Raw genomic sequence first — 115,343 nt, forward strand, 5'->3', positions numbered from 1 at the left:
AAGAATATCAGGAAAATTATGCGGTTCGTGATAAACAGGATTTGCTTTCAATGTGTGTACTGCATTATGCCACCACTACATTAAAGGCAGAGAAAAAAGTTATGAATGAAGATACAGACGTGGCGGAAAAAGTTTATCAATTGGATCAATTGCTGAAAGATTTTTTCGCAAAGTAATATAGTTCTTTGTATATTTATGAGCGTTAAAGATTTAACCGCAGTTAAATTTTTAAGTTTCACTATTTAAAACTTAACACTTCAATATCAGAAGAGTTAAAAGGTTAGGTCATCGGTTAACCGGTTGGACCGGCGCCAGAACTCGAAGCCTGTAAGATGAAGTTTATAATACATGAAGCTTAAATTTTTAGTTGCGGTTTTTTATTATCAGATTTTATGGAAATAATACTATACATTTTTTTAGGATTGGCGGTCGGAGTAGTGATCGGGCGTTTTATGCTCCGGTCTTTACTTAAAAACCAGGAGATAGCTGCTCAGAATAAGGTTAAAAAGATTTTAAAAGATGCAGAGAATAATGCGGAAATATTAAAAAAGAACAAGCTTCTTGAAGCAAAGGAAAAGTTTCTGCAAATGAAGGCCGAACATGAGCAGGAAGTAAATTCACGCAATAATACCGTTCAGCAGAAAGAAAATACGATTAAGCAGAAGGAGCAATCGTTAAATCAGCGCCTGGAGAATGTAAACAGGAAAGAAGCTGATTTGGACAACACCAGGAAGAATCTGGAAAAACAGATAGAAGTTGCCCAGAAAAAACAGGAAGAAGTAGAGCAACTGAAAAATCAGCACATCAGGCAACTGGAAACTATTGCCGGCCTTTCTGCCGAAGAAGCAAGAAATCAACTGATTGATACACTTAGGGAAGAGGCCCGTACCCAGGCAATGATCCAGATTAAGGATGTTGTTGATGAGGCGAAGCTTACAGCTGCTAAAGAAGCCAAAAAAGTAGTTATTCAAACTATTCAGCGTACAGCAACCGAAGCGGCAATTGAAAATACAGTTTCTATCTTCAATATTGAAAATGACGAAATAAAAGGCCGTGTAATTGGCCGTGAAGGCCGGAACATTCGGGCGCTTGAAGCTGCAACCGGGGTAGAAATCATTGTGGATGATACTCCTGAAGCAATTATACTTTCAGGCTTTGACCCGGTTCGCCGCGAAATTGCCAGGTTGGCCCTTCACCGCCTTGTTACCGATGGCCGTATCCATCCTGCACGTATTGAAGAAGTAGTTGCTAAAACAAAAAAGCAAATTGAAGAAGAGATCGTGGAAATAGGCGAACGTACTGTGATCGATCTTGGTATTCATGGCCTGCATCCGGAACTGATACGTATGGTAGGAAGAATGCGCTATCGTTCTTCTTACGGACAAAATTTATTGCAGCACTCACGAGAAGTGGCTAATTTTTGCGCAACCATGGCTGCGGAGTTAGGATTGAATGTTAAACTTGCTAAAAGAGCAGGACTTTTACATGATATAGGAAAAGTGCCTGACGATAATCCCGAATTACCTCACGCAATTTTAGGGATGCAGCTGGCTGAAAAATATAAAGAACACCCGGAAGTGTGTAATGCAATAGGAGCGCACCACGACGAAATCGAAATGACTTCCATGATATCTCCGATTATCCAGGCTTGCGACGCTATTTCAGGTGCCCGTCCCGGAGCACGACGTGAGGTGGTGGAAAGTTATATCAAACGATTGAAAGAGCTCGAAGAACTTGCACTTTCTTATCCCGGCGTAGAAAAAACATTTGCTATTCAGGCAGGCCGCGAATTACGTGTAGTAGTTGAAAGCGAACGGGTAAATGATGCGCAGGCGGAGATTCTGGCTACCGATATTTCAAACCGTATTCAAACTGAAATGACCTATCCGGGCCAGATAAAAGTTACCGTAATCCGTGAAACGAGGTCGGTCTCTTACGCTAAATAGGAAAGTTAAACAAATTTGCAGGATTGGTTCAACTTGAACCAGTAGAAGCTCTTGTGAGTAGAAATGATATTCTGGAATAGCGACGGAATATCTTCTTCCTTTGGATGCCGATTATAAAACATAATTATATTTTTTATATTTATAATTAAAAGCAATATGGAAGCAACCCTTAAATATAAAGTAGCTGAAATCTTAACGAAGTATAATTTTTCGAAAGATGATGCTTCTTTTATTTCAGATGTTCTCAGTGAAATTGACGATAAGCAAAATCATAAGTTCGAGGTAAGTAAAGATTTGTTCCTTACTCAAAAAGATAAAGTGGAGTTAATAGAAAAAATTAAAGATGTAGAAATCAGCTTATCGGATAAAATCGCTAACCTGCATAAATCCATTTTTATTGTTGGAGTTATTCAGTTTTTAGCCATTGTCGGTTCTGTACTGGCTATCTTCAATTTTATGCTTAAATAATTGCATGAAAAAAACTCCGGCTTTACGCCCAATTGATAAGCTTTTTACTCAGTATTCTTTATCCCATCAAAACCCCGTTAATAAATTAATTCATTGGTTTTGTGTTCCGCTGATCATGTTTAGCTTGTTGGGCCTGGTTTGGTCCGCTCCCTTTCCTTACTTGTCTTTTCTCGGAAAATACAACGGATTTGTAAACTGGGCTACCTTCCTCATAGCATTTGCAGGATATTATTATTACAGGCTATCGCCGGTTTTATGCTATGCCTATATCCTGTTAATTTTCGCGTTTTCGGCAGGGATAGTTGGCCTTGAAAAACTTCGCGACAATCATGGCTGGCCACAAGTTTGGGTAGTTTGTTTGGGTATATTTATTCTTTCGTGGATAGGACAGTTCATAGGGCATAAAATAGAAGGAAAAAAGCCATCGTTTTTAGATGACCTGAAGTTTTTATTGGTTGGCCCTTTATGGCTGCTTCATTTTGTGTTTAAAAAGTTTGGGGTGCGGTATTAGTTTCGCCGTAAATCCGCTTTTGTACTCATTCTCAACTGCTTTAATATTAGCTTAACATTTATATCACCTTTCCTTAATTGCTGTGTAATATTGAGGTAACATTCCGGTAATACTTTTGCTCAAATTAAATCGAGCAAGAGTGAAAAAAAGTTTTATTTCAAAAATTTTATGTCTGCTTTTTATTGTTAGTATTCATGTAAATGAAGCTTACGCACAGGCAGGAAAGTTAGTTGGAAAAGTAACAGATGAAAAAACAGGTGAAACCTTAATAGGACTTACTGTTAAAATTGAAGGGATAACGGGAGGGACATCAACTGATTTGGACGGGAAATTTGTATTCAATTCATTAAAGCCCGGTAAATACAGCCTGAATTTCTCCTATGTGGGCTACCAGCCAAAAAGAATTACAGATGTAACAGTTAGTGCCGGCAATGCAACTACACTGGATGTTATTATGCAGCAGGCTTCAAGTAAAATGCTTGCAGAGGTGGTAGTAACAGCGAGTTACAAACAGGCAACTGTAAACGCTTTGTATGCCCAGCAAAAAAACAGGGCGGGTATCTCAGACGGAGTTTCATCCGAAACTATAAAAAGAAGCCCGGATAAAAATACTGGCGAAGTACTTAAACGCGTAAGCGGCACAACCATCCAGGATAATAAATTTGTAGTAGTGCGGGGCTTGAGCGACCGCTATAATACAGCAATGCTTGATAATGCCACTTTGCCAAGTACCGAACCTAACCGGAAAGCATTTTCGTTTGATATTGTTCCGTCAAACCTGATAGATAATATTATAGTAAGCAAAACCGCCACACCTGATTTACCAGGTGATTTTGCGGGAGGTGCCGTACAGATCACTACAAATGACATTCCTTCGAAAGATTTTACTACCATTGGTGCCGGCTGGGGATACAATACTCAGTCGACATTTAATAATTTCTATTATGGCCCCCGTAATGCGAGCGATTTTTTAGGGTTTGCTGATCCTAACCGGCAATTGCCTTCTGGGTTTCCGGCCAATACAAATCAAACCATCAATCTGAACCCGCAGCAGAATATTTCTGCTTTGCGGTCTATGCCTGCTGATTGGAAGCTATATTCCGGAAATGCGGCTCCTAATCAAAATTATCAGTTTACTCTTGGACGAGTAAAAGAGCTTTCCGGTGATAATGGACGCCTCGGTGCGGTACTATCTTTAACGTACCGCAATTCTCAAAACAGCATCGGCAATCAGCGCCGAAACTACTGGGAGTATAATTACCAGGATGACCAGAACGTTTTCAGCACTGCAATAGGTGGACTTGCAAATTTTGGCTATACCAAAGGACGCAACAAGTTCACCTTTAAAAATATTTATAACCGGATATTTGATGATAAGTTCACTTATCGTACAGGGATAAACAACAGTGCGGGCAGCGAGGTAAAATATTATGCCTTCGATCTGCTTCAAAAAAGCCTGTTTAAATCTACACTGGAAGGCGAGCACAAAATAGGCGATAAGAGCAGCAAGATTAACTGGAACATCGCTTACAGCAACATCATGAATGATCAGCCCGATCAGCGTAAAATAAGTTACCTGAGACAGGCCGGTTCCGGTAATCCTTTTGCTGCAAGCAATACCAGCATCGGGAAAGAGAACAACCGCCTTTTTTCAGACCTTTCGGAAAATATTTACTCATCAGGAGTTAATTATACTGCTCCGGCAAAAATGTTCAACCAAACCGCTAATCTGAAATTTGGTGCAGGAGCACAATACCGGGAACGGGACTTTCAGGCACGCCTCCTGGGTTTGGTTCTGGATAATAACTATGCCAACGCAAACGACATACGAACGCTTCCCGTTACACAATTGTATAGCCAGGAACTGATAAACTCGGGAGCCTATCGCCTGGATGAAATATCCAACAATTCGGATAAATACAATGCTAACTCTTTAACAGGATTCGCGTATGGTATGTTGGATGACCGTTTAAATGAAAAAGTACGGATCGTGTGGGGTGTACGGGCAGAAAGCTTTAATTTAAACCTGAATTCCGCTACCGTAACCAATGCTCCAATGAATTTGAGCCGTTCGTATCTGAATTTGCTGCCATCTGTAAACTTCACGTACAGCTTAAATCCCAAATCTAACTTCAGGGCATCGTATTACAGAACACTGGCTCGTCCGGAATTCCGCGAACTTGCTCCTTTCTCTTACTACGATTACGAAGCTTTGGGGACAGTTTCTGGTAATGCAAATTTGAAACCAACTTCTATTGATAACGCCGACCTGCGCTATGAAATATACCCTTCGGCAGGGCAGATACTTTCGGTTTCGGTATTTTACAAGCGATTTAAAAACGCCATTGAGCCAAGCATCTACGATGTGAATTCCACTCCCGACTTTTCATTCTTTAATACTAAAGAGGCAACCAGTTTTGGTGCCGAGCTGGAAGTCAGGAAGTCGCTTGATTTCTTAGGTGCAAAGAATACCACCGCATATACCAATCTTTCCGTAATACATTCGAAGGTTTCCAATCCGTCTGACCAGGACTACCTGGAAAAAGAACGCTTTATGGTGGGGCAATCTCCGTTTGTGATTAACGCAGGTTTGATGCACACCGCTTTTCACGACCGCCTTACATTAAACGCATTGTACAACAGGGTAGGGCGGCGCATAACTCGTGCCGGCGGTATCCGGTTTGGAAGTATATGGGAGAACCCGAGAAACGTTATAGACCTAACCGCCGGCTATAAACTGCTGAAGAATAAGGCCGAGATCAAATTGGGATTGAATGACTTGCTGAACGAAGATTATATTTTCTATTTTGATAATAACGGCGATAAGAAATACTCTGGTTCTTCTGATGAGATCTTCTCACGTTACGGAATAGGGCGCAATGCTTCCTTAACATTTATTTATTCTTTCTAAATACTCAGTTAACAAATTCATAATAGTAAGGACACGATGGCTTAAAGTTCATCGTGTTCCTTTGCCTCAACAAAAACAATTAATATAATGAAAGTGAGAAAATTTATTATTCCGGCATTAGTAGGCCTGGCATTATTTACCGGTTCCTGTTCCAAAAATGAAGTTGTTGACCCTGTTGATGGCGGAACCACACCAACAGGAAATGTAGTGGAGGTTACAGGCGATATTAAAACAGCAACTACCTGGAAAGCAGATAAGATTTATTTATTAAAAGGCTTTGTTTTTGTTACAGATGGAGCGGAGCTGACCATCGAACCCGGAACAATTATCAAAGGCGATAAAGCAACTAAAGGTACGCTGATTGTAACACGCGGATCAAAAATCAACGCGGTTGGAACAGCAGAACAGCCTATTGTTTTCACTTCGAACCTGGGAGCAGGCGCCCGTCGTGAAGGAGACTGGGGAGGTATAATTATTTTAGGAAAAGCTCCGGTAAACCAGGGAACCGATGTTAAAATTGAAGGCGGGCTTACTCCAACAGGTAACGGCGATGAGAAGAAATATATTTCATACGGTGGCACCGATGCTGCCGACAATTCAGGTAAACTGAAGTACGTTCGTATTGAGTTTGGCGGTATTTCTTTCTCTCCTGATAATGAAATCAATGGCCTTACATTGGGCGGTGTTGGTTCGGGTACTGAAATTGATTATGTTCAGGTTTACCGTTCGGGGGATGACTCTTTTGAGTTTTTCGGTGGAACTGTAAATGCGAAACACTTATTGGCAATTGGTTCATGGGATGATGATTTCGATACTGATTTCGGTTATTCAGGAAAAATTCAGTTTGCACTTTCTCAACGTTATCCAACGGTAGCTGATATCTCCGGATCTAACGGTTTTGAGTCTGATAACGATGGTTCAGGGTCAGATAAAACGCCGCAAACCAGCGCTGTTTTTTCTAACGTGACTATTTTAGGCCCGCTTAAAAGCGGAAGCAAACTGAGTGATGTTAATCAGAACTTTCAGCATGCGGTACAAATTCGCAGAAACTCGGCAATAAGCGCTTATAACTCTGTATTTGTCGGATACACCGAAGGCGTTTATATCGATGCTTCTAAAGTAACTACTCCAAAATCAACCATTGAGAATTACTTACAGGGAAGATTAGGTTTTGCAAATAACCTGGTGTTGGGCGCTAATATTAAAGGAAACGAGGTAAAAGGAGACAACGCGGATAACAAAGCGCTATTTGAAACCGCTTTACGGACTGCTAATACATTTGATGCAAGCCTGTTAGCAGATGCGGTGATGACCGATCCCTACAAATACGCTTCAGACTTTAAAAACCCCGGTACGCCTAACTTTACAGTTAAAACCGGTTCTGCAGCCGCTTCCGGTGCTAAATTTACCGACGCTAAAGTAGCCGATGCGTTTTTTGAGAAAGTAGATTACCGCGGTGCATTCGGTACAACAGACTGGTCTGCCGGATGGGCGAACTTCGATCCACAAACTTTACCTTACGATGCGCCCGGTAAAGTGAAATAATTTAATTTACCTTTAAAAAGTGAAAGTCCTGCCAGCGCAGGACTTTTTTATTTTATAGCCTGGTGTTCTTAAAGTGCTTGCAATTAGCAGGATAAATAAGTAATTATGTTTTAATATTTTTAGTTTCGTACACCTTCCTATATGAAAATATGTGAAGGTGTGCGTAAAGCCAATCGTTAGCTGCCATTTGACTTAAACTATAAAAAGCTTATGAGTTTAAACGATATAAAACATCCTATTCTGTACTCTACAATGAGTACACTTGCTTATAACATCAACAAACGCTACTATAATGACTTACATTATCTGTGGTGCACTCCTTATTTTGGTTCGGATTATTTGTCACCACACTTCACTGTCCCCCCAAGCTCATCTCCTATTGAAATATACAACATGTTCAAGAAAGAGATAGACGGTGCAGATTTGCATAACACAAAAATTAAATTAAATAGAAAAGGGATTAGGAAAGGGGCTGATCACGCACTTAAAGCTGGAAAAATAACTCAGGAACAACATGATGAGATCATAACGATCTCAAAAAAGGCTACGAATGAACAATTTAGACCATTATTGTGCATCATTCCTCGTCTCGAAGCTGTTCCATTTTATCAGAAGGTTGATATCAAAGACAGAGCGAATCCACTTTCACATGAATATATTCTTTCAAATATTCCACACACATTATTTGACATAATTAAAATAGGTTAACTATATGCAAAACTTAGAGGAAATCCTATCGGGTTATGACGCTGTTAGCAAAAGAAGCGCACTTTATTATTTAACGCGTTATGTAAAACAGGCTGCAGTTTTTCACGAGTATGAAAAAGACATATTTGTTGAAGCTCATGGTAGTGAGCCAAGTGATGAAATAAAAGCATTGACAATAAAGCTGATTGAAGCTGTAGAAAAGAAAGCAGGGAAAAAAGCGAAGGACTTTTCAGATGAAGAGTTTGGTAACTGGATGGACACAATTTCTGATATTGAAGATGGAATTGATGAAGAGCCATCCCAAGAACAAATTGCTAAAGCTTTATCAGAATTAGATAGATTTTCAATTCCCACAAATAAAGAGCAAAACGACAGCTAACGGTGTGTTTATAAAATTGTGGCTGGACGTTAAGCATTCGACTTTAAATTACTATTTTGCTTTTGTGGTTAATTGAAACGGAAGTTTTTTCAAATGCCACAACTTCATAAATACTTTTACATTGGCAGCAAGCAGTCGCCTAAAAATTACCAAGACTAATAAATATGAACCAGCAAACCGTTCAAAGTATCATTTCTACTTGTGGGCAATTCGAGAATGTAAATTATGAGGACCTAGTTTCAAGAGTTTATCCAGATAGAACTGATTTGGAAAACATTCAACTGTCCCAGTTAAGCTTAGGTGAGTTTATTTATCTGACAAAAAGAATAGTCCCTCAATTTGTAGCTGCTGTAAATGATAGAGAAATTGCAATGATACTTCCTCTAGTCTACAATCATGGCCAGTTTGGTAATGCTCAGGTAGATACTCAGCTGCAAAATCTTTTAAACTATACAAATCAGGCAAATTTTCCCTCTGCCGAACAGTTTCTATTATGGTTAGTAAATTATCAAGTTGAAAATGGAATATATTCCAAAACAGGCAAGAAACCATCTGAGACACTAAGTGCCTCACTGAATGCTCTTGCAGAAAAATTGAACTTAACTCAGCAGAGTATTTCTAATAAACAAAAAGAAGTAGAAGCATTATACAAAAGCTTAGAAACGTCAAATAAGGAAATCCAGAACTTAATAACACAAAAAAGAGAGGAATTAAATCAGATAACCACAAATCTGACAACTAGCAATTCGCAAGCATCACAAATAGCAGAGCTTTTGAATAGAGCTACTGAGCAAAATTCTAGGCTTAATTCTATACTTGAACAGCAGGAGCAAAATAAGCAACAGTCAGACAAAAAGTTCAAAGATTTGCAAGGGACATATTCTGAAACTAATGCCAAACTAGACGAGAATATAAAAACTATCCTCTCACAAATCGACGTATTCAATCAACAAGTAACCACCAATCAAGGACACTTAGAGTTTGTAGAAAGTAAAAAGGAGTTCTTTGATGAGAGGATAAAGTATTTAGAGAACCTCATTGGTCGTGAAGTTGGAGCGTCGCTCTTTGAAACTTTCAAGCAAAGGAAAGTAGAGCTACACAAGTCTGTTGATTTTTGGCGTTGGGCTGTTCCTGTTATGGCTGTAGCTACGATAATATGGATTTTCTTTTTATTCTCAAGACAGACAGATATACATGAGATTAACCTTTGGTGGCAAGCATTTGCAGTGAACACTTTGAAATCCATTCCAGCTATTTTTCTTTTACTCTTCGCAATTAATCAGTATAGGAAAGAAAGAAATTTTCAGGAGGAATATGCTTTTAAATCAGCGGTAGCTTTGACTATTGATGCATATTCAAGTAGATTGAACGACTTAACAAACAAGGATAAGCTTATTATGGAAGCTGTTCTGAGCGTCTACAAAACACCTATCGAAGAAAGGCTTGCGGAAAAAATAAAAACAAAGACTGCTATGGAAACAATGAAAACCATGGTAGATACAACAAGAGAACTTGTTAAAGGCAAGTAAATTCCTAATCCAGCCAGCTGCCAACATTGGGTTTGCAATATGGTAGCTGACGAAAAAGTGCCGAACAATTGAACTTTATTCAATTATACCAATAAATTTAAGCTGATGGATTCCCGAATGCCACCACATCGCAAACCCGGTTAACGTTATCTTTAATCTTAAAACCAACACTCCAAATACCCAATAGTTGAATACTTTTAAAAAACATATAGACAAATTCGTACAAGTTTCTAACGGTGAATTCGAAGAAATTAAAAAATTCTTTGACACGAAAGATGTGGTTAAAAAAGAAAACTTATTAGAGGAAGGACAAATTTGCAGGCATCATTATTTTGTATTGAACGGCTTGCTAAGGAAGTTTTACATCAATGAAAAAGGCGTTGAACAAACCACTGAATTTGCCATAGAAACCTGGTGGATGACCGACAACATTGCTTACGAACACAAAATTCCTTCAGAATTTTATATTCAGGCCGTGGAAAATTCTGAGATACTTTATATCACACAGGACAATCAGGAAAAACTATTAAAAGCATTTCCGATAATGGAGCGCTATTTTCGTTTTGTTTACCAGCGGGCTTATGCAGCGGCCCAAGTACGTTTCAAATATCTTTTCTCACTTAGCAAAGAAGAATTTTATTTTCAATCGGTTAAAAGGTATCCCGAATTTGCCCAACGTATTCCCCAATACTTACTCGCTTCATTTTTAGGATTTACCCCCGAATATCTAAGCGAAATCCGTAAGAAGCGCATTTCTTAAACCAGTTTAAGTTTTATCGTTTTCTCATTTTTCACTTTTGCATTGAACAATTTTATAAGAATAATACAATGCAAAAGCGATTTAACATTAAGGCAGTAGCTCCAAATGCTCTGAAAGCAATGATTGGCTTAGAAACCTATCTTTCACAGTGTTCTATATCTAAAACAACCAAGGAACTTATCAAAATCCGTGCTTCACAAATTAACGGATGTGCGTTTTGTATCAACATTCACACTCAGGACGCAATCAAAAATGGTGAGACCAGCCAGCGTATTTTTTTACTGAATGCCTGGAGAGAAGCGGAGGGTATTTTTACGGAAGAAGAAAAAGTAGTATTGGTCATAACGGAAGAGATAACGTTAATCCATCAAAATGGATTATCAGACGACACTTACACAAAGGCCTTGCAATTTTTTAGCGAGACCCAAATTGCAGATATCATCATGGCAGTTATTACCATCAATCTCTGGAACAGGATTGTACTAAGCACCCACCTGCTGATAGGACAAAGTCTTGCATAAGACATATCATTGAAAATCGCAGGTTTAAGGACCTGTGATTTTTATTGCATGCATAGAAAGAGTATTCGGGCTAACCCTTTTTGTCTGTAGAGTTAAGCGTTAGCGTCTCTACAGATTTACAGATAAACAAGAGTCTCGGACTCTCATACCTATTTCTCAAAAACGTATATTAGCCTGATGTCTGAACAGGGCTATGCTATAAAAGATCAATACGCAGTTCATTTTATTACGTTTGCCGTAGTGCAATGGATTGATGTTTTTTCAAGGAAAGAGTACGCGGATATAGTAATAGAAAGTTTAAGATTCTGCCAAAAGAACAAAGGGCTAAAGGTGCATGCCTGGTGCATTATGAGTAATCATCTTCATTTAATAGTATCAACTATTGAACCCAACAGATTGTCGGATGTACTAAGAGACTTTAAAAAGTTCACATCGAACCAAATAATTAAAGCAATTTCTGAAAATAGTAAAGAGAGCAGAAAAGGATGGATGTTATGGATCTTTAAGAAAGCCGGGGAGCGAAATAAAAGAAACGAAGAGTATCAGTTTTGGCAGCAGGAAAATCATCCTGTGCAGTGTGATACTAATAATATTATTGAATCAAAGCTAAAATATCTTCATGAAAACCCACTAAGGGCAGGATTGGTAAGGTATGAACAGAATTATATTTATTCTTCAGGAATTGATTATTATACAGACGAAAAAGGCTTGATAGAGATAGATTTTGTTTAAGTGAGTCGGAGACTCTTGATTATTTGTTAATCCGTAGAGCCCTACGGAACTCTACGGATAGAAACGGGGCAATGCCGGTTTTGGTGCTTTTTTAAAGTTCCGGTGTTTCTAATATCTTTAGTGTAACTGGAAGGTGTTGCGGTTTATTTCGGCACAGCAACAAGTAGAACCGTTAACCGTTATTCACCGTACCGAACGAATAAGACCATCAGTAATGCAAGACACAGATAAATTTCAAACCGAATACAAAAACTATTACAATTCAACAAAGAAGCGAAGGTTTACGATATTGAATTTGGAAGTTCGTCCGCTAACCTTTTGGGACTATTTTATTCTCGCTCTATTCACTACAGTAGTGGGAGCTCACTTTTTCATTACATACCGGAATCCCCAGTGGAGATTACCTGGACTAGCAAGCGTTTCTTTAGCTGCTTATGCCTTAACGACTGCAACTCCATTTGGGCTTCGGTTTAGGAATGTATATTTTTTCGCCGTTTGGCTGGTTTTGTGCTTAATATTCTTATTTGCTGGGACGAGCCTGGCATTCCTTCCATTAGCGAGCTTTGTTCTCTATCAAGCTATACGACTTCTATTTTGGCAAAAATACAACAAAGAGTTTATCCCCTTTCAACTAGTACGGGCTCCTTTAACGTTTTCAAAAAAGGCATTTTTACTCAACTTTGATAGAGTGATAAGTAAGACTGAGGGGAGAGGCGGTTATCAGGAGGATAAACGATATATGCGGTGGATGGTGCGCTTGGGCTTTTTGATATTTATAATTTGTCTTTATGGCATTGTTGGTGTTCGTTTCGACTAGAAGAGCCTAAAGCCACTTATATAAAGAAAGAAGAACAACACCTAACAAGAGCTTTGCTCAATAGCGGCTGCAGTGCTGTTTGAAAGCTTGGTGCTTTTCAGTTATTTTTAGTGCAAGGCAAAGCGGAAGTGATTTTAAAACCGCTACTAAGCAAAGCCATTAACCGTTATCTTTAATCTTAAACCCCTTTCTGTCTGTAGAGTTAAGCGTTAGCCTCTCTACAGATTCACGGATAAACAAGAGTCTCGGACTCTCATACCTATTTCTCAAAAACGTATATTAGCCTGATGTCTGAACAGGGCTATGCTATAAAGATCAATACGCAGTTCATTTTATTACGTTTGCCGTTGTGCCATCCTCGAAGGCTGTTATGTGTATGCTCCAGCCAAACTAACATTTTACCATACCGGCTGTTTTTTGTAAATTTGACTAAGGCGTTATAATAATGAATTTAATAGAAAAGCATACTTCTCTAATATCTAAGCTTTGTCAAAGCCATAAAGTTAAAAGATTGTATGCCTTTGGCTCTGTGCTTACAGAAAAGTTTAACAAAGAAAGCGACATAGACCTAATTGTTGACTTTGAACCGTTGAACGTTCTGGATTATGCGGATAACTATTTTAACTTCAAATTTGCTTTACAAGATATTTTGAAACATCCTGTGGACCTGCTGGAGGAGAAAGCAATTAAAAATCCTTTTTTTAGAAATTCTGTAAATCAACAACGACTACTGATTTATGGAGAATAATATCAAGGCCTGGCTTTATGATATTCTGAATGCTATAGATGAAATTGAAAGTTTCTTTATAGATATCCCTAAAGAATTTGAGTACTGCCAACGGGACCTGCGAACCAAACGTGCGATCGAAAGAAATATCGAAATTATAGGTGAGGCGATCAACCGCATTCTAAAACAAGACCAAGCGGTTGAAATATCAAATTCACGGAAAATAGTAGATATCAGAAACAGAATAATCCATGGTTATGACTCTGTGTCCGACGAAGTAATCTGGGGAGTGGCGGTGCGACATCTGCCTTTATTACAAGAAGAAGTTGAAAAGTTGTTAGGAGAATAGAAAGCACTGCCCTTTCTGCATGTGCCCTGCGGAACTCTACGGATAGAAACGCTAAAACGACGAACAAAAAGAAAAAATGCCAATTGATTGGGAAATATTCAGTCTTCATTTTAAGCGAATAGAAGTTCCTGCGAAAACGACTCTTTTAGAGGAAGGGAAAATTTCGCGAACGATGTTCTTTATTGAAAAAGGTTGTTTGCGCACATGGGTTAACAGTAATGGAAAAGATATTACAACTCAATTTTTTTTCGAGGGCGACAGTGTTTCTTCTATAGAAAGCTTCAGAACAAATAAACCCAGTTTATATAGTATTGAAAGTATAGAGCCGTCTATTTTACTGACGATTTCACAAAAAGAGTTTCAGGCTATTTTAAAAAGCTCCCCGACAGGGAAAAAAGAAATGGAAGAGCACCTGTTCAGGCGACTTTTTCAAAGTCAACAAATCTTCTTTTCCTATCTTAAAAATAGTCCGCAGCAACGCTATAAAGATTTAATTGAGCAACATCCCGAAATTATTCAGCGTGTTCCTCAGCACTATATTGCTTCCTATCTCGGTATCACATCGGTATCCTTAAGCCGGATACGGAACAGAAAGTAGATTTCATTTCTTTACAATTGTTATCGTCACGGGCTTTTCGCCTGCTCATCTTTGACCTGTAAATATCAACAGATAAAAAATGAGAGTAGCGATAATATTTAGTCACCCTTATGAGAAAAGTTACTGCAATGCCATTTTAGAAGCAGTAACAAAAGGGCTTGAAAACGGACAACACACCGTTGACCTGATGCATCTTGATAATGACGGATTTAATCCTGTAATGTCGAAAGCAGATTTGAAAGCGTTTGTTGATCACCAACCCGTTGATCCGCAGGTTATAGATTATAATAAGCGATTAGAAAAGGCCGACCATATAATAGTTATCTTCCCGATCTGGTGGGATTTGATGCCTGCCATGATAAAAGGCTTTGTCGACAGAGTGCTAAGTCCGGGGGTAGTTTATGACCATCACCCAAGGGGATTTGGATTAGTGCCGCTTCTAAAAAATTTAAAAGGCGTAACTATGATCACAACGATGAATAAACCACAAATAATGTATTCGGTGCTTATCGGGAACTTAATAAAGAAAGCGATGCTGAAAAGCGTATTTAAAACCATGGGATACAAAAATCTTAAGTGGATCAGCTTTGCTTTTGTAAAGTCTGTAAGTCAGGAAAAGAGAGTAAAATGGCTTGCTGATCTTGAAAAGAGGTTTGCAAAATTGGCCTGAGGCTTTCCTGACTGTCTCTCAAAATAGTATATTAGTAGACGATCTGATCATGAAAAGCGAAGACTAAACCATCCGGCAAATGAAAAAGACATCCTTGCTGATTTTAGTTATTGCAGCATCATTCTGTTCAGGTTTCGCATTCAAGGCAATAATTTCAAAACAATCCGATAGGCATACAGCAATGAAAAAAGTAACAGGTATTGGCGGCATTTTTTTCAAATGCCAAAACCCCGACAAAATGAGGGAGTGGTATCAGACACATCTTGGTTTAAATACCAACGAATATGGGGCGGTTTTTGAATGGCACCAGGGCGCCGACAGCACAAAGAAAGGATTTACGAACTGGAGCCCTTTTAAGGAAACCAGCAAATACTTTGAGCCTTCGGCAAAAGATTTTATGATCAATTACCGGGTGGAGAATTTAGAAGCGCTGGTAGAAGAATTGAAGAAAAGCGGAGTAAGCGTATTAGACACTATTGAAACCTACGACTACGGTAAGTTTGTACATATTCTTGACGCGGAAGGAAACAAGGTAGAACTTTGGGAACCCAACGACATTGAATATGAAAAATTAGGAGAACAGATGGGAAGCAAGACAACGAAATAAAGAATGGAAGTCAATCAGAAAGTAAAACCTTTACGGACTTTTATCGGGGCAAAGGATTATGAGGTATCTAAATCCTTCTATCGCGATCTGGGTTTTCAAGAAATAGCGATTTCAGAAAGAATGTCTCTTTTTAAGATAGGGGAACAGTGCTTTTACCTGCAGGACTATTATGTAAAAGAGTGGGTTGATAATACCATGCTGCTGCTCGAAGTAGATGACGCGGATAGCTACTGGGATTTTTTGCAGCAGCTCGAACTGGATAAGAAATATGATAATGTTCGCTTGATTCCGGTACAACAGAATGATTGGGGAAAAGAGTGTTTGCTGATCGATCCCTCAGGAGTGTTGTGGCATTTTGCGGAATTTTTTTAATTTTTTGCTTTCGGGGGTGTGGAAACATCTTGTAAAAGGACGGTGTTTAAGCGAGTCGGGGACTCTTGTTTATTTGTTAATCCGTAGAGCCCTGCGGAACTCTACGGACAGAAAAGGAAGTTATTTGGAATCAATTAGACAGTTACTATTACATTAAAACATACCATAGGAGCAATTTAACCACCATGAAAAAGATCGTATTCGTAGTAGAAAAAACTGAAACAGGATTTTCTGCCTATGCTGAAGACTTTGAAAAAAATCCTGTAGGAACCACAGGCACTTCAATGGCAGAACTGAAAGAGCAAATACTTAATGCCATAAATTTATATAAAGAACACAATGGAGAAAATCCGGTAACAGAAGAAGACATTCCTATTCGTTTAGACGTAGCACAGTTTTTTGAATATTATAAAGAAATTAATGCTACCGCATTAGGTAAACGGGTTGGAATGAATAAAGCCTTATTATCCCAATATGTTAATGGGCATAAAAAACCAGGTCCGAAACAAGTACATAAAATTATTGAAGGGATTAAGAGTCTGGCCAAAGAATTAGAGAGCTTAGAATTAGAAGAAGCTTAAAATATATTAAAACAAATAAACTTTTGCTCTTCGGGATGTTCAGAAAGGCACTCCGAAATTTAAATAAATGCAAAATTTTGCATCTGCTTCAACCATGACACAAGATAGGCTGATGTAACATCCAGTAAAACGAACGTTCTTTAAGGTGAGTCGGAGACTCTTGTTTATTTGTTAATACGTAGAGCCCTGCGGGAACTCTACGGACAGAAAAAATAGAAATAGAGGGTATTTCCATTCTTACAATCGTCATTTCTTTCTGACAATTGGTGTTTCCATGCCGACAATCGTTATTTCCAACCTGACATTTGTTATTTCTTTCCTTACAATTGTTGTTTCCATGCAGACAATCGTCATTTCTTTCCTGACAATTGGTATTTCCATGCCGACAATTGGTATTTCCGTGCCGACAATCGTCATTTCTTTCCTGGTAATTGCCATTTCTGTCAAGACAATCTACATTTCTGGTCGGATAGTTGTTGTTTCTGTAATGAAAACGGACTTTTCCTTAGCATAATGCATGGTTTTCATGATAGAAACGCAATTTTCTGTAAAGGCACCGGCTGTTTCTTCTGTTAAAAGACGTTTATTTAGTTAAAAAGGACGCACTTATAAGTTCTTTCCCAGTTTTTCGATCATTTCCGGTGGTACTTTCTCCAGGTCGAGCACTAAAAACCCGTCCAGGCTGTCGGAAAATTTGGGGTCGATGTTAAAGCAAATGATTTTAGCGTTCAGGGCGATGTACTGGCGCAATAAAACAGGTACTTTGATATGGGTAGTTTCAATTTCGGAAATCAAACTGTCCAGGTTTTTCAGGCTTTCGTTCTTTTCCAATAAGATGTCGGTATCAATCTTCGAAAAGTCTACCTTAAACTGTTTCCTCGGTTTTACGTATTGAGCCAGTTCATGGTCGAAGTGATGTTTGGTAATATAATTTACAATCAGTGATTTTGAAAACTTAGAAAAGCTGTTGCTGATACTTACAGGGCCTATTAAGTAGCGGTATTTCGGATTGTCGATCACATATTTCAAAATAGCCTTCCACAACAGGAACAGGGGCAGGGGTTTTTGCTGGTATTCTTTCCGTATCCACGACCTGCCGAGCTCAAGGCTTTTTCTTAATATCGGGTAAAACTGATCTTTAATTTTAAAAAGTTCGGCGGTATAAAAGCCTTTTTTACCCATGCTGTAAAAAATCTCGTCGCCTTTACCAATGCGGTAAGCGCCTACAATCAGTTTTTCATCTTTATCCCAAATAAAAAGATGGTGGTAGTAAATATCGTATTCGTCCAGGTCGATAGACTTATTGGTGCCTTCGCCAACTTCGCGAAAAGTTATTTCACGCAGGCGGCCTATTTCTTTTAAAACGGTTGGTATCAACGACGAAGGCGTTATGTAAACCTTGTATTGCTTTTCTGTCCAAACCAGGTAATTCTCTTTTATTTTGATTACCTCAGCTTCTAAAAGTTCCGCCTGGGCCTCGGCTACTATCGGTTCGGGATTGCTTTTTATTTTAAAAAGATTACCGGGGTTGAAGATCTTTTTTTCTTCCTCGAGACCCGCACCCAGCGCATATGTTTTGGCTCTAACAAAATTTAAAAGCTTATTGGTGTTGTTTTGATAGGGGGTATCATCAATATCAATCGGTTTTCCTATCCGTAATTTAATGGTGTGGCCGTGTTTATTAAATAACTCCGATGGCAGCTTGGCGGTACGCAGGGTGGGGTGTATCAGGCTCAGTAAATTAAAAAGCAGGCCGTTATTGCCATGAAAGTAGATAGGTACTACCGGCACTTTCGCTTTCGCGATGATCTTGCCTACAACCGGATGCCACAAGCGATCGGTTACCTGTTGGGTTTCTACTTTAAAGGTAGATACTTCTCCGGCAGGAAAAATTCCGATAGGCACACCGGACCTTAACAGGTCTAATGTATTTTTAATGCCGCTGATGCTCGACGAATGTTCTACATTCTCGAAAGGGTTTACGGCAATAAAATAGTCGCTCAGGTTGGGAATTTTCTTTAGCAGGAAATTTGCCATCAGCTTTGCATCCGGCCTTACGGTACAAAGTATTTTGAGCAAAACCAGCCCTTCTATACCGCCATACGGATGATTTGCGATGGCAAGAAATGAACCTTTTTCCGGCAGGTTTTTAAGTTCGTTCGGGTCGTATTGTACTTTTACTCCAAGTATTTCAAGAATCTTGTCAATAAAAGGAGGCCCTTCCAGGTGCTGGGCTTTAGCAAAAGTTTCGTTTACATCGTTAATCTTCATTACCTCCATCAGCAGTGAAGCAAGGCCCGGCATCTTTATTTTGTCGATCTTGGTAGCTTTTGCAAACTCTTCTTTCGTTATAATCTTTGTCATTTCAGCAGAAATTCCAGGTGATGCGCAAATTTCTGAAAAATAACGATTATTTTAGATTAAATATCCAGAACCTGATGAAGGAAAAGTTAATCGCATTTTTCTCATTCTCTAAAAAGGAATATAACGGCCTTCTGATATTCTCGCTGCTTATTGTTCTGGTTGAACTTGTTCCTTCAATCTACTCTCATTTCTCAACCCCGGAAGTGTTCAGCTTTCAGGACTTTCAGCAGGATATTGAAAAATTAAAGGCATCCGAAAAGGCAATCAGCAGTAATTACAGATCGTCTTATGATCGCCCCGTTAATAAAACACCGGCAGTTCTTTTTGATTTCGATCCGAATACAGTATCTGCAGAATTATGGGAAAAGCTGGGCCTTTCTGACAGGCAGATAAAAGTTCTTACCAATTACACAAGCAAAGGCGGCAGGTTTTACAAGCCCGAAGATTTGAAAAAGATTTATTCCATTTCAACTGCGGATTATGAAATATTAAAGCCTTTTATAAAAATCAAGCCTTTTGAAGGAGGTAGGAATTTTGAAGCATATCCGGCAAAAGAAACATTAAGCAAACAGCGTGTAGTGATTGAACTTAATTCTGCAGATTCTGTTCAGCTTGAATCCGTAACCGGTATCGGCCCTGCTTTTGCCCAACGCATTTTAAAATACAGGAAACGCTTAGGCGGATTTTATAAAAAGGAACAGCTGCTTGAAGTGTACGGTGTAGACAGCACGAAGTATCAGAACCTGCAAGACGAGGTATTGGTAAATGCCGGATCTATTGAAAAAATAGCTATCAATACCGCAGGTTTCGAAGAATTGAAACGGCATCCTTACTTAAGCTATAAACAAATCAATGCGATTGTTCAGTATAGAAAACAGCATGGTAATTACCGCTCGATAGACGATATGAAAAAGGTTTTGATTCTTAATGATGAAATTTTACGTAAGATTGCCCCATATTTAAATTTCGATGATAAGTGATCGTGTAAAAGCTGCAGTTCGTGATATCGCTGATTTCCCTAAGCCCGGTATCGTATTTAAAGACATTACTCCCATATTTAAAGACCAAAAGCTTTGTACTGCAATTGTAGATGAATTTTGCAGCAGGCTGGCCGGTGTTCCTGTAGATGTTATTGCCGGTATTGAAAGCAGGGGCTTTTTATTCGGAATGATGCTTGCAAATCGCCTCGGAGTTCCCTTTGTCCCTATTCGCAAAGCGGGTAAGCTTCCTTATAAAACTATCCGGCAGGAGTATCTTCTTGAATACGGTTCAGCTTCTGTTGAAATTCATGAAGACGCATTTGAAAAGGGGAAGAATGTTTTAATACACGACGACCTGCTTGCTACGGGAGGTACCGTACTGGCAGCAAGCAAGCTTATACAGCAATTGGGTGGAGTAGTGTCTGGCTATAGTTTCGTAATAAACCTGGATTTTTTACAGGGTAAAGAAAAATTAAAAGCCTTTTCTGATAGTATAATTGTAATTGCAGAATATGCCTGATCAATCTCTCCTTATAAATTAAAATACATTTATTTTATATTAAATTTTTAATTACATTTGCAGTCCTAAAAAATTGAGAGGAGGTATATAAGCAAATGATTATTATCAACGTAAAGGACGGAGAATCGTTAGACAAGGCTCTTAAACGTTTCAAAAAGAAATTTGAGAAAACCGGAGTATTAAGAGAACTTCGCAGTCGCCAGGCATTTGAGAAAAAATCAGTGGCCCGTCGTAACGTGATTAAGAAAGCTGTATATAAGCAAACTCTTAACCAGGAAACTATTTAATTTCTACACAACTATTTTTATATATTAAAACTATTTGTATATTCACAAATGAGGATATACAAATAGTTTTTGATGTTTATAGAGCGCTTTATACAGTATTTGCAATTTGAAAAACGGTATTCTCCTCATACCGTTGGCGCCTATAAAAATGACCTTCTTCAATTCTTCGCTTATATCCAATCTCAGGAGTGGGATTTTAGCAGTTTAGAACATGCTCATCTTCGTTCCTACCTTGCAGAACTCATTGAGGATAAAAGGGAACCGAAAACAATTAACCGTAAGATTTCCGTTCTGCGGTCGTATTATAAGTTTTTACTCCGGGAAAAAGCTGTTTCATCAAATCCAACACTTCAGATACGTGCTCCTAAGGTTCCCAAACGTTTACCTGTTATTGTTGAAGAAAACAAATTGAATCTGTTATTGGATTCAGGCGACAGTTTCTCCGCTGATTTTCCGGGGCTGAGAGATAAACTCGTTATTGAGCTGCTTTTTGGTACCGGTATCCGCCTTGCTGAACTTATCACTTTAAAAGATACTGATGTTGATAGCTATAACAGAACGATAAAAGTTTTGGGAAAAAGAAGTAAGGAAAGAATAATTCCGCTTAATTCTTCTTTATATCAGCTTATAAAAGAATATCTTGAAGAGAAGGATAAGCAAAACTTTGAGGAGAAGGTCCCCCAGCTGGTGGTGATCAATAATGGAAAAGCGGCTTATCCAAAATTTATATATCGGGTTGTACAAAAGTATTTAAGCACAATATCAACACAGGATAAGAAAAGCCCGCATGTGCTGCGACATACTTTTGCAACAACTTTACTGAATAACGGTGCGGATTTGAATGCAATTAAAGAGCTGCTGGGGCATAGCAGCCTGGCTGCAACCCAGGTGTATACACATAATTCTGTTGAACGGTTAAAATCAATTTATAAACAAGCCCATCCAAAGGCGTAATTAAAAAAAGGAGGAAAAATGAAAGTTCGCGTACAGTCAATTCATTTTGATGCAGACAAAAAGTTAATTTCATTCATTCAAAAGAAAATTGATAAGCTGGATCAATTTTTTGACGGGATTATAAGCGGAGAAGTGTATCTGCGGTTGCAAAAAACAGAGGATGAAGCTAATAAAATAGCCGAAGTAAAGTTAAGTGTTCCTGGGAATCTTTTTTTTGTAAAAGAGCAGTGTAAAAGCTTTGAAGAAGCTACAGACCTTGCAATTGAATCTATTTTACGCCAGATTAATAAGCACAAAGCGAAGTATCGAAACAGGTTGAGTAACCATAAAGAGTTGTTGCAGGCAACTGCTTCCTGATTTTGTTTTCATATAAAAATCTGAAATTCCGACAGTTAAAAAAGCTGTCGGAATTTTTTTTAAAAAAATTTTGTGCGATATGTAATTTTTGTAGATTTGCAGTCCATTTCAGGGGCGTTCTCGAATAAAGAAAGCAAGCTGAAAAACGATGTTCTTTAACAGTTAAACTATTTTTTAAAAATAATTAGCCTCCTTAGCTCAGCTGGTAGAGCAACTGACTTGTAATCAGTAGGTCATTGGTTCGATCCCGATAGGAGGCTCAATTTAGATTTTCAACTCAGGTTTGCGACCTTAAATTGTAAGCTGAAATCGGAAATCCTAATCAGGCTGGGGAGATACCAGAGCGGTCAAATGGGACGGACTGTAAATCCGTTGCTTCGGCTACGAAGGTTCGAATCCTTCTCTCCCCACCAAAAAATATAATGATTGAAGGATAGAAAGGTTGATTGAATAGGGCGTACGTTGTTTAGTCATTCAATAAATCAAAATTTCATCATTAAAATAAGCGGAAGTAGCTCAGTTGGTAGAGCGATAGCCTTCCAAGCTATAGGTCGCGAGTTCGAACCTCGTCTTCCGCTCTTTTAAAAAGTTGGCAGTCGGCTGTAGCCGGTTGCAGTTTTTTATTTTAAGAAACTGTAATCGCTCCCGATAGTTTCGGTAACTTGACAATTATCGGAATTGGGCTGAAAAAGCCGATGTAGCTCAGCGGTAGAGCACTTCCTTGGTAAGGAAGAGGTCATGGGTTCAAGTCCCATCATTGGCTCAGGGTAATAAAAATTACAAACAACATAAAAATTAACTTATTAATTAGTATAAAACATGGCAAAAGAAAAATTTGACCGCAGTAAACCACACTTAAATATTGGTACTATCGGTCACGTTGACCACGGTAAAACTACTTTAACTGCAGCTATTACTAAGGTTTTAGCTGATGCTGGTTTATCTGAGGCGCGTTCGTTCGATTCGATTGACTCAGCTCCTGAAGAAAAAGAAAGAGGTATCACAATCAATACTGCTCACGTTGAGTATTCAACAGCTAATCGTCACTATGCACACGTTGACTGCCCGGGTCACGCGGATTATGTAAAGAACATGGTTACCGGAGCTGCTCAGATGGATGGTGCTATCCTTGTGGTTGCATCTACTGATGGTCCAATGCCTCAAACTCGTGAGCACATCCTGTTAGCTCGTCAGGTAGGTGTACCTGCACTTGTTGTGTTCATGAATAAAGTTGACATGGTTGATGATGCTGAATTATTAGACCTTGTTGAAATGGAAGTTCGTGAGTTATTATCATTCTATGAATTCCCTGGTGATGATATTCCTGTAATTCGCGGATCAGCTTTAGGTGGTCTTAACGGAGATCCTCAGTGGGTTGGAAAGATCATGGAATTAATGGATGCTGTAGATAACAACATTCCAATTCCTCCACGTTTAACTGATCTTCCTTTCCTGATGCCGGTAGAAGACGTATTCTCAATCACTGGTCGTGGTACTGTTGCTACCGGTCGTATTGAGCGTGGTGTTATCAACTCTGGCGATCCGGTTGATATCTTAGGTATGGGTGCTGAAAACTTAAAGTCTACAGTAACCGGAGTTGAGATGTTCCGTAAGATCCTTGACAGAGGTGAAGCAGGTGATAACGTAGGTTTATTGTTACGTGGTATTGAGAAAACTGATATCCGTCGTGGTATGGTTATCTGTAAGCCAGGTTCAGTAACTCCTCACACAGATTTCAAAGCTGAGGTTTACGTATTATCAAAAGCAGAAGGTGGCCGTCACACTCCATTCTTCAACAAATACCGTCCTCAGTTCTATTTCCGTACAACAGACGTAACCGGAGAAATCACGCTTGCTGAAGGAGTAGAAATGGTTATGCCTGGTGATAACGTAACAATCACCGTTAAACTGATCAATCCAATCGCAATGGAAAAAGGTCTTCGTTTCGCTATCCGTGAAGGTGGTAGAACGGTAGGTGCTGGTCAGGTAACTGAAATATTGAAATAAAATCCTTCAGGCTTTATAAAATAAGCCGGAATAAAATTATGACAGCGCTGTGTTTTTACCAGCGCTGTATTTACAAATAAAGTTCTTACTTTTGTCGCTCCTTAAGCGAGGGCAAAGGTAAGGAGTTTTACGGGCATAGTTCAATGGTAGAATAGAGGTCTCCAAAACCTTTGATCAGGGTTCGAATCCTTGTGCCCGTGCTTAAGCAGAAAACGAATGGCTAACGTAGTTGAATTTATTAAAGAGTCCTATGAAGAAATGACTCAGAAGGTTTCATGGCCTACCTGGTCTGAATTACAAAATTCTGCAGTAATTGTTCTTATTGCTTCTGTAATTATTGCTTTAATAGTTGTTGCAATGGACGAATCGACTGGCGGTCTTCTTAAACTTTTCTATAAATCGGTTGCTTAAAAATATAGTCAATGAGTGATCAATTAAAGTGGTATGTAGTACGTGCCGTAAGCGGTAAAGAAAAGAAAGTAAAGCAATATATAGAAGCCGAAATTAACAGACTTGGTCTTACACATCAGGTACCGCAGGTTTTAATACCGATGGAGAAATACTATCAGATGCGTGAGGGCAAGAAAATTGCGAAAGAAAGAAATTACTATCCGGGCTACGTTTTAATAGAAGCCGCTTTAGATGGAGAGTTGGAGCACGTTATTAAAAATATTAATAGCGTTATCGGATTTTTGGGCGATAAAGGCGGAAATGCTGTTCCTCTTCGCCCTGCAGAAGTAAACAGGATACTTGGAAAAGTAGACGAGATGACCAGCCAGACAGAAATGATGAACGTTCCTTATTACGTAGGTGAAAACGTGAAAGTAATGGATGGTCCGTTTAATGGTTTTTCAGGTGTGATTGAAGAAGTGAACGAAGAAAAGAAAAAGCTCAAGGTAATGGTGAAAATTTTCGGTCGCCGTACGCCTTTGGAGCTGAATTACATGCAGGTAGAAAAAGAATAATATAAAGTTGCAGGCTGTGAGTTACTGCCTAAAAGATTCTTATAATTTATCATACAAATAAAAGAGATTATATCAGTTGAGGGTTTGGTTAAATTGAAGATTTCAACATGCTACCTATAACTCCCAACTAGCAAAAACTTAAATGTTACATAGCTTCCACTTACTAACATTGAGTAATAAATAAAGTAAACAAAAATGGCAAAAGAAGTCAGTGCGTTAGTAAAATTACAGATCAAGGGTGGCGCTGCAAATCCGTCTCCTCCGGTAGGACCTGCATTGGGTGCTAAAGGGGTAAACATAATGGAGTTTTGCAAGCAGTTTAATGCTCGTACCCAGGATAAGCCAGGAAAAGTTCTGCCGGTTGTAATTACTGTATATGCTGATAAGTCATTTGATTTTATCATTAAAACCCCTCCTGTAGCAGTACAATTAATGGAAGTTTCAGGAATTAAAAGCGGGTCTGCAGAGCCAAACCGTAAAAAAGTTGCATCAGTAACTTGGGAGCAGGTTGAAACTATTGCAAAGGATAAAATGCCTGACTTGAATGCATTTACTGTAGAGTCAGCAATGAAAATGGTTGCTGGTACAGCACGCAGTATGGGAATTACCGTATCAGGTAATGCGCCCTGGAATAGTTAATTAAAAAAATCAGTTTAAGAAAGTGGCTAGATTAACAAAAAATCAGAAAAAGGCACTCTCCAAGATTGAGGCAGGAAAAGCTTATTCTTTACAGGATGCAACCGCACTTGTTAAAGAAGTAACTACTACAAAATTCGATGCATCAGTAGATATTGATGTTCGTTTAGGAGTAGACCCGCGTAAAGCCAATCAAATGGTTCGTGGTATTGCTACACTTCCTCACGGAACCGGTAAAACTGTACGTGTTTTAGCTTTAGTAACTCCAGATAAGGAAGAAGAAGCAAAAGCAGCAGGTGCAGATTTTGTAGGTTTGGATGAGTATATCGCCAAAATAGAAGGTGGATGGACCGACGTCGATATTATTATCACTATGCCGAGCGTTATGGCTAAAGTAGGTAAACTGGGTCGTATTTTAGGACCCCGTAACCTTATGCCTAACCCTAAATCCGGTACAGTTACTACAGATGTAGGCAAAGCTGTAACAGATGTTAAAGGTGGTAAAATTGATTTCAAAGTTGACAAAACCGGAATCATTCATGCTTCAATAGGAAAAGTATCTTTCCCTGCTGATAAGATTTACGAGAATGCGTTGGAAGTAATTCAAACCATCTCTAAGCTAAAACCATCTGCAGCAAAAGGAACATATTTTAAGAGTATCCATATCTCTTCTACTATGAGTCCAGGAATCGAAATTGAAACTAAAACAGTAGCGGGGATCTAATCATGAGAAAAGAAGAAAAACAAGAGATTGTTCAAGCCTTGACCGAGCAGATCAAAGAGTATGGTAATTTTTACATTACCGATACTTCAAACCTTACTGTTGCTAAGATCAATACCATCCGCCGTAAATTTTTTGAGAACGGAATTCCAATTCAGGTAGCTAAAAATACCCTTATCCGTAAGGCATTAGAAGCTGCAGGTGTTGAAGCTCCGGAACTTAATGGCGTATTGAAAGGTTCTTCAACAATTCTTTTTTCATCTGTAGCGAATGCGCCTGCAAAATTGATCAAAGAACTTAGAAAAGGTAATGATAAGCCGGTTTTAAAAGGTGCTTATATTGATACAGCAGTTTTTGTTGGAGATAATCAACTAGATGCACTTGCAAGCCTGAAATCGAAAGAAGAGCTTGTCGGCGAAATTATCGGATTGTTACAATCACCTGCTAAAAACGTTGTTTCTGCACTACAATCTGGTGGCAGCACAATTGCAGGATTAGTTAAAACATTACAAGAAAGAGGTTAACGGACACCCTAAGTTCGATTTATTTTAACAAAGTATTAAATTAAAAATTTAAATAAAATGGCAGATTTAAAAGCGTTTGCTGAACAATTAGTAAACTTAACAGTAAAAGAAGTTAACGAATTAGCTCAGATCCTTAAAGATGAGTATGGTATTGAGCCTGCTGCTGCAGCTGTTGCAGTTGCTGCTCCTGCTGCTGGTGGCGATGCACCTGCTGCTGCAGAAGAGAAAACTGCGTTTGATGTGATCTTGAAAGAGGCTGGAGGCCAGAAACTGGCTGTTGTTAAGTTAGTAAAAGACTTAACTGGTCTTGGCTTGAAAGAAGCTAAAGATCTTGTTGACGGAGCACCTAAAGAATTAAAAACAGGTGTTGCTAAAGACGAAGCAGAAGCTTTGAAAAAACAATTAGAAGAAGCAGGAGCTGTAGTTGAGATTAAGTAATATCTTACACTTAAAATAATGTCTTTAGACTCCGATTTTCATCGGGGTCTATTGGCATTTTTATAATACCCATTTTTGTTTGACTTACAAGATCACATAGTTCCGGTCGAACAAGTCACAGTTTATTTTTTAAACTAAAATCTTAATCCCTTGGCAAACAAAAATAATCACATCGAAAGAGTAAACTTTGCAACGAGCAAGAAGGTTATCGATTATCCGGATTTCCTTGATGTGCAATTACAATCTTTCAGGGAATTTTTTCAGTTGGAAACCACTTCAGATAACCGCCATCAGGAAGGTTTGTTTAAAGTGTTTTCAGAAAATTTTCCGATTTCTGACTCAAGAAACATCTTTGTACTGGAGTTTCTTGATTATTTTATTGATCCGCCTCGTTATGACATTCAGGAATGTATTGAGCGTGGATTAACTTACAGTGTTCCGTTAAAGGCTAAACTCCGTTTATCCTGTAACGATGAAGAACATGAAGATTTTGAAACGATTGTTCAGGACGTATACCTGGGAACTATTCCGTATATGACTCCCAAAGGAACATTCGTAATTAATGGTGCTGAACGTGTTATTGTATCGCAATTACACCGTTCTCCTGGTGTGTTCTTTGGACAGAGCCGCCATACAAACGGAACGAAACTTTATTCAGCCCGTGTTATTCCGTTTAAAGGATCATGGATCGAATTTGCAACAGACGTAAATAACGTAATGTATGCATACATCGACCGTAAGAAAAAATTCCCGGTTACAACTCTTTTACGTGCAATCGGCTACGATTCTGATAAAGATATTTTAGAATTATTTGAATTAGCTGATGAGGTAAAGGTAAGCAAGTCAGGACTGAAGAAATACGTTGGTCGTAAACTTGCTGCAAGAGTATTGAAGAAGTGGGTAGAGGATTTTGTGGACGAGGATACCGGTGAAGTAGTTTCTATTGATCGTAATGAAATTATCCTTGAACGGGAAACTATTTTAGAAGACGATCATATCGATATGATCATCGATGCTGGAGTAAAAACAGTTATTCTTACAAAAGAAGACGCCTCCAACAACGCTGATTATTCCATTATATACAATACACTTCAAAAAGATACATCAAATTCAGAGAAAGAAGCGGTAGAACATATCTATCGTCAATTACGTAACGCTGAACCACCGGATGAGGAAACCGCCCGTGGTATCATCGACCGTTTATTCTTCTCTGATAAACGGTATGACTTAGGAGATGTAGGCCGTTACCGTATTAACCGTAAGTTGAAGCTGGATACTCCGGATGAGACTAAGGTTTTAACCAAACAGGATATTATTGCGATAGTAAAATACCTGATCAAATTAATCAACTCCAAAGCAGAGGTAGATGATATTGACCACTTGTCAAACCGTCGTGTTCGTACAGTAGGCGAGCAGTTGTATGCGCAGTTTGGAGTTGGTTTGGCACGTATGGCCCGTACTATCCGTGAACGTATGAATATTCGCGATAACGAGGTGTTCACGCCAACCGACCTTATCAATGCACGTACACTTTCATCGGTGATTAACTCGTTCTTCGGAACCAACCAGTTATCACAATTTATGGATCAGACTAATCCTCTGGCAGAGATTACGCATAAACGTCGTCTTTCAGCTTTAGGTCCAGGCGGTCTTTCTCGTGAGCGAGCAGGTTTTGAGGTTCGTGACGTTCACTACACCCATTATGGCCGTTTGTGTACAATCGAAACTCCTGAAGGTCCTAACATTGGATTGATTTCATCACTTTGCGTTCACGCGAAGATCAATAACTTAGGATTTATTGAAACTCCGTATCGTAAAGTAGATAACGGACGCGTAGTTGTTGAAGAACCGGTTATCTATCTTTCAGCAGAAGATGAAGATGGAAAAACAATCGCTCAGGCAAATGCTCAGTATGATGAAAAAGGTAACTTTATTACTCCGCGTGTAAAAGCCCGATATGAAGGTGACTTCCCTGTTATTGAACCGGAAAAGTTAGATCTAATGGACATTGCTCCTAACCAGATCACTTCTATTGCTGCTTCATTAATTCCGTTCCTTGAGCATGATGACGCTAACCGTGCCCTGATGGGTTCGAACATGCAGCGCCAGGCTGTTCCTCTGCTTCGTCCTGAATCACCTATTGTAGGTACAGGTTTGGAAGGAAGAGTTGCTCGTGATTCGCGTACATTAATTAATGCAGAAGGCGGCGGCGTAGTTGAATATGTAGATGCCAATGAAATTGTTATCCGTTACGATCGTAATGATGACGATAAATTGGTATCATTTGAAGGCGAGGCTAAATCTTACCGTTTAACTAAGTTTAAGAAAACCAACCAGAGTACCTGTATTAATCTGAAACCGATTGTTCGTAAAGGGCAGCGAGTTGAAAAGGGCGAAGTACTTTGTGAGGGTTACGCAACTCAGGACGGCGAATTGGCATTGGGAAGAAATCTTAAGGTTGCTTTCATGCCTTGGCAGGGATTTAACTTTGAGGATGCAATTGTAATTTCCGAACGTGTGGTATCCCAGGATATATTTACCTCACTCCATATTGAAGAATTCGAATTAGAAGTTCGTGATACTAAACGTGGCGAGGAAGAATTAACCCCGGATATTCCAAACGTTTCTGAGGAAGCAACTAAAGACCTTGATGAGAATGGTATCATTCGAATAGGAGCCGAAGTTAAAGAGGGCGATATTCTGATCGGTAAGATCACTCCTAAAGGAGAATCTGATCCTTCACCGGAAGAAAAACTTCTTCGTGCAATCTTTGGTGACAAGGCAGGCGATGTTAAAGATGCTTCTTTGAAAACGCCTCCGTCCATTAGCGGGGTTGTTATTGACACCAAGTTGTTCTCCCGTGCTAAGAAAACTTCTAAAGCAGAAGAAAAAGCACAGTTGGATAAACTGGATGCGAAACACGAAAAAGCTGTTCGTCAGTTAAAAGAAAGCCTTATTGATAAGCTGTTTACGATTGTTAATGGTAAAACTTCTCAGGGTGTTTTCAATGTATATAAAGAATTGCTTGTTCCAAAAGGAGTTAAGTTTACGCAAAAGATACTTGCAGATCTTGAATATGCTAACATCAATCCAACAAAATGGACTACTGATGAGGATAAGAACGAACTGATCAAAGCATTACTTCATAACTACAATATTAAGCTTAATGAAGAGCTTGGAGCTTATAAACGCGATAAATTTGCAATAAGCGTAGGAGACGAACTTCCTTCTGGCATTGTTCAAATGGCAAAAGTTTATATTGCTAAGAAACGTAAGCTTCGTGTAGGGGATAAGATGGCGGGTCGTCACGGAAATAAGGGTATTGTTGCCCGTATTGTTCGTGATGAAGATATGCCATTCCTTGAAGACGGAACTCCGGTAGATATCGTACTTAACCCTCTGGGTGTACCTTCCCGGATGAACCTGGGGCAGATTTACGAAACTGTTTTAGGATGGGCAGGTAAAGAATTAGGTATGAAGTTCGCTACACCGATCTTTGATGGTGCTTCGCACGATGAAGTGGAAGAATGGGTTGCAAAAGCGAATTTGCCAAAATCAGGTAGAACTTATTTATATAATGGATTAACAGGTGAGCGTTTCGACCAGCCAACTACTGTCGGTATAATTTATATGCTGAAATTAGGGCACATGGTTGATGACAAGATGCACGCACGTTCTATCGGTCCTTACTCATTAATTACACAACAGCCGCTGGGTGGTAAAGCACAGTTTGGTGGGCAGCGTTTTGGTGAGATGGAGGTTTGGGCACTTGAAGCATTTGGTGCTGCTAACATCCTTCAGGAAATCTTAACAGTGAAATCTGATGATGTTGTGGGCCGTGCAAAAACATACGAAGCAATTGTGAAAGGTGAAAACCTGCCAACACCTTCGGTTCCTGAATCATTTAACGTATTGGTTCATGAATTAAGAGGTTTAGGTTTGGATATCACATTGGATTAAGTAGTAAGTTATAAGTTGTACGTTATAAGTTTCAGGCTTGGCGTACAACTTAACAACCTACAACTTACAACTAAAAAAGAGCTATGTCTTACAAAAAGGATAATAAAATCAAAAGTAACTTCACTTCGATTACTATCAGCTTAGCGTCTCCCGAATCTATTCTGGAACGTTCAAGCGGTGAAGTTTTAAAACCAGAAACTATCAATTACCGGACGTATAAGCCGGAACGTGATGGTTTATTCTGTGAGCGTATTTTTGGTCCTGTAAAGGATTACGAATGTCATTGCGGAAAATACAAACGTATCCGTTACAAAGGTATTGTTTGCGATCGTTGCGGTGTTGAAGTAACTGAAAAGAAAGTACGTCGTGAGCGGATGGGACACATCAATCTGGTAGTTCCGGTTGCTCATATCTGGTATTTCCGTTCTCTTCCTAATAAGATTGGTTATTTACTTGGTTTACCAACTAAAAAACTGGATCTTATTATCTATTACGAACGGTACGTAGTTATTCAGCCGGGTATTAAAGAAACAGACGGAATCCAGAAGATGGATTTTCTGACTGAAGAAGAATACCTGGATATATTGGATACTCTTCCAAAAGAAAATCAATATTTAGATGATAAAGATCCTCAGAAATTCATCGCCAAGATGGGTGCTGAAGCGCTTGAAGAATTATTAAAGCGTTTAGACCTGGATCAGCAATCATACGATCTTCGTCACCAGGCAGCTAATGAAACTTCTCAACAACGTAAGAATGAGGCATTAAAACGCCTTCAGGTTGTGGAAGCTTTCCGTGGTGCACGTGAAAATATCGAAAATCAACCTGAGTGGATGATTGTAAAGATTGTTCCTGTAATTCCGCCAGAACTTCGTCCATTAGTGCCGTTAGAAGGTGGCCGTTTTGCTACTTCCGACTTAAACGATTTATATCGCCGTGTAATCATCCGGAATAATCGTTTAAAACGCCTGATCGAAATTAAAGCACCTGAAGTTATTCTTCGTAACGAAAAACGTATGCTTCAGGAAGCTGTTGATTCGTTATTTGATAACTCACGTAAGGTAAATGCGGTTAAAACAGAAGGAAATCGTGCTTTAAAATCACTTTCAGATATTTTGAAAGGAAAACAAGGACGTTTCCGTCAGAACTTATTAGGTAAACGTGTGGATTACTCAGCACGTTCGGTAATTGTTGTAGGCCCGAACCTGAAATTGCATGAATGCGGTTTACCAAAGGATATGGCTGCTGAACTTTTCAAACCATTCATCATTCGCAAGATGATTGAAAGAGGTGTTGTTAAGACAGTAAAATCAGCTAAGAAAATAGTTGATCGTAAAGATCCGATAGTTTGGGATATTCTGGAGAACGTACTAAAAGGACACCCGGTATTGTTAAACCGTGCTCCTACATTACACCGTTTGGGTATTCAGTCATTCCAGCCAAAATTAGTTGAAGGAAAAGCTATTCAGCTGCATCCATTAGTTTGTACAGCGTTCAACGCCGACTTTGACGGTGACCAGATGGCTGTTCACGTGCCACTTGGCAATGCTGCTATTCTGGAAGCTCAATTGTTGATGCTTGCAGCGCATAACATTCTGAACCCGGCAAATGGTACGCCTATTACCGTTCCTTCTCAGGACATGGTACTTGGACTCTATTATATTACCAAAGGCCGTAAAACAGATGAAAGCCGAGTAGTTAAAGGAGAAGGTCAGACTTTTTACTCTGCAGAAGAAGTTATCATTGCTTACAATGAGAAAAAGATCGATCTGCATGCCTTCATAAAAGTGAAAGCAAATGTAAAGGAGAAAGACGGATCTATCGTTAGTAAATTAATTGATACTACAGTAGGCCGGGTACTATTCAACCAGGTAGTTCCGGAAGAGGTAGGTTATATCAACGAGCTTCTAACTAAGAAATCGCTTCGGGATATTATCGGGGAAGTTGTAAAAAATACTGGTATGGCTCGTGCAGCCCAATTCCTGGACGATATTAAGGAGTTAGGATTCCAGATGGCCTTCCGCGGAGGTTTATCATTTAACCTTCAGGATCTTAATATTCCGGATGCGAAACTGAAACTGATTGACCAGGCTTCTAAAGAAGTAGAGGAAGTAATGAATAACTATAACATGGGATTCATTACCAACAACGAACGATACAATCAAATTATCGATATCTGGACTCGTATCAATAACCGCTTAACAGCAAATGTGATGGAAATCCTTTCTACGGATAACCAGGGATTCAACTCTGTTTACATGATGTTGGATTCAGGTGCCCGTGGTTCTAAAGAGCAGATTCGTCAGCTTTGCGGTATGCGGGGATTGATGGCAAAACCTCAGAAATCCGGTTCAGGTGGTGAGATCATTGAGAACCCAATTCTTTCGAACTTTAAAGAAGGTTTGTCGGTATTGGAGTACTTTATCTCTACTCACGGTGCCCGTAAAGGTCTTGCGGATACAGCGTTAAAGACGGCGGACGCAGGTTACTTAACCCGTCGTTTACACGATGTGGCACAGGATATGATTGTTGGTGAAACAGATTGCGGAACTTTAAGAGGTATATACACAACTGCTCTTAAAGATAACGAAGATATCGTTGAGCCATTATATGAACGTATATTGGGCCGTACATCACTTCATGATGTTTATGATCCGTTAACAAATGAGTTATTAGTTGCGGCAAACCAGGATATTGATGAAGAAGTAGCACGTAATATTGAAAATTCACCATTAGAGGGTATTGAAATCCGTTCTGTACTTGCTTGTGAAAGTAAACGAGGTGTTTGTGCATTATGTTACGGACGAAATCTTGCAACTGGTAAACGTGTTCAGGCGGGTGAAGCAGTTGGAGTTATAGCCGCTCAGTCTATCGGTGAGCCGGGTACTCAGTTAACATTGCGTACCTTCCACGTGGGTGGTACCGCGTCAAACATTGCAGCAGAGTCACAAATTAACGCGAAGTTTGAGGGAGTTATCGAATTCGAGAATATCAGAACTGTGCCGTATGAGACAGAAGAAGGTCCGGTAGATGTGGTATTAGGCCGTTCTGGTGAATTCAGGATTATTGAACCATCATCACGTCGTGTTATCATGGCTAATAATATTCCTTACGGATCTTATTTATATGTGAAAGAAGGAGCTACTGTTGCTAAAGGTGATCGTATCTGTAGCTGGGATCCATATAATGCGGTAATCATCTCTGAATTTGGTGGCCGTATAGAGTTTGAGTCTATTATTGAAGGTGTTACTTTCCGTGAAGAGTCAGACGAACAAACAGGACACAGAGAAAAGGTAATTATTGATACCCGGGATAAAACCAAGAATCCTGTTATCCGTATCGTTGATAAGAAAGGTGACTTTGTAAAAGGGTACAATATCCCGGTAGGCGCTCACATTGCGGTAGATGAAGGTATTGAAGTGAAAATGGGAGAGGTAATTGCTAAAATTCCTCGTTCTACAGGTAAAACCAGGGATATTACGGGTGGTCTTCCACGTGTAACTGAATTATTTGAAGCCCGTAATCCATCAAATCCGGCAGTAGTAACAGAAATTGATGGAGTTGTAACACTTGGTGGTGTTAAACGTGGTAACCGTGAAATTTCTATCGAATCAAGAGATGGACAGATTAAGAAGTATCTGGTTCCGCTTTCCAAGCATATCCTTGTACAGGATAACGACTTTGTTAAAGCGGGTATGCCTTTGTCTGACGGATCGATCTCTCCTGCTGATATACTTGCAATTAAAGGCCCTGCAGCTGTTCAGGAATACCTTGTAAATGGTGTACAGGAAGTTTACCGTTTGCAGGGAGTGAAGATCAACGACAAGCATTTTGAAGTAATTGTTCACCAGATGATGCAGAAAGTGAAAATAGAGGATCCAGGAGATACCCGCTTTCTTGAAAATGATGCTGTTGACCGTTGGGACTTCATGCAGGAAAACGATGAAATCTACGATAAGAAAGTTATTACTGATCCTGGAGATTCGACAACCCTTAAAGCCGGACAGATTATATCCGTACGTAAACTTAGAGATGAAAATTCTCTGTTAAAACGTAAAGATATGAAACTTGCTGAGGCCCGTGATGCAATTGCGGCAACTTCAAGTCCGCTTCTGCAAGGTATAACACGTGCTTCATTGGGAACTAAATCATTTATATCTGCAGCTTCCTTCCAGGAAACTACCAAGGTATTAAATGAGGCGGCTATCAGCGGAAAACGTGATAACTTACTTGGATTGAAAGAAAACGTAATTGTTGGTCACCTGATTCCTTCAGGAACTGGTTTACGTAGCTATGAACGTATTATTGTTGGTTCTCAGGAAGAATACGATAGGCTATTAGCTTCTAAACAAGAAGAAGTTGAAGCTTAAGCTCATAAGCTCTTTCAAAAGAAGGAGAAGAATAACACTTAATTGAATGTTATATTTAAAGTCCCCTCAGTAATGAGGGGACTTTTTTCTTTGGTCTGCAAATTGTAAATTAGTATTAAATTATTTCTATACGGCATCTCTGAAAATTCAATGTACCAGATTCTTAAGAATAAGTTTGGAGAAAATGAAGCTGAAAGTTTAGTTGCTTTTGTTAAGGAAGAAGTACAAACGAATTTGAAAGTAACGTTTCTAAATTTGCTTCTAAAGAAGATGTTTTAAGATTGGACAATAGAATTGCAGGGGTAAAAGGCGACTTGCTTAAATCTGTATACATTGTTGGATTAGTTCAATTTCTTGCAATTGTAGGATCTGTTTTAGCTATTTTTAATTTCATGCTTGAGTAAGTTGAAATAAAATAACTTGCAGTCCTCCTATTTCATGAGGACTTTTTTATTTTTACCGTATGGAAGAACAAAATCAGGATCCTAATCAGCTCAATATTGAATTATCGGAAGATGTTGCTGAAGGTATTTATTCAAATCTTGCAATAATTACGCATTCAAATACCGAATTTGTTTTGGATTTTATCCGTGTTATGCCGGGAATACCAAAAGCAAAAGTGAAATCAAGAATTATTCTTACGCCGGAACATGCAAAGCGTTTGTTAAGGGCTATTGAAGATAACGTTGAAAAATTTGAAGCCGTTAATGGGCGAATAAAAATTCAGGAGGAGCAAGGGCTGCCATTGAATTTCGGCGGGCCTACAGCACAGGCATAAATCTTTCTATCAGTATCAGCCTTTTTGTATTTGCTGATTTACATACTCAATTATATTTTTGGTATCGGTGGGTTCAAACCATTGAATTTCAGGGTCCTTTCTGAACCAGGTTAGTTGCCTTTTAGCATATCGCCGTGTATTTTGCTTGATTTTTTCTATAGCTTGCTCAAATGTTAGTTTGTTATCTAAAAAATCAAAAATCTCAGAGTAGCCCACTGTTTGCAAAGAATTGAATGTTTTATAAGCATGCAATCCTTTTACTTCTTCTAATAAACCTTCGTGTATCATCTGGTTTACACGGGCATTAATGCGTTTATAGAGCAGTTCTCTGTTTGTATTTAACCCTATTTTTAAAATATGGAAAGGGCGCTGCTTCCTGAGGCTTTTTCTAAGTGAAGAATAAGTATCTCCGGTACCTATACAGACTTCCAATGCCCTGATAATCCGTTGAGGGTTGTTAATATCTACCTGCTGATAATATACAGGATCTAATTCCTTTAATAGCGATTGAAGAGTTTGAATACCCTCTGTTTGAAAATTCGTATTTAATTTCTCGCGTATATGTGGATCAACCATGGGAAATGAATCAAAACCTTCAGTAATGGCATTAATATATAAACCGGATCCTCCCACAAGTACAGCAATATTTGCTTTTCCGAAAATTTGTTCTAAGAGGACCAGGCCTTTCTGTTCAAAACTTCCAACATTAAACTCCTCGTTAATAGAATGCGAATTAATAAAATGATGTTTTACCTGTAGTAGTTCTTCTGAAGAAGGTTTTGCTGTTCCTATGGTTAACTCACGATAAAACTGTCTTGAATCTGCTGAAATGATCTCGGTGCCAAAGTGCCGGGCAAGTTGTATTGCCAGGGTAGTTTTTCCAATAGCGGTAGGGCCTACTATTGTTATCAGGTACTTCTTCATTTGTTAAAGGTATAAAGAAGTAAAAAGTAAATACTTATAAACGTAAACAAAGACGATTAATTAATAATCGTCTTTGTGATAATCATCTTCAGAATCCGCATGTTCGTTGTCATTGAATTCATCCATAAATTCGTCTTTGTCTTCATCTTCCTCCTGGTCCTCCACATCGGGTACCTCGATACCCAGATCATCCACTGTTTCAAAATCCTCTGTATCTTCAGGTTCAACATCCATCTCATTTAGAAAATCGAAATCTTCTTCTTCGCCGGAATTTGGTGGTGCCTGAATTGCTCCTAATGGTTTAGGGGCCTCTCCAACGGTTTTAATAATGGTGGGATATTCTTTTCCTTTTTCCTCCTCTAATATTTTGATCAGTTCAACATGGAAATCATAGGGCCTGTCGAAGTTATATGTATAATAAAATTTCTGATGCGGATCATCAATGAACCTGCTTAACTTGGTATTACTCATGATTGTTACTCCACGGTCAATTTTTCGTTGAGTGGGAAGAAAAGCGATTTCTTCATTTTTGATCCAGTGATCATTGCTTACATAAAATGAAGAAGATTGTTCGGCGTTGTAACCGGTAGTCCGGTGGATTGCGTAATGAAGATCTTCGAAGGTTTGTGTTGATCTAATATCAATCTCTCGGATTACGTCGTCATAATCTTCAAAAGAAACTCTGAATCTGTAAATGGCCATTATCCTTTTTGTTGGTTTAGATGTGCGAAATAAATAAAAATAGGCGTAACAATAACGTCTTTTAATGTATAAAGTTTAATAAAATTTATAATGGGTTTTTTACCGGAAGAATGTTCATTTCTTCGGCTTTACGAAGCATAAATTCTAAAGCTTCTTCTTTATTATTTTTAATTTCTCCTTCTAAAATAGCCTCTCTGATCTGATTTTTTATTAATCCAACCTCTTTGCCGGGTTTTAAATTAAAAGTATTCATAATATCCTCTCCGCTTACAGGTGGCTGCCAGTTTCGTATTTTGTCGCGTTCTTCTACATCCTTAATTTTCTGTTTAACCAGCTCGAAATTCTCCCGGTACTTTTTTACTTTGTATTCATTTTTAGTAGTTATATCTGCATTGCAAAGCATCATCAGGCTTTCTATGTCTTCGCCTGCATCAAAAAGTAACCTTCGTACGGCTGAATCAGTAACGATATCCTGGGCCAGTACAATGGGCCGAAGATGGAGTTGTACCATCTTCTGAACAAATTTCATTTTATCGTTTAATGGTAGTTTTAACTGCGAAAATATCCGCGGAACCAAACGTGCTCCCTTATCTTCATGGCCATGGAAGGTCCATCCATGGTTTTTTTCAAAACGTTTGGTTGCTGGTTTGGCAATATCGTGCAATATGGCAGCCCAGCGTAACCACAAATCATCCGTATGTTCACAAATGTTATCTAAAACCTGCAATGTGTGGTAGAAGTTGTCTTTATGGCCTTTCCCTTCAATATATTCCACACCCTGAAGATTGGACATCTGCGGGAATATCAGGTGTAAAAGTCCCGTGTCAAAGAGGTATTTAAAACCTACAGAAGGCTTATCGGAAAGGATGATCTTGTTAAGTTCATCTGTGATACGTTCTTTTGAAACAATTCCAATCCGCTCTTTATTTGTCCGGATCGCTTCGAGGGCAAGCGGATCAATAGTGAAATTTAACTGGCTGGCAAAACGGATAGCTCTCATCATCCTTAGCGGATCATCCGAAAAGGTTTCTAAAGGATTAAGCGGAGTGCGTATTAACTTTTTTTCAAGGTCGTGTATTCCATCAAAAGGGTCAATCAGTTCACCAAAGTTTTCCGGATTAATGCCAATAGCCATTGCATTTATTGTGAAGTCACGGCGTTTTTGGTCATCCTCCAGTGTGCCATCTTCTACTATTGGCTTTCTTGATTCCGATCTGTATGATTCCCTGCGTGCACCAACAAACTCTATTTCCAGCTCTTTGTAGCGCAACATAGCGGTTCCAAAGTTCTTAAATACCGAAACAGTGGCATGCAGTTTTTTTGCGGCTTTTTCTGCAAAAGCAATCCCGTTGCCAAGCACAACAAAATCAATATCTTTCGAAGGTCTTTCCAAAAAGAGATCTCTTACATAACCTCCAATGACAAAAACTTTCGTTCCTGTTTCTTCAGTTATTGCAGATAGCTTTTTAAATACAGGATGCTGCAGGGATTCTTTCATTGTTGCTGGGCCTATTCAACTCGTTGCAAAAATAACAATTAGCGCCTGATGAAGACAAAACTGCCATCAACTTCTAATTTCAGGATAGTGGAAGCCTTCTTTTCTGTAAGATCATCCTGATCAATGTTTACCACATAATCTACGCCAGATAAAATTTTAGCATCTATTTCCGCAAAATTAGTCGGAGATTTTTGCCCGCTGATGTTAGCTGAAGTTGAAATAATCGGTTTACGGAACCGTTGTATAAGCTGTTTGCAAAAATCATGCTTAACAATTCTTATTCCAATACTGCCATCGAGGTGAATAGCATTTGGGGCAAGGTTTTTTGCATTTGAATAAATGATTGTCAAGGGGTTCTCGGCATATTCAATCAGATCATAAGCTATTGGAGGAACCTCTTTAACATAACTTTCCAATTTGTTTTCGCTGTCTAACAAAGTTATCAGGCTTTTGGATGCATCTCTGCCCTTAAGTTCAAAAATCCTGTTTATGGCTTCCTCGTTAGTTGCATCGCAGCCAATTCCCCAAATCGTATCTGTGGGATAAAGAATAATTCCACCAGATTGCAGAACTTTAAGTGTATTATCGATTTCTTCTTTAAGCATTATTAACTGTCTGAATATAAAGATCCATTAACTGCCTGGAAATTCTTTCATCAGAAAAATTTTCAAGATGAATTTTACCATTTTGAATAGTTTTCCGTTTTTTTTCCGGATGATTGAGAATTGAGTTGATGAAAAAGGCCAATTGTATTTCGTCTTTCGGATGTACATAACAAGTATCAGGGCCCCCTGCTTCTTCCAGGCAGGATCCTGTAGCCGCTATCACAGGGATTTCTGAATGCAGTGCTTCAATAACCGGAATTCCAAAGCCCTCGTACTCTGAAGGATAGATAAACATTTCGGCTTGCTGATATATATGTGGAAGATCCTCAAGGGGCACGCGGCTCAGAAAATGCACACGTGAGCTCAGTTTGTGTGACCTTAAATATTGTTTTACCGATGCAGCATAATCTGTTTGTTTTCCAATAACCACTAAATGTACATCATCAGGAACTGATTTTAATGCTTTTGCAATCAGGAGGAGGTTTTTTCGTTTTTCTATTGTTCCTACATTCAGGATGTATTTTGAAGGCAAATTATATTGTTTTCTTACGGCATTTTTTTCAGTTTCGGTGCTTTTTTGCCGGAAAACCGGATGACAACTTTGAAAAATAACTTCAATACGTTTTTCCGGCACCTTGAAAAAGGTTATAAGGTCTTCTTTGGTTTTTTCGCTTACTGCAATAATTTTAGTTGCATTCTGACAGGCATAATTCACTTTCCACTCGTAAATTTTCCGGTCAATAAATTTATAGTACTCAGGATAGCGAAGAAAAATTAAGTCGTGAATAGTTACAACAGAAGGAATTTTTGCCCTTTTTAACCCTGCCGGTATCTCGTTGCTAAGGCCATGATACAAGTCGATTTGATCTTTCTTTAAGTCCTTAACCATTCCGAAAGTCCTCCAGATAGCAGGAGCGTAAAGCCGCTCAGGACTTTTATAATAAACGGATTTATTTTCAGCAAACCTAAGACCGGCAGCGGCTTTCTTAGACGAGTAGATGAAATAGGAGTTTTGAGGAAAATTACAGGCCATTAAATTCAACACATACCTGCTGTAATTTCCAAGGCCTGTAAAATTTTGTATTATTCGTTTCCCGTCATAACCAATAAGCATCTTTGTCTGAAGTAAAGTACCTGAATAAATTAGCTCAATGGTGGCTTAAACCGAAACGTTATGCTCTCTCAAAGCATCATTAAGCGAGGTTTTCTTATCTGTCGATTCTTTTCGCTGGCCAATAATTAAGGCACAGGGTACGTGATATTCTCCTGCAGCAAATTTTTTAGGGTAAGAACCCGGAATTACAACCGAACGTGCAGGAACCACACCTTTATATTCTATTGGTTCAGGCCCTGTTACATCAATAATTTTGGTTGAAGCTGTCAAAACAACATTTGCTCCCAAAACCGCTTCATGCTCTACCCGTACACCTTCTACAACAATAGCCCTCGAACCAAGAAAACAGTTATCTTCGATAATAACCGGGGCAGCTTGTACGGGTTCTAACACTCCGCCAAGACCAACACCACCGCTTAAGTGCACGTTTTTTCCTACCTGTGCGCAAGAGCCAACAGTGGCCCAGGTATCAACCATAGTTCCTTCATCAACATAAGCGCCTATATTTACATAAGAAGGCATCATGATTACTCCTTTTGCTAAATAAGCGCCGTAACGTGCACTTGCCTGCGGAACTACCCGTACACCAAGTTGTTTATAGTTGGTTTTTAGTTTCATTTTATCGTGAAAAACAAAAGGGCCAACTTCGGTAACCTTCATTTCGCGTATTGGGAAATATAAAATTACTGCTTTCTTTATCCAGTCGTTTACGTGCCAGCGGTTGACAATTTGTTCAGCTACACGCAGTTCGCCTTTATCGAGCAGTTCAATGATAGTTTCAATTGCGTCTCTATATTCTTTAAAATTAAGAAGATTACGGTCTTCCCATGCTTCTTCAATAAGTTTACGTAATTCAGTTGCCATTAATTGTATAATTTTTAACAAAGTAAATGTTTTTTCAGGATTTTTGTTTAGTACTATATGAGCGAAAAAGAAAAATTAAGAATTGATAAATATTTATGGGCGATCCGCATTTTTAAAACCCGGACGTTGGCGAGTGAAGCGTGCAGGGCAGGAAGGGTTAAAACAGGCGGGCAGAATATAAAGCCATCGCATGAAGTAAAGCTGAATGAGATTTACAACATCTCGAAAGGTATTGAACGAAAAGTAATAAAAGTGACAGGTTTGCTGGGGAACAGGGTAGATGCTAAAACTGCGGTAAACTTTTATGAGGATTTAACTCCTGCAGAAGAAACGCCGCGATTTAAGTCCTTATTTCATGCCCCTGTATTAAAAAGAGATCGAGGCACCGGCAGGCCTACTAAAAAGGACCGTCGTGAGATTGATGAACTGACAGATGATTTTTTTGTTGAAGGGGAAGAAGATTAACTCATTAGGAACTGATAGCATAAATTTTTTTAAAAAAATTAGGTAAATTACTTTTTGTTTATAAATTTGTTTTGGGAACGTTCCCGATCTGCCTGTAACCAATTATTAAATATAGAATGAATGACAAGTAAGAACTCTTAAAACTTCTTAAATTGCTTTAATAGTATAAATTACGGTGAAGCGGGAGAAAGAGAAATACTATGCAAGTTCAAACAGAAGTAGCAGTGAAAATGGATTTTCACTGGATTTAATTAAAAAAATAATTTTATAACAATTATGATTAATAATTGTTATAATTACATATAACTGTTACAACTTTAACTAACCCTTTACAAACTAATCATTATGCATTTTAAACATGTACTCTCCCTGAGTTTGTCTATTATGCTTTTTATTCTGGTTGTGCCTGCATGGGCGCAAAACAAGGTAATCAGCGGAAAAGTTACAGACTCGCAAGATGGAACGCCATTGGTAGGTGTTTCTGTAAAAGCTAAAGGAACAACCAATGGTACCGGCACAGGTGCCGACGGATCCTTTAGCCTCTCGGTTCCCGAATCTACCACTACCTTAGTATTTACTTATATTGGTTATAATACCAAAGAAGTAAGTATTGCAGGAAAAACAACAGTAAATGTAACACTGGAAGCAGCAAAAACCACCCTTAACGAAGTGGTGGTAGTAGGTTATGGTAGTCAGCGAAAAGCCGACGTAACCGGTGCAACAGCTTCGGTAAGTGCAAAAGATCTGAATGCCGGAGTTGTAAATAACCCTCTGCAGGCAATTCAGGGAAAGGTGGCAGGTTTAAATATCGTTTCGCAGGGAGGTGACCCAACCAGTAATCGTCCGGCTATTCGCTTAAGAGGAACTTCTTCTCTTAGCGCTAACAGTGAACCTTTAGTTGTAGTTGATGGAGTTGCCGGGGCCAGCTTAAACAGTGTGGCTCCTGAAGATATTGAAAAGATAGACGTGTTGAAAGATGCATCTTCAGCCGCGATTTATGGTTCAAGAGGTGCAAATGGGGTTATTATGGTAACAACTAAGCGTGGTAAGGCGGGTAAGACTACAGTGGAGTTGAATAGTTATGTGGGAATAGAGCAAGTGTCCAATTCTTTACCTTTTCTAAGTCCTGACGAGTATGTATCCAAATTACGTGAGTTAAATCTGGATGTTTCAGCAAATGATTACGGAGCAAGAACTAATTGGTTTGATGCGATCACCCGTGATGCGGTAAGTAACAATCAGAGTATAGCTGTTTCGGGTGGCACCGAAAATTTCAATTACCGAGGTTCTGTAGTATATTTGAATCAACCTGGTATTGCACTTAATTCTGGTATGGACCGGTTAAACGGCCGCTTAAATTTAGTTCAAAAAGCATTTAATGATAAACTGGAAATCCAGTTACTTTTATCTCAACAGCAATCTAACAGGAAATACGTAGATTATTTTGCTTTTTTACTAGCAGGAAGAATTAATCCAACTTTTCCAGTATATAACGATGCCGGAACTTATTTGCAGCCGGGAGTTGCAGGTTTTGATCAATTTAATGGAAACAGTATTCCGGGTGGATTTGAGATTGAAAACCCTGTTGCAAGAATGCAGCAGTTAACCAATGGCTCCAAAGACAAAGAAAGTCTGGGCAATTTAAAAGTATTTTTAACACCTGTTAAGGGTTTGAAATTAGGTGCAAATGCATCAATTAATAGCTTTAACAGTAATTACGGTTTTTTCCGTCCAAGTTCATGGAAGGCAAATAGTAACAATATTTCTTACGGTTCAAGGTCCGAACGAGAGGTTACTGACAGGTTGCTGGAGCTAACCGCTCAATATGCGCAACAGGCAGGAAAGCATAATTTTGATATTCTGGGTGGCTATACTTATCAGAAATTGTCAAATGAAGGCTTTAATGCTGGTAACAGTAATTTCCCCGATGTTTTTGGCAACAACAATATCGGAGCAGGTAATGCTAACTCCGATGGTTCTACAAACAGGGAAGTTGGATCCTATAAATCAGAAGCAATTTTAATAGGCTTTATTGGTCGTTTAAATTATTCTTATAACGACAAATACTTGCTAACGGCAAATATCCGTCGTGACGGATCTTCTCGTTTCGGTGCCAATAATCGCTGGGGATGGTTCCCTTCTGTTTCTGCAGGATGGCGTATAAAACAGGAAGGATTTATGAAAAATGTCAATTTCATAGATGATTTGAAGCTTCGTGTGGGTTACGGAATTACAGGAAACCAGGAAGGTATTTATGATTATGCCTCTCAGTTATTGTATGGTCCTAACGGTTCTTATTTTACTAATGGAGGGTTCCAGACTGCATATCAATATAGCCAGAACGCCAATCCTGATTTGAAATGGGAAACTTCGGCGATGACGAATATCGGTTTAGATTTTAGTCTGTTTAAGAGCAGGCTTAACGGTTCACTGGAATTTTATAATAAAGATACCAGAGATCTGTTATTTGATTATGGTATTGCGATCGGTTCTACATACGGGGCAGATAATCTGACGGCGGTTTCAAATAGTATATTAGCCAATGTTGGAAAAATTAACAATAAAGGAGTGGAACTTGCTTTGGATTACCTTGCAGTAGACAAAGAGAACTTTCAATGGAGAACAAGTGTAAATGTAGCACACAATAAGAATGAAGTAGTTTCTTTGAGTTCTGGTATCTTCTCCTACGATCCTTCTTCACCCAGAACGTACGGTACATTTGGTAGTGGACAGGGGGGGATTGCCGCACCAGTTGTGTTGCAACCTGGCCACCCTGTCGGACAATTCTATGGCCCTAAATTCTTAGGATTCGGTACTAACGATGACGGATCTCCAAAATATATCTGGCAGGATTTTGGCGGAGGTGGTAATGATCCTTTTGGTAAGGATCGTACTTATCTGGGAAGCGCACAGCCAAAAGCAGTATTTTCATGGGGAAATAGCTTTACATACAAACGCTTTGATCTTAATTTCTTATTAAGAGGTGCTGTTGGACATAAGATCGTTAATGGCCCGTATATTTATTCAGCTAATCCGAATCGGTTCCCTGGTAATAATGCTATTAGTGATGCCTTTTCTACAGGAATCCCGGCAGGATTATCTCCTGCATTTTCTGACATGTGGGTGGAAAAAGGTGATTTTGTCCGTTTAGATAATTTCCGTTTGTCTTATCGCTTGCCAAAATTTGCTAAGTATCTAACTAATGCCCAAGTGTATGTAGCTGGAAATAATACATTCGTTATTACAAAATATCGTGGTATAGATCCTGAACCCAGACTTGGTTCCTCACGCGATATATATGGAAGTCTGGATGCCAATGCGGTAAGTACCAATCTTTCACCAGGTATCGAACCAATCACTTATTATCCAAAAACTCGTTCGTTCACACTGGGGGTTTCGCTAACTTTTTAAAGCCAAATGAAATTGATATGAAAATATTTAATTATAATAAAATAATAATTGCCGGCTCCATTGCTTTTTTGTTAGCAGGGGTACAGGCGTGTACCGATTTGGAACCGGAGGTTTTTGATCGTGCAGAAGGAAGTAAGTTTCCCAAAAACGAAGCTGAATTATTATCTACTGTAGGGGCTACTTATGGACAATTAAGAGGCTATTATGATCCGGTTACTGTATTGAACGAAGCTACTTCGGATGAGATGGTAGTGCCGACACGAGGCCCAGACTGGTATGACAATGCTTCATGGCAGCAAATGGCCCGCCATAACTGGACACCTGTATCGCCGGGACAAATTAACGGATCCTGGGAGTGGGCATATCAGGTTATTGCAAAAGCAAATATTAATATTACTGCAATAAATGCCAGCAGCCTTGAAATTCAGGGAAAAGAAACTATTCTTTCTGAATTGAGAATGTTGAGAGCCTTTGCATACTTTACTTTACTTGATATGTTTGGCAATGTTCCGATTCTAACAGAAAGCTCTCCGGCAGGAAATCCAACCCAATCAGATCGTGCTGCCGTATATGCTTTTATTGAAAAAGAAATAACAGAAGCTCTTCCTAATCTAAGGGATGAAAAAGGAGCAGCCACTTACAGTCGTTTTACGAAGGGAGCAGCTAATACATTACTTGCAAAACTTTATTTGAATGCTGAAGTATATACAGGTACTCCAAAATGGCAGGAGGCATCAGCGGCTGCAGATGCTGTTATAAATTCTGCGGCAGGTTATGGTTTAAATCCTGATTATCTGTCGAATTTTGCAGTAGCGAATGGTAGTAACACGAATACGTATGCTGAAAATATTTTAGTTATACCTTATGATAAAGTTTTAGCTACCGGAATGAACTGGCAAATGAGAACATTGCATTATGCTCAGGGAGGAGTTTATCAGTTATCAGGTAATCCGTGGAACGGCTTTTCTACCCGAGCTGATTTTTATAATTCTTACTCAGACAATGATCTCCGTAAGGCAATGTGGTTAGAAGGCCCTCAGAAAGATAACGCCGGTAACATCATTACCTTTACCGATGCGGTTGATAACAAGTCAAAACAATTAATCTTTACTCCGCAAATTACCTCTCTTGAAAAGGCTTTTGGTAACGAAGGAGTTCGGAATGTTAAATACGAAGTACAGCGTAACAATACACGTAGCGACCAGGATAACGACTTTGCTCTTTTCAGGTTTTCGGATGTCCTTTTGATGAAAGCAGAAGCAGAACTTCGTCTCGGACATACAGGACCTGCGCTTACCGAAATAAATAAAGTTCGAGCACGTGCAAAAGTTGCTAACCTTACCAGCTTAACGTTAGATGATATTCTTGCAGAACGAGGCAGAGAACTTGCATGGGAAGGCTGGCGCAGGAATGACCTTATTCGTTTTGGCAAATGGGAAAGTTCATGGGAATTTAAGAATAACAGCGAAACATTCAGAAGATTATTCCCTATACCTTCACAACAATTATCTAACAACCCTAATTTGAAGCAAAACCCGGGGTATTAATTAAAATTTTGTTTAAAACTTATTATTTAAAGAAAGCAAGTTCTTGTAACTTGCTTTCTCTTTAATACATGCTTTCAATAATTAGCTCAGCTTCTTAATGTTATCAGGAAAAATACAAGTTTCACTTACTGTTATTGCTATTCTGGTATGTATCATATCCTGTAAAAACAAGGGTAATAGGGAAACTTTGTTTAAAGATTTACCGGCATCTGAAACAGGGGTATCTTTCATAAATAAAGTAGAAAGCACTCCTGAAATGAATATTTTCAGTTACCGGAATTTTTATAACGGAGCCGGTGTTGCCATTGGGGATGTAAATAATGATGGTTTACCTGATCTGTATTTATCCTCTAACATGGATAAAAACCATCTTTACCTCAACAAGGGAAGTCTAAAATTTGAAGATATTACAAAAGAAGCCGGTGTAGAAGGTAAACAGGCTTGGAGTACGGGAGTGACAATGGCTGATGTGAACGGTGATGGACTGCTGGATATATATGTCTGTAATTCAGGGGATGTGAGTGGTGATAACAGGAAAAACGAACTCTTCCTTAACAAAGGAATTTCAAAAAATGGTGTACCGGTATTTACAGAAATGGCTGCAGCGTATGGTCTTGATGACAAGGGATATTCTACCCATGCCGCTTTTTTTGATTATGACAGGGATGGAGATTTGGACGTTTACCTGCTTAACAATAGTTCGTACCCTGCAAACCGATTAGGATATGCCAATATCAGGAACAAACGTGATGAACTTGGCGGCGACAAATTGCTCCGGAATGATGGAGAAAAGTTTACAGATGTAAGTGCCTCAGCGGGTATTTACGGCAGCTTAATTGGCTTTGGTCTTGGAATAACTATCGGCGATGTAAATAACGATAACTGGCCTGATATTTTTATTTCCAATGATTTTTATGAACGGGATTATTTATACATCAATAATCATAACGGAACTTTCACGGAATCAGGCAAAGACTTTATGCAGCACGAAAGCCTTTCATCTATGGGGGCTGATATTGCTGACCTGAATAACGACGGTAACTTGGATATTTTTGTTACCGATATGCTTCCCGGTAATGATATCCGCTTAAAAAGGACTTCACAATTTGAAAGCTATGAACTGGCACAGCTTAAACTATCCAATGATTTTCATAAGCAATACATGCAGAATATGCTCCATTTAAACAATGGAGACAATACATTTAGTGAAGTGGCCAGGCTGGCAGGAGTTCAAGCAACAGACTGGAGCTGGGGAGCGCTATTGTTTGATATGGATAATGACGGCATGAAAGATATTTTTGTCGCGAACGGAATATATAAAGATATCACAGACCTGGATTTTGTTAACTTTTTGGGCAATGAAGAAACATTGCGTCAGGCGGCAATGGGTGGAGGCTACAATTATAACAAAGAGCTAATTGCCAAAATGAGTTCTACCCCTGTTCCCAATTATGCTTTTAAAAATTTAGGCAATCTCAAGTTCGAAAACAACGCTGAAAAGTGGGGGCTTGGTGAACCTGGATTTTCAAATGGAGCGGCGTACGGAGATTTAGACAATGATGGCGATCTTGATCTGGTTGTAAATAATGTAAATATGCCCGTTTCCATTTATAAAAATCAGGCCACTGAAGAACTAAAGAACCATTTTTTACGGGTAAAACTCAAGGGAAATGCAAAAAACCGTGACGGTATAGGAGCTAAAGTATCCATACATCAGCAAGGAGAAAGTAACATTCTGCAGCAAATGCCCAATCGTGGTTTTGAATCTTCCGTTGATCTTACTTTAGTATTTGGATTGGGAAAGCAAGCCAAAATTGATTCCCTTACAGTTTTGTGGCCAGACGATAAGATACAGGTTTTGAAAGACATTCAGGCAGATAAAGAGATTGTTCTGGATTACAGGAACGCAAAAAATAAATTCTACGATAAAAAAATACCCCTTGAAAAGCCTTTTATCGATTTAACCCGTTCATCAAAATTAAATTATACACATCACGAAAGCAATTTTGTGGATTACAACCGCGATGCATTATTAAAACAAATGCTATCTACTCAAGGCCCTGCCCTCGCAACAGGCGACTTAAATGGGGACGGGTTGGAGGATGTTTACGTGGGAGGTGCTGCCGGAGGAGAAAAAAAATTATTTATTCAGCAGAAAAACGGAACTTTTTCAGATAAATCTCCGGCAGTCTTTGCAGAAGATATTGCTTCTGAAGACGTAGACGCACTGTTTTTTGACGCTGATAAGGATAAAGACCTTGATTTATTTGTAGTGACGGGAAGCAATGAGTTTCTTTCTGGCGACCCCCGGCTGCTCGACAGGTTATATATTAACGATGGAAGAGGTAATTTCTCAAAAGATAATCGGTTGCCCAATATCGCCGAGAACGGAGCTTGTGTAAGTGCGGCAGATTTTGACCAGGATGGTGACCTGGACCTGTTTATCGGAAGCAGGATGATTTCGGGCAGTTATGGCTATAACCCTGCCAGTTATTTATATATTAATGACGGTACCGGAAATTTTAAGAATTACACAAAGCGGTATCTTGAGCAAAATGAACCGGGAATGATAACCGACGCTCTCTGGGAAGATCTGAATGGCGATAAATATCCTGAACTCATCGTTGTAGGTGACTGGATGCCGGTAACAATTTTTAAAAATAATCGGGGAAAAAGTTTAAATCCTATAACAATTCCTCATTCAGCCGGATGGTGGAACCGGATTAAAGCGGCGGATATTGATAATGACGGCGATATAGACTTTGTACTTGGAAACCAGGGAAGGAATAGCCGTATCACTGCCACAGAAAACAAACCCGCAGAATTGGTTACAGGCGACTTTGATAAGAACGGCACTGTAGAACAAATTATTTTATGTTATACAGAGGATGGTAAAAGTTACCCGATGGTATTGAAACAGGACTTGCAAAAGCAGGTTCCATCAATAAAAAAGAAATTTTTAAAATATTCAGACTTTGCAGGTAAAACGTTGCCGGATATCTTCTCTGAAGACGAGCTGAAAGATGCGGTGGTAAAGAAATCAACAAATCCAAATTCATCACTGCTGCTCAACAACGGAAAATTAAATTTCAGCCTGATTGCTCTTCCTCTTGAAGCGCAGTTTTCTCCGGTTTTTGGAATTGAGGTATTTGATTATAATCGCGATGGAAAATCAGATATCATGCTAACCGGTAACTTTTTTGATGTGTTGCCCGAGCTTGGCGAATACGATGCAAATTATGGGTTAATTTTGCAGGGAAAAGGGAATCATCGGTTTGAGGTATTGCCTTCCGCTAAGTCAGGACTTTTTGTAAAAGGACAGGTTAGGCACTCAAATTTGATTAAGGATGCAAAAGGAAATATACTGATAATCCTTGCAAAAAATAACGACAAGCTACAGGTAGTTAGCTTTAAAAAATAAATGCCAGAAGAAAAAGGGCTTTCAAAATTCAGAAATATAGTGACTGTATTACATCTCTTAAAACAAATTCCAAAAACTTCCTTTCGACATCTACTCACACTAATTATGTGTGCTGTATTATTTTATGGCTGTAAGCGGGATAAACGAAGTTCAGAACAACCTCTTTTTAGTCTCATTGACTCAGCCAAAACAAATATTTCGTTTGTGAATAAAGTAGAGGATAAGGAAAATTTTAATATTCTGGATTATTTGTATTTCTATAACGGCGCAGGAGTAGCATCAGGCGACGTAAATAACGATGGTAAGCCGGACTTGTTCTTTGTATCAAACCAGGGTAAAAATAGATTGTACCTGAATCAGGGAAACCTGAAGTTTAAAGATGTGTCAAAAGAAGCGGGAATTGAAGGGTTTTCTGACTGGAAGACAGGTGTAACCATGGTTGATATAAATGGAGATGGCTGGCTGGATATTTATGTGTGTGCAGTAGGAAATTATAAAGGACTTGAAGGTGCAAATGAGCTTTATATAAACAATGGCAAGCAGGCGGATGGAAGTGTAAGTTTTACGGAGAAAGCTGCCGATTATGGGCTTGACTTTACAGGTTTTGCCACTCAGGCAGCGTTTTTCGATTACGATCAGGACGGAGATCTTGACGTTTATCTGCTTAATCATGCAGTTCATACTTCACGGAGTTATGATAAAGTGAACGCTCGCAATTTGCGTAACAATGAAGCGGGAGACTACCTGTTTGAAAACCAGTTAATTTCTAGTGGGAAGCAGAATAAAGAAGCTATCAGGTTTAAAGACGTTAGTCAGAAAGCCGGAATATATGGAGCCGCAATGGGTTACGGACTTGGAATTGTAATAACAGATATTAACCAGGATGGTTGGGATGATATTTATGTAACCAATGATTTTCATGAGGACGATTATTGCTATATAAACAACGGTAATGGCACGTTTACCGAAAGTGTAAAGCAGTATTTCAAGCATTTAAGCCGCTTTTCAATGGGTTGCGATGCAGCGGATATGAACAACGACGGTTATCCGGATGTCATGACACTGGATATGTACTCGGATGATGAAAAAGTGGAAAAAGTATCAACAGGCGAAGATCCCCTGGATATTTATTTATACAAACTCCAGTTTGGTTATTATAACCAGTATAGCCGTAATTGCCTTCAGTTAAATTTATCAGGTAAAAAGTTTTCAGATGTAGCTTTAATGGCCGGCGTTGCTGCTACAGACTGGAGCTGGGCTCCTCTTTTAGCTGATTACGATAACGACGGGATCAAAGACATTTTCATCTCCAACGGTATTGTTAAAAGGCCCAATGATCTGGATTATATAAAATTCGCTACAACTGATTCCATGTATCATGCACCGCAGATATCTCAGGCTTTAAAGCACAAAGCAATTGCAATGATGCCGGAAGGGAAGGTTCATAATTATTTCTTTAAAGGAAGTTCAAACCTTCAGTTTCAGGACAAATCATTGGACTGGGGTTTTGCAGATGCGAACATTTCAAACGGAGCAACCTATGCAGACCTGGATAATGACGGAGACCTGGATCTGGTAACAAACAATATCAACGAACAGGCGGGTGTGTACCTGAATAACAGCGAAAAGCTTCAGAAGAACGGGTATCTGAAAATACATTTGAAGGGAGACAGGCTAAATACTTTTGGTATTGGAGCGAAAGTTTTTCTGAAGAGTAAGGGCGCAATACAAATGCAGCAGGTAAACCCTGTGCGTGGCTTTTTATCTTCTGTAGAGCCTGTGCTCACTTTTGGGTTAGGAAAGCAAACTACCGTAGATTCAGTAATTGTTATTTGGCCCGGACAAAAAGTTGAAGTGAGAACAAAGATTGAAGCAAATTCGGTAATCACATTCAACGAGCACGATGCTACTGATAAAAACGGGTTTTTAAAGAATAATGTGCTTCCACAGCAATCACCGCTGTTTGAAGAGATCACGGATAAGCTGGATATTAAGTATAAACATGCGGAAAATAATTACCTGGATTTTTACCGGGAGAGTTTAATACCTTTCGTCTTGTCAACTGAGGGGCCAAAAATAGCCGTGGGAGATGTGAATGGTGATGGCCTGGATGATTTTTTTGCAGGAGGCGCAAAGTGGCAGTCTGGGAAATTATTTATACAGAAATCTAATGGACAATTTGATTCCACAAACCAGGCTTTATTTCAGGCAGATTCTACCTATGAAGACGTAGACGCAGTTTTTTTTGATGCAGATAACGATAAGGACCTGGATTTGTATGTAGTATCGGGCGGAAACGAATTTTATGGAAACATGAAGGAACAGTTCGACCGCTTGTATTTGAATGACGGGAAAGGCAATTTTTCAAAAAGCTTAACTCTTCCGCCTATGTATGATAATAAAAGTTGTGTGAGGCCTGCGGATTTTGATCAGGATGGAGATATTGATTTATTTGTAGGCGGCAGGGTAGTAGGATATAAATATGGGGAAATTCCCAGATCGTATCTTTTAATAAATGATGGAAAGGGGAAGTTTAGTGATCATACTCAGAAGGTAGGTTCGTCTGTAAGAAACGCTGGTTTAGTAACCGATGCAGTATGGTCAGATTACGATAAAGACGGGGATCTGGATTTGCTGGTTACAGCCGATTGGGCTTCTGTTAAGGTATTTGAAAATAATAAGGGGCATTTTACCGATGTAACAGATCAAAGCGGTTTGGCGGGACTCTCCGGATTCTGGCAAACAATACAAGCAGGGGATTTTGATCAGGATGGTGATATGGATTTTATTGCGGGGAATCTTGGTACCAATACAAAGTTCAGGAAAGGGGATCATTCTGCAGTGCGAATGTATGTGAAGGATTTTGACGGAAACGGAGTTACCGATCAGGTGCTGGCCTACAGCCGGGCTGATAATTGGTATCCTGTTGTTTCAAAAGATGAACTGGGTAAGCAAATGCCTATGATAAATAAAAAGTTTACCAATTACAGGCAATATGCAGGTAAAACTATAGACGAGATTTTTACTGGTGAACAGCTGGAAGGGGCTATAATCCGAGAGGTAAATAAATTTGAATCGGTTTTGATAGAGAATAAGGGAAATAAAAAGTTTGTTGTACACAATTTACCAAAGGAAGCTCAGGTATCAAAAATATTTTCTTTCCTTACAGATGATTTTAATGGAGACGGTTTCCCGGATGTTCTTATTGGCGGTAATTTTTATGGAGTAAGTACGTACCAGGGAAGATACGATGCAAGCTACGGATTAATGCTTGCAGGAACAGGGAAAGGAACGTTTAAATCTGTACTGCCAACCGACTGCGGATTTTTGCTTGATGGTGAAGTTCGGGACATAAAACAATTAAAAACAAGTGAAGGTACAATTATTCTCGTAGCCCGAAATAATAGCCCTCTGCAAGTATTTCGTACAATGAAAAACAAGCCGATTCAGAAAAGATAGTGGAACGTATTCGGACTAAAGGTGCTGTCAATTCAGTTGATAGGCTTGCTTACTATTTTAAAAATCAGTATTTTGCTTACAGAAAAGTTCAGGATCTTTTCTCAATCCTGATCGCTGGATCAGTTAATTTCTAACCAATATGAAGAGCCGTTATTCTTTTATATTATTTTTTGGAGTTTTAATTTTAGTAAACCTCGGATGTAAAAAGCAGGTAAATAAAGAGTCAATCAGTAGTCCGGAGATTATTCATACCTCCATGAAAAAACTAACCGATGTAATAGTACACGATGTTTTTTCGCCTCCCGTAGCCAGCCGTATTTATGCTTACGCCAGTATTGCTGCCTATGAAGCGCTTGTCCCGGGTTATCCCCAATACCGATCATTAAAAGGACAGTTAAAAGATCTTAAAGATTTGCCGCAGCCTGTTGCAGGCGAAGAATATTGTTTTCCTCTGGCCAGTGTACATGCTTTCTTAAAAGTGGGACGTGCATTTACTTTTTCCGGTGAAAAAATAGATGAATTTGAACCTGGAATTTATAAAAAGTATAAGGATAACGGAATATCAGATGAAGTATATGAGCGTTCAATGAAATTTGGTGATACAATTGCCGTTAAAATACTTGAATGGGCTGGTAAAGATGGGTATAAGGAAACAAGAGGATTCCGGTACACGGTTGAATCGGACCCCGGTAAATGGAAACCTACACCTCCCGGATATATGGATGCAATAGAACCTAACTGGTACAAATTGCGTCCCTTTGCGCTTGATTCCTGTAGCCAGTTTAAACCTAAAACTGCCCTTAAGTTCAGTATTGAAAAAGACAGCCCGTTTTTTAAGGAAGTGATGGAGGTTTATGAGATTTCTAAAAATATGAATGCTGAGCAAAGAGCGATGGCCAGCTTTTGGGATTGTAATCCGTTTGTAATGCATCTAACAGGACATGTTATGTATGCCACAAAGAAAATAAGTCCTGGAGGCCATTGGATAAATATTGCGGCGGTAGCGTCCAGGAAATCAAAAGCCGACATTATGAAAACGGTAGAAACGTACGCGTTAGTTTCCGTTTCTTTGGCGGATGCTTTTATCAGTTGTTGGGATGAAAAGTACAGAAGCGCAGTGATCAGGCCGGAAACTGTAATTAACGAGCATATTGATAAAGACTGGCAGCCCTTGTTGCAAACGCCTCCTTTTCCTGAATATCCCAGCGGACACAGTGTAGCTTCCGCAGCTGCTTCGGTGGCTTTAACATCTTTATATGGCGATACATTTTCGTATACCGATTCAACAGAGAATGAATTTGGGCTACCCAGCCGTAGCTATAAATCTTTTCATGAAGCTGCAAAAGAAGCGGCAATTAGCAGGATATATGGTGGAATACATTATATGTCGGCAATAAATAACGGTTTTGAGGAAGGAGAAAACGTTGGCAAGCTGATTGTAAGTAAAATTAAGACCAGGAAAGATGTGGTTGCATTTCAGAATACATCTAAGAAATAAATTGCTCTGATAAAATGCAAAAAATTATAAACCTGAGGAAGTTAATAAGAAACTTGTTTATTTTGATGATTGTATTGTGTAATATAGGATGTGATCAGATAACAAAAACGATAGTTCGAGAACATGTTGATTATAATGAAAAAATTGAAATAATATCAGATCATTTTACGCTTACTAAAATAGAAAACTCAGGCGCTTTTTTAAGTCTTGGTGATAATCTTCCTGTTTTGGTGAAGATTTTTTTACTGTCAGTTCTGCCATTAATCGTCCTTTCATCAGGGATGTATATTCTTTTAACAAAAACTGAAATGGCAAAGTCCTTAATTGTAGGAATCTGCTTTGTAATAGGAGGCGGTATCGGTAATTTGTACGACAGGATCTTGTACGGCTCAGTAACAGATTTTCTGCATATTGATTTTATACTATTTCAAACGGGTATTTTCAATATGGCAGACGTATCAATAATGACAGGAATGTTTATAATTTTACTGAACCTGTTTCAGAAAAAGGACGTTTCGGCATCTTTTCAATAATCTGGAGCAGCTGTGACTGCCTGTTTTTAACAGACTGAAACTGGAAAGTATTAGAATTGTATATAAAAAAAGAAAACCCGGCTTGCCGGGTTTCCTAACATAAAAATCTTTTATTATTTCTTTTCCTTATTGTAAGCCTCATTTAAGCCCGCCACTACTTCTTTGGTAACATCCAGGCTTTCGTCAGCATATAACAAAGTCGGGCTGGCTTTTGAATAGGTGAGAACCATTTTATAGCCTTTGCTTTTAGCGTAGGTTTTCAAGAAGTCAGATACCCTGTTATATAATTTTTCATTTTCTGCGGCTTCCTCGCTTGCAAGAGATGAACTGGCATTTTGATTAAAAGAAGCAAGTTCCTGCTGTTTACGTGCAAGGCGTTCCTCTGTTGCGGCACGCTGATCTGCACTCATAGAAGGGGCGTTCTTCTGGTATTCAGCTACTTCACGCTGAAAAGAAGTGCCCTTTGCATTCAAATCCTGTTGTGCTTTTTTAGATTTTGCCTCAAACTTATCACGTACATCTTTAAAATAACTGAAATTATTAAGCAGCGAGTCAGAATTAACAAATACAATTTGTTCTTTATTATCTGTTACAACCGCTTTAGAGGATGCAGTTGTTTTGGCTTGTTCTTTATTATTGCACGAAACCACAATAGCAGCAAATGCAAAACCTGCTGTCAGCTTACCGAAATTTGCAAAAAACTTATTCATTTTTAAAAGAGAAAATTTAGGCAAAGATAATCTTTCATTTTAAGTATCCTAATCATTTAACTTTCCATCGAAAGAATACAAATGTTATAACGAATAATTATCCACAAAGTACAGTTTTTCAGGCAAAAACGTTATTTTTGGTACTTGTTGTTTTTTAATTATGAGTGAAGAAAAGGAAAATAGTTCAAATTATTCCGCAGATAATATACAGGTTTTAGAAGGTCTTGAAGCGGTACGGAAACGTCCTTCAATGTACATCGGCGATACCGGTATTAAGGGCTTACACCATCTTGTGTATGAAGTTGTTGATAACTCTATTGATGAAGCTTTAGCGGGTTATTGTACGGATATCAACGTAACTATTCACAAAGATAATTCAATTACAGTTGAAGATAATGGTCGTGGTATTCCGACAGGTATCAATACCAAAGAGCAAAAATCAGCACTCGAGCTTGTGATGACTGTTTTACACGCAGGTGGTAAGTTTGATAAGGATACTTATAAAGTTTCGGGAGGGTTGCACGGAGTGGGTGTTTCTTGTGTTAATGCACTTTCTACTCTTATGATAACGGTTGTTCACCGTGAAGGAAAGATCTTCACACAGGAGTATCAGAAGGGGAAACCTATGTTCGACGTGAAAGTAATCGGAGAAAGTGACCGGACGGGTACCATCCAGACTTTTTATCCTGATCATGAAATCTTCCAGCTGACAACAGAATATAAATTTGATACACTTGCAGCACGTTTAAGGGAATTGTCTTATCTGAATAAGGGAATCCGTTTAACACTTACTGACGAGCGGGAAATCCTTGAAAACGGAAACTATGTACGTGAAGAATACTTTTCTGAAGGTGGATTAAGTGAATTTGTAAAGTACATTGATGGAACACGAACCTCTTTAATACCGGATCCAATTTATGTAGAAGGAATAAAACAGGGAATTCCTGTTGAACTTGCATTCCAATACAACGAAACCTACAACGAGAATGTGCATTCGTATGTAAATAATATTAATACGCACGAAGGAGGCACGCACGTTGCCGGTTTCAGACGAGGACTTACACGTACGCTGAAATCTTATGCCGAGAAGTCTGGTTTACTGAAGAATTTAAAAGTAGAAATTTCAGGTGATGACTTCCGGGAAGGTTTAACAGCGGTAATTTCTGTAAAAGTTCAGGAACCACAGTTTGAAGGGCAGACAAAAACCAAACTCGGTAATAACGAGGTTATGGGTGCGGTTGATATGGCCATCGGGGAGATTTTAGGAAACTTTCTCGAAGAGAATCCCAAAGAAGCTAAAATGATTGTTAACAAAGTTATTTTGGCCGCTACCGCAAGAGCTGCAGCAAGAAAAGCCCGGGAAATGGTGCAACGTAAGAGTGTAATGGGTGGTTCGGGGCTTCCTGGTAAACTGGCGGATTGCTCTAATAACGATCCTGCAAAATGCGAGTTATACCTGGTAGAGGGAGATTCGGCAGGAGGTACTGCAAAGCAGGGGAGGGATCGGAACTTTCAGGCAATTCTTCCTTTGCGGGGTAAAATACTGAATGTTGAAAAAGCAATGGAGCATAAGATCTACGAAAATGAGGAGATCAAGAATATGTTCACCGCTCTTGGCGTAAGTATCGGAACCGCTGATGATGCAAAAGCACTTAACCTGGAAAAACTGAGGTATCACAAGATTATAGTAATGACGGATGCGGACGTTGACGGATCGCACATTACAACTTTAATTCTGACATTCTTCTTCCGATATATGAAAGAGCTGATAGAGTTTGGATATATATACATTGCAGCTCCGCCTTTATACCTTATAAAGAAAGGAAAAGACCAGGAATATGCATGGAACGACGAACAGCGTGATGCTGCTGTGCAACGTTTAAAAGGAGCAGGAAAAGAAGAAAGTGTGCATATTCAGCGGTATAAAGGTTTGGGTGAGATGAATGCCGAGCAGTTATGGGATACAACAATGAATCCTGAAACACGTACACTGCGTCAGGTTACCATTGAGAACGCCGCAGAATGCGACCATATATTTTCTATGCTGATGGGAGATGAGGTTGCTCCGCGAAGGGATTTCATTGAGCGTAATGCGAAATACGCCCGTATTGATGTTTAAGGAAAAAATCTAACTAAATTAATATCTTCAGGGTATTCAGAAAGTTCAAAGCTAGTAAGTCTTTTGCTTTTTGAATACCTTTTTTATTATCGAACGAGAACTACTCTTCAATTTATATATTTCTTAAAAAAAGCTTTTGTAAGGGATAATGGATCACTGCTCCGTATTCCATTAAAATATCACCCCCTACAACACCAATGATTTGTCCTATTTCCAGCCTTTCATACGCTTGATTGATCATTGAAAGATCGAGTACGGCCAATTCAAAGGCGGAAATTGCAAGAGCACCGATATGCAGGCTGGAAATAGCAAGCGTATAGCTTTCCATAGAATTTGTTCCAAGGCCAGTGGAGAGTTTATCACTTAAGAGCAAATTCTCTTTTGCTTCCAGATTGGTTTCTACGATATTTTTATCAAAAACAGTTTTTGAGGCACCGGTATCTATAACAGCTTTAAAGGTTTCCCCAAAAACAACAACTTCCACTAAAATGTGGAAGCCGTCATCGTTCAGATTTATAATTTCTAAGGGTATTTCAATCATTACCCGAAAGTTTATTTAAAAAATTAGATAAGTTTAGAATCAGCAAGAACGTTGTTCATTGTTCTTACAGCATCAGCACTTTTATTAAATGTGGCCTGTTCTTCGTCACTCAATTTAAAATCAACAATCTTTTCCCATCCGTTTTTGCCTAAAACAACAGGAACAACCAGGGAAATATCTTTCTGTCCGTATTCTCCATCTAAAGCCACTCCGCAGGAGATCAGTTTTTTTTCATCTCTTAAGATGCTTTCAACCATTGCTGCAGTTCCGGCACCAGGTGCATACCATGCAGAAGTGCCAATCAGTTTTGTAAGCGTTGCACCTCCAACCATTGTTAATGAAACGACTCTTTCCTGTTGCTCTTTACTCAGAAATTGTGTAACAGGAATACTGTTCCATGTTGCGTGGTTAATTAAAGGTATCATAGTGGTATCACCATGTCCTCCAATTACTACTGCATTTAAATCAGCCGGAGAACATCCTAATTCCACGCTTAAATAATATTTAAAACGGGCAGAATCTAAAGCACCGCCCATGCCAATAATGCGGTTTTTAGGTAAGCCTGAAGTTTTAAGAGTAAGGTAATTCATGGTGTCCATCGGATTGGAAACCACAATAATGATTGTATCAGGAGAATATTTTAATATATTTTCTGTTACACCCTTTACGATATTTGCGTTGGTGCCTATCAGCTCTTCCCGGGTCATTCCGGGTTTTCTGGGCAGCCCTGAAGTGATTACCACTACATCCGATCCAGCGGTTCTGCTATAATCGTTAGTTACGCCTGTTATCTTGGTGTCAAACCCCAAAAGAGCAGCAGTTTGCATCATGTCTATTGACTTGCCTTCTGCAAAGCCTTCTTTTATGTCGAGTAAAACTACTTCTTCTGCAAGTTCTTTGCGTGCAATATTATCTGCACAGGTAGCACCTACTGCTCCTGCTCCAACTACGGTAACTTTCATTGATTATGGGTTTATAGAAGTTAAACAATCGGCTCGAAGTTAAAAAAATCGAACATGTAATAAAATTCTTTTTCAATTTTTAATGGTTAATTTCAGCTAGTGAAACATATTGATTTATACAAGAATAGAATGATAGCTTCGGTGTTACGATACAGTGTTCAATTTATTTTTTTATATCTTTCATGGCTGATAGTATTTAAGTAAGCATTACGATAAATTTATTCTATGAAAAAACTGAAACTGGTTCTTTTATTCCTTGTGCTGCTATTTCCTGCCGGACTTATTTATGCTCAAAATAATAGCTCAGCTCAAAACGCGGTAGGAAAGCCAAGATTGAATCATATTGCTGTGTATGTAAATAATCTTCAAAAAAGTACCGACTTTTACGAAACAGTATTAAATCTTAAAAAAATTTCTGAACCATTTCACGATGGTAAACATACCTGGTTTAACATTGAAGGAAGTTCAAATCTTCATCTTATTCAGGGTGCTTCAAAAGAGACAGAACATGATATCAACGATCATTTATGTTTTAGTATAAAATCAATTAAATCCATGATTGGCGTCCTGAAAGATAAAGGTATTGCTTACAGAAACTGGGCAGGAGAACCTAATGCTTTTACCTTACGTGTGGATGGCGTAAAGCAAATCTATTTCCAGGATCCTGATGGACATTGGATTGAAATAAATGATGATTACAATTAAAAAGAAGCAGATTTTTACTTTAAAACGGATACCCTATTGCCAGGTTGAACACCAGGTTTTCTTTCCTCCAGCTTTTGCTTCCAAAATCAATATCGTCTAAAACCCAACGTTGCCCTTGCGGCAGCCAGGGTTTCCTTAAGGGAAATGACAGATCGGTTCGTAATACCAAAAATGACAAATCGAAGCGGAGGCCTGCACCGGTGCCAACGGCAAGTTCTTTTAGAAAGTCCTTTGAAATTGCTGCCCCCGGCCTGTCAGGATCGTCGTGTAAAAGCCAGATATTTCCTGCATCTATAAATAAAGCTCCCTCAACGATACTGAACAATTTGGGGCGATACTCTGTATTCAGTTCTAATTTAATATCTCCCGACTGGTCTGCTGACAGGCTACGTGTTCCCACGTTTTCAGGTGGATTTGTTCCCGGCCCTAATGTTCTGGCCCGGAAAGCCCGGATACTATTTGTTCCGCCAATAAAAAACTGTTTAACGTAGGGCAGAGAGAGTGGTGTGCTGATCGGATCAATTCCTTTTAAACCTCCTGCACCATTTCCATTTCCGTAAGTATAACCGTATCCAACCAATATCCGGTTTGCCCATCGTGAATTGCTTCCTAATTTCCGGTAGTATCTTAAATCTGTTTCTAACCGGATATATTGGGCAAACGGTGCACCAAAAAGTTTTTTCTGTTTTCCGTTTATAATATCAGCTCCGGTTAATAGGCCTAACAGATTTCCTGATAAGTCAAGATTTCCGTTAAAATACCATGTGTTTGTTTTATAAGTTTCGTTGGTATTTGTGTAATTGAAATTGTAAATAGAACCAATAGTGAATTGTCTTTGAATTGCATTTCTGTAAATAGGATCAGATAATGCTTTTGTTTTATATTCCTCAGAAACATTAGAAGGCTGAACGTAGTTTACTGCAATGATATCCAACTGATGCTCTCTCTGGCTGTTTTGTTTCCAGTTGTATCCCGCAGATGTACGAAAAGAATTTAGAGTGTAACTATTAACACGGCGCAGCAAATCGTACCCCAGCGTGAATTTAGTACGTGGAAGGTATGCGCTGGATGATTTAAAATTGAATCCTACAAATCGGGGAATGTTAAAATTGATTTCGCCACCCAGGCGGTATATATTGTTCCCTTTGTTAACTCCGGAAACCTGCACGTCAGTTCCTCCATAAGCAGAAACAGTTACAAGTTCTGCACCTTTAAAAGCATTTCTGTTCTTCCAGCTCAACGTAATTTCGGAGCCTGTAAAATTTGCGGAATTTGTTCTTCCTGTAATTTCTGCACGAAGGGATTTTTTAGGATACGGAGTAAGATAATAATAAGCATCTAAGCGTGGACTGTCCAGGCTTTCTACTTCTTCAAACTGGTTTTTAACAAAGCGAAAAGTTCCAAGTGTTACCAGGCGGTTTAATGACAGGTTGTGGTCGGTACGATTATAAACATCTCCTTTGTTGAAGAACATGGTACGTCCAAAGACTTTAGGTTTAAAAGTATTTCTGGGATCAATAATTTTAAAATCCTGATATCGTTCGATTTTTTCCTGCATGTTTTGCGCAGTATCGCGGGGGCGAAAGTTCGGGAAGATATAAATATCATTTATCCTGTAAACGTCTTTGGATTTTTGTGGGGTGGATTCTTTAATAGTTACATATAAATTTACTTTATGCTCTTCATCTGTGCTGTCAACCTGCACTAAAATATTATCAGGGTTAAAGAAGTAAAAGCCTTTTTCCTTTAATCTGCTATCAATACGTTCGCGTTCAGCCTTAATAATATCGAGGTTGTAGCCATCTCCCGGTTTTAAAAATGTTTCTCCGGCTACTGATTGAATTGACCGGCCGAGGTCGGAGCTGTCAACACTGAAATTTACTGCATTTATCAGGTATTGAGGGCCGGCCTGGGCATGGTAGATCAGTTTTGCTTTGCGGCGTCGTATTACGGTGTCAGCAGTAACTGCAGAACGAAAGTAGCCGCGGTTTTCGAGCCTGTTTGCAACCAGATCGCGGTTAAAATCCACCTTAACAGTACTAAACAGAACCGGAGGCTCTGCGAATTTTTTAAGAAGTTTCCCTAAACCTTTATTTGAATTTCCTGATATGTTATAAAGCCATAGTTTTGGACGTAATCCTAAAATTGTAGAATTAGGTTTTGGGCGCAGCAGGCTTGTAAGGTCAGCCTCAAGCGATTTTGCTTCCTTGTGTTTAATGTCTTTATCTTCAATCTTAACTTTTCCGCCGATATAAAGTAAATCACCTTTGGGTACCCTTTTTGTAATATTACAGGAGGCATAACCAAATGCCAGAAAAATTAAAAAGTATAGTATATTTTTTTTACCCATTTTCATTCGCTTTTCTTCTGGCTTTTCGTTCTTCACGCCTGCGTTTTTTTTCTTCTTCAGTTTTCGCTTTAGCAAATATTTGTTTGAACTTGTTGTAGTCCATTGTTATTACAAATCCCACACCTGTTTCTATAACCTGTCCCTGTAAAGCTACCTGATACTCGTTTTTCTGGTATGCCCGCAGTAAATAACGGCCATCTTTTGAAAGCTGGTATTCTATTTCCACGTTTCCTGCAATATTGCTGGTATTACGGTTAGGCTGTTGTGGTCCTTCCAGTTCAAAATTGCTTCCAACAGTAACCTGAAGGCGGTCGTTAAGTAAACGTTTAGACAGGCCAACATTTAAATCGGTACGGTTTTTTAGCTCTCCGGTAGTGTAATCTTCTGATGATTCAAGGTCGAAATTTAATTCAACCCCTCCGATAAGGTCACCGGCAAGGTTATTCAATTGCTGAGATAAAATCTTACTTACACTTTGTCTTGCCAGCGATTCAACTCCGCCTCCTCCGGCGCTGCTCTTAAACGGATTGTCGGATACAAAACGATTTAAAAGAAGCAGTGCGAACACTTGTTTATTTAATTCAGAAGGTTCGGTTTTCAGTTGCGTTAAACGTGTTTCAACATTATTGGTAACATCAGAAGAAACGTTGTAATTTTTTTCAGGAAGAACGATATCGAAAGTAATGGCAGGCTTCATCAGTTCGCCTTTCATATTTAAATGAACTTCAAAAGGAAGCTTTTGCTTGTAAATGTTTAAGGCGGCAGGAGCGGCATCTCCTAACTGTGCCTGTACCAGATCAAGCGGAGCAGTTTCAGCTACATAAATAGCCGTTACATCTAAATTGGCATCCATCACATCGCCATTCCAGGTAATGGTACTGCCCGGCTTAATATCAAACCGCCTTCTGAGGAAATTGAAAGACAACTCGTAAGCTCCTTCTTCCATTTCGTAAGTTCCTGTAAGGCTTGTTTTTCCGCTGGGGTCGATTCCTCCGCTAAGCTCGGCTTCACCACGTAATTTTAAGAAATCTCCGTTGGCTGCATCTACAATTAAGTTGAATTCGGCTTCTTTATCAATCGTGATATTTACAGCTACATCCATACCCGTAATCTCCGATTGATTTTCTGAAGAATCTACCTTTGAGGTGAGCGTTTTGGCTAAATTCGGATTGTCTTTGTCTACAAATTCAACAATGCCTTTTCGCTCTTCGATGGCCGGATTTGTTTGAGGCAATACAACTGTAAGTTTAGTTTTAGGGTTTATTTTTAAACTGCCATCTACAGAAGGCTGCGCCATATCGCCTCCTATATTCAAACGTGTATTGATGAAAAGCTGGCCGTAATATAATTCGTTATTTTTTGCCGTTGAGTTTAAAACCTGGAAATTATCAGCAGAAACGGTGAGTCCAAAGCGGTAGTCGGTGTAAGTTTTAGTAAATACGGTGCCATCAACATCTAATGTGTTGTTTGCGGAATCTGTAATTGTAAAATCGTTAAATTCAATCCCATCATCGGTAAAGCTGATCTTGTCATTAACCTTATAATATGAATTGAACATGGAGATATTAAAGGCCGTATTATCAAAATTGATATCTCCGCGTATTTTAGGGGCATCGGCAGTGCCGGTAATATCAAGCTTTCCGTTCAGGCTTCCGCTGGCTTGCGTCAGGCTTCCCATGGTAAACCCCTGTATGCTTTTTAAATTCAGTTTCCCTATGTTTAAGTCAAGGTCAAAGCTGGAGTTTTGTGTGAAATAATAGCCGTCTAAACCAACCTGATTCCCGTTACCTGTAATATCAACTTTTGCGGCAAAAGTATTTTCACGTTCGTTGTTAACTTTTAACGCAATGTTTCCTACCGTGTCTCCCCGGAAATTAAAATCACCAATTGTTAGATCGGAAGTAAAAACAGGTGTAGTTTGAAGATTGCGAACTAATACATTTCCGTTTATTGTTCCACCCAGCAGCAAGGAATCTTTTTTTGCAATTTGTGTAAGGGTTTCTATTTTGAAATTACTGAAGTCTACTGCAAGCGGATTGTTTGCTCCCGGCGGATTGGTATTGATCTTCAATTGCTGATTCCCCATTGATATGACAAAGTTCCGTGCATCAATTCCTTTCTTTCCAAACTGAATGGCATTATCAGTACTTACTGTCCATGGCTGGTAGTTTAATATCAGCCCGTCCGGCTGCAGGCTGAAAACAAAGGCGTCAGGTATGGATTTTAAAGATCCGGCTATCCGGTAATGCTGTTTATTGTTTTTATCACGAACCTGTACATCGGTAGTTAAAACATCGTTTTGAACGTCTCCGCCAATACTGGTATTAATTAATTGTAGCTGGCTGCTGCTTATCTGGTCCAGTTTTAACGAATAGCTTAATTTTTCTTCTGCTGTATTGATATTCAACCGCAGATTACTGAGGATATTACCCGCATAGTTTACCTTAGGCGCAGTGGCATCTAATTTAAAAGTTCCATTCCTGCTGTCAAAGTTACCACCCAGGTTAACATTTGCCATTTCTTTTAAGTCAGGAACAAGCTTAGAAACGATAGGTGCGTTTACAAACTGAGCATTAAAGGTGAATTGCTGAGGTGAATACTTTGTAGTATTGGAAGCCGGATTAACTGAAAAATACCGGTTTATTAACGACTCAAATGCTGTTCCGATCTCGCTCAATTTATAATCTCCGGCGATATTGGCAGAAAGTGCTTCAGACTTTAAATGTAAGCTGCTGCTATCGGCGCTGGCGGTAGAAACTACACTGACCGTATCTAACTGATACCGGTCGGGGCCTTTCGCATACAGCAGATTTGTAAGTTGAATTTTACCATTTAAATAATCAGGATCTGCCGTTGGAACATCCGCCACTACCTTGCCGTGAAAACGCATATCGTCTTTGGTGAAATGCAGGTTTTGCAGATTTACACTATCCAGATTCAGTGTTAGCGCTACAGAAGGATATTTTTTATTCATGCTTGCCCTTGCACTTAGATCGAAGTCCAGGTTCGGGTCATTCATGTTAGCCTTAGCTGTTATTGCTCTGTTTTTAGATGTTGCTTTCACATTCAGATTACGGTAGGTATAACCATTATATACAGCCTTTATGACTTTCGCCGACAGATCTGCAGTAAGGTTTTTAGGGTTAGTACCGGTACCTACAACGTTGGCAGCCAAGGTTATCCTGCCGATAGTTTTTTCCTGTGCGATTAACCTGCCTGCATTGAAATTGAATATTTTAACATTTGCCTTGTATGTTTCCCTGCCTTTTATTTCGCTATTAAAGGAAGCAATGGCTTTTGCGCTTCCATAACTTGAATTAAGATCAAGGTTGGTATTGAAGTCGGCAATGGCACCGGCAAAGGTTCCTTTTAAATTAAATGTTTCTGGCAGCCGGATATTTGCAGGAAGAGTTCCGGCAGGGATAAATCCCGCAATATCCGTACGTGTAGTGCTGAAGTTATTGATCCTGATATCAAAGATGCTTTTATTTACATCCGGAAGTCCGGTAATACGAGCGGAAGCATCCACTTTGGTGTTCCCTAACCCTGAAATCTGAAGATAAGGAATGGTTAAATTTTTGAGCTGTCCCTTTACTTCGCCATTAATATTTAAAATTGCGTTTGGATTTTTTCTGAAAGGATCTGTAGAAGCGAGCGTTGGTACAAGTGCTAAAATATCATGAAAGCCGAGCCTGCTGTTGTCCAGGTTAGCATCAATGCTTAGAGCGCCTAAGTTTGAGCTGAGGCTTTCTATGGAAGGGTATGAAACCCGGATCTGGTTTTGAAGACGGGTAACTGGTGTTTGAATATCCAGGTCGTTCAGGTAAGCCTCATGTTTCCCATAAAAGAAATTGGTGGTGAACTTTGTCAGATTGAACCCGCTTTTTTCTGTGAAGCTGCCATTGTTTATTTTGCCTGCAATGGTATCAATTGCATAAATAAAATCTTCTGCATCTAACGTAAAGTCTTTTATATTCAGATGCGCAAAATCAAGCCCCCGCTTTTGTACGGGCAGGTTGTAATTGTCAAACTGGATATTGTTATCAGCCAGATTTAGATTGGCGAGAGAAAGTTTCCAGCTGTTTGCCTGTGTTTGTACTTCTTTGCCTGCTTCTTTTGCTACCACTTTTGCTTCTTCCTTCTTGCCAAGGCTGAATTGTATATCAGAATTATTCAGGTTCAATGTTTTCAAGGCAATGTTCTGGCCTTTCAAATCAAGTTTGTCTGATTCTACTTCCACACTGCCCAGATTCACTTTTGCTTTCATTGCCGATACCGCATTCTGATAATCTACTTTTATTTTTTTCAGGTCAATGGTGCCAAGTTGAAGCGCCATGTTTATTGGTTCGTTACTTTCAGCTTCATCTTTTGCCAGCGGTTCCGGAGTTGCAGCGGGCTTACTCTGAATAATGGTCGCATTTAAACCGGATAAGGTGATTTTTGGAATACCAAACTTCATTTTATCCAGGTCGAAATCTTTTATCCGTGTGTCAAAATGGCCCAGATATACCGCTACATCGTTAGCAGTTACTGCATCTTTAAATCTGGTACGTATACGGTCAAGGTTAATTTTTTCTACAGAAAACTTCATGGAGGATGTAGTATCCTGTGGCTGTTCGGGTTTTTTTTGTTCGCTTACAAAGGCCTTAATAATATAATCAAAATTGAAAGCACTGTCGGGCAAAGTCCGTTGAATATTTGCAGTTATTCCCCTTAAATCAATTTCATTTATTTCAACTTCATTATTAAGAAGCTTCATCATGCTGATATCTACCTTTAAAGTATCGCCGGCTAAAAGTGTATCGCGTTTCTGATCTTCAAAATAAACATCTTCAAGAACAACCATTTTAGGAAGGTCAAGGCTGATGTGATTTATTTCGACCTTAGTGCCTATTTTGTTTTGCAGGTAAGTAACTGCCTTTTTGCGGGCAAAATTTTGAACCGCCGGAACTTCGATCAATACAAAAACCAGCAACACCAGGAATATAACGCTACCGATAATCCAGAGAAGAATCTTTAAACTTAATAACCCGTATTTTTTCAATGTAAAGTAGAGTATTTGCTAACTAATTAAATTAAAAAGGGGAGTAAATGTTTGAGTTGAGCTTAAATTAAGCAAGCGATTTGATTGTGTACAAAAGATGGAAAATTGGAGTCTTAGAAAGACTGAAGCCAGTTTTTTGCCTGCTCAGAGTTGTTAAACAGCATCATTGTAAATCCGGGATAATTTATTTTTCGCTCCAGGTCACTTGCAGAATCTGCCGCAAACGGATCAGTAGGAATGATATGGGCAAGCGCTTTAAGCCCTTCGCTTATAGCTACGGGAATAAGCTCTTCAACTATCCATGTATTTGCTTTTCGCCAGGTACTGCGCACCTCTAAGTTGTTATTAAGCAATTTTTGCGTTTTGGTTTGGCGCAGCAGGTCAAGAAATTGAACCGACCAGTTTCTTATATCTTCTTCTCTGATAAAACCAGTCCAATTAGCATAAATCCAGCTGTTTTCGCTGTCGAATCCTGTTCTGCAGCAAATTTTGTTTGAGTTTGTATACGTAATCAGTTCTTCTGCTAGTGCCATTTTTTTCCTCATTTTGTACAGGCTTGTACTTCTCAAGCCATAAAGAAAAAGCAGTGAATGGATACAATGTTTTTCTGGTGTTAAATAAATTACAAATAATGCTTTTCTGCTATATTTACCAAAAAATATGCCGCAAAAAGTACTCTTGTTTATACTTCGGAATCTAAATGAGTAACATTAATATAAAGCAATTAGCAAAGGAACTTAATCTTTCTACTTCTACTGTTTCAAGAGCTTTTCGTGGCAACAGCGATATAAATAAAGAAACCAAAGAACGGATTTTAGCTGTAGCTAAAGAGTTAAATTATCAGCCTAATCATTATGCCAGCAATTTACGTGAACAGAAAAGTAAAACCATTGCTGTAATTGTTCCCGAGTTAGCAAATAACTTCTTCTCGCAGGCAATAAATGGAATAGAACGTGTTGCACGTGAAAAAGGATATCATGTATTAATCTATCTTACTGAAGATGATTATGAGCGGGAGGTTTCTTTTATTAATGATCTTCATAATGGCCGGGTGGATGGCATCATCATGTCTGTGTCGGGCGAAGCAAACGACCATCGGTATCTTAACCGGCTAAAAAGTAAAAAAATTCCTCTGGTCTTTTTCGACCGTGTTTATGAGGATATTGAAGCATCAAAAGTTACTACGAACGACTACGAAAGCAGTTTTTCCGCAACAGAACATCTAATACAGGCGGGTTGTAAGAAGGTGGCATATCTGGTAGTAAATAAAAGCCTTTCGATAGGTAAAATGCGCATGCAGGGATATACAGACGCATTAAATAAATATAACCTGCCCGTTCTGGAAGAACTGATTATTGATTGCAGCAACGATTATAAAAAGAACTATAAAATTTTATCTAAAGCGTTTAAAACGCTAAAGCCCGACGGTGTTTTTGCCTCTGTAGAACGTTTGGCAATTGCTACCTATTATGTTTGTCACGACAGTGGTATCACCATTCCGGAAGGTATTAAAATAATAAGTTTTTCGAGTCTGGAGATAGCTCCATTATTAAATCCATCCTTAAGTACAATTACACAGCCCGCATACGAAATGGGAACCAAGGCAGCTAAACTTCTGTTTAAAAGTTTAGTTTCTAAAGAAGAATTTGCAGAAAAAGAGCATTTAATCCTCAAATCCGAACTTATAGAACGAGACTCTACACGCATTTTCAAAGCAGGACTCGTAAGCTCGATTATCCAATAGATAGTAATTCTACAACTTGTAAGAGTTGTTTCTCACTCTATATAACGGCAGTAAATCGAGGTACATTTTAATGCCTCAGGTCCTCTTTTCGTAAAAACGTTCTGATTAATTCTTCTTGAATTTAAAGATATAATCTTTTGAAAATCCACAAAAAATTTTACTTTTAACTTTTGTTTCGGGAACGTTCCCGATTGTATTCGCAGTAACTTGTCCTGGAATAAAGTGTTAAAAAATATTGATGATAGGGATAGAGCAACTGCTTACAATGCATATAGTATATAAAATATTCAGTGGTGGTTTATTTGGTTTTAGTCTAATCCGGCTTCGTGCCGGGTTAGCTTTTTGAAAATTATCTGATTATCACTGCTTTTTAATTGAAATATAAAATTATACACTAATAACAATTTGGATGAAATTTAAACTGTTTTTTACTTCTGTTTGCCTGTTTGTGTGCTTTACCACAGTCGCTCAGGTTCCTGCTTTGGAACGTATAGAACCAGCTTTCTGGTGGGTTGGTATGAAAAATAACAAGTTGCAGTTATTGGTTCACGGGAATAAAATAGCAGACAGGAATGTAGCACTGAACTATCCCGGAGTTACTTTAAAAAAGGTAAATAAGGTAGAAAGCCCGAACTATTTATTTCTTGATCTGGAGATTGCGGCTACAGCCAAACCGGGAACGTTTCCAATAGAATTTGCGAAGCAGGGTACAAAGCCATTAAAATATTCATACACTTTAAATAAAAGAGATTATTCTTCTAACAGGACTCAGGGGGTAACCAGTAAAGATCTGATCTACCTGCTCATGCCAGATCGTTTTGCTAACGGCGATAAAAGTAATGATGTAATAAAAGGGATGAGAGAACACACACTTGTCCGTGATTCAATGTATTACCGTCACGGCGGTGATATTAAGGGGGTAATGGATCATCTTAATTATCTTAAAGATTTAGGAATAACAACTATCTGGTTTACACCTGAAATTGAGAACGATCAGCCAAAGGCCTCCTATCACGGGTATGCTGTAACAGATCATTATAAGATTGATCCGCGTTTTGGCACCAATGAACTTTATAAATCCTATGTGGAAAAATGTCATTCTATGGGTTTAAAGGTTATAAAAGATGTGGTACATAACCATATCGGCAGCGAACACTGGATGATGAAAGATATGCCAATGAAAGACTGGGTTCATCAGTGGCCAACTTTTACTCAAACAACCTATAAGGATCAAACAGCAATGGATCCGTATGCTTCTCAGGTTGACAAGAAAAGAATGATTGATGGCTGGTTTGTAAGAACCATGCCAGATTTGAATCAGGAAAATCCGTACGTTCAAACATATCTCAATCAAAATCACATCTGGTGGGTAGAATATGCTGGTATTGATGGATTCAGGTTAGATACCTATCCCTACAATAACCTTTCTTATATGGGTGCCTGGGCCCAGGCTATGAAAGCAGAATTTCCTTCCCTGAGTATTTTTGGAGAAACCTTGGTGAACAGTGTAGTAAGCCAGGCTTATTTTACAGGTGGAAAAAAGATTGGCCAACCTATAGATACGCATTTGCCCGGAGTAACCGACGTGCAGGTAAAGGATGCTATTTATGAAGTTTTAAACGGAAAGTTCGGCTGGACTGAAGGAGTTAACCGCTTGTATACGGTTCTTTCCCAGGATCTGGTTTATGAAGACGCTTCAAGGAATGTTGTATTCTTCGATAATCACGATATGAGCCGCTTTTATTCCATGATCGGGGAAGATTTCGGGAAGTATAAAATGGGTCTTGCAATTCTTTTTACCACCCGTGGTATTCCACAGGTTTATTATGGAACAGAAATCCTGATGAAGAACTTTTCTAATCCGGATGGATTGGTCCGAGAAGATTTTAAAGGCGGATGGCCTGGTGATAAAGTAAACAAATTTACGGAAGCAGGACGTACAGAAAAAGAGAATGAAGCTTTTAATTACTTCAGGACGCTGGCAAATTATCGTAAGGATAACGAAGTTTTGCAAACCGGAAAACTAATGCAGTATGTGCCGGAAAATGGCATATATGTTTATTTCAGGTATAACAATGTCAAAACAGTTATGGTAATAGTGAATACCAATGATAAAGAGGAGAACGTAAAAACCTCCCGTTTTGAAGAACGCCTTTCCGGATATAATAAAGCGCTAAATGTTTTATCAGGAGAAAAGCTTAATTCAGTTGAAACAGTCAGTATTCCGGCTAAAACAGCATTGGTGTTCGAACTTCAAAAATAAGGAATGACTGAAATAATTGAAAATAAAGCGGAGAACGCCGCAGTTGGAATTAAACGTCCTGTTAAGGCCTGTCTTTTCGATCTGGATGGGGTACTCGTAGATACCGCGGTTTATCACTACAAATCATGGAGAAAGCTTGCAAACGAATTGGGCTTTGATTTTACTGAAGAAGAGAATGAGCAGTTAAAAGGTGTAAACCGGATAAGGTCGCTTGAACTGATATTGGGATGGGGCGGTGTTCAGAAATCCAAAGATGAAATAGAACAGCTGGCAGCGGTAAAAAATAACTGGTATGTTGAAATGATCAACGAGATGAGTCCTGCCGAAATATTGCCGGGAGCAAAGGAGTTTTTGCAGGAGGTTAAGAAAGCAGGAGTAAAAACAGCTTTGGGGTCTGCAAGTAAAAATTCGGCTATTATTCTTCAGAAAACAGGCCTTATATCATTTTTTGATGCCATTGTCGATGGCAATACGGTTTCGGCGTCAAAACCCGATCCGGAAGTATTTCTTGCCGGTTCAACAGCATTACAAGTTGATCCGGAATACTGTGTGGTTTTTGAAGATGCTATTGCAGGCGTTGAAGCCGGAAAAGCAGCAAGAATGCGGGTAGTGGGGATAGGCTCGCCGGAAGTGCTAAAAAATGCCGACCTGGTTGTAGGCGGGCTGTTTGAAATGACTATAGATAAATTACAAAATATATAAATTATTGCGGAAACAGTCTTAACGGATAACAAGCAGTTAAGGCAAGTTTGGTGGCGAGGTGCTATGAAAAATTATATTAAAGTTGACGAGTGGAATATTATTGAAGAGGGTTTTGATCCGCATCAGAACAAAATCTCCGAAAGTATTTTCAGCTTGGGAAATGGCCGCATGGGCCAGCGGGCAAATTTTGAAGAAAGCTACTCTGGCGAAAGCTTGCAGGGAAATTATATTGCGGGCGTTTATTATCCGGATAAAACCCGTGTTGGCTGGTGGAAAAATGGCTATCCTGAATATTTTGCCAAGGTTTTAAATGCGGCAAACTGGATTGGAATAGATGTAAAAATAGGTGAAGAGAAACTCGACCTGAATCATTGCAAGGTTTCGGGATTTAAACGAGTTCTGAACATGAAAGAAGGCTATTTAGAGCGATCTTTTATAGCAGAATTACCGAGTGGTAAGCAGATTAAAGTAAACGCAGTCCGTTTTTGCAGCATTGTTGATGATGAAGCGGGAGCTATAAAATATGCAGTTACCTCTTTAAATTTCGATGATGCGGTTACCATTACCGCTTATATTGATGGTGACGTAAAAAATCAGGACTCCAATTATGATGAAAAGTTTTGGGATGGGGTGTACCGGGAAGTAAATAATCGGGAGGCTTACCTCACTCTTCGTACAAAGAAAACGGAGTTTGAGGTGTGCAGCGGAATGTTATACTCGGTATCCTTAAACGGAGGGCAAATAGCTGTAGGTTCAAAAGAAATAAGTCGTGACAAATTTGTTGGAAGTACGTTTTCTGTTCCTTTGAAAGCGGGACAGGAACTAACAGTCTACAAGTTTGCAGCGAATCTTTCCTCAGAAAACTACCCGAAAGAAACACTTTTATCCAACTGTAAAAACCAGATTCATAAACTGGCTGATAAAGGATTTGATAAAATGAAACAGGAGCAGGCTACGACCTGGGCAGAAAAATGGATCGAAAGTGACATTGCAATTGAAGGAGATCCGGCAGCGCAGCAAGCTATTCGCTTCAATATTTTTCAGTTAAATCAAACCTATACCGGCGAAGATTCCAGGCTGAACATTGGTCCAAAAGGATTTACCGGGGAAAAATATGGCGGTTCAACGTACTGGGATACTGAAGCCTACTGTGTGCCTTTTTATCTTGCCACGGCTTCGCCTGAAGTGACTAAAAACCTGTTGATCTACCGCTACAAACAGTTGCAGAAAGCAATAGAGAATGCACAGAAACTTGGCTTTAAGAATGGAGCGGCGCTTTATCCGATGGTTACCATTAATGGTGAAGAATGCCATAACGAATGGGAGATAACGTTTGAAGAGATCCATCGGAACGGAGCTATCGCTTTTGCAATATATAATTATATCCGGTATACCGGCAATCAGGATTACCTTGCAGATTACGGGCTGGAAGTTCTGGTTGGTATTGCCCGTTTCTGGAGCCAGCGTGTAAACTGGAGCAAGGAAAAAAATCAATATGTAATATTGGGGGTAACAGGGCCCAACGAATATGAAAATAATGTAAATAACAACTGGTACACAAACAGAATTGCTTGCTGGAGTTTGCAATACGCCCTGGAAGCACTGGAATACGTAAAGCAGACATCTCAGGATAAATACAATTCATTGCTGTTAAAGCTTAATTTTAATGAACGGGAAGAGACTGCAAACTCGCAGCATATCATCGAAAATATGTACTACCCGGAAGATAAGAACCTGGGAATTTTTCTGCAACAGGATGGCTACCTGGATAAAGAGCAGATTCTGGTGAAAGACCTGGACCTGAAAGAACGGCCGTTAAATCAGAAGTGGAGCTGGGATCGTATTCTGCGTTCCTGCTATATCAAGCAGGCCGACGTGTTGCAGGGGCTTTATTTTCTGGAAGATCGGTATGATGAAGAAACCATTCGCCGGAATTTTGATTTTTACGAGCCTCGTACGGTTCACGAAAGTTCTCTTTCACCCTGTGTTCATGCCATTTTAGCCGCTAAACTGGGAGATGAGCAACGAGCTTATGATTTTTATTTACGTACTGCCCGGCTCGATTTAGACGATTATAACAACGATACAGAAGATGGCCTTCATATCACTTCTATGGCCGGTACCTGGATGAGTGTGGTAGAAGGCTTTGCGGGAATGAGAGTTCGCAATGGGGTTTTATGTTTTAACCCTTTTTTGCCGGGCAGGTGGAAGACGTTTTCCTTTAACATCCGTTTTCGCAACGCTCTTCTTACTGTAAAAATCAGCAAAGAAGGCGCCTGTTTAAGTAACAGATCTTCAACGGAGATTACGGTAAAAATATTCCAAACACTTTATACACTGAAAGGGAACGCGGAAGTTTTTGCAGAATCCGGGCTAAAAGTTTAAAGAAATGAAGATAAGCAGAACACTTTTTGTCCTGATTTTCATGGTAAACTATTCATCGTTTGCCCAGTCCTACAATAATAGAATGGTATCTAAAACTAATCCTGAAAAGGAAATTATAAAAGATAATAAGCTTATTATTTACCAGATGATGGTGAGGCTTTTCGGTAATAAGAACAGCACAAATAAGTTTTATGGCTCAATTAAAGAAAACGGTTGCGGAAAGTTTAACGATGTTACTGATAAAGCTTTAACAGAATTAAAAGAGCTTGGCATATCTCATGTATGGTACACGGGCGTAATTGAACATGCAACCATGACTGATTATTCCAGGTTTGGAATAAAGGTTGATGATCCGGATATTGTAAAAGGCAGGGCCGGTTCGCCTTATGCAGTTAAAGATTATTACGATGTCGATCCTGATCTGGCAGTTGATGTTAAAAACAGGATGGCTGAGTTTGAAAGGCTGTTGCAGCGTACACACAAAAACGGGTTAAAAGTAATCATGGATTTTGTCCCGAATCATGTTGCACGAACATACCATTGGGATTCAAAACCGGCAAACGTACAGGATTTTGGTGAGCAGGACGATAAAACCAAAGCGTTCGACCCTCGAAATGATTTTTACTACATTCCGGGGGAAGAGTTTGTAGTGCCTGAAGGAACAAACGCAGGAGGAGAGGACTTTTACAGTCCCTTAAAAGACGGGAAATTCCATGAAGTTCCTGCAAAAGCAACGGGAAATAATGTTTTTTCTGCAACTCCGTCTTTAAACGATTGGTACGAAACTGTAAAGCTGAATTACGGGATAGATTACAAGGATAACAATAAAACTTATTTTGAACCGGTTCCTCCTGTGTGGCTGAAAATGAAAGATATCCTGCTTTTCTGGGCGAAGAAAAAAGTGGACGGCTTTCGGTGCGATATGGTAGAAATGGTTCCCGTTGAATTTTGGAGCTGGGTTATCCCGGAAGTGAAAAAAGTAAACCCTGCTATTATATTTATTGGAGAAGCATACAATCCTCAAGAATACGAAACGTATTATACAAAAGGGAAATTTGATTTTTTGTATGATAAAGTGGGTTTATACGACGGAATTAAAAAGCTTATTAAAAATGAAGAGAATGCCGATATAAAGGATATTACAAAGGTATGGAAAGAGGAAAGCAAGAATTATTCTTCCCGTATGCTTCGTTTCCTGGAAAATCACGACGAAGAAAGAATTGCCTCTGAAGAATTTGCTCAAAATCCCTGGCTGGCAGTTCCGGGTATGGTAGTATCTTCGACCTTAGGCAGTGGGCCTGTTATGATCTATTTTGGACAAGAAACAGGAGAGCCTGGAAAGGGCACGGAAGGGTTTGGTGGCGATGACAGCCGCACCAGCATCTTTGATTACTGGGGTGTTCCTGAACATCAGAAATGGATGAATGAAGGACAGTTTGATGGAGGAAGATTATCTCCGGACCAAAAAAAACTGCGTAATTTTTATAAAACCTTACTGACAGTAACTGCCGGTAGTGAAGCTATTCGCAAAGGAGAATTTATTCCATTGGAACAACTTCCGGGCATGACAAATCGTATGTATGCGTATATCCGGTATACACAAAATCAACGCTTGCTCATCCTGGTAAATTTTGAAAGAGAAAAGGAATTGGAAATGAGATTGACTTTACCCGATGAGTTAAAGAAAACCTTGTTAATTCAGAATAAGCAAATACTAAACTTGAAAGATCTGCTCAGCGGCCAGGAAATAAAGGTTCAAGATATCGACGAAGGAATTCCTGTAAAAGTAATGCCTGCCGGAGCCTTGATCTTACAGTTTTAACGAATTGAATTAAAAATTATAAACCTGACATGAACACAATTTTAGAAAAGCCTAAGCTTAGCTTCTGGCAGATATGGAACATGAGCTTTGGCTTTTTGGGTATCCAGTTTGGGTTTGCTTTGCAAAACAGTAACGCTTCGCGGATACTTCAAACCTTTGGTGCAGATGTAGAACATTTATCGCTTTTCTGGCTGGCAGCTCCTATTACCGGTATGATCGTTCAGCCTATTATCGGCCATTACAGCGACCGTACCTGGACAAGACTGGGTCGAAGAAGGCCTTATTTTTTAACCGGCGCTTTACTTGCAGCCCTTGCTCTGATATTTATGCCGAATGCGTCTGTATTAGCTTATTTATTTCCACCAATCTTAGTGGGAGCCGGAATGCTGATGATTATGGACGCCTCTTTTAATGTGGCAATGGAACCTTTCAGGGCTTTAGTTGCAGATAATCTTCCGGATAGTCAACGCAGTCTTGGTTTTTCTACTCAAACCTTTTTAATCGGGATAGGTGCAGTTTTAGGCTCCTGGCTTCCTTATATTTTTTCGGAATATTTGGGTGTAGCTAAAACCGCTGATCCCGGCGAAGTGCCCGATAATGTGATTTACTCCTTTTATGTGGGAGCACTCGTATTGGTTGCAACCCTGGTGTGGACAGTGGTAACTACCAAAGAATATTCTCCCGAAGAACGAAGCCAGTTTCATCCTGAAGAGCCAACAAATGAAAAATCGAAAGGTATCTTATCTATTTTCACCGATTTTTCTTCTATGCCGGTTACCATGCGTCAGTTGGGTTTGGTGCAGTTCTTTTCCTGGTTCGCCTTGTTTTCGATGTGGGTGTTTACTGTGCCTGCAGTTGCGCAGCATATTTATCACGTGCCTTCCAGCGATACTTCTTCTGTAACATACAATGATGCGGCTAATTGGGTAGGAATTTTGTTTGGTATTTACAACGGAGTTTCGGCTTTGTATGCTCTGGTGCTCCCTGCAATTTCACGGGCGACAAGCCGGAAAATTGCACATGCCTTTTCACTTTCGGCAGGAGGTGCAGGATTGCTTTCTATTTTTTTCATTACAGATCCTACTATGCTCATCTTCTCAATGATTGCAATCGGGTTAGCCTGGGGAAGTATCCTGGCAATGCCGTATGCCATCTTATCCGGGTCCATCCCTGCACGAAAAATGGGTGTTTATATGGGTATCTTTAATTTCTTTATCACGTTTCCACAGATAGTAAATGGCTTTTTTGGCGGGATGATAGTAAAGCATTTCTTTGGCGGGCAAGCTATTTATGCGCTTGTTTTAGCCGGTATATTAATGATTCTAGGAGCTATATCTGTGCTGTATGTGCAGGACGGCAAGGTAATACGCAAATAGCAATTCGGGAAGTACCTGTAGAGTATTCTTACCATACATTCAATAATGAAGTGCAAGAGAATAATTCGAAAGGGTACAAAAATTGGAAGTTGCAGCTAGTTGATGTAAGATATGAAGGCATGAAGTAGATATATTCTGCCCCTAAGTCAAGATGGTAGACGCAGTAGCTGCTAGCGCATTCAAATTGATAATAAAATGAGATGAGCAGCCGGTTTTCCTCAAACTACTCATCTTGCTATTTTTATTTAGCGGCTTTATATTTGAATTTCCTGAAAATCGATGAAACCGCTTGTCTTACTTTTGACTCATCTTTCATTATTCCCGGAGTCAAAATTCCGGAAGCAAAGCCCTGCCAAACCATCTTATTTTGGTTATTTGTAATATTTATTATCAGGGTTCCGGCTTTTATATTAGTCCATTGCACATTTTCCGGAGTTCGAACAGTATCACTACCCATCGAAACAACCTGATATCCGTTATAGGTTCTTAATTTGCCGGGCTGTTCAAGTACCATAAAGCTTAGCAGCATATCTGCGTCGCCTTCTGTTTTTTTATATCCCCTGGCATCCAGTTCGTACATAATTGCATCCTTGATCATTTTTCTGCCAGATTCATTATTATAAATAAGAACTCCAGTTGGCCCTACAAATATCTTATCATCGGGTATTTTGTCGATATTGGCAATCCAGTCATAAGTTTTATAACTGCTTATAGATGCATCTAATGCCTTATTCGCATCCACTACCTGTGCTTGCCCTGCTGAAACCAGCCCTATGAATAAGGTTAAAAAAAGTAATTTTTTCATAATTATAAAATTTAAAAATTAAACACTATATTTTCAACCTGACACCTATGGCTTGGTTTTCCAATTTCACACTTAATCAAGAATCGTGAAATAAAAGTTTATTATTTATAACCTAAATGTTGACTTTTAAAAGGGATGTGTGAAATCCAAAGTTTGCTAAGGAGCTAGCAAAGTCTTCAACTTCACCCTTTCTCTCTCCTTTCAAAGGGAAGGGAAATAGCTACTGTTTTTTTGGATTGCCGGTACGCAGGAAGAGCTGTACAATAAGGGAGAGAGGTTCGCAGGATTGAGAGGTTTTGTACATTCCTAAAACGTCAATGTTACCGAGCTTCCTATATTTTCTTTTGAGTTCATCTGAATATTGCCATGGTGAAGCATCATAATCTGTTTGCAGAGTGTTAACCCGATACCGCTGCCATTTTTCTTGGTTGTAAAGAAAGGAACAAATATTTTTTCAGCAACTTCTTCTTTCATTCCGGCTCCGTTATCGCTTACCTTAATAATCGCTTTGCCTTTTTCAAAGCCAGAAGACAGTATAATTTTTGCATGCTCCCGTTCTTTTACTGCATCCATTGCGTTCAGCAATAAATTAATCAGTACCTGTTCCAGTAAAGCAGGATCGGCATTTAAGGCAAGTTTAGAATCTTTCAGAACGATTTCCAGTTCAATATTTTTCTGCTTTAAAGAGGGTTGCAACAGATGATAAAGGTTTTCGAATAAATCTCTAACATAAATCTCTTTAAAATCAGCTTTAGAGATTTTATTTAAGCTTCTGTAAATCTCGGCAAATTTTAATAGTCCCTCACTTCGGCGTTTTATTGTTCCCATTCCCAGTATCATGTCATCCAGTTCGCCTTCCTGGTAATTGCTGCCAAGGCTTTGAAGCTCGTTTTTCAAAGTTTCGGCCAGGGATGAAATGGGAGCAATGGAATTCATTATCTCATGAGTAAGCACACTAAGAAGTTTTTGCCAGGCTTTCGCTTCGGTTTCATCCAACGCTTCATTAATGTTTTGAAAAGCAAGCAGCTTGTAATTCTTATTATCTGTTTTAAATTCGGCGGCAGAAATCAAAAGCTTTGTTGAATTATTATTCGCCTGTACAGAACCTATTTTGGATTCTCCAACAGCTATATGTTCAATTTCTTTAAACAAGAGCGGGTGGAGTTGATTTAATCTCTCGATGGTTGGTAAATAAGGTGCCTGTAAAATATTCTTTGCGGCCTCGTTAAGCCATATCACTTTGCCAGAGCCCAGTTCATAGGATAAAATTCCGGTGTTAATTAGTTCAAGTATCTTTTGCAGGTATTGCTGCTGGTTTTCTTTCTCTTTGGAAAGAGCTTTAAAGGTGGTAGAAATTTCGTTGAAGTTGTGTTTTAATAAACGGATTCCTTCCGAACCTTGCTTCTCGTTATACCTTCTGGAAAAATCGCGGTAGTGTACGGCTTCTGCAAATTCTTTTACTTCTTCATAAATTAGCAGCTGATTTTTAAATATAGCTCTAATCTCTAAAATAAGAACAGGAACCATAAAAATCAGGTACATGTATTGATTCTTCAAAAGAAAAAAACACGCTCCGAATAAAGTAACAGAAAGCAGGAGCACCCGCAGAAGAATTTGAAATTCAAATCGTTTAAATATCATATTTATCCAATCGGCGGTATAAGGCAGTACGTGTAATTCCAAGCTCTTTTGCTGCTTTGGTTATATTGCCGCTATACTTTTCTATTACTTTAAGGATGGTACTTTTTTCCAGCGAACTTAGCTTAAACTCAGCTGGTTCCGGCGGTAATGCTTCTGTTTCTATGGGCGAAAAGATAAGATCTTTGGCATGGAGGACAGAATCTTCAGCCATTATTACAGCCCGCTCTATTGTATATTGTAATTCCCGTACGTTGCCCGGAAAATGATAGCTCATCAGTTTTTCTAATGCCCTGGCATCAAATTCAATTTCCGGCTTCAGGTACTTGGAGGTATATATTTTTGCAAAATGTTTAGCCAGCAGCAAAATGTCAGAACCTCTTTTCCTTAACGGGGGCACCATAATCTCTACCGTATTAATCCGGTAAATTAAGTCTTTCCGGAACCTGCTTTCATTAGCAAATTCTTTTAGCGGAACATTTGTAGCACATATTAAGCGTATATCTATAGGCACAGGTTCGTTTGATCCGAGCTTAATAACCTGCCGGTTTTGAAGTACGCTTAATAGCTTGGCTTGCTGCTGCAGTGAAATATTACCTATTTCGTCTAAAAAAAGTGTTCCGGAACTGGCTGCTTCAAAACGGCCGGTACGATCTTCTCTCGCATCAGTAAAAGCACCTTTTTTATGCCCGAACAACTCGCTTTCAAAAAGACTTTCCGTTAAGGCTCCCACATCAACTTTTACAAAAGGCTTTTTGCTTCTTAATGAATGCTGATGTATAGCAGTAGCGATAAGGTCTTTCCCTGTTCCGTTTTCACCGAGGATAAGTATGTTGGCATCCGTTGGGGCAATCTTTTCTATTTTGCAGAAAATATCCCGCATTGCTTCCGAATCGCCGATGAGTTCAGACAAACAGGTTGATTCTGCTTTTGGGCTTCGCGGTGCAGTACTTTTATCTTTTTTATCCAAGGTATCCTGAAGCACAGCCAGCAGCTTTTCATTGTGCCAGGGCTTAACAACAAAGTCTGAAGCTCCTTCTTTTAAACATCTTACAGCCAAATCTATATCACCGTAAGCTGTTATCATTATTACAGAAGCTTCAGATTTTGCTTCTTTTATCTTCTTTAACCAGTATAATCCTTCGTTCCCTGTATTTATTGCACTTTTAAAGTTCATATCTAAAAGTATCAGGTCAAATTGCTCCCTGCGAAGTAAAGCCGGTAGATTTTCGGGATTCTTGTCGGTTATAACAGATTTTACTTCAGTTTTAAGCAATAGCCTTACCGCAATCAATACATCCGGGTCGTCATCGATTACCAATATGGAAGCCTTTTTCAGTTGCATGTTAAATAATAATATCAGCATGAAGATAAAACAATTATGCCAGTTAATATAATTGACTGGGAGACAAATAAAAACGTTTTTTAAGAAGGAAGTATCCTGTATCGCAAGCGTTCACAAATTGTCCGATAACGAACACTTTCGATCGCTTGATATTAGCTAAATAGTTGATAGTTAGATTTTTGTTCATTTGGCACAAGGTTGTATAACAAGTTATTGTAACATTTTTTAAAATAGAAAACAGTGGACAGAGTTATACCCAAAAAAACGTGGACGACTAAACGGATTACTACGATTGCCGGAGGAGCAGCAGTTATTTTGCTTCTTGCTTCGAGCTACTATTTTACATCCGGGAAGAGCAGGGTTAATGTAAATACAGAACGTATCACAATCAGTGAAATCAAGAAAGGGACGTTTCAGGAATTTATTCCGGTAAATGGTATTGTGCTTCCTATAACAACTATTTATCTGGATGCTGCCGAAGGTGGTAGGGTGGAAGAAAAATATGTGGAAGATGGTGCTATGATGAAAAAAGGCGACCCTATAATGCGCCTTTCAAATACCGACCTTGAACTAAACCTGGCTAACCAGGAAACAGCGGTGTTTGATGTATTGACACAAATGCAGAATACCAAGAACAATGCGCAACAAAATACAATCGGAAAGCTGAACCAAATGGCGGATGTTGATAATGCATTAAAAGAAGCAGAACGGGTTTATAAACTGAATAAAAAGCTTTACGATCAAAAGGCCATAGGCTTGCAGGAATTCAAATCATCAGAGAACTTATATAACTATCAGCTTCGTCGTAAAAAGCTGACATCTGCAGTGCTTAAGCAAGACTCGGTATCAACGAAGCAACAGCTTGAGCAGATGAACGAATCGTATGAACGGATGAAAAACGCTTTATCGCTGATGCGGAAAAAAGTGGGTGATCTGGTTGTTCGAGCTCCTGTGGATGGGCAATTGACCTCAATGGATGCAGAAATAGGACAGTCGAAAAATAAAGGCGAACGCTTAGGCCAGCTGGATGTAATGAGCGGCTTCAAGGTGCGGGCGGATATTGATGAACATTACATTTCAAGAATCTTTACCGGGCTGATGGGAGATTTCAGTTTCAACGATAAAACCTACAAACTAAAAATAAAGAAGGTATTTACACAGGTTACAAACGGACGTTTCCAGGTAGATATGGAATTTGTGGGCGAGGTTCCTAAGGGAATACGCCGCGGACAAACGCTCCAAATAAGATTGGCTCTGAGTGATGAAACACAGGCACTGCTTTTACCAAGGGGAGGATTTTATCAGCAAACCGGAGGCAACTGGATATTTAAACTCAGTGAAAATGGTAAAACAGCGTACAGAGTTGACGTGCAACTTGGAAGACAAAATCCCGATTATTATGAAGTGATGCAGGGACTAAAACCCGGAGATAAGGTAGTGACTTCAAGTTACGAAAATTATGGGGATATGCAGGAATTGGTGTTGAAGAAGGAGTAGCGTATAGCTATGCCAGAAATGGAGCCCGTTATAGAAACGTATATAGAGAGTGTTAAAATTAAATATAAAAATAATTGCTAAAACCTAAAAGCTTTTAGCTCCAACCTGTAAAGTATGATCAAAATTACCAACCTCGAAAAATTTTATCGCACAGAAGAAGTAGAAACTGTGGCTCTGAACAAAATCTCAATTGATGTTAAGAAAGGCGAATTTGTGGCCGTAATGGGGCCTTCCGGATGCGGAAAATCAACCTTACTTAACATTTTGGGTTTGCTTGACGACCTCGATTCGGGGAGCTATCTTTTTAACGGGATAGAAGTGGCAAACTTTAACGAACGTAAAAGATCTGAATTGAGAAAAAACAACATTGGTTTCGTATTTCAAAGTTTTAACCTGATAGATGAGCTTACTGTGTACGAAAATGTTGAACTGCCGCTTATTTATACAAAAACCCCTGCTGCCGAGCGGAAGAAGAAGGTAGAAGCAGTGCTTGATAAGGTACAGATTATGCACCGTCGTAATCATTATCCTCAGCAGCTATCCGGGGGACAGCAACAACGTGTGGCAGTTGCAAGAGCAGTGGTGAACGACCCGAAACTGATACTGGCGGATGAGCCCACCGGTAACCTCGATTCATCAAACGGTAATGAGGTGATGGAGCTGCTTACAGATCTCAATCAACAGGGAACTACGATTGTAATGGTAACACATTCTGAACACGATGCCCGCTACAGCCATCGTATCATACGGATGCTTGACGGGCAGGTAGTACTTGAAAATATAATGGTTTAGTTAAATTTTGATGTCCTTACGCTGACGGCGGGTGCCATTTCTGCCGTCAGTATAAAGGATCTTACCCGGAAAGTTTAAGAACGGAATAAAGAGCAAATGAGCAATGAATGATCAGCTCTCAGCTCAATGCTAATACTTAAAACCTACAACTTACAACTTTTGTATGCTAAAGAATTATTTAAAAATAGCCTGGCGGAACCTGTTTAAGCATAAGGCATTTTCTTTTATAAACATAGCGGGGCTTACTATCGGAATGGTTTGTACCATGCTGTTATTATTATGGGTGTATAATGAGCGGGTATGGGACAAGTTTAATCAGAACTACGATCGTATCTATCATATATTGTCCAATCGTAATTTCAATGGAGAGATTACTACGGGGCCTGATATGATGTACCCTTTAGCTAAAGCCTTAAAAATAGCTTTACCGGAAGTAGAAGCTGCTACTACCGTATCCTTTGGCGAAAATACCTTATTCGCTGCAGGAGATAAAAAGTTAAAAAAGAGGACAGTTTTCACATCTCCTGATTTCTTCAATACCTTCACTTTCAAATTTATTCATGGAAATGCTGCAGCAGTTAAAGACCCAACAGCTGTAATTTTAACCGAAAGTACGGCCATAGCATTATTTAATACCGATGATGTAATAGGGCAGGCGGTGCGGGTAAATAATGGCCGCACAGCCTATGTAAAAGCCGTAATTAAAGATGTTCCGAGAAATTCAACCCTGCAATTTGATGGTATCATGCCATTTAATCCTGATTCTCCAGAAATTAAGGAAGCTGAAAACGAATGGGTGAACTGTAGTTACAGGGTATTTTTAAAAACAACAGTCAGCGCAAATACTTCCGCATTAGAGCAAAAGATACTCCAATTAATTAAGGAACGTACAGAAAAAGTAAATCCTACTACCAAGGGAAGTATCGTGTTGCATCCCATGAGCAAGTGGAGGCTATATGAAGAATTTAAAGACGGGAAAAATACAGGAGGGAGGATTCAATATGTACACCTTTTTACGTGGATCGCTATTGTTATTCTCATTATTGCCTGTGTAAATTTCATGAACCTGTCGACTGCCAGTTCAGAGAAAAGAGCGAAAGAAGTTGGAGTTCGTAAAACTCTGGGATCGGAAAGAAATCAGTTACTGTGGCAGTTTCTTACCGAGTCTGTACTGCTGTCTCTGATAGCCTTTTTCCTTGCAGCAATCATCGTTTACATTTCGGTTCCTGTTTTTAGCCGTATGCTTGATTTAGATCTGCAGATTCCTGTTAAAGATCCTTTGTTCTGGGTTGTAATTGCAGGTATAATAGGGGTGACAGGTTTTATTGCCGGTAGTTACCCGGCTTTTTATCTTTCCGGATTCAGTCCTGTAAAAGTGTTAAAAGGAACTTTTCTTCCGGGTCATCAGGCACTGCTGCCCAGAAAGATATTGGTTGTATCACAATTTATTGTTTCTATTATACTTATTTCGGCAACACTGGTAATTTACAGGCAGATACAGTATGTGAAGAACAGAGACCTGGGGTATAACCCGGATAATTTAATCATGGTTCCTTCTTCATCCGCAACAGATAAAAGTTTTAAAGCAATTAAAAATGACCTTTTGCAATCCGGAATGATCAGTTCTGTCGCACGATCATCCAGTCCCCTCACTACCATTTTAGGTTTTACCTCCGGAATCAGATGGCCCGGCGCAGGCGAAAACAGTAATCTGGTAATAGGTTTTCTTTTTGCAGACGGAGGGTTTTCAAAAACCATAAACGCAAAAATGCTCAATGGCCGTGATTTTTCTGACGGCGACAGTAACTCGGTAATTTTTAACAAAGAAGCAGTAAAGCTGATGGGACTTAAATCTCCCGTAGGATCAGAAATTACCTGGGCAGGGAAAAAACGAACTATAGTGGGTGTGATTGATAATATGGTAATGGTTTCACCCTATGAAGCGGCATCTCCTTTAATGATCTGTTATGAAGATAAATGGTCAGGGAGCATGAATATTCGGCTTTCAGATAAAGCAGATGTACGAAAATCGCTGGTAACAATTGAAAACGTCTATAAAAAATACAGCCCGGAGTATCCGTTTGAATACAAATTTGTCGACGATGATTTTAACCTCAAATTTAATACGGAAGATCTCATCGGCAAACTTTCTCTGCTATTTGCAGGTGTAGCCATTTTTATTTGTTGCCTGGGTTTGTTTGGCCTTGTTTCTTTTTCTATAGAAAGAAGGGCAAAGGAAATAGGTGTGAGAAAAGTGCTTGGTGCATCAATCAGGCAATTACTGCTTCTCATGTCAAAAGAGTTCCTGTTGCTGGTTGCTTTTGCATTTTTTGTTGCTGTACCTGCCGCCTGGTGGGGCATGAATGAGTGGCTGAAAAACTATGCTTATCGTATTAATATCAGCATCGGAATTTTTGTTCTTGTTGGGTTTTCGGTACTGCTGCTTACCATTATAACGGTTTGTTTAAATGCTTTAAAATCAGCAATAGTTAATCCAATTAAAAGTTTAAGAACGGAATAGAGAGCATAAGGCATTAGCTCCAAGCGATTAGCTGTTAGCTAAAAGCGCAGAAATAGAAAATTAAAGAATACAGATACAAAGCAAAAAGCTTATAGTGGCAGCTAAAACCAAAAGTGCTTAACAGGTATAACTTACAACTTTCAGTATGCTAAAGAATTATTTTAAAATCGCATTCAGAAGTTTAAACCGTAACAGGAGTTACACTATTATCAATATCGCCGGTTTGGCTGTTGGTATAGCCGTTTGTATAGTAATCTTTATCATTATACAATTTCAAACAAGCTTCGATGAGTTTCACTCCAAGAAAGATCGTGTCTATCGTGTATTGACTGAATCTCATCATGCAGATGCCGCCACTATTTCCTATGCGAAAAACGTTCCTTTTCCAATGCCCGAAGCATTGAAAACGGCTTTTCCCCAAATAGAACAAGTAGCTCCTGTTTATGCAAGCCACAACGATGAGTTACAGGTATTGGATAATAACGGAACTCCTGTAAAAAATTTTAAAGAGCAGAGTGGCGTATTTTATACATCGCCTTCCTTCTTTAAAATATTTAATTTCCCTTTGCTTGCCGGTTCTTACGAATCATTAAAAGATCCGAACAATGTATTGCTTACAAAAGAAATTGCAGAGACCTATTTCGGCGATGGTCCTGATAGTTACCGGGAAGCGATTGGTAAAACCATTAAACTAACAGGAACATACAGCATTGGTGCAGGATTGTTTCAGTCTCCGCCCGTTACGCTGAAAGTGTCAGGTATTCTAGCAACTATACCGGCAAATACCGATTTTCAGCTAAAATTGGTGATTGCTTATGGAACAGATTTTACCGGAGATAAAATGTACGGGTTTCAACACCCCGACTGGAATGGCACATCAGCTGATTTCGGTTGTTATGTTTTGTTGCCGCCTAATATTTCTGTTGATAATTTCAATCAGCAGCTGCAAGCATTTTCAAGAAAGGTATTACCTCCCGGTAATAAGAACAGTCATATTGTACAACCATTAAATGCTGTGCATTATGACGCAGAAACAGGAAATTACAGCAATAAGACAATCAGTCATCAACTGCTGAATGTATTGTGGCTGATTGCCGCTTTCATTCTATTAATTGCCTGCGTAAACTTCATTAACCTTTCTACAGCACAAGCCGTGAATCGTGCAAAGGAAGTTGGAGTAAGAAAAGTTCTGGGAAGTAACAGATCTCAATTGCAAATCCAATTCCTTGTAGAAACATTTTTAATAGTTACAAGTGCTGTAATGTTGGCATCGGTTATTACAATTCTTGCATTGCCTTATGTAAATCAACTTTTAGAGCTTTCGCTTTCATTCAACATACTAAACAATCCTGTAATTATTTTATTTCTTTTAGCTGTAACAATAATTGTAACCGCACTCGCAGGCTTTTATCCTTCTATTGTTTTATCACGTTTCAATCCTGTTAATGCTTTAAAAAGTAAGCTCACAGCGAATACTACAAAGGGCGTTTCATTAAGAAGAGGATTGGTAGTGTTTCAATTTATCATTGCGCAGGTTCTGATCATCGGAACACTCATCATTGTAAAGCAAATGGATTATTTTATGAATCGGCCCTTGGGCTTCGATAAAGATGCCATTGTAAATGTTCCTTTTCGCCCTGATAGTACCGGCAGCAAACTGACAGATTATTTAAGGCAAAAGTTAGTGCAGGTGAACGGCGTACAGACGGTAAGTTTTAGTTCAAACACGCCCGTTGAAGATGATAATAACAGGTTTACCACACTCAAATTTGATCATTCAATAAAAGACGAAGATTTCCCGGCTATTGTCAAATTCGCTGATAACGAATATTTGCCGACTTATAAACTGCAATTAGTAACCGGAAGAAATTTGCAGGCGTCTGACATGACAAGAGAATTTTTAGTGAATGAATCGTTTGTAAAAAGTCTGGGGCTTACAAGACCTGAAGATATATTGAACAAAGAAGTAAGTATATGGGGCGATGTAATAAAATGTCCGGTTGTAGGTGTAGTGAAAGATTTTAATGACAGGTCTTTACGCCAAAGTGTTGCACCGTTAATTATTGCCACAAATATTACCATGTATCGGCAGGCTTCCATAAAACTGGCAACGACAAACATTGCTTCTGCCATGGAATCTGTTAAAAATATATGGGAGCAGGCATTTCCAGATTATGTTTATGAATACAGGTTTTTGGATGATAAAATCGAAAGTTTTTATAAGCAGGAAAGCCAGTTATCACGATTATATTCAATTTTTGCAGCCATCGCGATATTCCTCAGCTGTCTTGGGTTGTATGGTTTAGCCTCCTTCATGGCCGTGCAACGAATAAAAGAAGTAGCTATTCGTAAAGTACTAGGTGCTACTGCTGGCAAGATCATTTATTTGTTTTCAAAAGAATTTATCATACTCATTGCAATTGCTTTTTCGATTGCTACCCCCGTTGCATGGTATTACATGCACCAATGGTTGCAAGATTACGCTTATCGCATCAACATCAGCTGGTGGTTATTTGCTGCGGGCGGACTTGTTGCAATAGTTATTGCACTTGCAACAATTAGTTTCCAGGCAATGAAGGCAGCGGTAGCAAACCCTGTAAAAAGTTTAAGAACGGAATAGAGGAATTAGCTATAAGCTTTCAGCTACTGGAAGCCGGTAGTATAAAAATAACGTCAAATGCAAACACTAAAACTTACAACCCATAACTTATAACCTACAACTTACAACTCACAACTCAACCATGATAAGAAACTACTTCAAAATAGCAATAAGAAATTTATGGAAGAATAAAGCCTATTCTTTTCTAAATATTCTTGGTTTGGCAGTTGGTATGTCTGCCTGCTTTCTGATTTATCTCTATGTAAATTTCGAATTAAGTTATGACTCGATGCATAGCAAAGCCGATCGTATTTACCGGCTTAATTGTGATATAAAAACCCCGTCGGAAACACTGAATATAAGTGCAAATTCTGCCCCAATGGCTATTAGCATTAAACAGGATTTCAGCCAGGTAGAATCTGTAGTAAGAATAAGTCAGCAAAGTTTATTACTCAGAAAAGGGGACGTTAAGTTCCAGGAAGAAAATGCATTTGCAGCCGATTCCACTTTTTTTAATGTTTTTGATTTTCCACTTATTAAGGGAAATAAACAAACCGTTTTGAAAGAACCTTTTAGTATTGTACTATCAGAAACGGCCGCAAAAAAATACTTTGGTTCCGAAAATCCGGTGGGTAAAAACCTGTTAATAACAGGCGACGGGCTGAATGCCACCATTACCGGGGTAATGAAAGATATTCCTGAAAATACCCATTTTAGGCCGGATCTGCTGATTTCTTTATCAACCTATACGCAGAATTTTAATAAAGGTGCAGATGAGCAGTGGGGTAATTTTTGGCTTACTTCTTATATTTTACTTAAACCGGGAACCAACGCTAAATCATTAGAAAAACAATTCCCTGCCTTTTTAGAAAAACGTGACGGCAAGGAAATGAAAGAATCGCAAATGTATTTTACATTGACCTTAGAGCCTTTAAGGGATGTTTATTTAAAATCAAAGCGGGATGGCTATGCAAGAGGTAATATCAATAATGTATATATTTTCTCTCTTGTAGCATTGTTTATACTCATTATTGCCTGTATCAACTTTATTAACCTTACTACTGCACGCAGCAGTGAACGGGCAAAGGAAGTGGGAATCCGTAAAGTAGTTGGTGCGGTTAAATTTCAGCTTGCCGGGCAATTTATCAGCGAATCTGTAATTATATCAATTGCATCGTTCTTTATCAGCGTGATTTTATGTGCCTTGCTGCTTCCGTTATTTAACCAGCTGGCAGGAAAACAAGTAAGCGATGGTATTTTCACACACCCCCTTTATATCCTTACTCTTTTCTTTATTTCTATTGCAATAGGTATTGTAGCGGGAATTTATCCCTCACTTGTATTATCTTCCTTTAAGCCAATTGCGGTTTTAAAAGGACGCTTTGCTACAAGTTCCGGCGGCTTACTACTCAGAAAAGCTTTGGTAATTGTTCAGTTTACCATGTCCATTGCATTGATAGTAGGAACTATTGTCGTTTACAATCAGCTGAATTACATGAGGAATCAGGATTTAGGCTTTAAAAAAGACCAGATGCTGATTCTGGATACACATAATGATAAGAATAAAACAGCGTTAAAAGAGTCCATATCATCCATTCCGGGTGTTGTGTCTACAGCACTTTCTTCAAGCGTACCAGGCGGAGGAAATCCCGGAGCATATTCAAAAGTTGAAAATAAATCGGGTGATATGCAAACAGCTAACCTTGATTTGTATTTTGTGGATTTTGATTATATCCCTCAATATAAAATGAAGTTTCTTGCAGGACGTTCTTTTTCAAAAGAATTTGGTACCGATACTACCCAGGCGATGGTAGTGAACGAAAGCACCGTAAAACTGTTAGGATACAGCTCGCCTCAACAAGCTATTGGGAAAAAGTTTGACCAGTGGGGCAGGCAGGGAAAAATTATAGGAGTAGTTAAAGACTTTCACTTCCGGTCTTTACAAGAACCTATCAAGCCTTTAACCTTACGGATTGAACCGGGCGGATGTAATTTAATTTCTGTAAATCTTTCAGGAGGAAATTTGCCTGCAACTGTAAAAGCAATAGAAGCAAAATGGAAAGAACTTATTCCAGACAGGCCCTTTGAATATGTTTTCCTGAATGATTCGTTTAACAAGCAATATAAATCAGAAGAAAATTTTGGAAACCTGTTTCTCAATTTTGCCATCCTTGCCATCTTTATTTCCTGTTTAGGCTTATTGGGACTTGCTTCCTACAGCACCTTACAACGAACTAAAGAGATCGGGGTAAGAAAGGTCTTGGGTGCAAGTGTATCTAATATTGTTAATCTTTTATCTATAGAATTTTTAAAGTTAGTAGGCATTGCTTTCATAATTGCTTCGCCAATTGCCTGGTTTGTAATGAATAAATGGTTGCAGGGTTTTGCCTATAAAAATGATTTAAGCTGGTGGATATTTCTTTTGGCCGGATTTCTTGCAGTAATCATAGCATTTACAACAATTAGTTTTCAGGCTATAAAAGCAGCGCTGACAAATCCGGTTAAGAGTTTACGAACGGAGTAGGGTCACCTGAAAAATGGAGATTTGCGTAAATCTTAAAACCTACAACTTACAACCCATAACTTAAAACCTTTTCCTATGTTCAAAAACAACTTCAAAATTGCGTGGCGGAATTTGTTGAGAAACAGAGTGTTTTCGTTCATCAATATTGTGGGCCTGGCAGTAGGCATGGCTTTTACTATTATTATTGGATTATGGATTCAATACCAGTTTTCGATCGATGATTTCCAGATCAATAAAAGTCGGATTGCGCTTTTGGAAAGGCATGGTATGTCTAATGAAGATAAAATAACCAGGATAACCACGCCACTGCCTCTTTATAACGAGTTACAATCCGGTTACCCGGAAGTAAAACATGTTACGCGAATTTCCTGGTTAGATGAGCACAGTTTAATATCCGGGGATAAAAAACTGAACAAAAAGGGTATTTACGTTGATCCGGATTTCCTCAAAATGTTCACATTCCCGTTAAGTAGCGGGAATATGGAAAAAGCACTAACCGATCCTAATTCGGTAGTACTTACAGAAACCCTTGCCAAAACCCTGTTTGGGTCAACTAACCCGATAGGTAAGATTATAAAATTCGATAATCAATTTAATGTGATGGTATCGGCCGTAGTTAGGGATTTGCCAAAAAACTCCTCGATTTCATTTGATTTTTTAGTGCCCTTTGCGCTTAAGGTGCAAACTGAAGATTGGGTGAAAAGGTCTCTTACTAAGTGGGATGGCGGCTCTTCAATGACAGCGGTAGAACTAAAAGAAGGTGCAGACATGGAGAGTTTGTCTGCAAAGTTAAAGTCGCTTTTACCTGAGAAAAGCGAGGGTAACCGCGATATTTTGTTCCTCCATCCTATGGAAAAGTGGAATTTGTATGACGAATATAAAGACTGGGTTAACGTTGGAGGAAAGATTGAGTATGTCCGCTTATTTGGAACCATCGGTATTTTTGTATTGTTGATTGCATGCATTAACTTTATGAATCTCGCCACCGCCCGGTCAGAGAAACGTGCCCGGGAAGTAGGTATTCGAAAGGCTATAGGATCAAAAAGAAAACAATTAATAGTTCAATTCCTAAGCGAATCTCTGTTTACAGCCTTTATCGCTTTCTTACTGGCGCTGGTAATTGTAATACTTGTTTTGCCTCTGCTTAAAGACCTCGATTTTGAAAATATTCAGCTTAATCTAACTGACTTTTCAGTGCTGGTTTCCGTTCTCGGAATTTGCATTATCACCGGTTTAATTGCGGGAAGTTATCCTGCTTTCTATCTTTCTTCCTTTGTTCCGGTTAAAGTTTTAAAAGGAGCCGTAAACCAGGGGACAGGTGCTATATCTTTTCGGAAGATACTGGTAGTGTTGCAGTTTACCATATCAATTACGCTGATAGTGAGTACGGTACTTGTTTTTCAGCAAATAGAACATGCCCGTTCACGATCAATAGGGTACAATCCGGACAATCTCATATCCGTTAACGGTACTAACGACCTCGCAAAAAATTATAAGGTTCTGAAACAAGAATTATTAAATACCGGATACTTCGAAGCTGTTGCAAAATCCTCCAGCTCAATGACGAACATTAATAATGATTGGGGCGAATTTAGTTGGGAAGGAAAAGATCCTGATTTGAGCGTTAGTTTAGATGTGCTGATGGTCGACTACGATTATGAGAAAGCTACCGGAATGAAGTTTAAAGAAGGGCGGTCTTTTTCAAGAGAATTTAAAACTGATTCGGCTGCAGTTGTTTTAAACGAATCTGCCGTTAAATTAATGGGTTTTAAGAATCCTACACACAAAACGATCAGGTTTCAAAATAAGATACTTAACGTTATCGGTGTTACCGAAAATGTGGTTATCGCCGATGCATTCAAAACCGTAAATCCGGCAGTTATCTTTTTAAGAGAAGATCATTTTTCTACCGTTTTATTAAGATTAAAACCCAACGCCGATCTTAAAAAAGCACTTGCCGTTATAAAACCTATTTTCGAGAAGCATAACCCGTCCTTGCCTTTTGAATATAAGTTTGCCGATGAGGAGTTCGCTAAAAAATTTGAAATGGAAAATAAGGTAGCGAAGCTTTCTGCAATTTTTGCTGCATTAACCATCTTTATTTCCTGCTTGGGATTATTCGGTTTAGCAGCATTTATGGCTGAACGCAGAACTAAAGAAATTGGAATACGGAAAGTATTGGGAGCTACGGTTGCTAATGTATGGTTATTGCTTTCTAAAGAATTTGTGGTACTTGTAATAATATCATGCCTGATCGCTTCACCGATTGCTTTTCTGCTGATGTACAACTGGCTTCAAAAATATGAATACCGGATCGATATCGGATTTTGGGTGTTTGCACTTGCCGGAATTACCGCTCTTTTTATTGCAGTTGCCACAGTAAGTTTCCAGACAATTAAAGCGGGTTTGGCTAATCCGGTTAAGAGTTTGCGAACGGAATAAAGAGTACAGTTACCTGATTTGAAAGTGCAGGGAAATTGAACGATCGGAGAAATATGGGCTCGGCTGTAATATAAACGATCGTTAACTGTTCGGAAGCGAACAGTTAATAAAGTTTATTTCTCAGTAACAGTTTGATTACTATGTAATTAGTTAATTGGCATTGAATTGATAAGACATCTTGTATCAGTTCCTAACTCCCCACGAATAGTAACTGAATAGGCTTACGGCCAGTTGACTATTAAAGCTAAAAAATAATGTTCAAAAACTATTTGAAAATAGCATGGCGCAACTTAAACAGAAGTAAAATCTTCTCCGCCATCAATATCTCCGGCTTATCTATTGGCATAGCCACTTGTTTGGTTATTATGTTGTTTGTGCAGAATGAACTCAGTTATGACAGGTATAATAAAAAAGCTGATCAGATTGTACGGGTAGTTTTCAAGGGTTCTATTAACGGAGCGCCTATGAAAGAAGCAAACGTAATGCCGCCCACGGCTCAAACGTTAAAGGCAGATTATCCGGAAGTGCTGGAAGCAACCCGTTTAAAGACCAATGATCAGCCGCTTGTTACTTATAAAGACAAAACATTCAGGGAAAAGGCTATTGCTCATGCCGATTCTAATTTCTTTCATGTTTTTACGATCCCGTTTATTAAAGGCAATCCTGAAACAGCCCTGCTTGAACCAAATAACATTGTTATTACCGATGAAATAGCCAAAAAATACTTTGGAAATGAAGACCCTGTTGGTAAACTTCTTAATTTCCAAACCTGGAACAGCGTATATAAAATAACAGGAGTAATTAAAAAGCTTCCTGCAAACTCACACTTTCATTTCGATTTCTTTGCTTCGATGTCTGGCATTACCGATGCTAAAAGTCCTTCCTGGATGACATCCGGTTACTATACTTATCTGGTTTTACCAAAAGATTATAATTATAAAAAACTTGAAGCCAAATTACCACAGGTTATAGAAAAGTATATGGGCCCGCAAATTAAGCAGGCAATGGGAATGAGCCTTTCTGAATTCAGGAAAAAGGGAAATGATGTAGGCCTTTTTTTACAGCCGTTAACAGACATTCACCTTCATTCAGATGTTAATTTTGATATAGAACGGGGAAGTGATGCACGATATGTTTATATATTTAGTGCTATTGCCGTATTTATATTGCTTATAGCGTGCATCAATTTTATGAACCTTTCTACAGCCGGTGCCTCAAAAAGGGCAAGAGAAGTAGGTGTACGAAAAGTGCTGGGATCTGAAAAGCTGCAGTTAGTAAAGCAATTCCTGGTAGAATCCGTTTTACTGACGTTGATAGCGTTGTTTATAGGGGTATGTTTAGTTTACCTGGCCTTGCCATTATTCAACCGGTTGTCCGGAAAAGAGTTGGATTTCTCTTTTATCTTCCATCCTTTGATAATACCCGGCCTCTTATTTTTTGGACTATTTGTAGGTATACTGGCCGGAAGCTATCCAGCTTTTTTTCTGTCGTCTTTTAAGCCCATTGCGGTGTTGAAAGGGAAACTTACTGCAGGTAAGAGCAGTATGGGGTTTCGAAGCGGACTGGTGGTGTTCCAGTTCTTTATTTCCATTGTACTGATAGTGGGCTCTGCAATTGTTTACAAGCAGCTTCAATATATTCAGAATAAGAAATTAGGGTACGATAAAGATCAGGTACTGGTATTGCATGAAAGCTGGCGACTGGGTAATAACGAAGAAGCATTCCGCCAGCAACTTTTGCAGGATTCCCGGGTAAAGAATGTAACTATTTCAGGGTTTTTGCCTGCCGGTAATACTTATTCAAACAATAACAGTGTTTATACAGATAATAATCCCGATCAGCTTATCAAAACACTTAAATACCAGGTAGATGAGCGATATATTCCAACACTGGGAATGCAAATGCAGGCAGGAAGAAATTTTTCTGCCGGCTTTGCAACTGATTCGGGAGGCGTTATTATTAATGAAACTGCAGCAAAAGTATATGGATGGGGGAAAAACGCCTTGGGCCACATCATCACAGATTGGACGAACAACCAGGGGCAAAAAAAATCCTATCGGATAATAGGAATTGTAAAGGATTTTAATTTTCAGTCGTTGCATGAGCGAATAACGCCTTTAATGATGGTGTTGGGCGAAAACTCAGGCGCTATGGTTATAAAGGTGAAAACGGGAAATACCGCTCCTTTAATTGCATCTATAAAAGAACAATGGTCACGCTACTCAAACGAAGCGCTTTTCTCTTACTCATTTTTAGACGAAAGCTTTGAGGCTATGTACGATACGGAAGGAAGGCTGGGGCAAATATTGGGGATTTTTGCCGCCCTTACCATTTTTATTGCCTGCCTTGGTTTGTTCGGACTTGTAAAGTTCACTGCTGAGCAGCGTACTAAAGAGATTGGTATCCGGAAAGTACTGGGTGCAACGGTTACAAACGTGGTAGGAATGCTTTCAAAAGACTTTTTAAAGCTGGTACTTATAGCAAACCTGATAGGTTGGCCTGTCGCCTGGTGGGTGATGGATAAGTGGCTGCAGGACTTTGCCTATAAGATTGATATCAGCTGGTGGATATTTGGAATCGCCGGGGCCATTGCACTACTGATTGCTTTAGTTACAATTAGTTTTCAGGCTATAAAAGCGGCATTGACAAACCCTGTAAAGAGTTTGAGGGCGGAGTAGGAAAGAGGTTAAAGGAGCAAGGTTGAAAGGATTAAGGTGAGTTATGAACTGAGAACTTAAAGCCAAATAAAAGAATTACAAAAGCTGTAGGCTAATAGCTCGAGGCTCAAAGCTATAAACAATGATAAAAAGCTATTTAAAATCCGCTGTAAGAAGTTTATACAGGAATAAAGCGTTTTCCGTAATAAATATTTCAGGTTTAGCTATTGGAATGGCAGCTTTTCTGCTGATTATGCATTATGTGCAATTTGAAAGAAGCTACGAAAGCTATATTAAGAATGCAGATAATGTTTACCGGGTAACGCTTGATTTATATAACGGTTCCCAATTCCTAGTAACGGATTGTGAGACTCATCCTCCATTTGGTCCCACAGTAAAAGCCAGGCTGCCTGAAGTGGAAGAGTTTGTCCGGATTCAGCGGATGGAACAAATACGGGAAGTAAGTTATCTCGATAAGCATTTTTTAGAAGAGAAAATTTACGCAGCCGATCCAAGCATTTTTAGTGTTTTCGGTCTTGAGCTCATTAAAGGTAACATCAATACGGCCTTAAAAGCTCCCATGCAACTGGTGATTACTGAAAGTATGGCTAAAAAATACTTTGGGAATATCGATGTTGTGGGTAGGAGTATTAAAGTAAAACCATATAAAGAGAGCCTGGAAGTAGTGGGAGTAATTAAAGACCTTCCACTCAATACTCATCTTAAAATGGACTTTCTGATTTCGTTTATTTCTTTAGAGAACTGGGGATGGGATTTGTCCAGCTGGAACGGAAATAATAACTATACTTATTTGAAACTGACACCAGGCGTCGATCTTGAAAAGTTTAATTCAAAACTCAAAGCATTTTCTAAAATCCAATTAAAAAGAGAGGTGCTTGTTGCCGAACCGATTAAAGATATTCATTTATATTCTCACAAAACCTTCGAACCTGAAGTAAACGGAAACGCTCAGACAGTAAATTTTTTACTGGTTATATCTGTGCTCATTATATTAATCGTCAGTATAAATTATATAAATTTAACAACTGCCAAATCAATTGAACGGACTAAGGAAATTGGAATCCGTAAAATAATCGGGTCATCTAAAAGTGCAATTGTAATTCAATCTATTGTTGAGTTTATACTTATAAATAGTATGGCCAGTGCCTTGGTTTTAATACTGATTTATTTTACCTCACCTTTGTATCCTGATATTATTGGTAAAAATATTCCGGTCGATTTACTCCAAAACCTTGCTTTTTGGAAAAGCCTTTTGCTTATATTTTTTATTAATATTTTGCTATCAGGCTTATATCCGGCCTTAGTTTTATCATCAACAAAACCTATCTCAGTAATAGGAAGGAAGTTCACTGGATCAATTAAAGGCAGTTTACTACGAAAGGCATTGGTTGTCGGTCAGTTCGCTGTAACATTTATTTTGCTATCGGGCACCATTGTGGTTTATATGCAGGTTCATTTTATGAAGAATCAGAGCATGGGTATGAATATAGATCAGATTTTGGTTGTGCGGCCGCCGGCAATGGGAAATGGGGATTCTATTGAATTAAATAGATTTAAAACATTTATTAATGAACTGAAAACCAGCTCACATGTAAAAGGAGTAAGCGTTTCAGAGTCTTTACCGGGAGTAAGTCTGCATGAGTTAAATACTTCAAGGGGAATAGTACAATATGGCCAGGAACAAAGCGCCGGGTATAATTACTATATGTATGGAATCGATTCCGCTTTTATTCCTTTAATGGATATTAAAATGGTTGCCGGGACTAATTTTTCAAGCGGATCCGATAAAAGAAATGAAGTTATTATAAATGAAGAAGCTGCAAGATTACTGGGATTTAAAGATGCAAAGGATGCTATCGGGAAAAAAATATCCATGAATAATTCTACAATCGCGGGGGTTGTTAAGAATTATAATCAACAATCACTAAAGGAGAAATATTTACCCATGATACATTGGTATGGGAGTAGTGTGGCTTATATTTCTTTAAAAATTCAAACAACTGATTTGAAAAAAACGATTAGTGAGGTTAAACAAATCTGGAACGCAACTTTACCCGGATATAACTTTGATTATTACTTTTTAGACGGGATGTTTAATGAGCAATATAAAGCAGATCTGCAATTTGGAAAAACGACAGCAATTTTTTCCGGAATAGCAATTTTCCTTGCCTGCCTTGGCCTGTTAGGATTAATTTCATTCAGCACACAACAAAGAACTAAAGAAATAGGCATACGGAAAGTTCTTGGAGCAACAATAACAAACATTACAGCCCTGCTTACCAAAGAATATATAAAGTTAGTTGCACTTTCCATTCTGATTGCTTCGCCCATTGCATACTATACAATGTCAGGCTGGCTTCAGGATTTTGCAAACAGGATAAACCTTAATAATAATATCTGGATCTTTTTGCTATCTGGATTTACTGCTTTAGCTATTGCGTTGTTAACAGTAAGTTTTAAAGCTATCAAAGCAGATATAGCGAATCCTGTAAAAAGTTTGAGGACTGAATAAGGAGAATAAATGTTAAGTATTAAAACCGTTCAGTAAATGTTCGTTATCGAACAGATATTTTACCGATATTCTATATAACTGACTGTTTTTCACGATAATATGTTTCTGGTATGAGATTGATAGTAAGTAAGTAGTAATAAATATGCCATGCTAAAAAACTACCTTAAAATAGCAGTAAGGAATTTGCTTAAATACAAGCTTACTTCTTTTATTAATTTATTCGGGCTTGCAGTAGGTTTAACCTGCTGCCTGGCCATAGTGGCGTATGCCTTGAATGAGTTAAGTTTTGATAAATTTCATAGCAAAGCAGATCGCATTTATCGCGTTACAACAGACTGGAAATGGACAGGAGGAAGTTTAAACGCAGCAAGCACATCTGGCCCGGTAGCTCCCTTACTTAAACAGAATTTTCCTGAAGTAGAAAATACCGTACGTTTTTTTGCTGAAGGAACTGAGTTTGTAAAATCGGGAGAAAATACTGTTGAACTTTCTCCCATTTTTACTGAAAATAGTTTTTTCAAAATTTTTGACTATACCTTCTTATATGGCGATCCAAAGTCTGCTTTAAGCGAGCCTAATTCAATGATCCTGTCAGAAAGTGCAGCGGTAAAGATATTCGGAAATCCTGCCGGCGCTTATGGAAAAACGCTGGAATATATCAACAGGCCGCCACAAAAAGTAACAGGTATTATTAAGGATGTTCCTCAAAACTCCCACCTTGTTTTTAATGCAGTGGGAGCACTGGATACACAAGCAGAGTATTTAAAATCATTACAGCAGTTGAATGTCTATACCTATGTTCTGCTTAAAAAAGGCACCGATGTACATCAGCTTGAACAGAAGATCAGCAAACTGATGGGGAAGGAACTTAATGACACTGTTTCCTCGTACCGATCACCGTTTCAGCCACTAACTTCCATTCATTTACACTCTCATTTAACGAATGAGGTAGGTGCAACCGGTAATATTCAGTACCTGTATATATTTTCTATTGTTGGTGCAATTATTTTACTGCTTGCCTGTATCAATTATATTAACTTGGCCACTGCTCAATCATCCCGGCGGGCTAAAGAAGTTGGTGTAAGAAAAGTAATAGGGTCTGATAGAGGCCGTATTATTCTGCAGTTTTTTACCGAATCATTTTTGCTGGTAATACTGGCTGCTTTATTTAGTTTACTGATCCTGCAGCTTATTACTCCGTTTTTAACAAAAATTGGGGGCGAACAGATTTCCTTATGGAATTATAACTGGCACTTCATCGCTGGTGTAATAATTGGATTTGCTTTAATTGTAGGTATTTTAAGCGGAATTTATCCGGCAGTTTATCTTTCCGGGTTTCGGCCTGCTACGATTTTAAAGGGAGTAACGGCTAAAAGCCCTTCAACTGCCTTTTTCCGAAAATCGCTGGTTGTTGTGCAGTTTACAATTTCAATTGCGCTGATAGCTTTTACTGTAATTGTATGGCAGCAGCTAAATTATGCTTTGAATAAAGATCTTGGTTTTAATAAAGATCAGGTATTAGGAATACGAATTCCGGGTAACGACCTGCGGATTAAGAATCTTGCCGCTTTTAAAAGTAAGCTTAGTTCGTATCCCGGAATTTTGGCAACAACCGTTACTACTAACCCATTAGGAAAAGATGGTTGGATTTCAACAGGAGGGTTCTTTTTTGAAACGGATGGGCAAAGACCATCCTATACTAATATTTCTCAGCAGTTGGGTATAGATCCGGCTTATTTTAAGATGATGGGCATAAGTTTAAAAGAAGGCCGTAACTTTTCTGCTGCGATCCCTTCTGATTCTGCTCAAAGCCTTATTGTAAATGAAACCCTGGTAAAAAAGCGTGGTTGGAAAAATCCTTTAGGAAAAAGAATATGGTATTTTACAGATGATAATGGGAGTACAAAAGAAGCAAAAGTGATCGGGGTGGTAAAAGATTTTCATGTAGAATCATTACATAAAAACATTGAACCCTTATTGTTTTACCTCGCTCCGCCCGAGCAGTCGGATAATCTGTACATAAAATTAAGGCCCGAAAATATCAGGAAAAGTCTTGCTTATGTGCAAAAAACCTACCGGGAATTCGATAATTATAATCCTTTTGAGACGTATTTTTTAGATGAAAATTTTGCCAGCCAGTATCAGGATGATAATCAAAAAAGGAATTTATTTCTTTTGTTCGCATCCCTGGCAATAGTAATTGCCTGCCTGGGATTATTTGGATTAGCTGCATTCACTATTGAGCAGCGGACTAAAGAGATTGGAATACGAAAAGTATTGGGTGCTTCTATTAAAAATGTGCTGGTTTTGGTAACAAAAGATTTTGTATGGTTAGTGTGTATGGCTTTTGTTATAGCGGTGCCAATTGCCTGGTGGGGAATGAATAAGTGGCTGCAGGATTTTGCTTACAAAATACCCATACACTGGTGGACTTTTGCAATAGCGGGAATATTAGCTGTTTTGGTAGCAGTTTTAACCATTAGTTTTCAGGCAATGAAGGCTGCAATAGCTAACCCGGTAAAGAGTTTAAGAACGGAATAATAATTATATATGCAACGTCTGTACCCTGTATGCCGTCTATTATAAACCTAACCCCTTAAATATCAAATATTAAAATCATGAAAGGCTTAAAAATTTTACTGATGATGGCTTCTATGCCGGTTTTTTTACAGGTTCAGGCACAGGAGAAAGAACCTTTTCTTACCAAAACATTTGATAAGGAAACAATTAAAAATGTAGTGGTAAAAACATCAGGCGGAAGTATTGAAGTGAACGGCGGCAACGAAGGGAAGGCAAAGGTAGAGGTTTATGTGCAAGCAAATAACGGAAACGGAAAAAGGCTTAGCCAGCAAGAAATTAAAGAACGTTTATCTGATTATAATCTGGATATTTCTGTAGATAACCAGAAACTTTCCGCAATAGCGAAACCGAAAGGCAACAATATTAACTGGAAAAGAGGATTGAGTATTTCTTTTAAAGTATTTGTGCCTAAATCGGTTTCTACAGATTTGAACACCAGCGGCGGAAGTATTCATTTAAGCAATTTATCAGGACAGCAAAGTTTTAAAACCAGTGGTGGCAGCCTTCATGTAGAGAAAGTGACAGGAGATATTAGCGGAAAAACTTCGGGCGGAAGTATTCATGTATCCGACTCTCGGGATAACATTAACCTGGAAACAAGTGGTGGAAGCATCAGGGCCAGCAACTGCGGAGGTACCATCAAATTGAAAACTGCGGGAGGCTCTCTCAATCTGGAAGATTTAAACGGAAGTATTCATGCAACAACAAGTGGCGGAAGTGTAAAAGCAGACAATATTAAGGGAGAGCTGATAACAGGAACTTCCGGCGGAAGCATGAATCTGAGCAATCTGGCCTGCAGTCTCGAAACATCAACTGCATCGGGAAGTGTCCACGTACAACTGGCACAGTTGGGAAAATATGTTAAAATACATTCAGGAGGCGGGCATGTTGATCTTCAGATTCCGGGAGGAAAAGGAATGGATTTAAGTTTAAAGGGAAACAAAGTGTCTGCCAGCGGCCTCAGCAATTTCAAAGGATCAAAAGAGGAAGACCGTATAGACGGTGAGTTAAACGGCGGCGGAACTCCGGTAGAAGTAAATGTTTCCGGTGGAAATGTTAGTCTTACTGTGCAGTAGGTTCAACAGCAGGAATTTTAAATAAGAAAGAACATTTTTAAAAGAATTAAGGTGAGACCTTTTCTCCTGATTGTACTGATTTTCCTGTATTGTTCCTGCAGCTCTTCTAAATACTGGAATGGGACCGATATTCCAGGAATTATCAGGGCCGAATTTAAAGACCTGAATGGGACGCAATCTTTTGACGTAGTAGCCCCTGAAAAGGGTCCTCAAATATTTCTGACTTATACGGTAACAGTAGAAAAAGGAGAGTTGGAAATGAAAAAAAGTCTCCTTCTGAGCGTATCTTAAATAAAACAATCAGTGATTTTGCCTCCGATTCTATTATTCTTAACAATTCAACAGGTTCATCTTACAAAATTTATATAAAAGGTAAGCACACGGCGGGGAAATTTGATATACAGTATAGAACAAATTCCACCCGGAAGTAAACAATAATAATGTCTGTACGCATGTGAACAAAAACTGTTCGAAAACGAACATGTAAAAATTAGCGATAGTATAACTTGCTGATATTCAGAACCATTTTCCAATGGCACGGATTTGATATTGATAAGAAAAGAGGCTTCTGAAAGAGCTCGGAACATAACCTATAACTGCAACTTACACTTATCATGTTTAAAAACTATTTTAAAACTGCATTTAGAAGCTTGACAAAACGCAAAGGCTTTGCACTGATAAATTTAACAGGCTTAACCTTGGGCCTGGCAAGTGTAATGACTTTAGGCTTATTGCTTTACAAGTATTATACCACCGATGATATACAGACGAACAAAAGCCGGATGTATTATTTAAAAAGTTTTGGTGCTGATGATAAAAATGGTTCCGCCATGACCACTTTTCCCTTACTCGACGAGATCAAGAAAACATGTCCGGAAATTGAAGCAGGAACGCATTTGCAGTGGGGAGATGTACCATGGTTAAAATACGGAAGCAAAGAAGTACAAGAAGATACACGTTATGTAGAAGAAGACTTTTTTAAGGTTTTTTCGTTTCCGTTAGCCGAAGGAAATCCGGCGACAGCCTTTAAGGACAAGTTTTCCATTGTAATCTCTCAAAATGTTAAGCAACAACTGTTCGGTAATAAACCGGCATTAGGAAAAACAATACTTGCCGATGATTCTATCCCGGTAACGGTAGGCGGAGTATTAGCTGCTATTCCTTCAAATTCTTCGGTTAAAGTAGAGGTGCTATTTCTTACAGATTATTTAAGAGCTAAAGATAAAGCCAGTTTCGAAGGAATGTATAACTGGTACAACGTACTTGCTGAAGGTTATCTGGTATTAAAAAAAGGAGCAAACGTTCAAAATCTGAATAAGAAAATAAATGAAATTGCACAAAAGTTTTATGTGTCAGATCGTAAAGGTTTAAGGGTAAGCGCAACACCTTTCGGCGAACTTAAAAAAGAAGGAAATACTAACGTAAAAGCTATTGTTGCCGGTTCTATAGCTGCTTCGGTTTTTATATTGCTGATTATAACCTTTAATCTGCTGAATTTAAATGCGGCTTCCATGTTAAGCCGAACTAAAGAAGTTGCTGTACGGCAAATTATCGGCTCTGAGAAAAGGCATATTATTTTTCAGTTCTGCGTGGAAAACGGGATGATAATTTTCGGGTCGCTTATCACCGCTTTTTTATTGTTTATCTACTTCCTGCTTCCTCAGGTTAATTCACTTTTGGGCGAAAACTTAGGAATGATGGTTTTGAGTTTAAAGTCGGATTATGTAATAGTCGCCAGTTTCATTTTTATCGCTTTAATTATTATTGCAATTGGTGTTTACCCGGTTTTACATATAGTAACTGCAAAAACAACCGATGCTATTAAAGGAAATATTGGTAAAACAGGCGACAGAGGTGCAGTGAGGAAACTACTTCTAACGGCTCAGTTTACGTTAGCGATCATCCTTATTTGTTCTGCAATTATTTTGAACAAACAAATAGGGTATATGAAAGTAATGCCTTTAGGGTTTGAAAAAGATAATGTGACTATCGTAAACCTTGATCTTGCTTTTAAAGATATTAAATCGGCTACTGCGAAGTTTGAAGTTATTTTAAATTCTCTTAAAAATAATCCTTATGTAGAAGCTGTTTCTGCCGAACATAATATTCCAACTGCTTACGATCAGAATTATAATGAGTTTGGCGATGTTTTCTCAGGGAAAAAAATCGGAATGCGTCAAACCTCTGCCGGAAAAGGTTATGTTGAGGTATTCAAGATCCCCATTGTCGGGGGTAGGAATTTTGACGATCAGCTGGAAAAAACAGAGGGAAGTAAGGTCATCCTAAACGAAACAGCAGTTCAGGCTTACGGATGGAAAAACGCTGTAGGAAAACAAATTAAATCAAGCGGCGGAAACCAAATTTACACAGTAATAGGTGTGATGAAAGACTTTCATTACGACGATATGCAAACTCCGATTGGCCCGCTGATTCATTTTTACAACAGGCCTGACAATTTAGAAAGCTTTAACTCGCTTGCCATTCGTATAAATAAAAAGCACATACAGGAGGTTATTTCCCAATTAAAAAATGAATTTAAAAACATTCCGGCAAGGCGGGATTTCAGCTATAAGTTTATGGACGACATGGTTGATAAACAATATATTTTTATAGCCGGTATCTTAAAAATTACAAACTACGTTGCGCTGCTTACCATTGCCATTGCATGTATGGGTATGCTGGGATTAATTACTTTATCGGCAAAACGAAGAGTAAAAGAAATTGGAGTCCGTAAAGTATTAGGGGCTTCAGTTGCAAATATTACTGCTCTTATATCTAAAGATTTTATAAAAATCATTCTTGCTGCTATTCTAATTGCATCGCCCATTGCCTGGTATATAATGAAAAAATGGTTGCAGGACTTTGCTTACCAGGTCGAAATAAAGTGGTGGATGTTTGCCTTAGCCGGGATAGTTACACTGGTAATTGCATTATTAACGGTAAGTTTTCAGGCTGTTAAGGCAGCGCTGGCCAATCCGGTAAAGAGTTTGAGATCGGAATAAAGAGAGGTGAAAGCAAAAAGTTTAAGCAGAAGCTGATATTATAAAGTTAACCTGCAACTCAAAGCATTGCAAAAAGTAATAAAACTTAAAACATATATTCCCTAAAACTTTAAATATGCTGAGAAACTATTTCAAAACGGCTTGGCGCAGTATCATTAAGAACAGGGGTACTTCTTTAATAAATATTACCGGTTTATCTGTAGGCCTTACTGCTGCTGTTTTGATAATGCTGTGGGTGCTGAATGAAATGAACTTTGATAATAATCATCAAAATCAGGATAGAATATACAGGCTGAAAACGAGCCTCAAAGAGAATAACTGGGTATGGGAGACTACTCCTTTGCTGCTTGCAGATGCGGTAAAAAAGCAAATACCTGAAATTGAAAAAGTATCGCGGCTGTATACATCAAACTGGCCGGTGTTTAAAGTGGCAGGTAATTTTACTTATGAGAAAAAAGCAGCCTATGTTGACGATGATTGGTTTAATATATTTCATTACGATGTGGTAGCGGGAAATCTGGAGTCTTTTGCTCAAAATCCTAATAGTATCATCCTGACTGTTTCTGCAGCTGAAAAATATTTTGGTAAGCGCCGTGCAGTAGGAGAAGAAATTCGTATTGATAGCATAAATTATCAGGTTAAAGCAATTGTAAAGAATCCTGTTGTAAATTCAAGTTTTCAATACAATGTATTTCTGCCCTTGGTAGCCTTACTTACAGATAAACAACGTAGAGAGAATGATGAGAATTGGAGTAATTTTAACTATCTCACTTTTGTAAAGCTAAAGCAAGGTTCGGATCCGGCGGTTACAGCAAAAAAGGTTACCGCTATTTTGCCCGATAATCAGGGGACTACTATCAGCCTGATCTCTTTAAAGGATATGCATTTTGAAAACGATTTGCAGTCATCCTCATTTGTACATGGCAATCGTAACACTGTTTATATATTTTCACTATTAGCATTTTTACTGCTCTTAGTTGCCTGCATTAATTATGTAAACCTTACTACTGCAAAGGCAAGCCTTCGTTCAAAAGAAGTAAGTGTAAGAAAAATGGTGGGTGCAAAAAGAATTCATCTTTTTTATCAGTTTATTTCGGAGTCTTTATTTATCAGTATTATCGCATTAATTACAACACTGGTACTAATTAAGGTATGTTTGCCATGGTTCAATATCATTACTGGTAAAAGCTTTGTTGTAACCCTTACTTCCATTAATATGTGGCAGGTGATCGGTATTACACTGTTTACTGCACTGTTATTATGCAGCATTTATCCGGCGCTATTGCTATCCTCTTTTAAGCCCTTAAATGTGTTTAGAGGCACTACTATTTTGAAAGTAAAAGACAGTGCTTTCAGAAAAGGCTTAACTATAGTACAATTCACTATTTCTGTTGCGCTAATTGCCTGTACTATTGTAATATACTGCCAGATGAAGTTTATACAACAAACAAACCCTGGTTACAACAGGTCACAAGTTTTATCATTTCCGTTACCACTGAATATTGGTAATGACAAGAAAGAATCCCTGATTCAATCTATCAAGCAGCAGTTACTTTCACATAGTAGTATAAAAAGTGTAAGTACTACTAATCAGCCTATCGTAAATATTGGTAGTATTTCTACCGGTAGTGCTGACTGGAATGGGCATGATACAACCTTTAATCCCAAAATAACACAGCTTTCTGCTGATGCTGATTTTCAAAAAATCATGCAGCTTCAAATGAAAGAGGGGCGTTGGTTTGAGCAAGGGAATCAGGCAGATGGAAATAATGTAGTATTGAATGAATCTGCTGTAGCACAGTTAAATATTCCAAAGCCAGTTATCGGGCAACGATTTACTTTTAAAGGAAGAACAGGCCAGATTATAGGTGTTGTAAAAGATTTTACTTATCAAAGTCTGCATAATAAAACAGGGCCGCTTGTTGCCTTTAATGATCCGCAATGGTTTCGTTTCTTTATGGTCCGGACTGTGCCTGGCAAATCAAAGCGAGCTATTGATTTTATACAAAGTATCTGGAAAAAGCAATTGCCCGGCCACCCCGTTGAATACAATTTTTTAGACGATAACTTTAATGAGCTATACAAGGAAGATCAGCGGACGTCTTTCCTGATTTTTGTGTTTGCCATTATTGCAGTGCTCATCTCTTCACTCGGTTTATTTGGACTAGCTGCCTTTACAACTGAGCAGCGGGCAAAAGAAATTGGTATTAGAAAAGTACTGGGTGCAACAGTTGAAAATATAACCACAATGCTTTCACGGGATTTTGTAAAACTTATTAGCATAGCCATAATTATTGCTGTCCCTGTCGCTTTTTTTGCGATGAATAAGTGGATGCAAAATTTTGCATATCGAACTGATATCACCTGGTGGATGTTTGCTCTGGCCGGCTTACTCGCTTTACTGATTGCTTTAGTAACTATCAGTTTCCAGGCGATAAAAGCTGCAATAGCAAATCCAATAAAGAGTTTGAGGACGGAATAGGAAAAGTTGGAAGTGTATCTTCATAAACAATGGAGCAAAATAATCAACATGGTAATTAAACATCAATAAACTAATGAAAAGGATTTTATGTGCCATTTTTCTGATCGGAAGTGTTTTACAATCTAAGGCTCAGACCCTTAATCCTGATCTAAAGGATTTAAGCAAGTGGACTCTAGTTAATCGCTCGGTTGAAGCAGTAAATGAAGATGGTAAAAAAGCTGTTCGTTTTAACGAAGTACCGGATGCAGGATTGATGATTCTGAAAGATGTGTTGTTTTCAAATGGTACAATTGAGTTTGACGTAAAAGGCAAAAATGCAATGCAGCAAAGTTTTGTGGGAGTTGCATTTCATGTGATGGATGAAAATCAATACGATGCCGTTTATTTCAGACCTTTTAATTTTTCAAGTCCCGACAGTAGCAGGGCGTCACATTCTGTACAATATATCTCGATGCCCGAAAATGATTGGGAAAAACTCAGAACCGAATTCCCCGGAAAATATGAAAACAAGGTTCATCCTGTACCCGATCCTGATGGATGGTTTCATGTAAAAATTATTGTGGATGGAAGAAAAATTTCAGCATTCGTAAATAATTCACAAACACCAAGTTTGCAGGTTGAAAAGATAAGTAATACTGAAAAAGGACAAATAGCATTTTGGGCTGGCAATAATTCAGGTGGCAGTTTTGCCAACCTAACTATAACTCCCCATACCGCAAAAGACTAAAAAGAAAACTGTAAATAATCTGTAATTCTTAAGCCATGTTCAGAAATTATTATAAAGCAACAGTGCGAAATATTATGAGGAATAAGATATACAGCTTCCTCAATATTTTTGGCTTAGCCATTGGCATCGCCTGCGCCGGATTAATCTTTTTATGGGTAGAAGATGAAATAAACTTCGATCAGTACAATGTGAAAAAGGATCAGATCTATTATGTCCGCGAAAATCAAAAGTATGATACCTATGTTGCAACCTTTGGCTCTACCCCAGGCATATTAGGACCTGCCATTCAAGCTGAAATTCCTGGTATCGCCAACACCTGCCGTATGAGCCAAAACAACGAGGATAAGTTAATTACAATTGGTGATAAATCGATGTATGCAAGTGGCAGTTATGCTGAGCCTTCTTTATTTAACATGTTTACGCTTCCGTTTGTACAGGGAAATGCCAAAACAGCATTTACGCAGCTGTATTCAATGGTTATTACCGAAAAAACAGCAAAGAAGTTTTTTGGCAACGAGAAAGATGTAATCGGTAAGAAAGTACGGGTCGATAATAAACAGGATTATGTAATAGCAGGAGTTGTAAAAGATATTCCTGAAAACTCATCCCTGAAATTCGAGTGGGTAGCGCCTTTTCAGATATGGTTTGACCAAAGTCCCTGGGCTCATAACTGGGGAAATAATTGTTTATCAACCTTTGTTGAATTAAAACAGGGTGTTGATCCGGCAACTGTAGATAAATTATTATATAATTTTATTCAAAAAAGAGAACCTCAGTCAATTGCCCGGCCATTTCTATGGAGCATGAACGACTGGCATTTGAGAGACGAGTTTGATAACGGGGTTCAGACTGGCGGCGGGCAAATTGAATACATTCGATTATTTACCACTATTGCGTGGATCATTTTATTGATTGCCTGTATCAACTTTATGAACCTGGCTACAGCAAGAAGTGAAAAACGTGCAAAAGAAGTAGGGGTACGAAAAGTACTGGGTGCAGAAAAACAAAGTCTTATTTTTCAATTTATTGGAGAAGCTGTGTTTATGGCTTTATTATCAGCTCTTTGCGCTGTTGCTATTATATTGCTTGCATTGCCGGCATTTAATGTATTGGTTGAAAAAAATCTGTCAATAGGTTTAAATAATCCGCTTCATATAACTGTCTTGTTGCTTATTGCATTGGTCTGCGGTTTGGTAGCGGGCAGTTACCCGTCTTTATATTTATCAGCCTTTAATCCGGTATTTGTTTTAAAGGGATTGAAATTAAAAACCGGAAGTGCAAACTTTATAAGGAAGGGTTTGGTGATATTACAATTCACAATTTCAATAGTTCTTATTATCAGCACCATTATTATTTATCAGCAAATACAGCATGTAAAGAACAGAAGCCTTGGTTTTAATAAAAATAATCTTCTTCAAACAGCCGTTGTTGGTAATGCGGCAAAAAATTATCCCTCAGTAAAGCAGGAGCTTTTAAATACAGGTGTAGTTGAGAGTATAGCCCTTTCTGATCATAATACCTTATATGGAGGCAATAATACGAACAGTTTAACATGGCAGGGAAAAGCACCCGGGGCACAAATATTGATTTCTGGCCGCAACGTAACACCTGAGTTTATTAACACCTCTCAACTCAAGTTGCTGAAAGGCCGCGACTTTATGCAAACCGATTCTACCAATTCAAAAAAGCTGAATGTAATCATAACGCAATCGCTTGAAAAGCTTATGGGTAAAGAAAGTGCCTTGGGTAAAACACTCTGGAATGAAGGTGATACCAGCGGAACGATACTCACTGTGGTTGGTGTGGTAAATGATTATGTATATGGAAACATGTATGGCAAACCCGATCCTGTAGTGTTTACATGCACTGCCCCGGTAAATACAAATACAATGTACATCCGTCTTAAACAGCAAACAAATGTTGAAACGGCTTTAGCACAAATACAGGATGTTTTAAAGAAAGCTAATCCTGCCTATCCTTTTACTTATCAGTTTGTGGATGATCAGTTTAATAAAATGTTTTTAAGTGAAATGCTTATCAGTAAATTATCAAGAGTATTTACTGCCCTGGCAATTATTATATCATGTTTAGGCTTGTTTGGATTAGCCGCATACACTGCCGAACGCAGAACAAAAGAGATAGGTATAAGAAAAGTATTAGGTGCCAGCGTATTAGGTATTACAAAGCTGTTGTCAAAAGATTTCTTACAGCTGGTTGCAATTTCCTGTCTTGTTGCTTTTCCGGCTGCCTGGTGGATGATGCACAACTGGTTGCAGGGATACCAATATAGAATAGGAATCAGCTGGTGGATATTCATTGTAGCAGGTGTTGCAGCTATACTGATTGCGTTGCTTACTATCAGTTTTCAATCAATAAAAGCGGCAATTGCAAATCCGGTAAAAAGTTTAAGAACGGAATAACACCAGGTTAAAAACGAATAAAAATAAAATCCCTTTTCGGGATTAGGAGGGCGTATGTTAAAAATTTTTTTCAAAATAGCTTTTAGAAACATTACCAGGCACAAAGGTTTCTCTTTTATTACTATTGCCGGCTTAACATTGGGGCTTTCTGTATGCCTTTTAATTGTAGCCTTCGTGCAGGACGAGTTGAAATTCGATAAATTCGTAAAAGAAGGTGATCTGGTCTATCGCATTTATAATGCCCGAACAGATAATATAAGTACAACTCATATGGCAAGTGTACCTCCCAGATTTGCCACCTATATAAAAGAACATTTTCCTGAAGTTGAAACTACCAACCGGATATTAATGGCGTCCGGTAAGATGTTTTTTGATTTAGGGGATAAAAAAGGATACGAAGAAAAATGGCTTATTACTGAAGGAAACTTCTTCGATATTTTCCCACTTGAATTTTTAAGCGGACAAGCAAAAAACTCACTGAGTGAACCCAATACAATAGTTGTAACCGAAAGTCTGGCTAAAAAATATTTTGGTTCGCAAAATGCCCTTAATAAAGTAATAAAAATCGATAATGAAAACTTTACTGTAAAAGGCGTAATTGAAAATCCGCCCGAGCATTTTCATCTCAATTTCGACTTTTTAATGTCACTTGAGTCTTTGCATCTTCCAAAAGAGCGAATGGAAAGTTTATCCTGGCAGCAATTTTACACCTACATAAAATTAAAACCGGGTGCAAATGCAGAATTATTGGAAAGAAAATTTTCTGATGCAATAAAAAAGGAAACCCATGAGATAGCTGCAAAGTCAGGAAGCAGCTATGTGCCCTTTTTGCAGCCCTTAAAAGAGGTTCATTTAAAATCAGCTGATTTTACTTTTGACAATGCCAAAAGAGGTAATCTTACCTATGTAAAAGTATTGAGCTTTATAGCGCTGTTTGTTTTGGTTATTGCATGCTTCAACTTTGTAAACCTGGCGACAGCAAGTTCATTAAGGAGAGCTCGGGAAATTGGGGTGAGAAAAGTAGTAGGTGCAGAACGGAAACAGCTTGTAATTCAATTTACGGGCGAATCCATTCTTATTTCAACCATTTCAATGGTACTATCTGTTATGATTACCCTTTTGTTTTTACCTCTGCTGAATAGCTTTACAGGCAAAAATATTTCCTTTAATCCTCTTACTCATCCTGAATTGGCCATATTATTAATTGCTGCAGGAGTAGCTACAGGAATTTTAGCAGGCATATATCCGGCAATAGTTTTATCAGGTTTTAAGCCTATAAAAGTATTAAAAGGCATGAAACTTACAGATACCGGAAGTAACGTTTCCTGGTTAAGGCAAGGGCTTGTTATTATTCAGTTTGCTTTGTCTGCAATATTAATTATATGTACTACTATAGTGTACAGGCAGATGAATTATTTAAATGAAAAGGATCTTGGATTTAATAAAGAACAGGTTTTATTCTTTCCTGTTCGGGGAGATATTGAAAGTCGGATTCAGGAGTTCAAAAATGAATTAAAGAGATCTCCAAATATAATTTCTGTTACCGCCGGATACGGCTTACCAGGAGATCAGTTTGCAGGTGATGAAGTTATTGTGCCCGGAAAAGAGGGTGATAAACAAATGCCTGTAAGTCTTTTTATTGCAGACCCGGATTATATTAAAACACTTGGGTTAAAACTTATTGCTGGCAGAGATTTTTCCAAAGATATTACCTCTGATGTCGAGGACGCCTTTATCATAAATGAGACTGCTCAAAGGGAAATGGGGTATGAAACGGCAGAAAAAGCCTTAGGAAAACCATTGAAATGGAAAAAGTGGGAACCGGATTCTATTAAGCCGATAAAAGAAGGAAGAATTATTGGGGTAGTAAAAGATTTTCATTATAAAAGTTTGCACGAAAAAGTAGCCGCATCTGTACTGCAGATTTATCCGCAGGAAACAGCAAAAATTGCCGTTAAAATTCGCCCCGCACATTTGCAGCAAACAATCTCTTTTATTGATGATACATGGAATAAGTTTTCTCCGGATTATCCTCTCGACTTCAAATTTCTGGATGAAAATTTTGAAGAGATGTATCAGGCTGAAGAGAAGATGAGCAAACTTCTGCTGATTTTTACAGCATTAGCAATTTTTGTAGGTTGTATGGGACTTTTCGGTCTTGCAACTTATAGTGCTCAGCAACGGACTAAAGAGATCAGTATCAGGAAAGTACTAGGAGCAACGGTTCAGGGAGTGGTTCTTTTACTCACGAAAGACTTTATGAAACTGATTCTGATTGCTTTGATAATTGCTTCTCCTGTTGCCTTGTATTTTATGAATGAATGGCTCGAGAACTTTGTATATCGCA

General features: G+C 38.8%; 82 protein-coding genes and 5 tRNA genes (2 of these 87 cut by a window edge). 71 read left to right on the top strand and 16 right to left on the bottom strand.

All coding sequences use genetic code 11. From position 1 onward, the window contains the following. The 20 genes from ACLCDL_RS07580 to ACLCDL_RS07675 form a co-directional block, all read left to right on the top strand. Positions 1–176, top strand: partial view of a cell division protein ZapA gene (locus ACLCDL_RS07580; RefSeq protein ID WP_423147682.1) — the 3' portion only. Its footprint begins 115 nt before the window's first position; the window shows 176 of its 291 coding nt (coding positions 116–291); its start codon lies off the left edge, out of view; the stop codon is at positions 174–176. A 216-nt stretch (positions 177–392) separates the two neighbouring features. After that, a complete protein-coding gene (rny, locus tag ACLCDL_RS07585) occupies positions 393–1,946 on the top strand; it encodes a ribonuclease Y (protein ID WP_423147683.1) in 1,554 nt (517 codons plus the stop codon). Between the two features lie 156 nt (positions 1,947–2,102). Beyond that, positions 2,103–2,414, top strand: a complete 312-nt coding sequence (locus ACLCDL_RS07590; RefSeq protein WP_423147684.1) for a hypothetical protein — start codon at positions 2,103–2,105, stop codon at positions 2,412–2,414. Between the two features lie 4 nt (positions 2,415–2,418). Beyond that, positions 2,419–2,925, top strand: a complete 507-nt coding sequence (locus ACLCDL_RS07595; RefSeq protein WP_423147685.1) for an Mpo1 family 2-hydroxy fatty acid dioxygenase — start codon at positions 2,419–2,421, stop codon at positions 2,923–2,925. Between the two features lie 139 nt (positions 2,926–3,064). Further along, positions 3,065–5,836: a TonB-dependent receptor gene (locus ACLCDL_RS07600; RefSeq protein ID WP_423147686.1), complete on the top strand. Its 2,772-nt coding sequence runs from the start codon at positions 3,065–3,067 to the stop codon at positions 5,834–5,836. Between the two features lie 87 nt (positions 5,837–5,923). Further along, positions 5,924–7,381 (top strand): hypothetical protein, encoded by a 1,458-nt coding sequence (locus ACLCDL_RS07605; RefSeq protein WP_423147687.1) that lies wholly within the window; start codon positions 5,924–5,926, stop codon positions 7,379–7,381. 393 nt (positions 7,382–7,774) lie between these two features. Next, entirely contained in the window at positions 7,775–8,089 is a 315-nt protein-coding gene (locus ACLCDL_RS07610; protein WP_423147688.1) for a hypothetical protein, read from the top strand. A 4-nt stretch (positions 8,090–8,093) separates the two neighbouring features. Continuing rightward, complete coding sequence (locus tag ACLCDL_RS07615) at positions 8,094–8,468, top strand: hypothetical protein (RefSeq protein ID WP_423147689.1); 375 nt, start codon at positions 8,094–8,096, stop codon at positions 8,466–8,468. 164 nt (positions 8,469–8,632) lie between these two features. Further along, entirely contained in the window at positions 8,633–9,997 is a 1,365-nt protein-coding gene (locus tag ACLCDL_RS07620; RefSeq protein WP_423147690.1) for a hypothetical protein, read from the top strand. Between the two features lie 187 nt (positions 9,998–10,184). After that, a complete protein-coding gene (locus ACLCDL_RS07625) occupies positions 10,185–10,757 on the top strand; it encodes a Crp/Fnr family transcriptional regulator (protein WP_423147691.1) in 573 nt (190 codons plus the stop codon). A 68-nt stretch (positions 10,758–10,825) separates the two neighbouring features. Continuing rightward, positions 10,826–11,278, top strand: a complete 453-nt coding sequence (locus ACLCDL_RS07630) for a carboxymuconolactone decarboxylase family protein (RefSeq protein WP_423147692.1) — start codon at positions 10,826–10,828, stop codon at positions 11,276–11,278. Between the two features lie 177 nt (positions 11,279–11,455). Beyond that, a complete protein-coding gene (locus ACLCDL_RS07635) occupies positions 11,456–12,010 on the top strand; it encodes an REP-associated tyrosine transposase (RefSeq protein WP_423147693.1) in 555 nt (184 codons plus the stop codon). A gap of 1,262 nt (positions 12,011–13,272) precedes the next feature. Next, entirely contained in the window at positions 13,273–13,575 is a 303-nt protein-coding gene (locus ACLCDL_RS07640; protein WP_423147694.1) for a nucleotidyltransferase family protein, read from the top strand. Beyond that, a complete protein-coding gene (locus ACLCDL_RS07645) occupies positions 13,565–13,903 on the top strand; it encodes a HepT-like ribonuclease domain-containing protein (protein WP_423147695.1) in 339 nt (112 codons plus the stop codon). Before ACLCDL_RS07640 ends, ACLCDL_RS07645 begins: the two co-directional genes overlap by 11 nt. A 76-nt stretch (positions 13,904–13,979) precedes the next feature. Then, positions 13,980–14,501, top strand: coding sequence for a Crp/Fnr family transcriptional regulator (locus tag ACLCDL_RS07650; protein WP_423147696.1), 522 nt, complete (start codon positions 13,980–13,982; stop codon positions 14,499–14,501). 79 nt (positions 14,502–14,580) lie between these two features. Further along, positions 14,581–15,171: an NAD(P)H-dependent oxidoreductase gene (locus ACLCDL_RS07655; RefSeq protein ID WP_423147697.1), complete on the top strand. Its 591-nt coding sequence runs from the start codon at positions 14,581–14,583 to the stop codon at positions 15,169–15,171. Between the two features lie 79 nt (positions 15,172–15,250). After that, on the top strand, positions 15,251–15,778 hold the full coding sequence (locus tag ACLCDL_RS07660; protein ID WP_423147698.1) for a VOC family protein: 528 nt from the start codon (positions 15,251–15,253) through the stop codon (positions 15,776–15,778). A 3-nt stretch (positions 15,779–15,781) separates the two neighbouring features. Next, positions 15,782–16,150: a VOC family protein gene (locus ACLCDL_RS07665; RefSeq protein WP_423147699.1), complete on the top strand. Its 369-nt coding sequence runs from the start codon at positions 15,782–15,784 to the stop codon at positions 16,148–16,150. A 185-nt stretch (positions 16,151–16,335) separates the two neighbouring features. Then, positions 16,336–16,731 (top strand): hypothetical protein, encoded by a 396-nt coding sequence (locus tag ACLCDL_RS07670; protein WP_423147700.1) that lies wholly within the window; start codon positions 16,336–16,338, stop codon positions 16,729–16,731. Between the two features lie 274 nt (positions 16,732–17,005). Then, complete coding sequence (locus ACLCDL_RS07675) at positions 17,006–17,245, top strand: hypothetical protein (protein ID WP_423147701.1); 240 nt, start codon at positions 17,006–17,008, stop codon at positions 17,243–17,245. 92 nt (positions 17,246–17,337) lie between these two features. On the opposite strand, the gene ACLCDL_RS07680 is transcribed toward ACLCDL_RS07675, so the two are convergent. After that, entirely contained in the window at positions 17,338–19,095 is a 1,758-nt protein-coding gene (locus tag ACLCDL_RS07680; protein ID WP_423147702.1) for a lysophospholipid acyltransferase family protein, read from the bottom strand. Positions 19,096–19,115: 20 nt separating this feature from the next. On the opposite strand from ACLCDL_RS07680, the gene ACLCDL_RS07685 reads away from it, so the two are divergent. The 20 genes from ACLCDL_RS07685 (at position 19,116) to ACLCDL_RS07780 (ending at position 36,592) form a co-directional block, all read left to right on the top strand. Next, complete coding sequence (locus tag ACLCDL_RS07685) at positions 19,116–20,075, top strand: ComEA family DNA-binding protein (RefSeq protein WP_423147703.1); 960 nt, start codon at positions 19,116–19,118, stop codon at positions 20,073–20,075. Further along, on the top strand, positions 20,065–20,595 hold the full coding sequence (locus ACLCDL_RS07690; RefSeq protein ID WP_423147704.1) for an adenine phosphoribosyltransferase: 531 nt from the start codon (positions 20,065–20,067) through the stop codon (positions 20,593–20,595). The genes ACLCDL_RS07685 and ACLCDL_RS07690 overlap by 11 nt, the downstream gene beginning before the upstream one ends. Positions 20,596–20,690: 95 nt before the next feature. Then, positions 20,691–20,882 (top strand): 30S ribosomal protein S21, encoded by a 192-nt coding sequence (rpsU, locus tag ACLCDL_RS07695; protein ID WP_423147705.1) that lies wholly within the window; start codon positions 20,691–20,693, stop codon positions 20,880–20,882. 72 nt (positions 20,883–20,954) lie between these two features. Beyond that, positions 20,955–21,836: a tyrosine-type recombinase/integrase gene (locus tag ACLCDL_RS07700; RefSeq protein ID WP_423147706.1), complete on the top strand. Its 882-nt coding sequence runs from the start codon at positions 20,955–20,957 to the stop codon at positions 21,834–21,836. An 18-nt stretch (positions 21,837–21,854) separates the two neighbouring features. Continuing rightward, a complete protein-coding gene (gene hpf, locus ACLCDL_RS07705; protein ID WP_423147707.1) occupies positions 21,855–22,193 on the top strand; it encodes a ribosome hibernation-promoting factor, HPF/YfiA family in 339 nt (112 codons plus the stop codon). A gap of 187 nt (positions 22,194–22,380) precedes the next feature. Continuing rightward, positions 22,381–22,453: transfer RNA gene (locus ACLCDL_RS07710), tRNA-Thr, on the top strand. Positions 22,454–22,522: 69 nt separating this feature from the next. Next, positions 22,523–22,606: transfer RNA gene (locus tag ACLCDL_RS07715), tRNA-Tyr, on the top strand. Between the two features lie 92 nt (positions 22,607–22,698). Further along, positions 22,699–22,771, top strand: a tRNA-Gly gene (locus ACLCDL_RS07720). A 113-nt stretch (positions 22,772–22,884) separates the two neighbouring features. Next, positions 22,885–22,956, top strand: a tRNA-Thr gene (locus ACLCDL_RS07725). Positions 22,957–23,012: 56 nt separating this feature from the next. Continuing rightward, entirely contained in the window at positions 23,013–24,200 is a 1,188-nt protein-coding gene (tuf, locus tag ACLCDL_RS07730) for an elongation factor Tu (protein ID WP_423147708.1), read from the top strand. A 129-nt stretch (positions 24,201–24,329) separates the two neighbouring features. Further along, positions 24,330–24,400 (top strand) — tRNA-Trp (locus ACLCDL_RS07735). A gap of 16 nt (positions 24,401–24,416) precedes the next feature. Next, complete coding sequence (gene secE, locus ACLCDL_RS07740) at positions 24,417–24,611, top strand: preprotein translocase subunit SecE (RefSeq protein WP_423147709.1); 195 nt, start codon at positions 24,417–24,419, stop codon at positions 24,609–24,611. 11 nt (positions 24,612–24,622) lie between these two features. After that, on the top strand, positions 24,623–25,165 hold the full coding sequence (gene nusG / locus ACLCDL_RS07745) for a transcription termination/antitermination protein NusG (RefSeq protein WP_423147710.1): 543 nt from the start codon (positions 24,623–24,625) through the stop codon (positions 25,163–25,165). A 195-nt stretch (positions 25,166–25,360) separates the two neighbouring features. Then, complete coding sequence (gene rplK, locus ACLCDL_RS07750) at positions 25,361–25,804, top strand: 50S ribosomal protein L11 (RefSeq protein WP_423147711.1); 444 nt, start codon at positions 25,361–25,363, stop codon at positions 25,802–25,804. Positions 25,805–25,826: 22 nt separating this feature from the next. Beyond that, positions 25,827–26,525, top strand: coding sequence for a 50S ribosomal protein L1 (gene rplA, locus ACLCDL_RS07755; RefSeq protein ID WP_423147712.1), 699 nt, complete (start codon positions 25,827–25,829; stop codon positions 26,523–26,525). A 2-nt stretch (positions 26,526–26,527) separates the two neighbouring features. Beyond that, positions 26,528–27,046, top strand: coding sequence for a 50S ribosomal protein L10 (gene rplJ, locus ACLCDL_RS07760; RefSeq protein ID WP_423147713.1), 519 nt, complete (start codon positions 26,528–26,530; stop codon positions 27,044–27,046). Positions 27,047–27,103: 57 nt separating this feature from the next. Next, positions 27,104–27,484 (top strand): 50S ribosomal protein L7/L12, encoded by a 381-nt coding sequence (gene rplL, locus ACLCDL_RS07765; protein ID WP_374163110.1) that lies wholly within the window; start codon positions 27,104–27,106, stop codon positions 27,482–27,484. A 150-nt stretch (positions 27,485–27,634) separates the two neighbouring features. Beyond that, the gene (rpoB, locus tag ACLCDL_RS07770) at positions 27,635–31,444 is read left to right on the top strand and encodes a DNA-directed RNA polymerase subunit beta (protein ID WP_423147714.1); all 3,810 of its coding nucleotides are present in this window, start codon (positions 27,635–27,637) and stop codon (positions 31,442–31,444) included. 83 nt (positions 31,445–31,527) lie between these two features. Beyond that, positions 31,528–35,814, top strand: a complete 4,287-nt coding sequence (rpoC, locus tag ACLCDL_RS07775; RefSeq protein WP_423147715.1) for a DNA-directed RNA polymerase subunit beta' — start codon at positions 31,528–31,530, stop codon at positions 35,812–35,814. Positions 35,815–36,277: 463 nt separating this feature from the next. Continuing rightward, complete coding sequence (locus ACLCDL_RS07780) at positions 36,278–36,592, top strand: DUF3467 domain-containing protein (protein WP_423147716.1); 315 nt, start codon at positions 36,278–36,280, stop codon at positions 36,590–36,592. Between the two features lie 15 nt (positions 36,593–36,607). On the opposite strand, the gene miaA is transcribed toward ACLCDL_RS07780, so the two are convergent. The 6 genes from miaA to ACLCDL_RS07810 all read right to left on the bottom strand — a co-directional run bounded on the left by miaA (position 36,608) and on the right by ACLCDL_RS07810 (position 42,299). After that, complete coding sequence (gene miaA, locus ACLCDL_RS07785; RefSeq protein ID WP_423147717.1) at positions 36,608–37,516, bottom strand: tRNA (adenosine(37)-N6)-dimethylallyltransferase MiaA; 909 nt, start codon at positions 37,514–37,516, stop codon at positions 36,608–36,610. Between the two features lie 60 nt (positions 37,517–37,576). Then, positions 37,577–38,218, bottom strand: a complete 642-nt coding sequence (locus ACLCDL_RS07790; RefSeq protein WP_423147718.1) for an IS1096 element passenger TnpR family protein — start codon at positions 38,216–38,218, stop codon at positions 37,577–37,579. A gap of 85 nt (positions 38,219–38,303) precedes the next feature. Beyond that, positions 38,304–39,716, bottom strand: coding sequence for a CCA tRNA nucleotidyltransferase (locus tag ACLCDL_RS07795; RefSeq protein ID WP_423147719.1), 1,413 nt, complete (start codon positions 39,714–39,716; stop codon positions 38,304–38,306). Between the two features lie 38 nt (positions 39,717–39,754). Then, positions 39,755–40,321 carry an L-threonylcarbamoyladenylate synthase gene (locus ACLCDL_RS07800; RefSeq protein ID WP_423147720.1) on the bottom strand — a complete coding sequence of 189 codons (567 nt, stop codon included), beginning with the start codon at positions 40,319–40,321 and terminating at the stop codon, positions 39,755–39,757. Next, positions 40,314–41,435 (bottom strand): glycosyltransferase family 4 protein, encoded by a 1,122-nt coding sequence (locus ACLCDL_RS07805; protein ID WP_423147721.1) that lies wholly within the window; start codon positions 41,433–41,435, stop codon positions 40,314–40,316. Before ACLCDL_RS07805 ends, ACLCDL_RS07800 begins: the two co-directional genes overlap by 8 nt. Positions 41,436–41,480: 45 nt before the next feature. After that, positions 41,481–42,299, bottom strand: coding sequence for a 2,3,4,5-tetrahydropyridine-2,6-dicarboxylate N-succinyltransferase (locus ACLCDL_RS07810; RefSeq protein WP_423147722.1), 819 nt, complete (start codon positions 42,297–42,299; stop codon positions 41,481–41,483). Between the two features lie 57 nt (positions 42,300–42,356). On the opposite strand from ACLCDL_RS07810, the gene ACLCDL_RS07815 reads away from it, so the two are divergent. The 7 genes from ACLCDL_RS07815 to lspA all read left to right on the top strand — a co-directional run bounded on the left by ACLCDL_RS07815 (position 42,357) and on the right by lspA (position 56,633). Then, on the top strand, positions 42,357–42,764 hold the full coding sequence (locus ACLCDL_RS07815; RefSeq protein ID WP_423147723.1) for an RNA-binding S4 domain-containing protein: 408 nt from the start codon (positions 42,357–42,359) through the stop codon (positions 42,762–42,764). A 345-nt stretch (positions 42,765–43,109) separates the two neighbouring features. Next, positions 43,110–46,175 (top strand): SusC/RagA family TonB-linked outer membrane protein, encoded by a 3,066-nt coding sequence (locus ACLCDL_RS07820; protein ID WP_423147724.1) that lies wholly within the window; start codon positions 43,110–43,112, stop codon positions 46,173–46,175. A gap of 17 nt (positions 46,176–46,192) precedes the next feature. Further along, complete coding sequence (locus tag ACLCDL_RS07825) at positions 46,193–47,722, top strand: RagB/SusD family nutrient uptake outer membrane protein (RefSeq protein ID WP_423147725.1); 1,530 nt, start codon at positions 46,193–46,195, stop codon at positions 47,720–47,722. A 97-nt stretch (positions 47,723–47,819) separates the two neighbouring features. Beyond that, positions 47,820–51,143: a VCBS repeat-containing protein gene (locus tag ACLCDL_RS07830; protein WP_423147726.1), complete on the top strand. Its 3,324-nt coding sequence runs from the start codon at positions 47,820–47,822 to the stop codon at positions 51,141–51,143. A 204-nt stretch (positions 51,144–51,347) separates the two neighbouring features. Further along, positions 51,348–54,602: a VCBS repeat-containing protein gene (locus ACLCDL_RS07835; RefSeq protein WP_423147727.1), complete on the top strand. Its 3,255-nt coding sequence runs from the start codon at positions 51,348–51,350 to the stop codon at positions 54,600–54,602. A 139-nt stretch (positions 54,603–54,741) separates the two neighbouring features. Then, the gene (locus ACLCDL_RS07840) at positions 54,742–56,100 is read left to right on the top strand and encodes a vanadium-dependent haloperoxidase (RefSeq protein ID WP_423147728.1); all 1,359 of its coding nucleotides are present in this window, start codon (positions 54,742–54,744) and stop codon (positions 56,098–56,100) included. A 14-nt stretch (positions 56,101–56,114) separates the two neighbouring features. After that, on the top strand, positions 56,115–56,633 hold the full coding sequence (gene lspA / locus ACLCDL_RS07845; RefSeq protein ID WP_423147729.1) for a signal peptidase II: 519 nt from the start codon (positions 56,115–56,117) through the stop codon (positions 56,631–56,633). A 113-nt stretch (positions 56,634–56,746) separates the two neighbouring features. Here the strand turns inward: lspA and ACLCDL_RS07850 are convergent, their stop codons facing one another. Continuing rightward, positions 56,747–57,343: an OmpH/Skp family outer membrane protein gene (locus ACLCDL_RS07850; protein WP_423147730.1), complete on the bottom strand. Its 597-nt coding sequence runs from the start codon at positions 57,341–57,343 to the stop codon at positions 56,747–56,749. 160 nt (positions 57,344–57,503) lie between these two features. Here ACLCDL_RS07850 and gyrB point away from each other — a divergent pair, with 160 nt between their 5' ends. Continuing rightward, positions 57,504–59,462, top strand: a complete 1,959-nt coding sequence (gene gyrB, locus ACLCDL_RS07855; protein ID WP_423147731.1) for a DNA topoisomerase (ATP-hydrolyzing) subunit B — start codon at positions 57,504–57,506, stop codon at positions 59,460–59,462. A gap of 112 nt (positions 59,463–59,574) precedes the next feature. Here gyrB and ACLCDL_RS07860 read toward each other — a convergent pair whose 3' ends face one another. Beyond that, positions 59,575–60,003 (bottom strand): aspartyl protease family protein, encoded by a 429-nt coding sequence (locus tag ACLCDL_RS07860; RefSeq protein ID WP_423147732.1) that lies wholly within the window; start codon positions 60,001–60,003, stop codon positions 59,575–59,577. Positions 60,004–60,026: 23 nt separating this feature from the next. Further along, positions 60,027–60,965: a malate dehydrogenase gene (gene mdh / locus ACLCDL_RS07865; protein WP_423147733.1), complete on the bottom strand. Its 939-nt coding sequence runs from the start codon at positions 60,963–60,965 to the stop codon at positions 60,027–60,029. A 225-nt stretch (positions 60,966–61,190) separates the two neighbouring features. Here mdh and ACLCDL_RS07870 point away from each other — a divergent pair, with 225 nt between their 5' ends. Next, a complete protein-coding gene (locus ACLCDL_RS07870) occupies positions 61,191–61,670 on the top strand; it encodes a VOC family protein (RefSeq protein WP_423147734.1) in 480 nt (159 codons plus the stop codon). A gap of 19 nt (positions 61,671–61,689) precedes the next feature. Here the strand turns inward: ACLCDL_RS07870 and tamL are convergent, their stop codons facing one another. From tamL to ACLCDL_RS07885, 3 genes are all read right to left on the bottom strand, one after another. Next, positions 61,690–64,056 carry a translocation and assembly module lipoprotein TamL gene (gene tamL / locus ACLCDL_RS07875; RefSeq protein ID WP_423147735.1) on the bottom strand — a complete coding sequence of 789 codons (2,367 nt, stop codon included), beginning with the start codon at positions 64,054–64,056 and terminating at the stop codon, positions 61,690–61,692. Beyond that, a complete protein-coding gene (locus ACLCDL_RS07880) occupies positions 64,013–69,064 on the bottom strand; it encodes a translocation/assembly module TamB domain-containing protein (RefSeq protein WP_423147736.1) in 5,052 nt (1,683 codons plus the stop codon). Before ACLCDL_RS07880 ends, tamL begins: the two co-directional genes overlap by 44 nt. Positions 69,065–69,177: 113 nt before the next feature. Beyond that, positions 69,178–69,597, bottom strand: coding sequence for a hypothetical protein (locus ACLCDL_RS07885; protein WP_423147737.1), 420 nt, complete (start codon positions 69,595–69,597; stop codon positions 69,178–69,180). Positions 69,598–69,764: 167 nt separating this feature from the next. Between ACLCDL_RS07885 and ACLCDL_RS07890 the strand changes: the two genes are divergently transcribed. From ACLCDL_RS07890 to ACLCDL_RS07915, 6 genes are all read left to right on the top strand, one after another. After that, the gene (locus ACLCDL_RS07890; protein ID WP_423147738.1) at positions 69,765–70,808 is read left to right on the top strand and encodes a LacI family DNA-binding transcriptional regulator; all 1,044 of its coding nucleotides are present in this window, start codon (positions 69,765–69,767) and stop codon (positions 70,806–70,808) included. A gap of 409 nt (positions 70,809–71,217) precedes the next feature. After that, a complete protein-coding gene (locus ACLCDL_RS07895; protein ID WP_423147739.1) occupies positions 71,218–73,071 on the top strand; it encodes a glycoside hydrolase family 13 protein in 1,854 nt (617 codons plus the stop codon). Positions 73,072–73,074: 3 nt separating this feature from the next. Then, positions 73,075–73,773, top strand: a complete 699-nt coding sequence (gene pgmB / locus ACLCDL_RS07900; protein WP_423147740.1) for a beta-phosphoglucomutase — start codon at positions 73,075–73,077, stop codon at positions 73,771–73,773. Between the two features lie 63 nt (positions 73,774–73,836). Continuing rightward, positions 73,837–76,158 carry a glycoside hydrolase family 65 protein gene (locus ACLCDL_RS07905; RefSeq protein ID WP_423147741.1) on the top strand — a complete coding sequence of 774 codons (2,322 nt, stop codon included), beginning with the start codon at positions 73,837–73,839 and terminating at the stop codon, positions 76,156–76,158. A 4-nt stretch (positions 76,159–76,162) separates the two neighbouring features. Continuing rightward, on the top strand, positions 76,163–77,980 hold the full coding sequence (locus ACLCDL_RS07910; protein ID WP_423147742.1) for an alpha-amylase family protein: 1,818 nt from the start codon (positions 76,163–76,165) through the stop codon (positions 77,978–77,980). 29 nt (positions 77,981–78,009) lie between these two features. After that, a complete protein-coding gene (locus tag ACLCDL_RS07915) occupies positions 78,010–79,356 on the top strand; it encodes an MFS transporter (protein WP_423147743.1) in 1,347 nt (448 codons plus the stop codon). 241 nt (positions 79,357–79,597) lie between these two features. Here ACLCDL_RS07915 and ACLCDL_RS07920 read toward each other — a convergent pair whose 3' ends face one another. The 3 genes from ACLCDL_RS07920 to ACLCDL_RS07930 form a co-directional block, all read right to left on the bottom strand. After that, positions 79,598–80,161, bottom strand: coding sequence for a DUF4136 domain-containing protein (locus ACLCDL_RS07920; RefSeq protein WP_423147744.1), 564 nt, complete (start codon positions 80,159–80,161; stop codon positions 79,598–79,600). A gap of 306 nt (positions 80,162–80,467) precedes the next feature. Then, positions 80,468–81,844: a sensor histidine kinase gene (locus ACLCDL_RS07925; protein ID WP_423147745.1), complete on the bottom strand. Its 1,377-nt coding sequence runs from the start codon at positions 81,842–81,844 to the stop codon at positions 80,468–80,470. Beyond that, a complete protein-coding gene (locus tag ACLCDL_RS07930) occupies positions 81,792–83,144 on the bottom strand; it encodes a sigma-54-dependent transcriptional regulator (RefSeq protein ID WP_423147746.1) in 1,353 nt (450 codons plus the stop codon). The genes ACLCDL_RS07925 and ACLCDL_RS07930 overlap by 53 nt, the downstream gene beginning before the upstream one ends. A gap of 240 nt (positions 83,145–83,384) precedes the next feature. Here ACLCDL_RS07930 and ACLCDL_RS07935 point away from each other — a divergent pair, with 240 nt between their 5' ends. The 16 genes from ACLCDL_RS07935 to ACLCDL_RS08010 all read left to right on the top strand — a co-directional run. After that, on the top strand, positions 83,385–84,641 hold the full coding sequence (locus ACLCDL_RS07935) for an efflux RND transporter periplasmic adaptor subunit (RefSeq protein WP_423147747.1): 1,257 nt from the start codon (positions 83,385–83,387) through the stop codon (positions 84,639–84,641). A 114-nt stretch (positions 84,642–84,755) separates the two neighbouring features. Next, positions 84,756–85,433 (top strand): ABC transporter ATP-binding protein, encoded by a 678-nt coding sequence (locus tag ACLCDL_RS07940; protein WP_423147748.1) that lies wholly within the window; start codon positions 84,756–84,758, stop codon positions 85,431–85,433. A 163-nt stretch (positions 85,434–85,596) separates the two neighbouring features. Continuing rightward, entirely contained in the window at positions 85,597–87,954 is a 2,358-nt protein-coding gene (locus ACLCDL_RS07945) for an ABC transporter permease (protein ID WP_423147749.1), read from the top strand. A gap of 145 nt (positions 87,955–88,099) precedes the next feature. Further along, a complete protein-coding gene (locus tag ACLCDL_RS07950) occupies positions 88,100–90,574 on the top strand; it encodes an ABC transporter permease (protein WP_423147750.1) in 2,475 nt (824 codons plus the stop codon). 121 nt (positions 90,575–90,695) lie between these two features. Beyond that, positions 90,696–93,077, top strand: a complete 2,382-nt coding sequence (locus tag ACLCDL_RS07955; RefSeq protein ID WP_423147751.1) for an ABC transporter permease — start codon at positions 90,696–90,698, stop codon at positions 93,075–93,077. Positions 93,078–93,152: 75 nt separating this feature from the next. After that, complete coding sequence (locus ACLCDL_RS07960; RefSeq protein ID WP_423147752.1) at positions 93,153–95,519, top strand: ABC transporter permease; 2,367 nt, start codon at positions 93,153–93,155, stop codon at positions 95,517–95,519. 254 nt (positions 95,520–95,773) lie between these two features. Beyond that, a complete protein-coding gene (locus tag ACLCDL_RS07965) occupies positions 95,774–98,197 on the top strand; it encodes an ABC transporter permease (RefSeq protein ID WP_423147753.1) in 2,424 nt (807 codons plus the stop codon). A 121-nt stretch (positions 98,198–98,318) separates the two neighbouring features. Beyond that, positions 98,319–100,709, top strand: a complete 2,391-nt coding sequence (locus tag ACLCDL_RS07970) for an ABC transporter permease (protein WP_423147754.1) — start codon at positions 98,319–98,321, stop codon at positions 100,707–100,709. Between the two features lie 147 nt (positions 100,710–100,856). Then, positions 100,857–103,250: an ABC transporter permease gene (locus tag ACLCDL_RS07975; protein WP_423147755.1), complete on the top strand. Its 2,394-nt coding sequence runs from the start codon at positions 100,857–100,859 to the stop codon at positions 103,248–103,250. A 77-nt stretch (positions 103,251–103,327) separates the two neighbouring features. Continuing rightward, on the top strand, positions 103,328–104,365 hold the full coding sequence (locus ACLCDL_RS07980; RefSeq protein ID WP_423147756.1) for a DUF4097 family beta strand repeat-containing protein: 1,038 nt from the start codon (positions 103,328–103,330) through the stop codon (positions 104,363–104,365). Positions 104,366–104,416: 51 nt separating this feature from the next. Next, positions 104,417–104,656, top strand: coding sequence for a hypothetical protein (locus ACLCDL_RS07985; protein ID WP_423147757.1), 240 nt, complete (start codon positions 104,417–104,419; stop codon positions 104,654–104,656). A 359-nt stretch (positions 104,657–105,015) separates the two neighbouring features. Then, entirely contained in the window at positions 105,016–107,367 is a 2,352-nt protein-coding gene (locus ACLCDL_RS07990; protein WP_423147758.1) for an ABC transporter permease, read from the top strand. A 115-nt stretch (positions 107,368–107,482) separates the two neighbouring features. Beyond that, on the top strand, positions 107,483–109,849 hold the full coding sequence (locus ACLCDL_RS07995; protein ID WP_423147759.1) for an ABC transporter permease: 2,367 nt from the start codon (positions 107,483–107,485) through the stop codon (positions 109,847–109,849). Between the two features lie 73 nt (positions 109,850–109,922). After that, positions 109,923–110,576: a 3-keto-alpha-glucoside-1,2-lyase-like domain-containing protein gene (locus ACLCDL_RS08000; protein WP_423147760.1), complete on the top strand. Its 654-nt coding sequence runs from the start codon at positions 109,923–109,925 to the stop codon at positions 110,574–110,576. Between the two features lie 74 nt (positions 110,577–110,650). Further along, positions 110,651–112,996: an ABC transporter permease gene (locus ACLCDL_RS08005; protein ID WP_423147761.1), complete on the top strand. Its 2,346-nt coding sequence runs from the start codon at positions 110,651–110,653 to the stop codon at positions 112,994–112,996. A gap of 54 nt (positions 112,997–113,050) precedes the next feature. Continuing rightward, positions 113,051–115,343: the 5' portion of an ABC transporter permease gene (locus ACLCDL_RS08010; protein WP_423147762.1), read on the top strand. It continues 128 nt past the right edge of the window; the window shows 2,293 of its 2,421 coding nt (coding positions 1–2,293); the start codon lies at positions 113,051–113,053; the stop codon falls past the right edge of the window.

This window comes from Rubrilithobacter danxiaensis (assembly GCF_047272945.1).
GTDB lineage: Bacteria > Bacteroidota > Bacteroidia > Sphingobacteriales > Sphingobacteriaceae > Rubrolithibacter > Rubrolithibacter danxiaensis.

What these genes read in the sequence shown, in the direction of transcription:
- ACLCDL_RS07950 (WP_423147750.1), top strand. Translation starts at nt 88,100, where the DNA reads ATGCTAAAGAATTATTTTAAAATCGCATTCAGAAGTTTAAACCGTAAC.
- ACLCDL_RS07995 (WP_423147759.1), top strand. Translation starts at nt 107,483, where the DNA reads ATGCTGAGAAACTATTTCAAAACGGCTTGGCGCAGTATCATTAAGAAC.
- ACLCDL_RS07930 (WP_423147746.1), bottom strand. Translation starts at nt 83,144, where the DNA reads ATGCAACTGAAAAAGGCTTCCATATTGGTAATCGATGACGACCCGGAT.
- mdh (WP_423147733.1), bottom strand. Translation starts at nt 60,965, where the DNA reads ATGAAAGTTACCGTAGTTGGAGCAGGAGCAGTAGGTGCTACCTGTGCA.
- ACLCDL_RS07655 (WP_423147697.1), top strand. Translation starts at nt 14,581, where the DNA reads ATGAGAGTAGCGATAATATTTAGTCACCCTTATGAGAAAAGTTACTGC.
- ACLCDL_RS07820 (WP_423147724.1), top strand. Translation starts at nt 43,110, where the DNA reads ATGCATTTTAAACATGTACTCTCCCTGAGTTTGTCTATTATGCTTTTT.
- ACLCDL_RS07870 (WP_423147734.1), top strand. Translation starts at nt 61,191, where the DNA reads ATGAAAAAACTGAAACTGGTTCTTTTATTCCTTGTGCTGCTATTTCCT.
- ACLCDL_RS08005 (WP_423147761.1), top strand. Translation starts at nt 110,651, where the DNA reads ATGAGGAATAAGATATACAGCTTCCTCAATATTTTTGGCTTAGCCATT.
- ACLCDL_RS07945 (WP_423147749.1), top strand. Translation starts at nt 85,597, where the DNA reads ATGCTAAAGAATTATTTAAAAATAGCCTGGCGGAACCTGTTTAAGCAT.
- ACLCDL_RS07660 (WP_423147698.1), top strand. Translation starts at nt 15,251, where the DNA reads ATGAAAAAGACATCCTTGCTGATTTTAGTTATTGCAGCATCATTCTGT.
- ACLCDL_RS07915 (WP_423147743.1), top strand. Translation starts at nt 78,010, where the DNA reads ATGAACACAATTTTAGAAAAGCCTAAGCTTAGCTTCTGGCAGATATGG.
- lspA (WP_423147729.1), top strand. Translation starts at nt 56,115, where the DNA reads ATGCAAAAAATTATAAACCTGAGGAAGTTAATAAGAAACTTGTTTATT.
- ACLCDL_RS07955 (WP_423147751.1), top strand. Translation starts at nt 90,696, where the DNA reads ATGATAAGAAACTACTTCAAAATAGCAATAAGAAATTTATGGAAGAAT.
- rny (WP_423147683.1), top strand. Translation starts at nt 393, where the DNA reads ATGGAAATAATACTATACATTTTTTTAGGATTGGCGGTCGGAGTAGTG.
- rplJ (WP_423147713.1), top strand. Translation starts at nt 26,528, where the DNA reads ATGAGAAAAGAAGAAAAACAAGAGATTGTTCAAGCCTTGACCGAGCAG.
- ACLCDL_RS07965 (WP_423147753.1), top strand. Translation starts at nt 95,774, where the DNA reads ATGTTCAAAAACTATTTGAAAATAGCATGGCGCAACTTAAACAGAAGT.
- ACLCDL_RS07635 (WP_423147693.1), top strand. Translation starts at nt 11,456, where the DNA reads ATGTCTGAACAGGGCTATGCTATAAAAGATCAATACGCAGTTCATTTT.
- rplK (WP_423147711.1), top strand. Translation starts at nt 25,361, where the DNA reads ATGGCAAAAGAAGTCAGTGCGTTAGTAAAATTACAGATCAAGGGTGGC.
- miaA (WP_423147717.1), bottom strand. Translation starts at nt 37,516, where the DNA reads ATGAAGAAGTACCTGATAACAATAGTAGGCCCTACCGCTATTGGAAAA.
- ACLCDL_RS07850 (WP_423147730.1), bottom strand. Translation starts at nt 57,343, where the DNA reads ATGAATAAGTTTTTTGCAAATTTCGGTAAGCTGACAGCAGGTTTTGCA.
- pgmB (WP_423147740.1), top strand. Translation starts at nt 73,075, where the DNA reads ATGACTGAAATAATTGAAAATAAAGCGGAGAACGCCGCAGTTGGAATT.
- ACLCDL_RS07840 (WP_423147728.1), top strand. Translation starts at nt 54,742, where the DNA reads ATGAAGAGCCGTTATTCTTTTATATTATTTTTTGGAGTTTTAATTTTA.
- gyrB (WP_423147731.1), top strand. Translation starts at nt 57,504, where the DNA reads ATGAGTGAAGAAAAGGAAAATAGTTCAAATTATTCCGCAGATAATATA.
- rpsU (WP_423147705.1), top strand. Translation starts at nt 20,691, where the DNA reads ATGATTATTATCAACGTAAAGGACGGAGAATCGTTAGACAAGGCTCTT.
- ACLCDL_RS07615 (WP_423147689.1), top strand. Translation starts at nt 8,094, where the DNA reads ATGCAAAACTTAGAGGAAATCCTATCGGGTTATGACGCTGTTAGCAAA.
- ACLCDL_RS07665 (WP_423147699.1), top strand. Translation starts at nt 15,782, where the DNA reads ATGGAAGTCAATCAGAAAGTAAAACCTTTACGGACTTTTATCGGGGCA.
- ACLCDL_RS07630 (WP_423147692.1), top strand. Translation starts at nt 10,826, where the DNA reads ATGCAAAAGCGATTTAACATTAAGGCAGTAGCTCCAAATGCTCTGAAA.
- ACLCDL_RS07810 (WP_423147722.1), bottom strand. Translation starts at nt 42,299, where the DNA reads ATGGCAACTGAATTACGTAAACTTATTGAAGAAGCATGGGAAGACCGT.
- nusG (WP_423147710.1), top strand. Translation starts at nt 24,623, where the DNA reads ATGAGTGATCAATTAAAGTGGTATGTAGTACGTGCCGTAAGCGGTAAA.
- ACLCDL_RS07675 (WP_423147701.1), top strand. Translation starts at nt 17,006, where the DNA reads ATGCCGACAATCGTTATTTCCAACCTGACATTTGTTATTTCTTTCCTT.
- tuf (WP_423147708.1), top strand. Translation starts at nt 23,013, where the DNA reads ATGGCAAAAGAAAAATTTGACCGCAGTAAACCACACTTAAATATTGGT.
- ACLCDL_RS07970 (WP_423147754.1), top strand. Translation starts at nt 98,319, where the DNA reads ATGATAAAAAGCTATTTAAAATCCGCTGTAAGAAGTTTATACAGGAAT.
- ACLCDL_RS07605 (WP_423147687.1), top strand. Translation starts at nt 5,924, where the DNA reads ATGAAAGTGAGAAAATTTATTATTCCGGCATTAGTAGGCCTGGCATTA.
- ACLCDL_RS07905 (WP_423147741.1), top strand. Translation starts at nt 73,837, where the DNA reads ATGAAAAATTATATTAAAGTTGACGAGTGGAATATTATTGAAGAGGGT.
- ACLCDL_RS07895 (WP_423147739.1), top strand. Translation starts at nt 71,218, where the DNA reads ATGAAATTTAAACTGTTTTTTACTTCTGTTTGCCTGTTTGTGTGCTTT.
- ACLCDL_RS07670 (WP_423147700.1), top strand. Translation starts at nt 16,336, where the DNA reads ATGAAAAAGATCGTATTCGTAGTAGAAAAAACTGAAACAGGATTTTCT.
- ACLCDL_RS07680 (WP_423147702.1), bottom strand. Translation starts at nt 19,095, where the DNA reads ATGACAAAGATTATAACGAAAGAAGAGTTTGCAAAAGCTACCAAGATC.
- ACLCDL_RS07805 (WP_423147721.1), bottom strand. Translation starts at nt 41,435, where the DNA reads ATGCTTATTGGTTATGACGGGAAACGAATAATACAAAATTTTACAGGC.
- ACLCDL_RS07960 (WP_423147752.1), top strand. Translation starts at nt 93,153, where the DNA reads ATGTTCAAAAACAACTTCAAAATTGCGTGGCGGAATTTGTTGAGAAAC.
- ACLCDL_RS07890 (WP_423147738.1), top strand. Translation starts at nt 69,765, where the DNA reads ATGAGTAACATTAATATAAAGCAATTAGCAAAGGAACTTAATCTTTCT.
- ACLCDL_RS07795 (WP_423147719.1), bottom strand. Translation starts at nt 39,716, where the DNA reads ATGAAAGAATCCCTGCAGCATCCTGTATTTAAAAAGCTATCTGCAATA.
- rplL (WP_374163110.1), top strand. Translation starts at nt 27,104, where the DNA reads ATGGCAGATTTAAAAGCGTTTGCTGAACAATTAGTAAACTTAACAGTA.
- ACLCDL_RS07590 (WP_423147684.1), top strand. Translation starts at nt 2,103, where the DNA reads ATGGAAGCAACCCTTAAATATAAAGTAGCTGAAATCTTAACGAAGTAT.
- ACLCDL_RS07650 (WP_423147696.1), top strand. Translation starts at nt 13,980, where the DNA reads ATGCCAATTGATTGGGAAATATTCAGTCTTCATTTTAAGCGAATAGAA.
- ACLCDL_RS07825 (WP_423147725.1), top strand. Translation starts at nt 46,193, where the DNA reads ATGAAAATATTTAATTATAATAAAATAATAATTGCCGGCTCCATTGCT.
- ACLCDL_RS07975 (WP_423147755.1), top strand. Translation starts at nt 100,857, where the DNA reads ATGCTAAAAAACTACCTTAAAATAGCAGTAAGGAATTTGCTTAAATAC.
- secE (WP_423147709.1), top strand. Translation starts at nt 24,417, where the DNA reads ATGGCTAACGTAGTTGAATTTATTAAAGAGTCCTATGAAGAAATGACT.
- ACLCDL_RS07800 (WP_423147720.1), bottom strand. Translation starts at nt 40,321, where the DNA reads ATGCTTAAAGAAGAAATCGATAATACACTTAAAGTTCTGCAATCTGGT.
- ACLCDL_RS07940 (WP_423147748.1), top strand. Translation starts at nt 84,756, where the DNA reads ATGATCAAAATTACCAACCTCGAAAAATTTTATCGCACAGAAGAAGTA.
- ACLCDL_RS07685 (WP_423147703.1), top strand. Translation starts at nt 19,116, where the DNA reads ATGCGCAAATTTCTGAAAAATAACGATTATTTTAGATTAAATATCCAG.
- ACLCDL_RS07885 (WP_423147737.1), bottom strand. Translation starts at nt 69,597, where the DNA reads ATGGCACTAGCAGAAGAACTGATTACGTATACAAACTCAAACAAAATT.
- ACLCDL_RS08000 (WP_423147760.1), top strand. Translation starts at nt 109,923, where the DNA reads ATGAAAAGGATTTTATGTGCCATTTTTCTGATCGGAAGTGTTTTACAA.
- ACLCDL_RS07790 (WP_423147718.1), bottom strand. Translation starts at nt 38,218, where the DNA reads ATGGCCATTTACAGATTCAGAGTTTCTTTTGAAGATTATGACGACGTA.
- ACLCDL_RS07980 (WP_423147756.1), top strand. Translation starts at nt 103,328, where the DNA reads ATGAAAGGCTTAAAAATTTTACTGATGATGGCTTCTATGCCGGTTTTT.
- ACLCDL_RS07690 (WP_423147704.1), top strand. Translation starts at nt 20,065, where the DNA reads ATGATAAGTGATCGTGTAAAAGCTGCAGTTCGTGATATCGCTGATTTC.
- ACLCDL_RS07920 (WP_423147744.1), bottom strand. Translation starts at nt 80,161, where the DNA reads ATGAAAAAATTACTTTTTTTAACCTTATTCATAGGGCTGGTTTCAGCA.
- ACLCDL_RS07610 (WP_423147688.1), top strand. Translation starts at nt 7,775, where the DNA reads ATGTTCAAGAAAGAGATAGACGGTGCAGATTTGCATAACACAAAAATT.
- ACLCDL_RS07815 (WP_423147723.1), top strand. Translation starts at nt 42,357, where the DNA reads ATGAGCGAAAAAGAAAAATTAAGAATTGATAAATATTTATGGGCGATC.
- hpf (WP_423147707.1), top strand. Translation starts at nt 21,855, where the DNA reads ATGAAAGTTCGCGTACAGTCAATTCATTTTGATGCAGACAAAAAGTTA.
- ACLCDL_RS07830 (WP_423147726.1), top strand. Translation starts at nt 47,820, where the DNA reads ATGTTATCAGGAAAAATACAAGTTTCACTTACTGTTATTGCTATTCTG.
- ACLCDL_RS07595 (WP_423147685.1), top strand. Translation starts at nt 2,419, where the DNA reads ATGAAAAAAACTCCGGCTTTACGCCCAATTGATAAGCTTTTTACTCAG.
- ACLCDL_RS07645 (WP_423147695.1), top strand. Translation starts at nt 13,565, where the DNA reads ATGGAGAATAATATCAAGGCCTGGCTTTATGATATTCTGAATGCTATA.
- ACLCDL_RS07780 (WP_423147716.1), top strand. Translation starts at nt 36,278, where the DNA reads ATGGAAGAACAAAATCAGGATCCTAATCAGCTCAATATTGAATTATCG.
- rpoC (WP_423147715.1), top strand. Translation starts at nt 31,528, where the DNA reads ATGTCTTACAAAAAGGATAATAAAATCAAAAGTAACTTCACTTCGATT.
- ACLCDL_RS07910 (WP_423147742.1), top strand. Translation starts at nt 76,163, where the DNA reads ATGAAGATAAGCAGAACACTTTTTGTCCTGATTTTCATGGTAAACTAT.
- ACLCDL_RS07700 (WP_423147706.1), top strand. Translation starts at nt 20,955, where the DNA reads ATGTTTATAGAGCGCTTTATACAGTATTTGCAATTTGAAAAACGGTAT.
- ACLCDL_RS07860 (WP_423147732.1), bottom strand. Translation starts at nt 60,003, where the DNA reads ATGATTGAAATACCCTTAGAAATTATAAATCTGAACGATGACGGCTTC.
- ACLCDL_RS07640 (WP_423147694.1), top strand. Translation starts at nt 13,273, where the DNA reads ATGAATTTAATAGAAAAGCATACTTCTCTAATATCTAAGCTTTGTCAA.
- ACLCDL_RS07620 (WP_423147690.1), top strand. Translation starts at nt 8,633, where the DNA reads ATGAACCAGCAAACCGTTCAAAGTATCATTTCTACTTGTGGGCAATTC.